The sequence below is a fragment of the Streptomyces sp. NPDC048370 genome, assembly GCF_043200825.1.
Taxonomy (GTDB): domain Bacteria; phylum Actinomycetota; class Actinomycetes; order Streptomycetales; family Streptomycetaceae; genus Streptomyces.
On record NZ_JBICYI010000001.1, the window covers coordinates 263,185 to 378,527 of the forward strand.

General features: G+C 70.5%; 86 protein-coding genes and 7 pseudogenes (2 of these 93 only partly in view). 48 read left to right on the forward strand and 45 right to left on the reverse strand.

Going from position 1 to position 115,343, the window contains the following annotated elements; all coding sequences use genetic code 11:
* A pseudogene (locus ACGFYP_RS01125) lies at window positions 1-173 on the reverse strand (sensor histidine kinase); its annotated part reaches 524 nt to the left of the window's first position; the annotation flags it as partial.
* 378 nt (window positions 174-551) lie between these two features.
* Here ACGFYP_RS01125 and ACGFYP_RS01130 point away from each other — a divergent pair.
* On the forward strand, window positions 552-3,515 hold the full coding sequence (locus ACGFYP_RS01130; protein ID WP_393485185.1) for a hypothetical protein: 2,964 nt from the start codon (window positions 552-554) through the stop codon (window positions 3,513-3,515).
* Between the two features lie 321 nt (window positions 3,516-3,836).
* Here ACGFYP_RS01130 and ACGFYP_RS01135 read toward each other — a convergent pair whose 3' ends face one another.
* A complete protein-coding gene (locus ACGFYP_RS01135; RefSeq protein WP_393485186.1) occupies window positions 3,837-5,084 on the reverse strand; it encodes an MFS transporter in 1,248 nt (415 codons plus the stop codon).
* Window positions 5,085-5,224: 140 nt separating this feature from the next.
* On the opposite strand from ACGFYP_RS01135, the gene ACGFYP_RS01140 reads away from it, so the two are divergent.
* Window positions 5,225-5,818 carry a CGNR zinc finger domain-containing protein gene (locus ACGFYP_RS01140; RefSeq protein ID WP_393485187.1) on the forward strand — a complete coding sequence of 198 codons (594 nt, stop codon included), beginning with the start codon at window positions 5,225-5,227 and terminating at the stop codon, window positions 5,816-5,818.
* 71 nt (window positions 5,819-5,889) lie between these two features.
* On the opposite strand, the gene ACGFYP_RS01145 is transcribed toward ACGFYP_RS01140, so the two are convergent.
* A complete protein-coding gene (locus ACGFYP_RS01145) occupies window positions 5,890-6,114 on the reverse strand; it encodes a hypothetical protein (RefSeq protein ID WP_393485995.1) in 225 nt (74 codons plus the stop codon).
* A gap of 132 nt (window positions 6,115-6,246) precedes the next feature.
* On the opposite strand from ACGFYP_RS01145, the gene ACGFYP_RS01150 reads away from it, so the two are divergent.
* The 4 genes from ACGFYP_RS01150 to ACGFYP_RS01165 all read left to right on the forward strand — a co-directional run bounded on the left by ACGFYP_RS01150 (window position 6,247) and on the right by ACGFYP_RS01165 (window position 14,430).
* The gene (locus ACGFYP_RS01150) at window positions 6,247-7,575 is read left to right on the forward strand and encodes an AAA family ATPase (protein ID WP_393485188.1); all 1,329 of its coding nucleotides are present in this window, start codon (window positions 6,247-6,249) and stop codon (window positions 7,573-7,575) included.
* Between the two features lie 3 nt (window positions 7,576-7,578).
* A complete protein-coding gene (locus ACGFYP_RS01155) occupies window positions 7,579-11,331 on the forward strand; it encodes a hypothetical protein (RefSeq protein ID WP_393485189.1) in 3,753 nt (1,250 codons plus the stop codon).
* Window positions 11,332-11,398: 67 nt separating this feature from the next.
* On the forward strand, window positions 11,399-13,726 hold the full coding sequence (locus ACGFYP_RS01160; protein ID WP_393485190.1) for a S8 family serine peptidase: 2,328 nt from the start codon (window positions 11,399-11,401) through the stop codon (window positions 13,724-13,726).
* 2 nt (window positions 13,727-13,728) lie between these two features.
* Window positions 13,729-14,430: a hypothetical protein gene (locus ACGFYP_RS01165; RefSeq protein ID WP_393485191.1), complete on the forward strand. Its 702-nt coding sequence runs from the start codon at window positions 13,729-13,731 to the stop codon at window positions 14,428-14,430.
* Window positions 14,431-14,529: 99 nt separating this feature from the next.
* On the opposite strand, the gene ACGFYP_RS01170 is transcribed toward ACGFYP_RS01165, so the two are convergent.
* Window positions 14,530-15,117, reverse strand: coding sequence for a hypothetical protein (locus ACGFYP_RS01170; protein WP_393485192.1), 588 nt, complete (start codon window positions 15,115-15,117; stop codon window positions 14,530-14,532).
* Between the two features lie 150 nt (window positions 15,118-15,267).
* On the reverse strand, window positions 15,268-15,852 hold the full coding sequence (locus ACGFYP_RS01175) for a TetR/AcrR family transcriptional regulator (protein WP_393485193.1): 585 nt from the start codon (window positions 15,850-15,852) through the stop codon (window positions 15,268-15,270).
* A gap of 109 nt (window positions 15,853-15,961) precedes the next feature.
* On the opposite strand from ACGFYP_RS01175, the gene ACGFYP_RS01180 reads away from it, so the two are divergent.
* Window positions 15,962-18,367, forward strand: coding sequence for a PEP/pyruvate-binding domain-containing protein (locus ACGFYP_RS01180; RefSeq protein ID WP_393485194.1), 2,406 nt, complete (start codon window positions 15,962-15,964; stop codon window positions 18,365-18,367).
* A gap of 29 nt (window positions 18,368-18,396) precedes the next feature.
* On the opposite strand, the gene ACGFYP_RS01185 is transcribed toward ACGFYP_RS01180, so the two are convergent.
* Window positions 18,397-21,381 carry a BTAD domain-containing putative transcriptional regulator gene (locus tag ACGFYP_RS01185; RefSeq protein WP_393485195.1) on the reverse strand — a complete coding sequence of 995 codons (2,985 nt, stop codon included), beginning with the start codon at window positions 21,379-21,381 and terminating at the stop codon, window positions 18,397-18,399.
* A gap of 80 nt (window positions 21,382-21,461) precedes the next feature.
* Between ACGFYP_RS01185 and ACGFYP_RS01190 the strand changes: the two genes are divergently transcribed.
* From ACGFYP_RS01190 to ACGFYP_RS01230, 9 genes and pseudogenes are all read left to right on the forward strand, one after another.
* Window positions 21,462-22,007 (forward strand): carboxymuconolactone decarboxylase family protein, encoded by a 546-nt coding sequence (locus tag ACGFYP_RS01190; protein WP_393485196.1) that lies wholly within the window; start codon window positions 21,462-21,464, stop codon window positions 22,005-22,007.
* A gap of 195 nt (window positions 22,008-22,202) precedes the next feature.
* A complete protein-coding gene (locus ACGFYP_RS01195; protein WP_393485197.1) occupies window positions 22,203-23,210 on the forward strand; it encodes a GNAT family N-acetyltransferase in 1,008 nt (335 codons plus the stop codon).
* A 59-nt stretch (window positions 23,211-23,269) separates the two neighbouring features.
* On the forward strand, window positions 23,270-24,094 hold the full coding sequence (locus tag ACGFYP_RS01200; RefSeq protein WP_393485198.1) for a VOC family protein: 825 nt from the start codon (window positions 23,270-23,272) through the stop codon (window positions 24,092-24,094).
* A 122-nt stretch (window positions 24,095-24,216) separates the two neighbouring features.
* Complete coding sequence (locus ACGFYP_RS01205; RefSeq protein ID WP_393485199.1) at window positions 24,217-25,434, forward strand: glycosyltransferase; 1,218 nt, start codon at window positions 24,217-24,219, stop codon at window positions 25,432-25,434.
* 35 nt (window positions 25,435-25,469) lie between these two features.
* Window positions 25,470-26,666 (forward strand): annotated as a pseudogene (locus tag ACGFYP_RS01210) (glycosyltransferase); the annotation flags it as partial.
* 12 nt (window positions 26,667-26,678) lie between these two features.
* Entirely contained in the window at window positions 26,679-27,416 is a 738-nt protein-coding gene (locus ACGFYP_RS01215; RefSeq protein WP_393485997.1) for an SAM-dependent methyltransferase, read from the forward strand.
* 102 nt (window positions 27,417-27,518) lie between these two features.
* Complete coding sequence (locus tag ACGFYP_RS01220) at window positions 27,519-28,391, forward strand: alpha/beta fold hydrolase (RefSeq protein ID WP_393485200.1); 873 nt, start codon at window positions 27,519-27,521, stop codon at window positions 28,389-28,391.
* Window positions 28,392-28,646: 255 nt separating this feature from the next.
* Window positions 28,647-29,435, forward strand: a complete 789-nt coding sequence (locus tag ACGFYP_RS01225) for an alpha/beta fold hydrolase (protein ID WP_393485201.1) — start codon at window positions 28,647-28,649, stop codon at window positions 29,433-29,435.
* A gap of 262 nt (window positions 29,436-29,697) precedes the next feature.
* Entirely contained in the window at window positions 29,698-30,267 is a 570-nt protein-coding gene (locus tag ACGFYP_RS01230; RefSeq protein WP_393485202.1) for a HutD family protein, read from the forward strand.
* A gap of 248 nt (window positions 30,268-30,515) precedes the next feature.
* Here ACGFYP_RS01230 and ACGFYP_RS01235 read toward each other — a convergent pair whose 3' ends face one another.
* Together ACGFYP_RS01235 and ACGFYP_RS01240 are read right to left on the reverse strand one after the other, a co-directional pair.
* Entirely contained in the window at window positions 30,516-31,898 is a 1,383-nt protein-coding gene (locus ACGFYP_RS01235) for a DUF5685 family protein (protein WP_393485203.1), read from the reverse strand.
* A gap of 307 nt (window positions 31,899-32,205) precedes the next feature.
* Window positions 32,206-33,429 (reverse strand): hypothetical protein, encoded by a 1,224-nt coding sequence (locus ACGFYP_RS01240; protein ID WP_393485204.1) that lies wholly within the window; start codon window positions 33,427-33,429, stop codon window positions 32,206-32,208.
* Window positions 33,430-33,812: 383 nt separating this feature from the next.
* Between ACGFYP_RS01240 and ACGFYP_RS01245 the strand changes: the two genes are divergently transcribed.
* Entirely contained in the window at window positions 33,813-34,295 is a 483-nt protein-coding gene (locus tag ACGFYP_RS01245; RefSeq protein WP_393485205.1) for a DedA family protein, read from the forward strand.
* Between the two features lie 417 nt (window positions 34,296-34,712).
* Window positions 34,713-35,591 (forward strand): hypothetical protein, encoded by an 879-nt coding sequence (locus ACGFYP_RS01250; RefSeq protein ID WP_393485206.1) that lies wholly within the window; start codon window positions 34,713-34,715, stop codon window positions 35,589-35,591.
* 20 nt (window positions 35,592-35,611) lie between these two features.
* On the opposite strand, the gene ACGFYP_RS01255 is transcribed toward ACGFYP_RS01250, so the two are convergent.
* The gene (locus tag ACGFYP_RS01255) at window positions 35,612-36,772 is read right to left on the reverse strand and encodes an aldose epimerase family protein (RefSeq protein WP_393485207.1); all 1,161 of its coding nucleotides are present in this window, start codon (window positions 36,770-36,772) and stop codon (window positions 35,612-35,614) included.
* Between the two features lie 295 nt (window positions 36,773-37,067).
* Complete coding sequence (locus ACGFYP_RS01260) at window positions 37,068-38,546, reverse strand: non-reducing end alpha-L-arabinofuranosidase family hydrolase (RefSeq protein ID WP_393485999.1); 1,479 nt, start codon at window positions 38,544-38,546, stop codon at window positions 37,068-37,070.
* A 331-nt stretch (window positions 38,547-38,877) separates the two neighbouring features.
* Here ACGFYP_RS01260 and ACGFYP_RS01265 point away from each other — a divergent pair, with 331 nt between their 5' ends.
* From ACGFYP_RS01265 to ACGFYP_RS01275, 3 genes are all read left to right on the forward strand, one after another.
* Window positions 38,878-39,891, forward strand: coding sequence for a LacI family DNA-binding transcriptional regulator (locus ACGFYP_RS01265; RefSeq protein WP_393485208.1), 1,014 nt, complete (start codon window positions 38,878-38,880; stop codon window positions 39,889-39,891).
* A 515-nt stretch (window positions 39,892-40,406) separates the two neighbouring features.
* Complete coding sequence (locus ACGFYP_RS01270; RefSeq protein WP_393485209.1) at window positions 40,407-41,837, forward strand: endo-1,4-beta-xylanase; 1,431 nt, start codon at window positions 40,407-40,409, stop codon at window positions 41,835-41,837.
* A 97-nt stretch (window positions 41,838-41,934) separates the two neighbouring features.
* A complete protein-coding gene (locus ACGFYP_RS01275; protein ID WP_393485210.1) occupies window positions 41,935-42,198 on the forward strand; it encodes a hypothetical protein in 264 nt (87 codons plus the stop codon).
* 209 nt (window positions 42,199-42,407) lie between these two features.
* On the opposite strand, the gene ACGFYP_RS01280 is transcribed toward ACGFYP_RS01275, so the two are convergent.
* Window positions 42,408-43,424, reverse strand: coding sequence for a LacI family DNA-binding transcriptional regulator (locus ACGFYP_RS01280; protein ID WP_393485211.1), 1,017 nt, complete (start codon window positions 43,422-43,424; stop codon window positions 42,408-42,410).
* Between the two features lie 152 nt (window positions 43,425-43,576).
* Between ACGFYP_RS01280 and ACGFYP_RS01285 the strand changes: the two genes are divergently transcribed.
* From ACGFYP_RS01285 to ACGFYP_RS01300, 4 genes are read left to right on the forward strand one after another with little or no spacing between them, the layout of a single operon-like run.
* On the forward strand, window positions 43,577-44,884 hold the full coding sequence (locus ACGFYP_RS01285; RefSeq protein ID WP_393485212.1) for an ABC transporter substrate-binding protein: 1,308 nt from the start codon (window positions 43,577-43,579) through the stop codon (window positions 44,882-44,884).
* A gap of 17 nt (window positions 44,885-44,901) precedes the next feature.
* Window positions 44,902-45,849, forward strand: coding sequence for a carbohydrate ABC transporter permease (locus ACGFYP_RS01290; protein WP_393485213.1), 948 nt, complete (start codon window positions 44,902-44,904; stop codon window positions 45,847-45,849).
* The gene (locus tag ACGFYP_RS01295) at window positions 45,849-46,667 is read left to right on the forward strand and encodes a carbohydrate ABC transporter permease (protein ID WP_393485214.1); all 819 of its coding nucleotides are present in this window, start codon (window positions 45,849-45,851) and stop codon (window positions 46,665-46,667) included. Before ACGFYP_RS01290 ends, ACGFYP_RS01295 begins: the two co-directional genes overlap by 1 nt.
* On the forward strand, window positions 46,664-49,054 hold the full coding sequence (locus ACGFYP_RS01300; RefSeq protein WP_393485215.1) for a beta-glucosidase: 2,391 nt from the start codon (window positions 46,664-46,666) through the stop codon (window positions 49,052-49,054). Before ACGFYP_RS01295 ends, ACGFYP_RS01300 begins: the two co-directional genes overlap by 4 nt.
* Before the next feature lie 67 nt (window positions 49,055-49,121).
* Here the strand turns inward: ACGFYP_RS01300 and ACGFYP_RS01305 are convergent, their stop codons facing one another.
* The 5 genes from ACGFYP_RS01305 to ACGFYP_RS01325 all read right to left on the reverse strand — a co-directional run bounded on the left by ACGFYP_RS01305 (window position 49,122) and on the right by ACGFYP_RS01325 (window position 55,264).
* Window positions 49,122-50,561 (reverse strand): GH1 family beta-glucosidase, encoded by a 1,440-nt coding sequence (locus tag ACGFYP_RS01305; RefSeq protein ID WP_393485216.1) that lies wholly within the window; start codon window positions 50,559-50,561, stop codon window positions 49,122-49,124.
* A gap of 54 nt (window positions 50,562-50,615) precedes the next feature.
* Complete coding sequence (locus ACGFYP_RS01310; protein WP_393485217.1) at window positions 50,616-51,524, reverse strand: carbohydrate ABC transporter permease; 909 nt, start codon at window positions 51,522-51,524, stop codon at window positions 50,616-50,618.
* 13 nt (window positions 51,525-51,537) lie between these two features.
* Complete coding sequence (locus ACGFYP_RS01315; protein ID WP_393485218.1) at window positions 51,538-52,542, reverse strand: carbohydrate ABC transporter permease; 1,005 nt, start codon at window positions 52,540-52,542, stop codon at window positions 51,538-51,540.
* A gap of 116 nt (window positions 52,543-52,658) precedes the next feature.
* Window positions 52,659-53,969 carry an extracellular solute-binding protein gene (locus tag ACGFYP_RS01320; RefSeq protein WP_393485219.1) on the reverse strand — a complete coding sequence of 437 codons (1,311 nt, stop codon included), beginning with the start codon at window positions 53,967-53,969 and terminating at the stop codon, window positions 52,659-52,661.
* A gap of 281 nt (window positions 53,970-54,250) precedes the next feature.
* Complete coding sequence (locus ACGFYP_RS01325; protein ID WP_393485220.1) at window positions 54,251-55,264, reverse strand: LacI family DNA-binding transcriptional regulator; 1,014 nt, start codon at window positions 55,262-55,264, stop codon at window positions 54,251-54,253.
* A gap of 351 nt (window positions 55,265-55,615) precedes the next feature.
* Here ACGFYP_RS01325 and ACGFYP_RS01330 point away from each other — a divergent pair, with 351 nt between their 5' ends.
* Window positions 55,616-56,581, forward strand: coding sequence for a glycoside hydrolase family 6 protein (locus tag ACGFYP_RS01330; protein ID WP_393485221.1), 966 nt, complete (start codon window positions 55,616-55,618; stop codon window positions 56,579-56,581).
* A 94-nt stretch (window positions 56,582-56,675) separates the two neighbouring features.
* The gene (locus ACGFYP_RS01335; protein WP_393485222.1) at window positions 56,676-58,025 is read left to right on the forward strand and encodes a glycoside hydrolase family 6 protein; all 1,350 of its coding nucleotides are present in this window, start codon (window positions 56,676-56,678) and stop codon (window positions 58,023-58,025) included.
* A gap of 52 nt (window positions 58,026-58,077) precedes the next feature.
* Here the strand turns inward: ACGFYP_RS01335 and ACGFYP_RS01340 are convergent, their stop codons facing one another.
* The 9 genes from ACGFYP_RS01340 to ACGFYP_RS01380 all read right to left on the reverse strand — a co-directional run bounded on the left by ACGFYP_RS01340 (window position 58,078) and on the right by ACGFYP_RS01380 (window position 67,888).
* Window positions 58,078-59,289, reverse strand: a complete 1,212-nt coding sequence (locus ACGFYP_RS01340) for a M6 family metalloprotease domain-containing protein (RefSeq protein ID WP_393485223.1) — start codon at window positions 59,287-59,289, stop codon at window positions 58,078-58,080.
* 48 nt (window positions 59,290-59,337) lie between these two features.
* Entirely contained in the window at window positions 59,338-60,603 is a 1,266-nt protein-coding gene (locus ACGFYP_RS01345; RefSeq protein WP_393485224.1) for an alpha/beta fold hydrolase, read from the reverse strand.
* 147 nt (window positions 60,604-60,750) lie between these two features.
* Window positions 60,751-61,488 (reverse strand): GntR family transcriptional regulator, encoded by a 738-nt coding sequence (locus ACGFYP_RS01350; RefSeq protein WP_393485225.1) that lies wholly within the window; start codon window positions 61,486-61,488, stop codon window positions 60,751-60,753.
* Window positions 61,489-61,528: 40 nt separating this feature from the next.
* Entirely contained in the window at window positions 61,529-62,911 is a 1,383-nt protein-coding gene (locus ACGFYP_RS01355; RefSeq protein ID WP_393485226.1) for an aldehyde dehydrogenase family protein, read from the reverse strand.
* Window positions 62,908-63,912 (reverse strand): proline racemase family protein, encoded by a 1,005-nt coding sequence (locus ACGFYP_RS01360; protein ID WP_393485227.1) that lies wholly within the window; start codon window positions 63,910-63,912, stop codon window positions 62,908-62,910. The genes ACGFYP_RS01355 and ACGFYP_RS01360 overlap by 4 nt, the downstream gene beginning before the upstream one ends.
* A gap of 31 nt (window positions 63,913-63,943) precedes the next feature.
* Window positions 63,944-64,852, reverse strand: coding sequence for a dihydrodipicolinate synthase family protein (locus ACGFYP_RS01365; RefSeq protein ID WP_393485228.1), 909 nt, complete (start codon window positions 64,850-64,852; stop codon window positions 63,944-63,946).
* A 68-nt stretch (window positions 64,853-64,920) separates the two neighbouring features.
* Entirely contained in the window at window positions 64,921-66,414 is a 1,494-nt protein-coding gene (locus ACGFYP_RS01370; protein ID WP_393485229.1) for an FAD-dependent oxidoreductase, read from the reverse strand.
* Window positions 66,395-66,709: a (2Fe-2S)-binding protein gene (locus tag ACGFYP_RS01375; RefSeq protein WP_393485230.1), complete on the reverse strand. Its 315-nt coding sequence runs from the start codon at window positions 66,707-66,709 to the stop codon at window positions 66,395-66,397. Before ACGFYP_RS01375 ends, ACGFYP_RS01370 begins: the two co-directional genes overlap by 20 nt.
* A gap of 24 nt (window positions 66,710-66,733) precedes the next feature.
* Entirely contained in the window at window positions 66,734-67,888 is a 1,155-nt protein-coding gene (locus ACGFYP_RS01380; protein WP_393485231.1) for an NAD(P)/FAD-dependent oxidoreductase, read from the reverse strand.
* 177 nt (window positions 67,889-68,065) lie between these two features.
* Here ACGFYP_RS01380 and ACGFYP_RS01385 point away from each other — a divergent pair, with 177 nt between their 5' ends.
* From ACGFYP_RS01385 to ACGFYP_RS01405, 5 genes are read left to right on the forward strand one after another with little or no spacing between them, the layout of a single operon-like run.
* Entirely contained in the window at window positions 68,066-69,811 is a 1,746-nt protein-coding gene (locus ACGFYP_RS01385) for an ABC transporter substrate-binding protein (RefSeq protein ID WP_393485232.1), read from the forward strand.
* 15 nt (window positions 69,812-69,826) lie between these two features.
* On the forward strand, window positions 69,827-70,759 hold the full coding sequence (locus ACGFYP_RS01390; protein ID WP_393485233.1) for an ABC transporter permease: 933 nt from the start codon (window positions 69,827-69,829) through the stop codon (window positions 70,757-70,759).
* A complete protein-coding gene (locus ACGFYP_RS01395; RefSeq protein ID WP_393485234.1) occupies window positions 70,756-71,742 on the forward strand; it encodes an ABC transporter permease in 987 nt (328 codons plus the stop codon). The genes ACGFYP_RS01390 and ACGFYP_RS01395 overlap by 4 nt, the downstream gene beginning before the upstream one ends.
* Window positions 71,742-72,773, forward strand: a complete 1,032-nt coding sequence (locus tag ACGFYP_RS01400; RefSeq protein ID WP_393485235.1) for an ABC transporter ATP-binding protein — start codon at window positions 71,742-71,744, stop codon at window positions 72,771-72,773. The genes ACGFYP_RS01395 and ACGFYP_RS01400 overlap by 1 nt, the downstream gene beginning before the upstream one ends.
* A complete protein-coding gene (locus tag ACGFYP_RS01405) occupies window positions 72,770-73,744 on the forward strand; it encodes an ABC transporter ATP-binding protein (protein WP_393485236.1) in 975 nt (324 codons plus the stop codon). The genes ACGFYP_RS01400 and ACGFYP_RS01405 overlap by 4 nt, the downstream gene beginning before the upstream one ends.
* 110 nt (window positions 73,745-73,854) lie before the next feature.
* On the opposite strand, the gene ACGFYP_RS01410 is transcribed toward ACGFYP_RS01405, so the two are convergent.
* Entirely contained in the window at window positions 73,855-75,045 is a 1,191-nt protein-coding gene (locus tag ACGFYP_RS01410; RefSeq protein WP_393485237.1) for a M6 family metalloprotease domain-containing protein, read from the reverse strand.
* A gap of 101 nt (window positions 75,046-75,146) precedes the next feature.
* Between ACGFYP_RS01410 and ACGFYP_RS01415 the strand changes: the two genes are divergently transcribed.
* Window positions 75,147-76,142 (forward strand): LysR family transcriptional regulator, encoded by a 996-nt coding sequence (locus tag ACGFYP_RS01415; protein WP_393485238.1) that lies wholly within the window; start codon window positions 75,147-75,149, stop codon window positions 76,140-76,142.
* 700 nt (window positions 76,143-76,842) lie between these two features.
* Window positions 76,843-77,487, forward strand: coding sequence for a GAP family protein (locus tag ACGFYP_RS01420; RefSeq protein ID WP_393485239.1), 645 nt, complete (start codon window positions 76,843-76,845; stop codon window positions 77,485-77,487).
* Window positions 77,488-78,391: 904 nt separating this feature from the next.
* Here ACGFYP_RS01420 and ACGFYP_RS01425 read toward each other — a convergent pair.
* The 3 genes and pseudogenes from ACGFYP_RS01425 to ACGFYP_RS01435 all read right to left on the reverse strand — a co-directional run.
* Window positions 78,392-78,484: pseudogene (locus ACGFYP_RS01425) on the reverse strand (CrcB protein); the annotation flags it as partial.
* Between the two features lie 124 nt (window positions 78,485-78,608).
* Window positions 78,609-80,693: a SpoIIE family protein phosphatase gene (locus ACGFYP_RS01430; protein ID WP_393485240.1), complete on the reverse strand. Its 2,085-nt coding sequence runs from the start codon at window positions 80,691-80,693 to the stop codon at window positions 78,609-78,611.
* A gap of 295 nt (window positions 80,694-80,988) precedes the next feature.
* Window positions 80,989-81,309 (reverse strand): hypothetical protein, encoded by a 321-nt coding sequence (locus tag ACGFYP_RS01435; RefSeq protein WP_393485241.1) that lies wholly within the window; start codon window positions 81,307-81,309, stop codon window positions 80,989-80,991.
* A 306-nt stretch (window positions 81,310-81,615) separates the two neighbouring features.
* Here ACGFYP_RS01435 and ACGFYP_RS01440 point away from each other — a divergent pair, with 306 nt between their 5' ends.
* The 6 genes and pseudogenes from ACGFYP_RS01440 to ACGFYP_RS01465 all read left to right on the forward strand — a co-directional run.
* Entirely contained in the window at window positions 81,616-82,101 is a 486-nt protein-coding gene (locus tag ACGFYP_RS01440; RefSeq protein ID WP_393485242.1) for a cation:proton antiporter regulatory subunit, read from the forward strand.
* 4 nt (window positions 82,102-82,105) lie between these two features.
* A pseudogene (locus ACGFYP_RS01445) lies at window positions 82,106-82,351 on the forward strand (cation:proton antiporter); the annotation flags it as partial.
* 728 nt (window positions 82,352-83,079) lie between these two features.
* The gene (locus ACGFYP_RS01450) at window positions 83,080-83,562 is read left to right on the forward strand and encodes a cation:proton antiporter regulatory subunit (protein WP_393485243.1); all 483 of its coding nucleotides are present in this window, start codon (window positions 83,080-83,082) and stop codon (window positions 83,560-83,562) included.
* A gap of 6 nt (window positions 83,563-83,568) precedes the next feature.
* Complete coding sequence (locus ACGFYP_RS01455; RefSeq protein WP_393485244.1) at window positions 83,569-84,789, forward strand: cation:proton antiporter; 1,221 nt, start codon at window positions 83,569-83,571, stop codon at window positions 84,787-84,789.
* A 146-nt stretch (window positions 84,790-84,935) separates the two neighbouring features.
* Complete coding sequence (locus ACGFYP_RS01460; RefSeq protein ID WP_393485245.1) at window positions 84,936-85,961, forward strand: PucR family transcriptional regulator; 1,026 nt, start codon at window positions 84,936-84,938, stop codon at window positions 85,959-85,961.
* A gap of 125 nt (window positions 85,962-86,086) precedes the next feature.
* A pseudogene (locus ACGFYP_RS01465) lies at window positions 86,087-86,405 on the forward strand (hypothetical protein); the annotation flags it as partial.
* Window positions 86,406-86,846: 441 nt separating this feature from the next.
* Here the strand turns inward: ACGFYP_RS01465 and ACGFYP_RS01470 are convergent.
* Both ACGFYP_RS01470 and ACGFYP_RS01475 read right to left on the reverse strand, forming a co-directional pair.
* On the reverse strand, window positions 86,847-87,500 hold the full coding sequence (locus tag ACGFYP_RS01470; RefSeq protein ID WP_393485246.1) for a response regulator: 654 nt from the start codon (window positions 87,498-87,500) through the stop codon (window positions 86,847-86,849).
* The gene (locus ACGFYP_RS01475; protein WP_393485247.1) at window positions 87,497-88,468 is read right to left on the reverse strand and encodes a histidine kinase; all 972 of its coding nucleotides are present in this window, start codon (window positions 88,466-88,468) and stop codon (window positions 87,497-87,499) included. The genes ACGFYP_RS01470 and ACGFYP_RS01475 overlap by 4 nt, the downstream gene beginning before the upstream one ends.
* Before the next feature lie 276 nt (window positions 88,469-88,744).
* On the opposite strand from ACGFYP_RS01475, the gene ACGFYP_RS01480 reads away from it, so the two are divergent.
* On the forward strand, window positions 88,745-89,215 hold the full coding sequence (locus tag ACGFYP_RS01480) for a cation:proton antiporter regulatory subunit (RefSeq protein WP_393485248.1): 471 nt from the start codon (window positions 88,745-88,747) through the stop codon (window positions 89,213-89,215).
* Between the two features lie 6 nt (window positions 89,216-89,221).
* On the forward strand, window positions 89,222-90,466 hold the full coding sequence (locus ACGFYP_RS01485; protein ID WP_393485249.1) for a cation:proton antiporter: 1,245 nt from the start codon (window positions 89,222-89,224) through the stop codon (window positions 90,464-90,466).
* 75 nt (window positions 90,467-90,541) lie between these two features.
* Here ACGFYP_RS01485 and ACGFYP_RS01490 read toward each other — a convergent pair whose 3' ends face one another.
* From ACGFYP_RS01490 to ACGFYP_RS01510, 5 genes are all read right to left on the reverse strand, one after another.
* Entirely contained in the window at window positions 90,542-92,065 is a 1,524-nt protein-coding gene (locus ACGFYP_RS01490; RefSeq protein WP_393485250.1) for a potassium/proton antiporter, read from the reverse strand.
* A 31-nt stretch (window positions 92,066-92,096) separates the two neighbouring features.
* Entirely contained in the window at window positions 92,097-92,378 is a 282-nt protein-coding gene (locus ACGFYP_RS01495) for a DUF3040 domain-containing protein (RefSeq protein WP_393485251.1), read from the reverse strand.
* A gap of 27 nt (window positions 92,379-92,405) precedes the next feature.
* Window positions 92,406-93,704, reverse strand: coding sequence for an SLC13 family permease (locus tag ACGFYP_RS01500; RefSeq protein ID WP_393485252.1), 1,299 nt, complete (start codon window positions 93,702-93,704; stop codon window positions 92,406-92,408).
* 545 nt (window positions 93,705-94,249) lie between these two features.
* Complete coding sequence (locus tag ACGFYP_RS01505) at window positions 94,250-96,379, reverse strand: SpoIIE family protein phosphatase (RefSeq protein ID WP_393485253.1); 2,130 nt, start codon at window positions 96,377-96,379, stop codon at window positions 94,250-94,252.
* A 473-nt stretch (window positions 96,380-96,852) separates the two neighbouring features.
* The gene (locus ACGFYP_RS01510) at window positions 96,853-96,978 is read right to left on the reverse strand and encodes a hypothetical protein (protein ID WP_393485254.1); all 126 of its coding nucleotides are present in this window, start codon (window positions 96,976-96,978) and stop codon (window positions 96,853-96,855) included.
* Between the two features lie 35 nt (window positions 96,979-97,013).
* On the opposite strand from ACGFYP_RS01510, the gene ACGFYP_RS01515 reads away from it, so the two are divergent.
* A complete protein-coding gene (locus ACGFYP_RS01515) occupies window positions 97,014-97,472 on the forward strand; it encodes a hypothetical protein (RefSeq protein WP_393485255.1) in 459 nt (152 codons plus the stop codon).
* Between the two features lie 65 nt (window positions 97,473-97,537).
* On the opposite strand, the gene nhaA is transcribed toward ACGFYP_RS01515, so the two are convergent.
* Entirely contained in the window at window positions 97,538-98,836 is a 1,299-nt protein-coding gene (nhaA, locus tag ACGFYP_RS01520) for a Na+/H+ antiporter NhaA (protein WP_393485256.1), read from the reverse strand.
* 594 nt (window positions 98,837-99,430) lie between these two features.
* On the opposite strand from nhaA, the gene ACGFYP_RS01525 reads away from it, so the two are divergent.
* A complete protein-coding gene (locus ACGFYP_RS01525) occupies window positions 99,431-99,718 on the forward strand; it encodes a DUF3303 family protein (protein ID WP_189601981.1) in 288 nt (95 codons plus the stop codon).
* 71 nt (window positions 99,719-99,789) lie between these two features.
* Here ACGFYP_RS01525 and ACGFYP_RS01530 read toward each other — a convergent pair.
* The 4 genes and pseudogenes from ACGFYP_RS01530 to ACGFYP_RS01545 all read right to left on the reverse strand — a co-directional run.
* Window positions 99,790-99,897 (reverse strand): annotated as a pseudogene (locus ACGFYP_RS01530) (IS5/IS1182 family transposase); the annotation flags it as partial.
* Window positions 99,898-100,176: 279 nt separating this feature from the next.
* A complete protein-coding gene (locus tag ACGFYP_RS01535; RefSeq protein ID WP_393485257.1) occupies window positions 100,177-105,015 on the reverse strand; it encodes a DNA repair ATPase in 4,839 nt (1,612 codons plus the stop codon).
* Between the two features lie 99 nt (window positions 105,016-105,114).
* Window positions 105,115-107,118, reverse strand: coding sequence for a flotillin family protein (locus ACGFYP_RS01540; RefSeq protein WP_393485258.1), 2,004 nt, complete (start codon window positions 107,116-107,118; stop codon window positions 105,115-105,117).
* A gap of 69 nt (window positions 107,119-107,187) precedes the next feature.
* Window positions 107,188-107,589, reverse strand: coding sequence for a hypothetical protein (locus ACGFYP_RS01545; RefSeq protein ID WP_393485259.1), 402 nt, complete (start codon window positions 107,587-107,589; stop codon window positions 107,188-107,190).
* A 381-nt stretch (window positions 107,590-107,970) separates the two neighbouring features.
* Here ACGFYP_RS01545 and ACGFYP_RS01550 point away from each other — a divergent pair, with 381 nt between their 5' ends.
* Window positions 107,971-108,273 carry a DUF3040 domain-containing protein gene (locus ACGFYP_RS01550; RefSeq protein WP_393485260.1) on the forward strand — a complete coding sequence of 101 codons (303 nt, stop codon included), beginning with the start codon at window positions 107,971-107,973 and terminating at the stop codon, window positions 108,271-108,273.
* 114 nt (window positions 108,274-108,387) lie between these two features.
* Here ACGFYP_RS01550 and ACGFYP_RS01555 read toward each other — a convergent pair whose 3' ends face one another.
* Window positions 108,388-109,569, reverse strand: a complete 1,182-nt coding sequence (locus ACGFYP_RS01555) for a cation:proton antiporter (RefSeq protein ID WP_393485261.1) — start codon at window positions 109,567-109,569, stop codon at window positions 108,388-108,390.
* Between the two features lie 4 nt (window positions 109,570-109,573).
* The gene (locus tag ACGFYP_RS01560) at window positions 109,574-110,053 is read right to left on the reverse strand and encodes a cation:proton antiporter regulatory subunit (protein WP_393485262.1); all 480 of its coding nucleotides are present in this window, start codon (window positions 110,051-110,053) and stop codon (window positions 109,574-109,576) included.
* Window positions 110,054-110,235: 182 nt separating this feature from the next.
* On the opposite strand from ACGFYP_RS01560, the pseudogene ACGFYP_RS01565 reads away from it, so the two are divergent.
* A pseudogene (locus tag ACGFYP_RS01565) lies at window positions 110,236-110,346 on the forward strand (DNA mismatch repair protein MutT); the annotation flags it as partial.
* 31 nt (window positions 110,347-110,377) lie between these two features.
* Here the strand turns inward: ACGFYP_RS01565 and ACGFYP_RS01570 are convergent.
* On the reverse strand, window positions 110,378-110,791 hold the full coding sequence (locus tag ACGFYP_RS01570; protein WP_393486001.1) for a MerR family transcriptional regulator: 414 nt from the start codon (window positions 110,789-110,791) through the stop codon (window positions 110,378-110,380).
* A gap of 453 nt (window positions 110,792-111,244) precedes the next feature.
* Between ACGFYP_RS01570 and ACGFYP_RS01575 the strand changes: the two genes are divergently transcribed.
* Entirely contained in the window at window positions 111,245-112,705 is a 1,461-nt protein-coding gene (locus tag ACGFYP_RS01575) for a SulP family inorganic anion transporter (protein WP_393486003.1), read from the forward strand.
* A gap of 481 nt (window positions 112,706-113,186) precedes the next feature.
* Here ACGFYP_RS01575 and ACGFYP_RS01580 read toward each other — a convergent pair whose 3' ends face one another.
* A complete protein-coding gene (locus ACGFYP_RS01580) occupies window positions 113,187-114,290 on the reverse strand; it encodes a TerC family protein (RefSeq protein ID WP_393485263.1) in 1,104 nt (367 codons plus the stop codon).
* Window positions 114,291-114,707: 417 nt separating this feature from the next.
* Here ACGFYP_RS01580 and ACGFYP_RS01585 point away from each other — a divergent pair, with 417 nt between their 5' ends.
* Window positions 114,708-115,343, forward strand: partial view of a site-2 protease family protein gene (locus tag ACGFYP_RS01585; protein ID WP_393485264.1) — the 5' portion only. The gene runs 522 nt beyond the window's last position; the window shows 636 of its 1,158 coding nt (coding positions 1-636); its start codon is at window positions 114,708-114,710; the stop codon falls past the right edge of the window.

Below are 115,343 nucleotides of genomic sequence, written 5' to 3' on the forward strand. Positions count from 1 at the left end.
CGGCGGCCTTGACCGGTTCGACCTCGGCGGCGGCCTCCGCGGCGGCCTCGGCGAGCCGGGCCCGCTCGACGGCCGCGGAGACATGGGCCGCGAAACGCGGCGAGGACCCGGCGCTCGGAGGACGGCAGCGCACGGCCGCGCAGGACGAGGTGGAGACCCCCGCCCACGGGTACCTGCGCTGCCGACCTGCACCCCGGCCGCACCCGCCGCGCGCGCGGCGGCGAGCCGCTGGGGTGGGCCACGCCGCCCGCGAGCCAGTACGGGATGCCGAGCGCGGGCATCCTGGCGATGTCGGGCGTATCGCGTGGGCCGTAGACCGGGTCGCCGTCGTCGTCCAGCGTGAGCGCACCTCGCGGTGGGGCGCTGGGGCCGCCGGCGCCATGGGTCTCGATGACGAAGCCGTCGGGCTTGGTGGTCTCGTCACGGTGACGAAGATGCCCCTGTTGCGGTGGCCGGGGCCGGCGGCCCTCAGCGCGTGCCTGGTGCACCCGCCGTCGACCTGCAGGTACCCATGATCCACACGGACGCTCCGGCGGGTAGCGTGTCGTGGCGTGAGCACACCAGAAGTCGAAGAGCCCGACGATACGTTTCTCCTCCTGCTCTGGTACGCCGGACAGGGCGCCGCCGCGCAGGTCGCCGAAGTACTCGGGCCTCAGGCGCGAGTCGACGTCCTGCGCCGACGGTGGAACGCGCCGCCGGAGGGGCTGTGCGACTGGGTCGCCGAACATGGCGACGGCGAAGAAGTGGCGGCGCTCCTCGAACGCTGGGGACTGACCCGCCGTCAGGCCGCTCTCCTCGCCGCCCGCGGCGACCTCGACCCCGCGCTCACCGCGTCGGCGGGCGACGGACAGGCGGACGTGGCAGCCGCGAAGGTCGAGGAACAGTGGCTGGCGGGCCCCAGCGAGCGCTTCGAGAACTCCGGCCCGATCAGTGCGCCGTTGCCCGAGGTGGAACGACGCGTACAGGCCCGGCTTGGCCACGACGAGCAGGCCTGGGAGCGGGCGTTGGAGCTGCTCGCGAGCGGCTTCACGGGCGACTTCCCGGCCTTCCTCGATGCCGCCGCACGCCGCGACGCCGCCGACGCACACCGCGACGCCGGCGCCGAGGACCCGGGTGCGCGCATCGACCCGAAGAAGGAGGTGGCTTGGCTGATCCGGCTCGCGCCCGGCGACCTGCCCCGCCGCCTCCTGGCCCGCATCGCCCCGTGGCCGCTGCACCGGATCGCCTCCGGGCGCGACAGGGTGGAGCTCGCCCAGCCCCTGATCGACAGCGGGGACCGCAAGGCCTGGCAGAGCATGTTCGGCGGCGACTACAGCCTGAAGCGCCGCAACAGCGACGGTGACGCCGAGATCGAGCGCGCCTTCCTGCTCCGGGACGATCCTCAGATCAACGAGTGGCTGCTCACCGACCTGGTCAGCGAGGCACGGGACAAGGGATACGAGCTGGCCCCGGCCATCCGGTTGGCCCTGCTGGAGGGCCGTCCCTTCGGACCGGGCGCCGCGGACCCGCTTCCGCGGACCCCCGCCGTGCACGCCCTCGTCGCCGCCCTGCCGCCTCTGCGGTCCCTGCCGTCCCTGCCGTCCCTGCCGTTGTCGCCGCAGGACGCCGACCTGCTGCGGCTGTGCTTCGACTCCCGCGAACCGGGCCTGGTCGCACAGGCCTTGCGTGCATTCGTGAGCGAGGACGTACTCCTCACCCCGTACCAGCAGCTGACAGCGGGCATACGGATGTGGGAGTCGGGCCGGGCCGACGAGCTGCGTACGCTGCTGGCCGAAGGGGGCGATGGCATCCGGGACCAGGACGTGCGCGAGGCGTTCGAGCTCGCGCTCGACCGGGGTTCCGCGGAGCCCCTGGAAGCGGCCGCGACCGTGCTCCGGGAGCAGGACGACCTCCTGGACGAGGCACTGAGCATCTGGGGCCTGCGCCTGCAGTCCGGTGTACGGCCCTACCAGTTGGGCCTGTTCACCCAGGGCGAGCTCGCCGCCGCGAGCCGGGCCATCACCGGCGACCGCTCGTACCGGGTGGACTGGGATCTCGTACGCAGTCGCCTCGCCGATCCGGAGATGCGCCACCACCGCACGCGCGCACGTGAACGGTACGGGGTCCTGCTGGCGCACGCCCACTGCCCGCCGGACGTCGTGGCCGCCCTCACCGCTCCCGAACTCAACGGGCTCGACCTGCTGCGGCTCTACACCGACCGGGACACCGCCGTCACGACCCTGACCCGTGGAGACCTCGGGCCCGGACGCTCGTACGCCGCGGTCTGGGCGCCCGTGCGCGAGACCGACCCCCAGGCCGGCCGGACTCCCGCGGTGAGCGCCGAGGACATACTCCGGTACGCACGCCCGGTACAGAGCACCCTCGCCTTCGCCCCGAGCGAAGCCGTCGGCCGGATCGTCGAGGAGCACTTCGCACAGGTGGCCACCGAGGATCCGGCGGCCGAGGCGGGGCTGTGGATGGCGCTACGGCGCCTCACCCCGTACTTCTCGGGTCCCCTGCCCCAGCTGCTGCGCACCGCCGTCCGGCTGTCCGGGGGCGGTGCGCCGCTCGACGTGGTGACCGCCACCGACCTCCTCGTGGGTCCGGAGCGGGACGCCGCGGCCGACCTGGTCCGCGAGAAGCTTGGCGGGTCCCCCGGCCCGTGGGTGAACGCCGTACGCCTGCTCGCCGCCGGCTTCGACGGAACGCTGCCCGAACTGCTCGACGCGGCGCCGGCAGAGCCGTCCTTCGAGCCGGGCGGGTCCACCTTCCTCCATGGGGGGCCGGCCGCCCTGCTCGGTCTCGCTCCCGTCGATGTCGTCGACCCGGTCGTGGGCGCCCTCGACGTGCCCACCCGCGTCGTACTGGCCCGTACGAGCGTGAGTGCGAGCACGCTACGAGCCCTGGTCGCGCACGGTGACCGCCAGGTGTGGGACGTGCTCCTGACCGCCCCCCGCGTGCGGCCTCCGGTCGAGAAGCCGGGCAGCCCGGACTTCAGTCACCGGCACGACGACATCATCGTCCCGGCGCTGCTCGCCCAGGACGATCCCTGGCTCAACGCCCGCCTGGTCCGGGAGGAGTTCAACTGGGGAAGCCGCGAGGACGCCGCCATGATCGGTGCGGTGCTGGCGGGGCGCCCCTTCGGTCCCCGTGAGCTGCCCGTACCGGTACTGCCCGGACTGCGGGCCGACTTCGCCGACTGGACCCCCGACTCCGGTGCGGAGCTGCCGAGATGGACCAGGAACGGCCACCTGTACACCTCCGGCGAGCCGGTCCTCGCGATGCAAGCGATGATGACGGTACGTCAGGACAACTACCAGGACCCGCCGTCCACGGTGCTCAATGTTCGGCAGAGTCTGCTGGCCGCGTCGACGATCGCCCATGCGGGTCGCTTCGACCTCCTGGAGTACGTCTTCACGCACTGGCACATCCGGTACCCCTACGGACAGTGCCGCGAGATCCAGGGCCTGTTCGGCCGGGCCGTACGGCTGCGTTCGGCCGCGGAGCTCGACGCGGAGCTGTCTGCGGCCGAGTGAGCGGCCGGGCCGTCCGCGATGAAACTGCTCGGTCAGTACCTCTACGCAACCGGCAGTGGAGGCAACGCTCCGGCCGAGAAGTGGCTGCTGGCCGACGCGGAGGCCGGTGATGCCGAGGCGATGCACTCCCTGATGAAGGTGCACCATCACCGAGCGGTGAACGCGGCCCCGCACGGCAAGGCCCACCAGCTCAAGGCGGCATCGTGGTGCAGGCGCGCGGCAGAGGCGGGCTGGAACCCGACGATCCGGAACGGTAGGACGAGCCACGCGGCCGCGCCCGGACGCGGCGGCCGCTCCCCGCGTGGGGCGGCCGGTTGGTGTTCACCTGCCTGCGGGGAGCGAGGGGGTTGATTCCGCGTCGCGGAGGCCTTGTGTGGTGACCCGGGAGGCGAGGGGGATCGCGGCGACGGCGAGTCCGACGGCCGCGGCGATGAAAGTGGCTCGGATCCCCAGGCCGCGTCCGATCAGGCCGCCGGTGAGAGCGCCGAGGGGGACCGCGCCCAGGACGATCAGGCGGTAGGCGGCGGTGACGCGGCCGAGGAGTTCGTCGGGGACCGCCGCTTGGCGCAGGGTGCTGACGACGATCTGGTTCAGTGAGGTGGCAAGAGCGGCACCGAACATGGCGGCCAGGGCCAGGGGTATGTTGCGGCCCAGTCCGAGGACCGCATAGCCGGCGGCCGGGGCGAGGGCGGCGAGCCAGGTGGTGGGGCCGCCTCCGATGCGGGGCACGACGTGTTCGGCGAGCAGCGAGCCCGCGATCGCGCCGGCGGCGGGAACGGCGATGAACAGGCCGTAACTCGACATGGGCAGTTGGTACGGGCCGGTGATCAGCAGGACGAGGACTCCGCCGGTGGCCGCGCTGAAGAAGTTGATCGCCGCCGAGATGAACGCGACGCGGCGCAGCAGTGTGTGGCGCCAGAAGTGGACCCATCCGGAGCGGATGTCCTGGGTGATGGTGGTCGGGTTCGAGCGGCCGGGCTCGTGCCCCTCGCCGGTGGGGTGCAGCGCGGGCAGCAGCAGGGCCGCCAGGCCGGCGAGGGCGAACGCGGCGGCGCCGGTGCAGAAGGCCGCCGATGCCGCCAGCGCGAACAACGCCGCGCCGGAAGGCGGTCCGATGAACGTGTTGATGACGGACTGGGTCGCGAAGAGCCTGCCGTTGGCGCGTTCGAGCTTCTCGCGGGGCAGGAGGCGGGGCGGGATGGCCAGGGCGGCGTTGTCGACCATCGTTTCGGCACAGCCGGCAAGGAACACCGCGCCGTAGAGAAGCGCGACGTGGTGCCATCCGCCGGCCAAGGCGAGAGCGAGCAGCGCGAACCCCGCCGCGCGCAGCCAGTTGCCGAAGACGAGTATCCGGCGTCTGTCCATGCGGTCGGCCATCGCGCCGGCGGGGAGGGTGGCGAGCAGCCAGGGCAGGAACTGCGCCACCGTCATGCCCGCCACCACGAGCGGGTCACGGGTCAGCGTGGCGACGAGCAGCGGTGCGGCGGCCTGCAGTACTCCGTCGGCGAGGTTCGAGGACGCTTGGGACGCCCACAGTGCGGTGAATGGTCGGGGGGTGGCGACAGGCACGAGTGGACTCCCGGACGGTGATCTCATGGGTGATTGGCCGATTGGGCATGATGCCAAGAGGATCACCTCACATGCAATACTGGTTTTACCTGTGAGGCCGCGCTCGCAGGTACACGTGCCCTGGCCGGCGAGAGGAACTGATGGTGAGGTTCAGTCACATCGCGGGTGACCGCATGCTCGACCTGGTGAACACCGTCGCCTGGCGGCTCGGCGGACCCGAACGCATCGAGTCGCTGAAGACCTTCTCCGACGTCGTCGAGTGGTGCGTCGAATCCGACCTGATCAGCACGGATGAAGCCGCAGCCCTGCTCGCCCGCGCCGACGGGGACGGCGCCCGGGCCGAGCGGGAACGGGAACAGGTCATCGAAGCACGCGAGAGGGCCTACGGAACCCTCGTCGGCAACGACCCCGAGGCCGCCGCAGGCCTCGCGAGCATGTACCGGGCGGCGATCGCGGCAGCCGACCTGGTCCACACAGGCGACCGCTGGCAATGGCAGGACCGGGACATCGACCTCTCCCTGCCCCGCGATCGCATCGTCCGCGGGCTCCTGGCTCTCACGCAGGGCGAGGGCCTCGACCGCCTCCACCAATGCGAAGACGCCAAGTGCGGCTGGGTCTACCTCGACACCTCACCGCGGCGGAACCGCCGCTGGTGCAGCACGAAGGACTGCGGCGACCGCAACCGCGCCCGCGCCTACTACGCCCGGCAGAAGGCGATGAGCGACCACGCCTGATGCGCGCGATCGGCCAGGGAACACCAGGCGATGTCGCCTCCGCAGGCGCGTCCCCGCACGACATCCAGGCTTCACGTCGTCGCGGCCACGCCCAGTGCGATCAGGCCGCAGAGCAGCGTCATGGCGGCGCCGAACACCGTGCCGGCGCGGAACAGGGCGCCCGGCAGGGAGGCGCCGTCCCAGTGCGCGAGCAGCCCTGCGCCGACCGCGACCAGCAGGGAGAGAAGGGCCGCGGCGAGGACCGCGGCGAGTAGAGTGAGGGCGTACACGGGCGGGGAGAACAGCGCTACGGACACGGTCAAGCTCCGTTCTTTGTAGGGGAGTTGTCCGAGAACGACGATGCCGGAGGCGTCGTACACCGGCGTTCGCGCGAACGAATCTGTACGAGGTCACTGAGGTCACTGAGGTCACTGAGGTCACTCACTGCGATGACGGACGGTCAGGGTGGGGCGGCGCAGCCCCTGGAGGAGCTCAAGCTGCTGCTGCGGGACCGGCGGGCCGAGCTCGGCATCGCCATGCACGCCGTCGAGAGGTCGGCGGGACTGGGCCACACCACCGTCAGCAAGGCACTCAACGGACCCGCCATCCCGACCAGGGCCACCGTGATCGCCCTCGCCAGGGCCCTGCGCACCGATCCGGCCCCGCTGCTGCGCCTGCACCGGCAGGCGGTGGAGAGCGAGCAGCAGGAGGCGCCGACACCGCAGGAACCGCTGGCGCGGGACTTCTTCACCGATCTCATCGGACAGCACACCCAGCTGTTCGCGGGGCGCAGCGACGAGAGCGCGCAGGTCATGGAGTTCATCCGGGACCGCGCCACCGGATACGTCTTCGTGGAGGCACTGTCGGGATACGGCAAGACCTCGCTCCTCGCGGACCTGGTCCGCCAACACCCCGAGTTCCGCTACCACTTCATCAGCCAGGCCTATCGGCGAAGAGGCGGCGGATTCGATCCCACCAGCCCCGAGGACGTACTGGAGTCCCTGTGTGAGCAGTTGGACCCCGCCCATGTGCGCGGAGGCGGACTCAAGAGCCTGGAGCGGCAGTTCCACGCCCTCTTGAAGCGGCCGCCGCGGCAGCCGACGGTGGTCGTGCTGGACGCCGTGGACGAGCTGGAACCGCCGGAGCAGCTACGGACCTTGCTGCCCCGGCAGCTGCCGGAGGGGCTGGTGCTCGTCCTCTCCGGCCGGGCGCAGGGCGACCGTTCGTGTCTCGACGACATCGCGCTCTCCCCGGCCGACCTGGGCCTGCATCTGCGCCTGGCCGGTCTGGACGAGCAGGCGCTCGTCGAACTGCTGCGGATGGCGGGAGGCAGGGCGGCCGGCCTGGCGCGGGACGAGGACTTCGTCGCGCAGATGCACCGCGTCTCGGCCGGCGACCCGTTCTACGTACGGTTCCTGGTGGAGGACGCGGCCACGGGGGTACTCACCCGCGACAACGTCGAGCGCACCCCCACCGGCCTGGAGGGCTATCTGGACCAGCAGTTGGAACAGCTCAACCGCAGCGCCCACCGGGCCGAGCACGTCGAGATCCTCGCCTTCCTCCTGGAGGCGGGCACACTCTCGGGGAGGGACCTGTGCACCCTCGTCGAAGGCCTGACCTGGTTGAACTTCGACAGCATCCTGCGGGAGATCCACCGCTTCCTGCTCGTCCACCGCCGGGCGGCGCCCGGCCTCGCACCGCACCGCGGCAATGAGGAGTACAGCTTCTGCCACGCACGGTTCCGGGAGTACTTCCGGGGCCGCGCCGGGATCGGATAGCCGATGTCGTCCGACCGCTCCCTGCGTGACGACGTCAACGCGCTGGTGGACAGCGACCGGATCCGCACCGCTCTCGCCGCGCATGCGCGGAACTGGCGCCAGTGCTCCACGACCTACACGCTCGACAGGACCGTCCGGCTCGCAGCGGACGAGGACCGGCCCGACGACCTGCACGACACGGTCCTCGACGAGGGCTTCCGGCACCTGCGCCAGAGCGTGTCCGGGGTCAACGCGCTGCGCGCCGATCTGCATGTGGCACGCAGCTACTTCCTGACCCGGCGGCCCGACTTCCTGAGATACGTCCAGGTACTCCTCCTGGAGCAGCGCCCCTTCGGCACTCCCGAGAGCGCGCTCGCCCAGGAGCACTGCCGCGAGTACGCCGACTTCCTCCAGCTGGACCGGCTCCCGCACGAGCGGGCCGCCACCGGACTGCCCGCGGTGCTCGGCCGCTTCTTCCCCGACAGCGCCCCCGCCACCGACGGGATCCACCTGCGCCTGACCGGCTACGAGCTCGGTGCATGGAGCTGCTCCTGCGGCCGGTCGACCGGCCTCGCCCGGCGCTACGACCATGCCTGCCCGTGCGGGGCCGTATCGGGGCACGGCAGGATCACCGGCACGACCGCGGGCTGCCCGCGGCCCACCTGCGGAGGGCCCGTCGGCTACACCCTCTGCCCCGGCTGCGGGACCCGGGTGACCCTGGCCAACCTGTGGCGGCTGCGGCGCGACGGCGCCGGCCCCTACGACTTCAGGGTGCCGCTCACACTGGACCTCGTGGTCGAGGACCCGAAGGGCGCGACCCGACAGAAGCGCATGCGGCTGATGGATGTCCCGCTCCCCCTCGGCGTACGGGAACGGAACGGCGAGATCGTCTTCGACGCGCCCGCCGTCTTCTGGGACCACGAGGGCTCAGGACCCCGCGACGGCGACCGATTCCTCGGCCTCAAGGACACTCTGCGCTACGACGGCCGGACCCGGTTGCGTCCGCTCCTGGAAGCCGCACTGCGCCGCACGCTGCTGGGAGACCGCGGCTCGTACGCCCGCTTCTCCCGCGAACTGGTGCGGAACGTCCATGAGTTGCCGAACGGCGTATGGATCCCTCACCGGCGCTACACGCGCGGCTTCTGGCTGCGGCTGCGCAAGGTGGGCGTGCGCGACCTCGACGTCGGTGATCTCGTGGGTCACGGCGGGGTGTCCGCGCAGCTCACCGTCGTCGCCTCGCCCCGGCTGCGCGGCGCCGCCGTCCTGGCCAACGAGCGTCTTGCGGCCCCCGACGCGCTCACCGTCCCGACACTGCACCAGCTGTCCTGGACGCTGCCCGAGGGCGCCGCCCTCACCGCAAGACCGCCGCACGCGGCCGACGCGCGCACGTCGAGTCTGGAACCGTGCGGCCTGGCCACCCCGGGCCGACCGGTGCAGCCCGGGCAACTCATCGTCGGAGCCGCCGCGCCCCTGGGCGACCGCCCACCACGCACGGCCGAGGAACGCCTGGTGGCCGCAATCTTCGGAGCGGCCGAGCGCCACAAGGTACTGCTCAACACCTCACTGGAGATGCCCGGCCGGCTCCCCGGGTACATCCTCCAGCAGCGGATCACCGGAGCCCTGGCGACCCACACCCTCCCTGCCGCACCCGGCCGGTACCTGGCCCACGTCGACAACACCGAGACCCACGTCAGCGTCACCGTCGCCGTGGACCAACCGCTGCAGCACGGTGACGCCCTGGACGACGAGTCCGGTGCCCGCGCGGTCGTGTGCGGTGTCCACGGCGGGCCCGCACTCCGACGCTTCGCGGGCAGCCCGGACGAACCGGACCTGGTCGTGGCGCCCGACCACCCCTGGGCCCCGACCGCGGGCGAGACCGCCCGCACCGTCCGCGTCCGCCTCTCGGCCCAGGGCCTGGCGGGTCCTGACACCGGAGCCCACGCAGCCGGCGAGTACTCCCTCCTCCTCAAACAGCCGGTGCAGCGCGGCAACGGGAACGGCGCACAGCTGATCGAGCCCGAGGACTTCCGGTGGCTCGTCGAACAGGGGGCGCGCCACCTGGCGATGGAGCTCTACGGGCCGCGCAGCGACTGCACGGAGTGGAGCGAGAAGCTGCGGGCCACGCTGGAGTCGGGCGTCGGACCACTGCGTCCCCCCGAGGGCCGCGTGAGCGCCCTGCACGAGGCGCCGTCCTACGCCGTCCGACGGCTCGGTCTGACGCTGCGCGGCGCCCGGATCGAGCCGCACCTCGACGCCGGCCGGGTACGTCTGCGCCCGATGACCGACGCCGACGTGCTGACCCTCTCGCACGGGCAGGTGGTGAACGCTTCCCTCCTCGACATGCGGACCGGGCGGCCGGTGCACGGCGGGCTCCTGTGCCCCGAGATCTTCGGCCCGGACCGTGTGGACGAGTGCGCCTGCGGGGAACGCCGCCGCCCCCAGGACTCGGGCCGGGCGTGCGACCGGTGCGGGCGCACGCCGCCCACGCGCCGGGAGCGTGGGCGCCGCTTCGGACACATCGACCTTCCCGCGCCGGTGGTCCACCCCTGGTACCTCAGCGGCGGGGCGGCCACCCGGTTCGCCCGCTCGCTGCGCGTCACCGAGGAGGAACTGCGGCAGATCGTCCACTGCGACCTCCTCCTCGTCACCGACCCCGGACCCACGACGCTGCGCAGAGGGCAGCTGGTGGATCCCGAGGACCGGAGCACCACGTTCCGCCTCAGCGAGGTCACGGCGGTGACGGGCGGCGCGGCGGTGCGCTTCCTCCTGGACCGGGCGGCCGCCACCGACCCGACCGTCCCCTCCCCCGACGCGGTCCTCCTCCAGCGCTTGCCCGTACTGCCTCCCGAGCTGCGTCCGCACATCCGTGTGGACAGCCTTCTGACATGGACCAGCGACGTCAACACCCTCTACCGTGGCGTGTTTTCGGGCATCGAGACGTTCAACCGCAAGGACGACCACTGGCCCGTGAAGGTGTGGCTCGGCTCCCATCGCGTACTCCAGTCCTATGTCGACTCCGTCCTGGACAACGCTCGTAGGGCCGAACCCCTCCGGGGCGACGACAGGCGGGTGCTGCGCAGCCTCGCGGACTCGCTCCTGTCCGACCCGACCACCACCGGGCCGCTGCGCGACGACGTCCTGCGCCGCACCGTGGACTACAGCGCCCGGGCCCGTGTGGTGATCGGCCGACTGCCGGACCGGGCCGAGGACGACGCGAGCACCGACCCGGGCACCGTCGCTCTCGGCCGCGACCTGGCGCTGCGTCTTCTCGAGCCGCACCTGGTGCATGCCCTGGTCTCCAGCGGCGCGGCCGGAGGACCGTCACACGCACGCTCCATGATCGTGGAGCGCTCCGAGGAAGTCCTGCGGCTGCTCGACACGGTCTGCGGGCGATCCCTGATCCTGGTCGCCTTTCCGCACGGGCACCGACGGCTGATCGCCCTGCGTCCGCGGGCCGATGAGACACCCGCTCTCCAGGTCGCGACCGTACTCCTGGACCTGGTCGGCTGGGAGAACCTCGGCGAACCGGTACGGATCTTCAGCGCGCTCACCGAAGAGGCGCGTGAGGAAGCGACGCACCTGCTGACACTCGACGCCCTGCGCACCACCCCCGCCTCCCGCCCTCCACGGCCGAGCACGCCGGACTCGTTCTTCGACCTCCCCTGCACGGACCTGCCCTCGCGCCTCGCCGACGCGGCTCTGACCGGCACCGCGCTCCCCGTCGCCCCCGAGGACGGCCTCCTCCTGTGCGACCCCGACTGGCTGACGGGGCGGTGACGTGTTCACTCACGGGTGATTCCCGAGCGGTCCTCGCCGCGGGACCGAGCTCCCGCGGCGACCCGACGTGGCGCGGGAGACGTATCCGGCGCTCGGGCTGACGGCCCGTACCGTACGGAAGCCGGAGGCGGCGACGGCCTGGCACGGCTTCCTGGCCGGGACGGGCAGCGGCACGTCACGTACGGCCGCCTCCGGGAAGCTGTGGCTCGATGCCAAGGTGGCGGCGAGCCTGGACCGGTCCGTCGCCATGACCGGCGCGCCCGAGGCCTGGCGCAAGGGCCTCGACGGCAAGGGCGTGAAGGTCGCGGTCCTTGACACCGGCTACGCCCCGGAACACCCCGATCTGAAGAACAAGGTCACCGCGGAGCAGAACTTCACCTGGGACGAGAGCGTCGCCGACCGCAACGGCCACGGCACGCACGTCGCGTCGACGGTCGCCGGCAGCGGCGCGGCCTCGCAGGGCCGGTACAAGGGCGTGGCTCCGGGGGCCCAGTTGCTCGTCGGCAAGGTCCTCGACGGGGGCAGATCCGGCTACCTCAGCTGGATCCTCGAAGGGATGGAGTGGGCGGCCGCCCAGGACGCCGACATCGTCTCCATGAGCCTCGGCTCCAATCTACCGAGCGACGGCGGCGATCCGCTGTCGCAGGCGGTCGAGACGCTGTCGGCCGGCGGCGGGCCGCTGTTCGTCGTCGCCGCCGGCAACGACGGCGCACCGCGCACGATCGGCTCGCCCGCGGCGGCGCCCAGCGCCCTGACGGGCGGGTCGGTGACGAAGGAGGGCGCGATGTCGCCCTTCTCCTCCCGCGGTCCCGCGGTCGCCGACGGCGGTGTCAAGCCCGAGATCACCGCGGCGGGCAGCGCGATCACCGCCGCCCGCGCGGCGGGCACGCTCGGCGACGCCGCGGACAGCGAGTTCTACGCGACGATCAGCGGTACGTCGATGGCGACACCTCATGTCTCCGGCGCGGCCGCCATCCTCAAGCAGCGACACCCCGACTGGGACGCCCGGCAGCTCAAGGCGGCGCTGGTCGCCACCGCCGACCCGGTCGACGACGCGGGCGTGTACGAGCAGGGTTCGGGCAGCGTGGACGTGCCCGGCGCGCTCGCGTCCCGGGTCACCGCCACCCCGGCGGCCGTCGGTGTGGACGCGGAGGGGCCGAGCGCGACGCTCACCCTCGAACCCGCCGCGAAGCGGGCCGGCGTCGAGGCGGCGTACGCGAACCTCGTGGTGCAGAACGAGAAGACGGGTGAGTCGCAGCTGGTCGGCCTCACGACGGAGCCCGAGGAGATCCGGCTTCCGGTCGGCGACTACCGGGTCTTCGGCGGGGTGTGGGAGTACGTCGCGCACGGCGGAGCGAGCGTGCCCGAGACATCCGTCGCCGTCGCACAGCGTGTCTCCCTGACCGGCGACCGCACACTGAAGACCGACGTGTCCGCGGCGAAGCCGGTCACCATGGGCATCGACGACCCGGAGATGCGGATCGACGAGCGGGGCTCGGCGACGGGGATCGTCTCGTCGACCGGGGCGGACCGGCCGACGACGGGGCTGGCCGCGCCGATCTTCGGCGGCGCGTACACGTCGTACGCGGTGGGCAGCGGCCGGATTCCAGGCCTGACGTACTTCTCGGCCGCGTCCTGGGAGCAGCCGTACGTCCTCGCGACGACGGTCGGCGGCGCCGCGTCCCCGGTGGACGTGCCGGTGCGGCTCGTGACCTGGGGTCGGATGGACTGGGACCTGGAGAAGCAGGTCGTCGACGCGGGCAGCGGCGAGGACCTGACCGGCCTGGAGCTGAAGGACCGGATCGTGCTCTTCGAGACGGGCTGGCCCGTGCCCTGGGAGGAGCGGGACCGGCGCTACGCGGCGGTCAAGGCGCAGAAGCCGGCGGCGATCCTGATGTCCGGGTACGCGTCGTTCGACGTGGCGGACCCGCCGCTGGGCGTCGACGCGCACGGCGTGGCGCTGCTGCGCGAGCGGCTCGCCCAGGGCGAGGTGACGCTGCGGATCAAGGGCGAACGCAACGGCGACCGCACCTACTTCACCTTCCACACGCACGACGACGGGGTGCCGGCCGGTGCGCACCGGCAGGACCGGCGCCGCGACCTGGCCGGAGTGGAACACAGCTTCCGCACCACCGGATATCCGAACGACCCGAAGGGGATCTACGGTTGGGTGACCCACCAGGGCCTGCGACTCGCGCAGCAGTCGACGGTGTTCCGTGCCCCGCACCGGATGACGGCGTACTACACACCGGACGTGCCGTGGACGACGGCCACGTTCGAGTACGCGATCGACGCCGACGGCCCGCTCGGGGTGCAGTACTCGAATCCGACGGTCCACCGCGAGGGGCGTACGGTCAGCGACAACTGGCTGACCGGTCGTTCAACCCGTCGCTGACAGTGACCGGCCCCGACGGCCGTGACCAGGCCACACGCGACGGGGACAAGCTGCGCCTGGCGCTGCCGATGTTCTCGGACGCGGCGGGCCACCGGTCGGATCCGGCGAGGGATCTGGAGTCCGGTGAGACGGTGCTGCGCGACGGCTCGGGCCGAGTGGTCGCCCGCGACGACGAGCCGGGGCAGGGCGTCTTCGACGTGCCGCGTCGCGGGCAGTGGTACGAGTTGACGTCGACGGCACACCGCGACCATCCCGACTGGTCCCTCGGTACGCATGTCACGGACGTCTGGCGCTTCCGCTCGCAACACACGACCGACGAAACCCCGCTTCCGCTGCTCGACACGCGCTACGACATGGCGGGGCTCGACGGCGACAACTCGGTATCGGAGGAACGGGAGTTCACGTTCGGCCTGGGCATCGGGCGCCAGGCGGGTGTGCGCGGCGGTGCGGACGTGGACCGGGTGTCGGTGCTGTACTCCACGGACGACGGCACGACGTGGCAGGCTGCACGGGTCACCGGGCGGGACGGCGAACGGCGGGTGACGGTACCGGCGTTGAAGACCGGCTGGGTCTCGCTCAAGGTCACGGCCGAGGACCGCTCGGGCGCCTCGCTCACGGAGACGGTCACCCGCGCCTACCGGGTCGGCTGCCCCGAGTACTGGTGCTCGTACGCTCCGACGTGGCCGCACTGGCCGGCGCGATGAGACGACGCACGTGACGAGGCTGCGGGCCGCTCTTCGGGGTGGCCCGCAGTGTTTTCGGGGTGGCCGCAGCGTTTTCGGGGTGGCCGCAGTGTTGTGGTGTCAGCCTGCGTTGCCCTGGGGGCCGACCAGCCGGCGCCGGATCACCTGCAGACACACCGTCGCGGCCACCACGAGACGCCGCTGCTCGCTCGGGGCGTGCCGGTCGAGCTCGACCCTGTACTGCTGAAGGCCGTCGAACGACCGCACGGTCGAGACCGTCACGCGCCCCACCCCCACATCGAGGTGGTCCCGTACGAGCCAGGTCTTACCCATCAGGGCGGTCCGGGTTAGGCGCAGAGCGTCGCCGTTGCCGGTACGTATGTCGAGCAGTCGGGTGTGGTTGGTACGGCCGGGTGCGTAGACCTCGCCGATCTGGGAGCTCCGGGCGTCGGTCAACCGGAAGCGCGGCCGGCCAAGTCCCCTACCGGAGACCAGATCGACTCCCAACAGGGGATGGTTCCCGAGGTCCCGGAGGGTGTACGTGAAGGGTCCGCGCTCATGCAGGCGTGCCAGGACCGTGCCGTCATCGGCCGCCAGGTGCATCTTCGGCCCGTGATAGGCACGCAGCACGGACCGCCGCGGCTCGGCAACGATCACCACGTCGAGGCCGAACACCTCGTGAACCGGGCCCACTTGGTCACCGCCCATGCCGTAGCCCCACCATCGCTTCTCCCGTCGACGCCGAGTATGACGTTCAACCCGTGCCGATGACCCTGGAAGTCGACAACGCAGCTCGGGCCGGCGTGCGCTCGGCGCCGCCCGGCGACCGATCTCCGTGACCCGATCGACCGGCCTCGATCAGGGAGCCTTGGAATCGCCGAAGATCAGGGCGAGTTGGGCGTCCAGTGCGGCGACCGCGTCCTTCTCCGCGTACTGCCGTGACAGCAGCTGCATGCCGAGGCCGTCGACGAGCGCCATCAGGCCGATCGCCGCGAGTTCGGGGTCGATGCCGACCGCTCCGGCCGCACGCAGCTGCTGCGCGACGAAGCCGCGCATCCCGCGCGAGTCCTCGCGCAGTCCTGCCTGGATCGCAGGCTTCACCGCCGCGTACGCGAGGAACGCGAGCCCGACATGGCCCTCGAGTCGCCGGGTGTCGTCGAGCGGCAGGATCTGGAGCAGGACGCCGCGGACGAGATCGCGCGGTGTCGCGGGCGCGGCCGCCGCTTCGGAGCGGGCGCGGATCCGGTCCGCGACCATGCCGAGCGCGAAGGTCATCATCTCGTCCTTGGTACGGAAGTAGTGCTGCACCATCCCGGTCGAGACGCCCGCTTCGGCCGCCACCTGGCGCAGGCTCACGCCTTCCAGCCCTTGCGCGGCGGCAAGCCGCATCAGTGCGTCGGCGAGCAGCTCTCGGCGTTCATGGTGGTCGACCTTGCGCGGCATACCGCCACTTTACATTGCACCTGTATTGTCATGGCTATACATTGCAGTCGTATTGGAAACTGGTGCGGTCGGTCATGGAGGACGTGGTCGGCGCGGAGGAGGTGCCCGGATGGACGTGCTCGAGCTGACGGCGATCGGCAGCGGACAGCAGGACCTGGTGGGCGGAAAGGCCGCCGGTCTCGCCGGCCTGATCCGCCTCGGCGAGCGGGTGCCGGACGGCTTCTGCGTGACGACCGAGGCGTACGGAGCCGGGGAGGTTCCGCGCGCCGAGGTGCTCGCGGCGTACGAACGCCTCGGGGGCGGACCGGTCGCGGTCCGCTCCAGCGCCACCGCCGAGGACCTGCCGCACGCGAGCTTCGCCGGCCAGCAGGACACGTACCTCGATGTCACGGGCGGCGAGGCGCTCATCGAGGCGATCGAGGCCTGCTGGGCCTCGCTGCACTCCGAGCGCGCGACCGCCTACCGCGAGGCCAACGGCATCCCGCACGATTCCGTACGGATGGCGGTCCTCGTGCAGCGCATGGTCGACGCCGACGTCGCGGGCGTGCTGTTCACCGCCGACCCGCTGACCGGCTCGCGCAGCGCGAGCGTGGTCGACGCCGCGCCGGGCCTTGGGACGGCGGTCGTCGACGGAGCGACGACGGTGGACCACTACGTGCTCGACGGCACGCAGGACGACGGCACGCAGGACGAGGAGCGCGGCTGCCTCACACCGGCCCGCCTGAAGGAACTGCGCGCCGCGGGTGATCGGATCAAGGACCTGCTCGGCGCGGAACAGGACATCGAGTGGGCCTACGACCGCGACGGCACGCTATGGCTGCTGCAGGCGCGTCCGATCACCACCCTCTTCCCGGCGCCCCCGCCGAGCGACAAGCCGGGCCCGCGGCTGTACGTCGAGTTCGGCCACGTGCAGGGGATGCTGCAGCCCGCAACACCGATGGGCATGTCGACGCTGAAGTCGATGCTGGCGGGCATGCTCGCGGCGTTCGGCCTCACGGTCGAGATCGTCGACATCGGCGGACGCCTGTACGGCGACCTGACCGACGCGCTGCGCGACCCCTCGACACGTCAGCGGCTCGTCAAGCTGATGGCGGTCGACTTCGGACCGCGCGCGCAGAAGGCCGTCGAACACCTCCTGGAGGACCCGCGGTTCGCGCCGCGGAAGACTCCCCGTACACGCAATGCCGCAGCCATGAAGGCCGGACCGAAGGCGGCCGCCGGGATCCTCGGCGCGCTGGCCCGCCCGGCGCGGGCGCGGGCGCGCGTCTTCGGCGAGATCGAACGCCTCCGCCGGCAGCCGGTCGCCGATCCGGCCACGACGGCGGAGCTGTTGGACCTGGTCGAGCGGGACGCCGAGTCGAGCACGCTCGCCGACGCGATCATCTGGCCCGTCGTCAGCGGACTCGCCGTGTCCGCCGCACTGCCGCCCCTGCTCAAGGGCGTCGCGAGCGAGGACGAGATCCACACGGTGCTCGGCGGCATGCCGCACAACGTGACGATCGAGATGGACCTCGCGCTGTGGGAGGTGGCCAGGCGGGCGGAGCCCCACCGCGAGATGCTGCTCGGTACCCCGTCGTCGGAGCTCGCCGCGGCGCAACTGGCGGGCAGGCTGCCGGACTTCGGCCTCCACGACTTCCTCCAGCGGTACGGCACCCGGTCGGCCGCGGAGGTCGACGTCGGCGTACCGCGCTGGGCCGAGAACCCGACGCCGGTGTTCACGATGCTCGCCAACTACCTGCGGGTCACCGACCCCGAGCAGGCCCCGGACCACCGCTTCGAGCGCGCCGCGGACCGGGCGGAGTCGATGCTCACCGACCTCACCCTTCGGGCCCGTCGCAAGCAGGCGCTGCGTGGCCGCCTCGCCGGCTTCTTCCTGCGCCGCTCACGAGAGTTGTCGGGGCTGCGCGAGGCCGGCAAGTTCGCCGGGCTCTACGCCCTGCGCGACCGTCGCCGCCGCCTGCTCCTGATCGGCGCCGAGCTCCAGGCGAAGGGCTTGCTCGCGGACGCCGGCGACGTCATGTTCCTCGAACTCCCAGAGCTGCGTACGGCGGTGGAGACCGGAACCGACCTGGGCGACACGATCGCCGCCCGGAGCGCGACGTACGAGCGCGAGCTACGCCGCCGCACCGTCCCGGTCGCCCTGCTCTCGGACGGTACGGATGTGGAGACGCTCCTCCCGGCCCCACCGTCCGAAGGCCGGACGCTTACGGGAACGGGTGCGGCATCCGGTCGCGTCACCGGCCGCGCCCGTGTGGTCCGTGATCCCTCCGATGCGTCCATCGAACCCGGGGAGATCCTCGTCGCCCCGACGACCGACCCGGGCTGGACCCCACTGTTCCTCACGGCCGGCGGCCTCGTCACGGAGACAGGCGCCGTGATGGCCCACGGACCGACGGTCGCCCGCGAATACGGCATCCCGGCCGTCATCTGCGTCCCGGACGCCACCTCACGCATCCGCAGCGGACAGCTGATCACCATCGACGGCGCCACGGGCACGGTCACGCTGGACGGCTGAGACGCCGGCTCAGGCGGTCATGGGCTACGTCAACTGCTGGGCAACCCGGCGAGGAAGGCGCGGATCTCGTCGGCCTCGGGGACGGCGAGGGCCGTGTAGAGATCAAGGGCCTGTCGGGCGTGGTCGTGGGCGAGGTCCATGCGGCCGAGGTCGCGGTGGACGTGCGCCAGACCGTCGTGGGCGCGGGCCTGCTCGGGGCGGTAGCTGAACTCGCGGGCGAGGGTCAGCGCGGTGTCGTGTTCGGCCGCGGCCCGGGCGAGGTCGCCCATGGAACGGGCGGCTTCCGCAAGGGCGTTGAGCGACTCGGCCTCGTCTCCGGGGAAGTCGAACCTGCGGCTCAGCTCCAGGGCCTGGTGGTGATGGCGCCGAGCCTCGTCGTAGCGGCCCTGCCGTTGGCACACCAGCCCGATGTTGTTCAGCACGACGGTCTCGCCGATACGGGATCCCGTCTCGCGGTGCACGTGCAGCGCTTGCCGGTGGTGCTCCTGGGCGTCCTCGTACCGTCCTTGGCGTTCGTGGACGATGCCGAGGTCGGTCAGGCATCTGGCTTCGCCACCACGGTCCCCGAGCTCGCGGAAGAGCACGAGGGACTGCGTGCAGTGGTCGTGGGCCTGGTCGTACTCCCGCCGCCGCCTGGCGACGGCACCCAGGGCCTGCAGTGCGCCGGCCGCCGCACTCCGGTCGCCGCACTCGCGCGCGAGGTCCAGGGCGTTCCGGTAGTGCTCGGCGGCCTGCTCATAGGCGCCGTGCCACCAGAAGTGCACCTGGCCGAGATCGATGAGTGTGCGGGCTTCGGCGGCTCTGTCGCCGCTCCGGCGGGCGGCTCGCAGCGCCAGGCCGTTCAGGGCCAGCGCGTCGGCCTGATGGGCGTGACCCAGCAGATAGCGGTGCAAGGTGGAGGCCAGTTGGCTGGTCTGCGTGAGCCAATCGTGCTCGGCTGCGTACTGACCGGCCGCCATGAGGTTGGCGCGTTCACTGTCCAGCCAGGCGATCGCCTCCGCCTCGTCCTGCGGGGGCGAGGCCGGGGCGTCCGGCGCGGGAATGCGTGGCCTGCGGCCCTTGCCGTCGGGGTAGAGGTGATCGATGGCCGTGCACGCGGTGTGGAGATAGTGGTGGAACAGTCGACCGAGAGCCTCGCTCTGGGCGTTGGGGGGTTCCTCGGCGGCCGCGGTCGCGAGGGCGTGTTCGCGCAACAGGTCGTGGAAGGTGTAGCGGCCGAGCTGATGCTGAGTCAGGACATGGGCGTCCAGCAGGTCTTCGAGGAGTGACTCGGCATCGTCGAGCGAGAGGTCGGCCAGCGCGGACGCCGCCTCGGGGCTGATGTCACGGCCGGGCTGGAGCCCCAGGAGCCGGAACATGCGCTGCTGATCCGCCGTCAGCTGCTGGTAGGACAGCGTGAACGCCGCTGCCACCCCTCGCTCCGATGTGGCCAGCTCGGAGAGCCTGCGGCGCTGGTCGCGGAGCCGGTCGGCCAGGTACGCGACGGTCCAGCGGGGGCGATGGCGCAGGCGGGCGGCGGCGATACGGACGGCCAGCGGCAGGAACCCGCACAACTGCAGGACATCGAGTACGGCCAGGGGTTCCGCGGCCGCCCGTTCGCCGACGATCGCCGTGAACAGCTCCACGGCCTCCGCGGCGGGCAGCACATCCAGGGACAGGGCGTGCGCCCCGTCCAGGTCGGTCAGCCGCCGGCGGCTGGTGATCAGGATGAGGGCGCGGGAGGCTCCGGGCAGCAACGGGCGTACCTGGTCGGCGCCGAGGGCGTTGTCCAGGACGGCCAGCACACGACGGCCGGAGAGTTCGGACCGCCACAGAGCGGACCGATCGGTGACCGACGCGGGTATCTGCTGTGCGGGTACGCCGAGTTGACCCAGGAGGACCTCGAGCGCGGCCCCGGCGTCAAGCGGTGCCTGGCCGGCGGTGTGCGCCTGCAGGTCGATGAAGAGCTGTCCGTCCGGGAATTGGTCCGCGAGGCGGTGCCCCGCGTGGACCGCGAGCGTCGTCTTGCCGACCCCGGCCATCCCGTCGATCGCCGAAATCGTCACGACGCCGCCGTTGTTGCCCGACCACAGGCGGATCAGCCCGTCGAGTTCGTCCTCGCGTCCGGTGAAGTCCGGGACGTCGTACGGCAGGAAGTTGATCCCCTGCGGCTTCGCCGGCGGCGGGGTGACCGGCGGGGCGGTCACCGGCGGCGCGATGACGGGCGGTGCGGTGGCCGGCGGCGCGATGACGGGCGGCGGGATGACCGGCGGCCGCAGTTCGGGGGCGTCCCGCAGGATGTCCTGTTCGAGCTTGCTGAACGCGTGGCCGGGGTCCAGTCCCTGCTGTTCGGCCAGGGTCGCCCGGAAGGTTCGTGCCACGTGCAGCGCGTCGGTTTGGCGTCCGGCGCGGTGCAGGGCGAGCATCAGCTGACAGCAGAGCCGTTCCCGCAAGGGGTGGGCCGCCGCGTGGACGGACAGTTCGTCGATGAGGTCGTCGTGCCGGCCCCGGGCCAGTTCCAGCTCTGCCAGGCGCTCGACGGCGGTCAGCATCTGCCCGTTCAGACGAGCTCTGGCGCCCTCGACGTAGTGGGCGGTGATGCCGGCCAGCGGCTCTCCCCGCCACAGCGCGAGCGCGGCACGTATCTGGTCCGCGGATTCCGCGGGGTCCGCGGTGCCTCCCGGGTCGCCCGAGGTGGTGGCCGGCGCCTTGGCGATCAAGCTGGTGAACTCGTCCAGATCGAGTTGTCCCGGCTCCGGGGTGATCACGTACCCGGCCGGCCGCGTGGCCAGCATCCCGTCGGCTTCCGAAGCGCGCAGCATCCGCCGGATCGCGGCGATCGTGGTCTGGATCTGCGCGCGGGCGGAATCCGGCGGCAGCGGCCCCCACATCGCGTCGATCAGGCGATCCGCACTGACCGCGACACCGGCGTGCAGCAACAGGTAGGCGAGCACCGCGCGATGCCGGGGCGCCAGGCCGGGAGCGTCCGACCCGGGAGCCACGGCCTCCACCGGGCCGAGGATCATGAAACGCATGCCGTCACTCCAGGGGTCGCCATCGCGTGCATCGAAGAAGCATCGGGAATGTATCAAGATCGACCGGCAGGGTTACCCGCATGCCAACACTCCACACCGTCGAACCGGAGATCGCGACCGGTGAGACCGCAGCTCTGTTCACCGCCACGCACCGGGCCCTCGGGGTCATCCCCAACCTGGCCAGGGTGATGGCCAACAGCCCGGCCGTGCTGAAGGGGTACGTGGGCGTGGTCACCGCCCTGAGCGCGGAGGGGACCCTGTCGGCGGCCGTGCGCGAGAGCATCGCGTTGCTCGTGGCACAGGAGAACGGTTCCGACTACTGCCTTTCCGTACACGCGTTCCGCGGGACCAAGGTGGCCGGGCTGAGTGCGGCCGAGGCCACCCGGGCGCGCCGGGGCGAGGCCGACGACCCCTGGACCGCCGCTGTACTGGATCTGGCCGCCGTGACGGTCCGTGACCGCGGAACCGTTGCCGACGAGCAGCTGGCCGCGGCCCGGCGCGCCGGCCTGTCCGACGGGCAGATCGTCGAGGTCGTCGCCCATGTCGCCCTCAACGTCTTCACCAACTACCTCGCCACGACCGCCCGTGTCGACATCGACTGGCCGCTCGTGCGCCACACCGACTGAGCGACGGCGAACGCGACGACCCGGTCGGAGCCGGATCTCCTGAACCGGGGTGCCCCAGCCTCCTCCAAGCCCCTGCGTTGCGCCGCTGTTGCGCCGCTGCTGCGGTGCGTGCCTCGGCCGACGAGAGCACGAGCACGCCTCACGCTGTCCCGAAGTCCCGAAGTACGACCGACTCGACGAAGAAAGAACATCACCTTGTCCACATCAGTACACGTCCATCAGCTCCAGCGCGTCTCGGCCACCGAGGCCGTCGCGTGGCACCAGGTCGTCGCCGCCTCGACGGCCCACGACCTGCCCGGAGTACCGACCCCCGACCCCGGACAGATCCACGCCCAGCTCACCGGGCCCGCTCTGGGCAGCCACCGGCTGAGCTGGCTGGCCACCGGTGCGGACGGCGTCCCGGTCGGAGTCGCCGGCCTGCGGGTGTTCACCTCACCGGGCCAGGACCACCTGGCCGAACTGGAACTCCACGTCGACCCCGCACACCGCCGCCTGGGAGCCGGCTCGCTCCTGCTGTCGGCGGCCGTGGCAGCCTGTCGCACCGAGAACCGGCGCAGCCTGATCGCCACAGCCGCGGCCGACGGCCCGGGCGAAGCCTTCAGTGCACGGCGGGGCTTCCGCCGAGCCCTGACCTTGGACCACCTCATGCTGCGCCTCGACGAGGACGGGAAGGACCGGGCCGACCTGCTGCGGATCGCCGATGCCGAGCACCCCGGCTACCGGCTGACCGGCTGGACCGGAACGGTTCCCGACGGCCTCGCCGACGCCTTCGCCGCGGCCAAGAACGCGATGAACGACATGCCCGTCGGCGACCTGGACTACGGCAGTGTGGCGTGGGACGCGGACCGCGTTCGCGCCATGGCCGCGGTGGTCGCCGACCGCGGGGACACGCTGCTGACCCTCGCCGCCGTCCACGGCGACGGCACCATGGCCGGCTACACCGAGATCCTGATCCCTCAAGGGGTGCCGCAGCGGGTCCAGCAGTACGACACGGCGGTCGTGCCCGAACACCGGGGCCACGGACTCGGGTTGTGGGTGAAGGCGGCCATGGTGCGGCGGCTGCGCGCCGAGTACCCCGGCGTCGTCGAGATCGAGACGGACAACGCCGACGACAACGTCCACATGCTGGCGGTCAACCACCGGCTGGGGTTCCGCTCCTACCGGCGCACGCGCGAGTTCCAGCTCGACGTGCCCGCGAACTGATCCGTATCCACGTCCACTCGACTCCTGTTTTCCCTCACTCACTTCGCAAAGGTGCTGTCGTGAACGTCTCCTCCTCCACCCTCTCCCTGACCGTCGCCGACGTGGACGCCACCCGCGCGTTCCTCTGCACCCACCTCGGCTACGAGGTGGCCATGGCCGACGACGGCTTCGCGTCCCTGACACGCAGGGACGCCGCCGTCGACGTCGTCCTGCTCCGCGCCGGTACGGACGTCCTCCCGCCCGAGCAGCGCGACCAGCGGGCGGCCGGTCTGATCCTGGCACTCACCGTCACCGATCTCGCGGCGGAAGAGGCCCGGCTGCGCGCGGCAGGCGCCCCCATCACCATGCCCCTGCGCGAAGAGCCGTGGGGCGAGCGGCTGTTCCAGATGACCGATCCGAACGGTGTCGTCGTCCAGCTCGTCGAATGGGCGGCCGAAGCCAACGCCGATCCGGCCGCCGACGCCGATACGTCCGGCGATGCCGATCCGGCCGACAGCGACGCGAGCGCCGCCCTGGTCGTGATCACACCCTCCACCGACCACGTCACCGTCTCCCCCAACGCCACCATGACCGGTCTGGCGGCCCCCAGCCGCGGCAGCGCCGAACTCAGCACCTGGACGGTCTCGATGGACGCCGGCGCCACCGGCCCCGAGCACTCCATCAGCCGTGAGCAGGTCTGGACGGTCACCGCGGGCGCGCTGGAGGTGACCTGCCTCGGCCGTACGGAGAAGGTCGCGGCCGGCCAGACCCTGATCCTGCCGCCGGACAGCCTCCGCCGGATCCACGCACCCGAACAGGTCGAGGCCCACGTCTCGATGCCCGCCGACGGGGTCGCCTCCGTTCCCGACACCGAGGGCACCCGTGAACTGCCCTGGGCTCGGTGACTCAAGAGAAACGGCTGCCCGGGTCGCACCTCTGGACGGCCGGCCCGGCCAGGAATCACACGACCCTACAACCCCAGAACCTCAGAACCTCATCAAAGCCTCAGAATCGGGAGATTCACGAAGTGCGTGTGCTGTTGTCAACGTATGGATCGCGCGGGGACGTCGAACCGCTGGTGGGCCTCGCGGTGCGGTTGCGGGAACTCGGCGCCGAGGTGCGCGTGTGCGCGCCGCCGGACGAGGACTTCGCGGAGCGGCTGGCCGGGGTCGGTGTGTCCGTGGTGGGTGTCGGGCAGTCGGCACGCGCGCTGACGACCGCGGCTCCGCCGCCGTCGAGGGGCAATCTGCCGCAGCGCGCCGCGGAACTGATTGTCAGTCAGATGAAGGTGATGCCCTCGGCGGCCGAGGGGTGCGACGTGCTGGTGGCGACGGGGGCGATGCCGGCCATCGCCGGTGCGCGGTCGGTGGCCGAGAAGCTGGGCATCCGCTACGTGTCCGCGATCTTCCAGCAGCTGACCCTCCCTTCGCCGCAGCGCCCGCCGCTTGCGTACCCCGGGCGCCCGTTCCCGCCGGAAGTGACCGACAACCGGGCCCTGTGGGAGCTGGACGCGCAGAGCATCGACGCGCTGTTCGGTGAGGCGCTGAACACCTGCCGGGCGTCGATCGGCCTGCCCTCGGTGGGCACCGTCCGCGACTACGCCTTCGGCGACCGGCCGTGGCTGGCGACGGACCCGGTGCTTGACCCCTGGCTGGAGACGCCGGACCTCGACGTCGTACAGACCGGCGCGTGGGTGCTGCCCGACGAGCGGCCGCTCCCGGCGGAGCTTGTGGCCTTCCTGGATGCCGACGCGCCGCCGGTGTACGTAGGGTTCGGCAGCATGGCCGTGCGCGGGGGTGAGGAGGCGGCCAGGGTGGCCATCGAGGCGGTCCGCTCGAAGGGCCGCCGGGTCCTCGTCGGGCGCGGCTGGGCGGAACTGGGCCTCATCGACGACCGGGACGACTGCTTCGCCGTCGGCGAGGTCAACCATCAGCGGTTGTTCGGACGAGTGGCTGCTGTCGTGCACCACGGCGGTGCGGGTACGACGACGACGGCCGCTCGGGCCGGGGCTCCGCAGGTGGTGGTGCCCCAGTTGGCGGACCAGCCGTACTGGGGCGCCCGGGTGGCCGGGCTGGGCATCGGCGTGGCCCATGACGGCCCGACCCCGACGTTCGAGTCCCTGTCGGCCGCGCTCACGACAGCCCTGGACCCGGAAACCGGCGGCCGGGCGAAGGCCGTGGCCGGCACGGTCCGCACCGACGGCGCGATGCGGGCGGCACGGCTGCTCCTCGACTCCGCCGGCTGAAGAATCCGACCCGACGCAGAAAGGAGAGAAACGCCATGCGTGTGCTGTTGATGGCGTACGGATCGCGCGGTGACATCGCGCCGTTGGCGGGGCTGGCGGCGCAGCTGCGGACACTCGGCGCGGAGGTCCGCGTGTGCGCGCCGCCGGACGAGGAGTTCGCGGAACTGCTGGCCGGTGTCGGCGCGGAACTGGTGCCCTTCGGGCGCGACGTGCGCGCGCTGCGGACGGGAACGCCGCCGTCGGACGCGGCCGCGTTCGCGGCCGAGCTGGTCGCCGCGCACTTCGACACGGTCGGCAAGACGGCCGAGGACTGTGACGTCCTGGTGGCGAGCGGTCTGATGCCGGCCGGTGCCCGCTCGGTGGCCGAGAAGCTGGGCATCCGCTACGTGTACGTGGGCTTCCACCCGTTCGAGATGCCCTCCGCGCACTACCGACCGTCGTCGCGGCCCAGCCCGCCGGCTCCGCCCGACATGACCGACAACCAGGCCCTGTGGGACCTGGACGCCCAGAAGGTCGACGCCCTCTACCTCCAGCCCCTCAACGCCCACCGCGCGGGGATCGGCCTCGCGCCGGTGGACAACGTCCGCGACCACGTCTTCACCGAGCGGCCCTGGCTGGCGGTGGACCCGGTCCTGGGCCCGTGGCAGCACCTGACGAACCTCGACCTCGTGCAGACCGGCGCGTGGATCCTGCCCGACGAACGCCCCCTGCCGGCCGATCTGGAGGCATTCCTGGACGCCGGCACCCCACCGGTGTACGTCGGCTTCGGCAGCATGCCCATGAGCGAAGCGGCCGACATCGCCCGGACAACCGTCGAGGCGGTCCGCGCGCAGGGCCGCCGCGTGCTCGTCTCCCGCGGGTGGGCAGACCTGGGCCTGGTGGACGACTCGGACGACTGCTTCGCCGTCGGCGACGTCAACCACCAGTCCCTGTTCCGCCGGGTCGCGGCCGTCGTACACCACGGCGGCGCAGGCACCGTGACCACGGCCGCCCGGGCCGGTGCGCCCCAGGTGGTGGTGCCCCAGTTCGTCGACCAGCCGCACTGGGCCGCCCGCGTGGCCGACCTGGGCATCGGCGCGGCACACGACGGCCCGACACCGACCTTCGAGTCCCTGTCCGCCGCACTCAGTACGGCCCTGACCCCCGAAACGGCAGCGCGGGCGAAGGCCGTCGCCGGCACGATCCGCACCGACGGGACGGCGGTGGCCGCGAAACTACTCCTCGACACAGCTCAGGTGGCCCCGATGAACCGCGAACAGATTTCCATGATCGCCCACACCGACCACCCCATAAAGTCGCCGCTCGCCGACGACTCGGTCGGCCGCCTGCTCGAACACGGCCTCCCGCGGGGCGACGAGCGCGTGCTCGACCTCGGATGCGGCACAGCGGAATGGCTTCTGCGCGCCCTGACCACGCGCCCGCACCTGCACGCCGAGGGCGTCGATGTCTCCGCAGTCGCCCTGACGCAGGCCCGCCAGGCGGCGAAGAGACTCGGGGTCGACGACCGCCTGGTCCTCCACCACCAGGAGGCAGCGGACTTCGTTCCCTCACAACAGTTCGACCTGGTGATCAGCGTCGGCGCCACGCATGCCTTTGACGGGCTTCTCCCCACCCTCGCGGCGGCCCGCGAGCACCTGGCGCCCGGAGGCCGTGTGCTGATCGGTGAGTCGTTCTGGGACCGCACCCCCTCACCGGCGGCCCTTGAGATGTTCGGCGACCTCGACGACCTGGCGACCACGGTGGACCGTGTCGTCGCCGCCGGATGGACCCCCGTCCACGGCCATGTCAGCTCCCGCAGTGAGCTGGACGCGTACGAGTGGGCCTGCTGGGGCTCGCTGGCCTCATGGGCTCTGGACCACCCCGCCGATCCGGCCCGGGCACAGGTACTGGAGACGGCCAACGCCCAGCGTTCGCAGTGGCTGCACGGATACCGGGACAGCTTCGGCTTCCTGTGCCTGGTCCTGCGCCGAACGTCTGATTGATTACATAGGACCGCTGCAAGCCCACGTGACGCGTTCCGCCCACGAGGACGTCCCCCCTTATGACCGCCGCCGAACTGCGGCGGCCGGAAAGTGAGTACACAGATGCGACCGACTTTCGTACTGGTTCACGGAGCCTTCGCGAACTCCTTCTCCTTCGCGCCCCTTCAGGCCGAACTCGGGCTCCTCGGGCACCGTTCGGTCGCCGTCGACCTGCCCGGTCACGGATTCGACGCGACCTTCACCCGCGCCTACCAGACACCGCAGGACCCCGAGGGGCTCGCCACCGCGCCCGGCTCGATCAAGGGCGTCACGCTCGCGGACAACGTCGCGCACCTCATCGGGATCCTCGAACGGGCCAAGCGGAACGGACCCGTGATCCTCGTCGCCCACAGCCGGGGCGGCATCACGATCACGGCCGCGGCCAACGCGCGCCCGGATCTGATCGACCGCATCGTCTACGTCTCGGCCTGGTGTCCGGTCCACCTCGATGTCAACGACTACTACGCCGAGCCGGAGATGGCCACGGTCGACCCCGCCGCCTTCGCTTCGGCACTGGCCGGGAACCCCGCCGACCTCGGCCTGCTCCGCGTCAACTTCCGCACCGCGGACCCGAACTCGCTCACGGCGTTCAAGGCGGCCTTCTTCGCCGACGGCACCGACGAGCAGTTCCTCACCTTCCTGAACACCTTCCAGCCCGACGAGAACCTGGACGCCGGCGGCTCCGCCGACCGGGCGCAGGCCACGACCTGGGGCCGCATCCCGAAGACGTACATCCGCCTGTCCGACGACGCCAGCCTGCCCCTCGCCATACAGGACCGGCTGATCCGCGAGGGCAACGAGCTGACGCCCGACAACCCGTACGACGTCCGCACACTGGAAGGCAGCCACCTGAAGTGGCTGGTCGACCCCGCGCCGGCGGCCCGCACCCTGGGCGAGCTCGCCACGCTTCCGACCTCGTCCGCTCCTCAGACGTGATCCGAAGGGGGTGAGCGGTGCGGTGTGGGGACGGTACGAGAACGGAAGGTGCCGGTGCGGGCGCACCCACGACCGCCCCGGCACCGAGATCGGCGCCGCTACCGGGTGACAGCCTCCGCCGAGGCCGTCACCCGGGCTCGGCACGGGGTCCACAGGTGGCCTGACCCCGCCCAGGCAGAACTCGGCCGCGTCGGCCGCACCCGCATCCGGGCCGCACGCCGCGCCGCCGTCCGCAACCGCGCCTAGCCTGGTGTCATGGCAACGGTGCAGGTTGGCGGCGTCGAGGTCGCCTACACGCGCGTGGGTCACGGCCCGCCCTTGGTCCTCGTGCACGGAGCAGGCGTGGACGGCCGCATGTGGCAGCCGCAACTCACGGGCCTGGAAGACGAGTTCACTGTGGTGGCCTGGGACGAGCCGGGCGCGGGGCGTTCCTCCGATCTGCCGGCCGGCTTCAGCCTGGTGGACTTCGCGCACTGCCTCGCCGCCGTGATCGAGACGCTGCGGCTCGGCCCGGCCCACGTTGCCGGGCTCTCCTGGGGCGGGACGGTCGCGCTGGAGCTGTATCGCCACCGTCCTGAGCTGGTCAGGACGCTGATCCTGGTCGACTCCTACGCCGGGTGGAAGGGCTCGCTGCCGCCGGAGGAGGTGGCGGCCCGGGTCGAGGGGGCCAAGCAGATGCTCGCGGTGCCCCGGGAGCGGTTCGATCCGACTCTGCCGGGGCTGTTCGCCGGTGACCCTCCCGCCGCGTTCGTACCGTTGCTCGACGCAATGGCCGCCGATGTGCGGCCGGAGACCCTGGGAGCGGAGCTGTTCATCATGGCCGAGGCCGACGAGCGCGACCTGCTGCCCTCGATCACGGTGCCGACCCTGCTCCTCTGGGGCGAGCTCGATGTGCGGTCACCCTTGAGTGTCGCCCATGCGTTCGAGGACGCGATTCCGAACACTGAGCTTGTAGTGCTCCCTGGCGTGGGGCACGACAGCAACCTCGAGTCGCCGGAGCGGTTCAACCACGCCGTCCGCGAGTTCTGCCGTGCCCACACGTGACCGGTTCGAGGACCCTCGGTACGGCGAGACGCCCGGGAGCTACGTCGCCGGGCCCCACCAGCGCGGATCGGTGGTCCGGCTTCGCCCCCCCCCGTCGCGTGATCAGGGGTGCCGGGGGCCGCATACAATTCGTCGGCGAGCACGCCGCCGTCGAGGACTCGCCCCTGAACTCGGCCGACGGCCCCGGCGCGCACGCGGCGCCCGAGGTCGCTGCACGCAGGTGATCCACACGCGTACCGCACGCCCCTAGGGAGCCCCGCCCATGCACCGCTTCGATGTCGAGACGCTGACGGCCGGCCCGTGGCGCAACGGCGGGGGTACGACCAGGGAGGTCGCCTCGTGGCCGGCGGGCACGGAGGAGTTCGGGTGGCGTGTGAGCGTCGCCGATATCGACCGGGACGGGCCGTTCTCGGCGTTCCCGAGCGTCGACCGAACACTCACCCTGCTGACAGGCGACGGCGTGCGACTGACCTGTCCCGGGGTGTTCGACCGGCTGCTGGCGCGCGCGGGTGAGGCGTTCGCCTTCTCCGGCGACGAGGCGCTGGCCGCCGAACTGCCCGGCGGCGCCTGCCGGGTACTCAACATCATGGCGCGGCGCGGCCGCTGGACCGCCCGCGTGGACCAGATCGCCGGCCCATTCATGCCGCCCGTCGGGCACGCCGGGGTGCTCTACGTGCTCCGCGGGCACTGGCAGACGGGCACTGACAGCCGTGTCCTGACATCAGGCCAGGGCCTGTGGTGGGACGGAGCCGACAACGCGTCGGGCGGAGCGGTCGCACCGCTCTCACCCGACGCCGCCGCCCTGTGGGCGGACATCGCACCGGTGGGATGAGCGCGCGGGCGACGGACGCACGCGCAGTCCCTCACCGCCGCCGACTGCGAGGTCAACGTGGTCCGGTTCCCCCATGCCGACTATGCGATCGAGGTCGTCGCCTCGGCCGGGAGGCAACCGGCAACGCCCAGCGGACCTGATCGAGGTCGAGCTCGACGCGATCACCACGCTGCCGACCGCGCCCCGCGCACGACGCGTCGGTCGGCACCCGAGTCTGGAAGCGGCGACCCGTCCACCTCATCCGGCATTCAGTCGCAACAGTCGCAGCAGCACTTGCACGGGTTGCAGCAGCCACCGCCGCAGCCGTCACCCGAGCCGCCGCCGGAACCACCGGAGCCCCCTGAGCCACTGGGCCCATGGCCGCCGCCCGAACCGCCGGAGGAGCCTCCCGAGTTGCCGCCGCCCCGGCCGCCGAACCAGCCGTCACCCCCGGAACCGTCCCGGCTCGACCCACCGTTGGAGTTGCCCTCGCCGAACTGCACGGGCTCGCCGTCGTCCTGGCCTGAGTCGTCGCTGCAGCGGCAGCAGTTGTAGCACAACCTGCAGTCACGACACAGCCGGCGCCATTCGCCGCACCGTTGGCACTGCCCGTCCTGCGGCCGGCCCGACGCCATCGACACGCCCTCCGGAGCAGCGCCCACCAGTGTCCCGACGCCGCAGGACGTGTCCGTTCCGGTCTCCGAGGGCGTTTCCGTCGCCGAACGGCGTCCCAGCCAGGGGAGTATGCGAGGGCCCCGCGCCTGCCGGCGGTGCTGGTGGTGGTGGTGGTGACGGTGCCGGGGGTCGAAGACCCGGTCGACGGCCCGCTCCAACTCGCCGCCCAGAAGCGTCCGTACCAGCCGTCCGTCGACGAACACGGCCTCGGACAGGGCGAGGCGTATCCCATGGACTGCGTCGTCGCAGAGCCGGCGCACCTCGGCGCGGTCGGCGCCGGTCACGGCGATCGGGTTCCACGCGCCGGACGCCTCGTCCGTGTCCAGGTCCTCGACCGCGTCCAGCAGATGCGCCAGCCGTCCGAACAGCCGGCCGGCCTCCGCCAGCGGTTCGAGGTTGCCCGGTCGGTCCGTGAGCACCGCGGTGTACGAGAAGGCCGCGGCGGTTGCCGTCTCCGTGGGCTCCGTGACCGTCAGCAGCGAGCCTCCGGGGCCGGTCGACCGCTCGATCTCCGGCTGACGTTCGACCGCCCCGAGCAGCACCGCGGTGTCGAAGCCGAGCCGTTCGCCGCCTGCGGCGCCCGCGCGGTCCCAGCCGTGAGCGATCCGGCGTGCCGCCAGCGTCACCGGGCGGCGCCCGAACATCCCGTCGCCGTCGGCGACATGGTCACGTATCTTCGCCGCGGCCAGCACCAGCGACACCGTCGCCGCCAGCCGCGCGCCTTCGCCCTGCGCCACGTCCGCCGACCGCATCCCGCGCAGCGGGCACGGACCGGCACCTCGCCGCCACTCCCCGGTACGCTCCGACTGCGCTTCGGTCAGTACCGAGATGACCAGGCCGTCGTAGTTGGTGGCCACCCTCGCGAACTGTCCGTACTCGCTGCGCAACGCCAGGCACAGCCCGCACAGATGCGCCATCCACTCGGTACGCAGGTCCTGGCCCAGGCGATGACGGCATGGCCTGATGATTCCGAACACCGAAGTTCTCCCCCGTTGGAACAGCTGCCCGGACACGCCCAGTTGGCGGGTTCGCGGACGCAAGACTGCATATCAAGACTGCAATTCATGACCGCATCTGAGACACGGCCGCGCGTGACGTCAACCGCAGGTGACGATCGTCGCGCCGGCCACATCCTAGATGTTCGTCCTCAGGAAGTGCCCCGGGCCGGGACCGGGGCGGGGGCCGGGGCCGGGGCCGGGGAAGACCCTGGGCCCGATCCGAAAGTGATCATCGCATCGCCTGCACCCTCATCTGCTACCGCAGGCTCACGCCAGCCCGCCCCCCTCAGTCCTGCCAGTAGAAGAGCAGCGACTCGACGGTGAGGGGCACGCGTGCGCCGAAGTAGTAGACGCAGAGGTCCGTGACGCGTATCGCTCCGGTCTCCGCGTCGATCCAGCGGAAGCCCGCCCGTTCGAGCGCGCCGCGGGCGGCGGGAGCGTCGTCCTCGCCGTCCTCGGTGTCCTCGGCAGTCGCGAACGGGCCGAGGCTGCTGATCAGGACCCGCGCCTCGCCGGTCTCGATCACGTGGTAGGTCCCGTCCCCCTGCTGGTTGTCCTCGCCGCACGAGACCGGGGGCCTCGGCGTGAGGCCGTCCGTCGTGAGGGCGACCGTCGCGTGGCGGAGCTGGGCGTCCACGTCGGGGCGGGCGGACGGTTCGGCGCACAGGGCCTCCATCCGCCACCGCGGGTCGCTCGCGCGCTCGCAGCCGCGGCCGTACTCGTGGACGATCGCGCTGCGGAGTTCGTCGTCCAGGCCCTCGACCTCGACCCGGGGGCGCCCCAGGCGCTCGTAGACCGCGCGGGTCTCGGCCTCGTCCTCGGTGAGGCGGTACAGCGCGTACGCCGCCCACACCTTCGCCTCGGTCGTCGGCGCCTCGTCGAGGTAGGCGCGCAGACGGTCCGCGTCGGTCGCGAGCGACTGCGCGAGGTACGCGACCCCCCGGTCCGGGTCCGCGAGCGCGTCGGTCACGTCCTCGTCGGCGCGGTACCGCGTCAACACGCGGAACGCCCGGTCCTCGGGTCGCTCCACGCCGAGTTCGGCCAGGATCGCTTCCGGGCCGTACCGGTCCACCAGCCCGTCCAGACCGGCTTCGCCCGCGTCGCTGACGCGCTGCCACGGCGAGGCGGCGAGGGTCGCCAGCTCGCGCGCGGCCGAGCGGTCGCCGAGCAGGCCTCGCGCCTTGAGGAAAGCCTCGGCCATGCCGTACGAGGTGTCGGCCCGGCGGTCCTCGTGCCGCAGCCAGGGCAGCAGCTCCGCCCGGTCTGCGAGCAGGTCGAGGAGAGCTCTGCGCACCTCGGAGGTGTCGTCGGGGTCCTGGATGCGTGCGGTCAGCTCGGGGACGTACCGCTCCGGGACCCGGCCGCTCAGCGCGACCACGCAGGGCACGCGGCGCCACCACGGGTGTGCGGAGTCCGCCACGTACCGGGCGAGCTCCTCCGCGTCGACCTCCCGCAGGCCCGCCGTGTCGTCGCGTCCGACCTGCGGTATCAGGGTCTCGATGCTGCGCATGCCGGGATGCTACTGCGCTGAGATCGCCCTGAGCAGGGACTTTGCCGCCGGCGACCGGGGGTTCCCGCCGAACCCGTACCTGTGTGTCGATCGGTGGCGTCGGTGCGCCGACCAGATTCACCGACCGCGCCCGGCTGGCGTTCCTCGGGTAGCCCGGTGCCCTGCATCCGGCGCATGCACGTTCGGTTAGGCTGGCCTTGCCTGGCGTGCGGACCCGGGCGTGCGCATGTGAATGCCGGTGCCGCAGGTGGAAACGGACAGAGGTAGGGCGCAGGTGAGAAACGGTGACCGAACCTGTGCGCGTCGTGCGCCCGCCGGGGCGGGGACGCCCATGCCGGTGACGGGGGACGCAGGTTCCGGCCCGGCGCCCGGGACGAGGCGTCGTGGCTAGCATCGCGCTCACGGCCGGAGCCCTGTACGCCATCGTCCTGCTCCGCGCCGGAGGGACGTTCGCCGTCGGGTGGCTCGCCGGCGCCGGTGCACGGCGCAGCAGGTTCGCCGGGCGGATCTCCTCGGCGAAGTTCCAGCGCGCCGAGCGGGCGATCCAGCGGTGGGGAGCGCCGGTGGTGGCCGTCTCCTTCCTGACCGTCGGTTTCCAGACCGCCGTCAACTTCCTCGCCGGCAGCATGCGCATGCCGTTGCCGCGCTACCTCCCCGCCCTGTTCGTGGGCGGAGCGGCCTGGGCGCTGATCTACGCGACCGCGGGACTCGGCGTGCTCGAAGTGCTGGGGAGGCTCTTCGCCGAGCGGACGGCCTTCGGGGTGTCCGCCGTTGCCGTACTCCTCCTCACGGTGTGCGGAGTGGTGGTGTACCGCAGACGAAGGGCGGCCTCGTCCTCCCGCGACACCGTGGCCGACGAATCGTGAGCATTCTGAATTGATCGATGACAGTTCGACGAGTGTCAGGCGTCGACTGTGGCAGCCGTGCGACGGTAGCGGCTTGGCGGGACGCCCGGTTCGCGGGTGAAGGCACGGGAGAAGGCGGCCAGAGGCCCACCCCGAGCAGCTGATTCAGACCAGAACGCAGGACGGTGCCATACAGGACCTTCGGAACGTGTTACACGTGTAACACGCCAGCATCCACAGCAACCACGGAGGCTCCGGATGGCCTCGCGCCCGGGTCGAAGCTGCGGACGCGTCCCGCCCCGGCCTCTCCCTGTTCGGCGCGCTCGCGTCAGTCGGCATCGCGAGCGGGGGAACCGCCGTGCTCATGGTCCTGGTCGCCTGTCTGCTCAGCGCGCAGCTCTGCTTTGCGGACCCGCGCCGTTCCCGAAACTCCGGAGCGTGGATGTCCCCCTCACCCCAGCCGATGCCGCTGCCCTTCTCCTGGGCCGACCAGGAGCGACACCTCGTCAGCCACCTCTCGGCATCGCCGCGCACCGGATACCGCTGCGCAGGGATCTGCTGCTGGTGGTCACCGCCGACGAAGAGGCCGGCAGCCGGCTGGGGGCCTACTGGCTGTGGGAGAACCACCACGGTCTCCTCGAGGCCGAGTTCGCGTTCAACGAAGGCGGCGGGCAGCGTTTCCTGACACCCGGCGGCCCCGTCCACACCGTCCAGGTCGCCGAGAAGGGCAGCGCCCGGATGCGGATCACCGCGCGTGGTCAGGGCGGCCACGCTTCCGTCCCACGCTCGGACGCGGCCGTCCTCACGCTCGCCGAGGCCCTGCTCCGACTGCGCGCCTTCGCCCCCCGCTCGGTGCTGCATCCGACCGCGCGCCGCATGCTCGGCACGCTGGCCGACCTGCACCCGGGCACCGGAGCGCAGGCGATCGAGCGTCTGCTGAAGGCCCCGACCTGGGCAGCCGCGAACAGCCTGCCCATCGATCCGGTCCTGCGCGAGTTCGAACGCACCCGCGCACACCCAGCCGGCGGGCGCCTCGGAGGCCGACCTGCCGTACCCGGCCTGAACCCGACCGTCGGGGCGGGGCCCCACCGGCGGATCGCGGGTCTTCCCGGCGGCGGGGTGTCGACACCTGAACTGCTCCATGCGCACGAGGAGTTCCTCGTTCTCTCGGTCATCGAGGGCGCGGCGCGGAGGTCCCGCCGATGCCGCTGGACGCGCCGCCCACCGAGCGGGCGCAGTGCGGTGAGCAGCACGACGGCCGTGCCGACGGCCGGGGGGAGGAAGGCGACAGCCGAGGCGTCGAGGTCAGGCGGATGACCGCGGCGACGAACGGCCCATCAGCGGGCGGCGAAAGAGTGCACCGTCGTCGAGCGGTAGGTCTGTCCCGGGCGGAGCACCGTCGACGGGAAGGACGGCTGATTGGGCGAGTCGGGGAAGTGCTGGGTCTCCAGGCAGAAGCCGTCGCCCTGGCGGTAGACCTTCCCGGAGGTACCCGCCAGCGTGGCGTCGAGGAAGTTGCCGCTGTAGAACTGCACGCCCGGCTCGGTGGTCGCGATGTGCATCACGCGGCCGGAGACGGGCTCCGTCACGGTGATCACGCGCCGCGGGGCTTCGGTGGGGCCTTTGTCGAGCGCGAAGTTGTGGTCGTAGCCGCTGCCGAACAGGACCTGTGGGTGCGCCTCGCGGATGTCCCGGCCGATGGGCTTGCCGTTGCGGAAGTCGAAGGGGGTGCGGGCGACCCTGGCGAGTTCGCCGGTGGGGATGAGGGTGGAGTCGACGGGGGTGTAGCGGGACGCGGCGATCCTCAGGGTGTGGTCGAGAATGCTGCCGGTGCCCTCTCCGGCGAGGTTGAAGTACGTGTGGTTGGTGAGGTTCACGACGGTGGCCCTGTCCGTCGTGGCCTTGTAGTCGATGCGGAAGTCGCCGCGGGGCGTGAGCACGTAGTCGACCCGGATGCGCAGGGTGCCGGGGTAGCCCATCTCGCCGTCCGCGCTGACGTAGCGCAGGGTGAGGCCGGTGTCCGGCCCTTGCGCGTACGGCTCGACGTCCCACACCCGCTTGTCGAAGCCCTTGTCTCCGCCGTGGAGACTGTTCGGTCCGTCGTTGACGGGGAGTCGGTACGTGATGCCGTCGAGGGTGAAGGCGCCGCGCGCGATGCGGTTGCCGTAGCGGCCGATGATCGCGCCGAAGTACGGGCTGCCGGAAACGTAGTCCTCGAGGCGGTCGAAGCCCAGCGACACATTGGCGTACCGCCCGTGCCGGTCGGGGATTTCGAGGGACTGGACGATGCCGCCGTACGACAGCACGCGCAGCCGGGTGCCGCCTGCGGCGACCGTCCAGCGGTGGACGCGTCTGCCGTCGGACAGGGTCCCGAACAGCGCCTTCGTCGGCCTTCCGCCCACCGGTTCCGCGCTGCCCGCGGCGAACGCCGGGGCCGTCCCCGCGGCCGCGACTCCGGCGGCTCCCGCCGCCAACACCGTACGCCTGTTGATGGTCATGTCGATGGGGCTCCTTGAAGTAGGGTGTTCGATATTTCGTCACACGTTCGATATCGTGGCGCGACCGTAGTGACGCCGCGAGGAGCATGTCAACGGTCCGCGGGTGCCATATTTCTCATCCATCTCCCGTAGATGTCCGGGGTGTTGACGTGACGTCGAGGCGCTCGACGCTCTTCGGCGAGCGAAATCCCCAACGTCGTCCGGTGCGTCGAACCACTTGAGTCGCGGGCGGGCTCGGCCTTCCGCCGAGCCCGCCGTGCTTGCTCCGGACCGGAGCCGCACCGGTGACATGCCGTCAGCGCTGCAGCGTCAGCAGACCCGGTCGGTAGGGCAGGAGGCCGTAGTCGCCGCCCGAGTTGGGGCTGCGTCCCTGGTAGAGCAACTGCAGATTGCACGGGTCGACGGTCATGGTCTGATCGGGGCTGGTGCGGATCAGTTCGCCATGGCTGATGTCGTTGGTCCACGTGGCGCCGCTGTTGGCCTTGCCCGCGAAGGGGTTGCTCTCGGTCGCGGCCTGGGGTGTCCATGAGCCGTTCAGACTGGTGGCCGTGAACGAGCGGAAGTACCGGCCCTGCGAGCCGATCGCCTCGACGATCATGAGGTAGCGGTCCTGGCCCTGGAGCTTGTAGACCTGCGGGGCTTCGAACAGGTTGTTCGTCGTGTCGCTCATGATCACGGTCGAGGTCGTGCCGAAACTGCCCGGGAAGTTCCCGATCGGCATACTGGCCCGGTAGATCTTGCCGTTGTCACCGGCGAAGAACAGGTACATGTTCGTCCCGTCACCGATGAGCGTCTGGTCGATGGGTCCCGTCCCTGAGCCGGCGATGCTTCCGGAGAAGAGTTCCTGCTCCGATGACCAGCCGTTCGGGTTGGTGGGGTCGCTCGACGTCCGGTAGGAAAAGGCGGTCCTACCCCACTGGTAGGCGAGCACCCAGATGTTCTTCGGCGCGAAGTGGAAGAGCGTGGGCGCGACGACGGAAGTCGACATGGTGTTCTGGCCGGCCGAGCCCATCTCCGACCAGTTGCCGAACAGGCCGAAGTTCATCGAACCCCAGCCCGCTCCCGTTCCCGCGGCGCCGTGCGTCGTCGCATAGACGAGATGCTTGCCGTTGTAGGGGGCGACGGTGAAGTCCTTGAGCGAGGCCCAGCCCGACTTGGGCTGCGCCAGCGCGCCCGTCGATGTCCAGCGGTACGTCGACGGAAGAGTGCACTGGCCGGGGGTGCCGGCGCCGACCTTGACGAGCTGCCACTGCTGGTTGGTGCCGCCCCAGTCGTCGTACTGGACGATGTTCGCGTTGTCGGCGGTGGAGGCGCCCTGTACTTCGAGGGCCTTGTTGCTGTGGCGCGCGATGAGCCTCACGTAGCCGTCCGAGCTTTCGGCCGGCCGCCACTGCTGGTTGGTGCCGTTCAGGTCGGCCCACTGGACGATCGAGCCGCCGTTGGCGGTGGACCCGTTCTGGACATCCAGCACCTTGCCGGAGTGTCGGGATGTGAGGCGGTAGTAGCCGCCGCCGGAGTCGACGAACCGCCACTGCTGCTGGTTCTGATCGTTCCTCGTCCACTGGGTGATGCGGGCACCGTCGTTGGTTGCCAGGTTGTAGACGTCCAGGGCCTTGCCGCTGTTGCGGTTGACCAGCACGTACGAGGCGTTGGTGTCGATGGTCGTCGCCGCGCCGGCGGGCCGGGCACTGAAGAACGTGGCCAGGAGCAGTAAGGGCGCGAGGACGGCGAGCAAGCGTTTCAGGTGGACCGAGGAGGAATGGCGAGACCACATCAGAAGAGCTCCTTCGGGGGTGGGAGTGGCGATGTTCCACCACTCGAACGTCACCTTGCCGTCGGCCGCCGGCTTGCCGCCGGAGTCGTCGACGCCACAGGCCGCGGCCATGGGACGGACGGTTTCGCGTCCGAAAATGTTTCGAAATACTCTCGAATTCGGTGCTGCCACAAACTAGGAACGTGGGGCTTCTCGGTCAAGGCCTGTCGCCAAGTTATCTAGAAACAGCGGCTGTTCACTGGCTTGACAAGCAGTCGCGCCGACCAGAAACTCTTCGAAAGTTTGCGATACCTGTCGCCGGCCCCCAAGGCGTCCGCACGGAGGAGAGAGCTTGAGCGACCAGCGTCCGACCCTGGCCGTCATCGCCGCGGAGGCAGGGGTCTCCCAGGCCACCGTGTCCAAGGTGATCAACGGCCGCTCCGATGTCGCACCTTCGACCCGCGAACGGATCGAGGGCCTGCTGCGATCTCACAACTACCTCCCGCCCGGCCGGCAGGGCAGGGCCCGCAGATCGGGCCTCGTCGACCTGATCATCGGCGGTCTGGACAGTGCGTGGGCGGTGGAGATACTGCGCGGCGTCGAGGCCGAGTGCGCCCGGCGGAGCGTCGGCACCGTCGTGTCGCTCGTCCCGCCGGGCGAGGCCACGCCGTCGAGCTGGGCCGCACTGCCGGTCCTGCACCACAGCGACGGCGTCATCCTCGTCACCACCTCGGTGACCCACGCCCAGCGCGCCCAAGTCGAACGCGCCGGGGTGGCGCTGGTCGTCATCGACCCGATCGACCTGCCGGGCAATGGAGTGCCGAGCATCGGCGCGACCAACTGGGCGGGCGGCCTCGCCGCCACCGAGCACCTGCTGGAGCTGGGGCACCGCCGGATCGCCACGATCGGCGGGCGCAAGGAGATGCTCTGCAGCCAGGCCCGCATCGACGGGTACCGGACCGCGCTGGAGCGGGCCGGGATCGAGGTCGACCGCGACCTGATCCGGTTCGGCGACTTCCAGCACGAGGGCGGGTTCCAGGGCGCCCGGGAACTGCTCGCCCTCCCCGAGCCACCGACCGCCATCTTCGCCGGCAGCGACCAACAGGCGATGGGCGTCTACGAAGCCGCCCGGCAGGGCGGACTGAGCATCCCGCGGGACCTCAGCGTGGTCGGCTTCGACGACCTGCCGATGTGCGAATGGCTGTCACCGCCGCTGACGACGGTGCGCCAGCCGCTGGAGGAGATGGGCCGGCTCGCCGCCCGCACGCTGTTCCAGCTTCTGGAGGACCAGCCCCTGGTCAGCCCTCGGATGGAGCTCTCGACCGAACTCAAGGTCCGGCTCTCCACGGCCCCGCCCCGTCCCTAGGAGAGCCCATCGACCGGCCTCCGGGGCGCCGGACATCGGCGTCCCGAAGATGCGAACCGGACTGAATGCTCGCTTATGGCGGGATCTCTCCTCAGGAGCCGCCATTCACATCCAGCGCCCATTTATCGGCTCTGGCATCCGCGCCTGACCCGGATTCCTCTCTGTTTGTCCGAATGCGAATTCAATGGACCATCGAGGATGTCAACACGAGCCCGGTCAGGGCCTCCTCATCGAAAGATTTTCGATACTCCTTGATGCTGCCAGAAGCCGCTGCGGGCGCTTCCCTCAGGGGGACAATCCCGAAATTCTTTCGAAACTCTTGACATGTTTCTGCAGGGTTTCCACACTGAGTCACGAGGTGGTTACGCCCCTGTCCGAATTCCCGGGCACCCGCCTTGAAATCGATACGCCCTGGTGATGCGTGCCCTTTATCAAAGGGACGAGGGCGTCGTTCACGCAGATTCATTCTGCCGCGCTCAAATCCTTCCGTGATTTCCATCCCTGGAGGCTCATTCATGCGCTCAAGTACCATTCCACCGTCCACTGTCCGCCGGAAGATCGGCAGCCTCTGTGCGGCTCTGATCGTCGGCGTCCTCGGTTCGGCCGCCGTGCTGGTGGCGCCGCAGACCTCACAAGCCGCCGAGAGCACACTCGGCAGCGCGGCGGCACAGAGCGGCCGCTACTTCGGCACCGCCATCGCCTCGGGCAGGCTCAACGACTCGGCGTACACGACGATCGCGAGCCGCGAGTTCAACTCGGTGACGGCCGAGAACGAGATGAAGATCGACGCCACCGAACCCCAGCAGGGCCGGTTCAACTTCGCCGCCGGTGACCGCGTCTACAACTGGGCGGTGCAGAACGGCAAGCAGGTGCGCGGCCACACCCTGGCCTGGCACTCCCAGCAGCCCGGCTGGATGCAGAGCCTCAGCGGCAGCGCGCTGCGCCAGGCGATGATCAACCACATCAACGGCGTGATGGCCCACTACAAGGGCAAGATCGTCCAGTGGGACGTCGTGAACGAGGCTTTCGCCGACGGCAGTTCGGGAGCCCGGCGCGACTCCAACCTGCAGCGCTCCGGCAACGACTGGATCGAGGTCGCCTTCCGCACCGCGCGCGCCGCCGACCCGGCCGCCAAGCTCTGCTACAACGACTACAACGTCGAGAACTGGACCTGGGCCAAGACCCAGGCCATGTACGCCATGGTCCGAGACTTCAAGCAGCGCGGCGTGCCGATCGACTGCGTCGGCTTCCAGTCGCACTTCAACAGCGACAGCCCGTACAACAGCAACTTCCGCACCACCCTGCAGAGCTTCGCCGCCCTCGGCGTCGATGTGGCTGTCACCGAACTCGACATCCAGGGCGCCTCGGGCACGACCTACGCCAACGTGACCAACGACTGCCTGGCGGTCCCGCGCTGCCTCGGCATCACCGTCGACACCGACTCCTGGCGACCGGAGCACTCGCCGCTGCTGTTCAACGGCGACGGCAGCAAGAAGCCCGCCTACACCTCCGTCCTCAACGCACTCAACGCCGCCTCCCCCAACCCCAATCCGACCCCGACGCCCGGTTCCGGACAGATCAAGGGAGTCGCTTCGGGCCGCTGCCTGGACGTGCCCGGTGCCAGCACCACCTACGGCACCCAGCTCAACCTGTGGGACTGCAACAACCGCACCAACCAGCAGTGGACCCATACCGCCGAAGGCGAGCTCCGGGTCTATGGCGACAAGTGCCTGGACGCCGCCGGCACCGGCACCGGCGCCAAGGTCCAGATCTACAGCTGCTGGGGTGGCGACAACCAGAAATGGCGCCTCAACTCCGACGGATCCATCGTCGGCGTCCAGTCCGGCCTCTGTCTTGACGCCGCCGCCAACGGCACCGCCAACGGCACCCTGATCCAGCTCTACTCCTGCTGGAACGGCAGCAACCAACGCTGGACCCGCACCTGACCTGCCACAGCGAAAGGGTGAACCGATGAAGACCTGGGGTGCGGCTTCCCCCGCCCATCCACAAAGACATCGCGGGTGGTCCCGGTTAGCCGCCGTGGTGGCGGCGACCCTTGCACTCGGCATGCTCGTCGTGGTGAAGCCGACGCCCGCCGAGGCGGCGACGGCGGACACCCATGCCTGGTACGTCCTGGTCAACCGCAACAGCGGCAAGGCCGTCGAGGTGCATGGCGGCTCCACCGCCGACGGTGGCGCGTTCGACGGAAGCCACCTGCCCGGTCCGGTCGACGGCTCCCCCGACGAGAGCGGCGTCGCAACCTGGACCAAGAGAGAGATCTGGAGGTTCTTCGCACAGTTCCAGTGACACGCCCGCACCATGGAGTGGAGCCAGGATGATCCTGGCTCCACTCCATCGTCGTCTGCCTCAGGCCGAAGGACGGAGGAGCTCCTTCCAACAGGAGCGCATCTGCCCGAGTCGCACGGTGACCTGGCCGCCGAACCTCGGCGTACTCAGCCGTCCGGCACGGCGGTTCACGACGTCGATCCCGCGGATCGCGTCCCGACAATCGCCGACTACGCCGACGGCGGGGCGGTGCTCTTTCTGACGACGAGGCTGGTCGCGAGCTCCATGCGCGTCACCGAGGGCTCCCCCGCGCGCAGGCGGAGCAGCATCTGTACCGCTTCCTCGCCCATCTCGCGCAGCGGCTGGTGAATCGTGGTGAGCGGTGGGCTCGACCAGCGCGCAATCATCACGTCGTCGTAGCCGACGACGGACAGGTCCTCGGGCACGCGCAGCCCGCACACCCGGGCCGCCTCCATGACGCCGAGCGCCTGCAGGTCACTGCCGGCGAAGACGGCCGTGGGCCGGTCCGGCCTCTGCAACAGCTCCATCGCCCGCGCGTATCCCCCTTCGACGTGGAAGTCGCCGAACCGGACGAGGGAGGCGTCGTGCTCCAGGCCGGCCATGTTCAGGGCGGACCGGTAGCCGTCGAGCCGGGCCAGGGAACACAGCATGTCCTCGGGGCCGGTGACGATGCCGATGCGGCGGTGACCGAGGTCGATCAGGTGCCGGGTCGCGGCGACGCCGCCGGACCAGTTCGCCGACCCGACGGACGGCACGTCCGGTTCGGGGTCGCCCGCCGGGTCGACGATCACGAAGGGGATCGACCGCGCGTCGAGCTGCCGCTTGACGGCGTCGGGGAGCGAGGAGAACACCAGGACCACGCCGATCGGCCGGCGCTGCAGCACTCCTTCGATCCAGTCCGGCGCGGGGGCGTGCCGGGTGCCGCTCTCGGTCAGCACGACGCTCGCCTGGTGTGCCTTGGCGAGGTTCTCCACCCCGCGGATCAGCTCCATCGACCACACGCTGTCGAGCTCGTGGAAGACGAGTTCGATGAGGGGCGCCTCCCTGGCGACGCGGGTGGTCCGGCGGTACGAGTGCGCCTCCAGGAGTCGCTCCACCTTCCCGCGCGTAGCCGGTGACACGTCCTGTCGGCCGTTGAGAACTTTCGAAACTGTCGAAAGCGATACTCCGGCCTGCTGCGCCACCTCCGCCAGCGTGATTCGCCCGTTTTCCTCGCCATCTCGCATCTGAGCAGCATAAAGCACAGCTCCACGTGTCGACATAGTCACGCTTTGATAACTCTCCGTCGAAGGGTTGACCCCTTCATTGCAGCCACCTTAGCGTCCGGCAACGTGAAGTTTCGAACTTCAAGGCGAAACTCTTTCGAAAGGGTGAGGCGATGAAGTGGCACATACGGATCCTGAGAACCGCTGTCGTCGGCGGGGCGTCGCTGGCCATGGCCCTGTCCCTGGCGGCCTGCGGCGGCTCGGGGGATTCCGCCGGAGGCGGCTCGGACGAGATCCACGTCCTTGTGTACGGCGATGCCGGCAACAAGGTGGAGAAGCAGCTCGTCGACACCTTCAACAAGACCTCCAAGGTCAAGGCGGTCCTCGACACCATCCCCGGTGCCGACTACCAGTCCAAGCTGCAGACGATCATCAGCGGCAAGCAGGCGCCGGACGTGTTCTTCAACTGGGGCGGGGGCAGCATCAAGCCCTACGTCGACGCCGGCCTGCTCATGCCGCTCGACGACTTCATCGCCAAGGACCCGGGCCTGAAGTCCAACTTCCTGCCGTCGGTCTTCAACACCGCGGTCGTCGACGGCAAGCCCTACGGCATACCCATGCGCGGCACCCAGCCCGTCCTGCTGTTCAACAACAAGAAGGTGCTGGCGGAGGCCGGTGTCAACGCTCCGCGCACCTGGGACGAGCTCCTGGCCGCCGTCAAGGCGCTCAAGGCCAAGGGCGTCACCCCCATCGCGCTCGGCGGCGGCGACAAGTGGCCCACCCAGATGTGGTTCCAGTACATCTACGACCGGGTGGCCGGCCCCGAGCTCTTCAAGAAGGCCGTGGACGGGGACAAGAGCGTCTGGGCGAGTCCCGACAGCAAGAGGGCCCTCGGCATGCTCAAGGAGCTGATCGACGCCGGCGCCTTCGGCACCAACTACGACTCGGTCAAGTTCACCGACGGCGGCTCCCCCGCCCTGCTGGCCACCGGCAAGGCCGCCTTCGAGCTCATGGGCTCCTGGGAGTACTCCACCCTCCAGGACGCCTACCCGGACTTCGTGAAGAACGGCCTCGGCTACGGCGCCTTCCCGACCGTCGAGGGCGGCAAGGGCGACCCGGCCAACCTGGCCGGCAACACCAACAACTTCTACTCGGTCCTCAAGAACACCGAACACTCGGAGGCCGTGGCCGAGTTCCTGAAGCTCATGTACTCGGACGAGTTCGTCAAGAGCCAGCTCGGCATCGGCAACCTGCCCACCACCACCAACACCCCCCAGTTCCTGGACGGCTCCGCCAGCCCGGCCTACTCGAAGTACCAGTACGACCTGGTGAAGAAGGCTCCCGCCTTCCAGCTCTCCTGGGACCAGGCCTACCCGCCCGCCGCCACCACCACCATCCACCAGGCCGTCCAGCAGTTCTTCAACGGACAGACGGACCCCGACGCCTTCGTCGCCGCCATGCAGAGCCTGCCCGCGGCCTGACCTCCGGAACGCCAGACATGACCACTGCCACAGCCCCTCCCACGGAAAGCGCCGAGAAGACCGCTCGACCCGGGCGGCCGAGTCGCTCCGCAACCGGTGTGGGCCGCCCGGGCTTCGCCTGGGCGGCGCCCGCCGCCGTCTTCTTCGGCCTGTTCGCCCTCGTGCCGCTCCTCCTGGTCGTCGTACTGTCCTTCACCCGCTGGAACGGCCTCGGCTCACCGGAGTTCGCGGGCCTGGACAACTGGACCCGACTGCTCGACGACCCCGTGATGATGAAGAGCCTCTGGCTGAGCCTGCTGCTGACCGTCCTAGGCGTCGTCGTCCAGACACCGATCAGCATCCTGCTCGGCGTCTGGGCCGCCGGCCCGCAGCGCAACCGGGCCGTCCTCTCCGCCATCTACTTCGTCCCGCTCCTGTTGTCCATCACCGCCGTCTCCGTCCTGTGGCGCGCCGTGCTCGACCCCAACTTCGGCGTCCCCGCTCAGGCGAAGTGGCTCTTCGGCGACGGCAACCTCTTCGGCATGCAGGCCGGTGCCGTCGGAGTCCTCGTCTTCGTCAGCACCTGGCAGTTCACGCCCCTGCACACCCTGATCTACCAGGGCGCCGCGCGGGCCATCCCCCAGGTGCTCTACCAGGCCGCCCGGATCGACGGCGCGGGCACGGTCCGCCAGTTCTTCCACATCACCCTGCCGCAACTGCGCAACTCCATCGTGACCTCGACGATCCTGATGGTGGTCGGCGGACTCACGACCTTCGACACCGTCCTGATCCTCACCCAGGGCGGACCCGGCACCGACACCACGAACAGCGCCTACTACATGTACCAGAAGGCCTTCAAGAGCTTCGACTTCGGAGCGGCCTCCGCGATCGCGCTGCTCCTCGTCCTCGTCGCCACCCTCGTCTCCCTGGTCATGGTGCGCCTGACCGGCTACGACAAGATGCGCAGCACCATGGAGGGCGTGTGATGAAGAGCCGCCCCAACTACCTGGCCGGTTTCGGCTCGCTGATCTGGCTGTTCGTGGTCGGCCTGCCCCTGTACGTCATGCTGGTCGCCACCTTCCAGTCCCGTACGGACTACGCGGCGAACGGCCCCCTCGCCCTCCCCGAACACTTCACCCTCGACAACTACGTCAACGACGTCGGCGACGGCTTCGCGCAGTACTTCCTCAACACGCTGATCGTCACGGTCTGCGTGGTCGGCATCGTCCTGCTCCTCGTGCCGCCCCTGGCGTACGCCATCGTCCGAAGCGACGGCAAGGCCACCGGCCGGATCTTCCGCCTCTTCCTGCTCGGCCTGGCCATCCCGTCCCAGGCCGTGATCGTCCCGATGTTCTACCTCATCAACGAGGCAGGGCTCTACGACAACCTCCTCGGCGTCATCCTGCCGACCGCCGCCTTCGCCATGCCCGTCTGCGCCCTGATCCTCTCCGGCGTCATGCGGGACATCACGCCCGAGCTGTACGAGGCCATGACCGTCGACGGGGCCACGCCCTGGCGGATCTTCGTCCAGCTGGTGCTGCCCCTGTCGACGAGCGGTCTGTCCACGATCGTCGTGTTCTCCTCGCTCCAGGCCTGGAACGGCTTCCTGTTCCCCCTCGTCCTCACCCAGTCCTCGGAGAACAAGGTCATCACGATGGGCCTGTACGACTTCCAGACGGAACACGGCGTCGACATCCCCGGTCTCCTCGCGGCCGTCGTCCTCTCCATGCTCCCCATCCTGCTCGTCTATCTGTTCGCCCGTCGTGCCCTGGTCCAGGGTCTGATGGGAGTCGGAGGAAAATGACCGACGAAGTGGCCACACAGCCTCAAGCCCCGCACCCCGCCTGGCGCGACCCCGCACTGAGCGCGGAAGCCCGAGTCGACGCACTGATCCGCGAGATGACCCTGAAGGAGAAGACCGCCCAGCTGTACGGCGTGTGGGTCGGCGCCTCCGACGAAGGCGCCGAAGTCGCGCCGCACCAGCACGACATGGAGGAGCCGGTCGACCTCGACGCCCTGCTGCCCGACGGTCTCGGCCAGCTCACCCGGCCCTTCGGAACCGTCCCCGTCGACCCCGCCCTCGGCGCCCTCTCGCTGATGCGGACGCAGCAGCGGATCACCGCCGCCAACCGCTTCGGCATCCCGGCCGTCGCACACGAGGAATGCCTCGCCGGCTTCGCGGCCTGGGGCGCCACCGCCTATCCCGTCCCGCTCTCGTGGGGAGCCACCTTCGACCCGGAGCTCGTACGGGAGATGGCCGCGGCCATCGGCCACGACATGCGCGCGGTCGGCGTGCACCAGGGGCTCGCCCCCGTCCTCGACGTCGTCCGCGACGCGCGCTGGGGACGCGTCGAGGAGACCATCGGCGAGGACCCGTACCTCGTCGGGACGATCGCCACCGCCTACGTCCAAGGGCTGGAGGCCGCCGGGATCGTCGCCACGCTCAAGCACTTCGCCGGCTACTCCGCCTCCCGGGCGGGCCGCAACCTCGCCCCGGTCGGCATGGGCGCCAGGGAACTGGCCGACGTGATCCTGCCGCCGTTCGAGATGGCGGTCCGGGAGAGCGGCGTCCGGTCGGTGATGCATGCCTACACGGACACCGACGGCATTCCGTCGGCCGCCGACGAGCAGCTCCTCACCGAACTCCTGAGGGACACCTGGGGCTTCACCGGAACCGTAGTGGCCGACTACTTCGGCATCGCGTTCCTGAAGACCCTGCACGGCGTCGCCGGCACGTTCGGCGACGCGGCGGGTACCGCCCTCACCGCAGGCGTCGACGTGGAGCTCCCCACGGTCAAGGCCTTCGGAGCGCCCCTCCTCGACATGGTCCGGCAAGGGAACGTCTCCGAGGGGCTCGTGGATCGGGCCGTACGGCGAGTCCTCCTCCAGAAGGCCCGGCTCGGGCTCCTCGACCCCGAATGGAGCCCGGTACCCCCGGCACTGCGCGGGGTCGACACCACAGCCGCACCCGACTCCCTGCGGGGCACTGTCGACCTGGACACGGCCGCCAACCGCGGGCTGGCCGGCCGCATCGCCGAACGGGCCGTCGTGCTGCTCCGCAACGACGGCGCCCTGCCGCTCGACCCGCGCACTCCCCGCCGGATCGCCCTGATCGGCCCCAATGCCGAGGCTCCCACGGCCGTCCTCGGCTGCTACTCCTTCCCCGTCCACGTCGGCGGACAGCACCCCGACGCCCCTCTCGGCATCGACCTGCCCACCCTGCACGAGGCCCTCGTCGAGGAGTTCCCCACCGCCGATGTCCTCGTGGCGCACGGAACCGGCATCGACGACGCCGGGACCGAGGGCTTCGCCGAGGCGCTCGCACTCGCCCGCCGCGCCGACGTCGTCGTCGCGGCTCTCGGTGACCGCGCCGGGCTCTTCGGGCGGGGCACCAGCGGCGAGGGCTGCGACGCCGGGTCCCTCGCCCTTCCCGGAGTGCAGCAGCAGCTGCTCGACGCCCTCATCGGCACCGGAACCCCGGTCGTGACGACCCTGCTGACCGGCCGGCCCTACGCCCTGGGCCGTGCGGCCGACGAGTCCGCCGCCGTCCTGCAGTCGTTCTTCCCCGGCGAGGCGGGAACAGCCGCCATCGCCTCCGTCCTCAGCGGACGGACGAACCCGAGCGGCCGACTGCCCGTCAGCGTGCCCCGCCACCCCGGCACCCAGCCGTCGACCTACCTGGCCTCCCGCCTCGGCCACACCAGCGAGGTCTCCAGCATCGACCCCACGCCCGCCTTCGGCTTCGGACACGGCCTCACCTACACCTCCTTCGCATGGAGCGACCTGACCGTCGAGGACACCGACGTCCCCACGGACGGCGAAGTGCGGCTCGCCTTCACCGTGGCGAACACCGGTGACCGCGCCGGCACCGAACTCGTCCAGCTGTATCTGCACGACCCGGTGGCCTCCGTGGTCCAGCCCGTACAGAGACTCATCGGGTACGTACGTCTCGACCTGACCCCCGGAGAAGGGAAGCGGATCCACGCCGTCGTCCCCGCGGACCTCGCGTCGTTCACCGGCAGGACGGGGACGCGCACCGTCGAACCGGGAGAGCTCGAACTGAGGCTCAGTGCCTCCAGCACCGATCCGCGGCTGACCGCCCGGGTGACCCTGACCGGTCCGGTGCGGCCGTTGGACCACCACCGGCGCCTGCATGCCGACTTCGAGGTCCTCCCGCACGCCGTCCGCTGACTCCGCCTGGCCCGCCCCGCTGCCCGTGCGGGCGGCGGGGCCGAAACTTTCGAAACCCGGCCGGAGCTCAAAGAACCGGCACCGAGTTCGCGCCGATGGTCCTGGCGTACCAGCGGGCACTGGCCTTCGGGGTGCGCAGCTGGGTGGTGTAGTCGACGTGGACGGCTCCGAAGCGCTTCTCGTATCCGTACGCCCACTCGAAGTTGTCGAGGAGGGACCAGAGGAAGTAGCCGCGTACGTCGGCACCGTCACCGATGGCCTGGTGGACGGCGGCGAGGTGGCGGTGGAGGTAGTCGATCCGGTCGTGGTCATGGATCTGGCCGTCCTCCGTGGGGACGTCGGGGAAGGCGGCGCCGTTCTCGGTGATCACCAGCGGGAGGCCGGGGTGGGCACGGGACGTGGCCATGAGGAGGTCGTACAGACCGGTGGGGTCGATGCTCCAGCCCATGTCGGTGGTGTCGCCGGGCGGGAGGTGGAAGTTGACGTCCTCGGAGCCGGGCCACGGGGAGTGGTCGCTCTCGCCGTGGGCGTGGTTGACCGCGGCCGTTCCGGGAGTGGGAGCGGAGACCAGGGCGGGGGTGTAGTAGTTGATGCCGAGGAGGTCGATGGGGGCTGCGATGGCGGCCTCGTCGCCCGGCCTGACGAGGGTGTTCCAGTCGACGATGTGGGCGGTGTCGGCGAGGAGGTCGGCCGGATAGCCGCCGGAGAGCATCGGGCCGGTGAAGATGCGGTTGCCGACGGCGTCGATGCGGCGGGCCGCGTCGAGGTCGGCGGGATCCGTGGTGAGCGGGCGGACCTGGTGCAGGTTGAGGGAGGCCGCGATCTGGGTGTGGGCGGGCAGTGCCGCACGCAGGGCGGCGGTGGCGCGGCCGTGGCCGAGGTTCAGGTGGTGGGCGGCGCGCAGGGCGTCGGCAGGGTCGGTGCGACCGGGGGCGTGGACGCCGGAACCGTAGCCGAGGAAGGCCGAGCACCAGGGTTCGTTGAGGGTCGTCCACAGCGCGACCCGGTCGCCGAGGGCCTCGGCCGCCAGGGTGGCGTACTCGCCGAAGCGTTCGGCGGTCTCACGTGCCGTCCAGCCGCCTGTCTCTTCCAGCGCCTGGGGGAGGTCCCAGTGGTAGAGGGTGGCCACCGGCTGAATGCCGGCGTCGAGAAGTTCGTCGACGAGCCGGCGGTAGAAGTCGAGGCCTGCGGAGTTGGCGGGGCCCCGGCCACCGGGCTGGATGCGGGGCCAGGACAGGGAGAAGCGGTAGGCCTGGAGTCCGAGCTCGGACATCAGGGTGACGTCGGTGCGGTAGCGGTGGTAGTGGTCGCAGGCGATGTCGCCGGTGTCGCCGTTCGCGACCTTGCCGGGGGTGCGGGAGAAGGTGTCCCAGATGGAGGGGGTTCGGCCGTCCTCGGCGGCGGCGCCCTCGATCTGGTAGGCGGCGGTGGCCGCGCCCCACAGGAAGCCGGGCGGGAAGCTCAGTCGGTCGACGGCGGCGGGGGCGGTGACGGGGGTTTCGGGCATGAAGAAGTCTCCCTTTGGCGGAGGTCGTCGAACGAGAGAGGAAGGAGGCGGAGGTCAGCCCTTGATGGCGCCCTGGGTGATGCCGCCGACGATGTGGCGGCCGAAGAGGGCGAAGACCAGGAGGAGGGGCAGGGTGCCCATGAGTGCTCCGGCGGTGATGACGGACCAGTCGGTGGACCAGCCGGTGCCCAGTCCGGCGAGGGCGACTTGGACGGTGGGGTTGGTGGAGCCGTTCATGACGATGATCGGCCAGAGGAAGTCGTTCCAGGACTGGACGAAGGTGAGCATGCCCAGGACCGCCATCGCCGGGCGGGCGACGGGGAAGACGACGTGCCAGATGACACGTAGGGAGTTGGCGCCGTCGACGCGGGCGGCTTCGAGGAGCTCGGAGGGCAGCGCCTGGGAGAGGAACTGGCGCATGAAGAAGACGCCGAAGGCGGTGACGAGGACGGGCAGGATCAGCGCCCCGAGGTGATTGCCCAGCCCCAGGTTCTTGGTCAGGATGAACAGGGGTACGACGCTGAGCTGCGCGGGCACGGCGAGGGTGGACAGGACCAGCCCGAGCAGGACCTTCTTCCCCCGGAAGCGGAGTTTGGCGAAGGCGAATCCCGCGAGGACGGAGAAGGTCACCGTGCTGACGGTGACGGCTCCGGCGACGAGCGTGGAGTTGAGCAGGGCGACGCCCATGCCGCGCCCGCCGGCGTTGTGCCATACGTAACCGAGGTTGTCGAAGAGGTTGCCGCCGGGCAGCATCGGCGGCGGGCTGGAGACGACGGCGTGGCTGTCGGTGGAGGCCGCGACCAGCGTCCAGTACAGCGGGAACAGCGAGGCCAGGGCCGCGAGTGCCAGGACGATGTGAGCGATTTTCCCGGCCCGGTGCTGGCCGCCGGCCCTGCCGGCGCGGGCTGACGGTCTCGGCGCAGCCTTGTGACGGCGGTCGGGGACGGATGCGGTGGTGGTCATGTCGTACTCCACGTCACTGGGAGCCGCGCAGGCGGCGGGTGATCAGCGCGTTGACGAGCCCGATGAGCAGCAGCAGGCCGAACATGATCCAGGCGACCGCGCTGGCGCGCCCGAGCATGCTGGAGTGGAAGCCCTGGTCGTACATGAGGATGCCGAGGGTCTCGTACTGGTGGTCGGTTCCGCCCTGGTGGCCGCTCTGGCCGCCGAACAGGTAGGGCTCGCCGAAGAGTTGGGTGGCGCCGATGGTCGAGACGATCACGGTGAACAGGATGGTGGGGCGCAGGGCGGGGATGGTGACGTGCAGGAACTGCTGCCAGCGGGTGGCGCCGTCCAGGGCTGCGGCCTCGTACAGTTCGCGCGGCACGGCCTGCATGGCAGCGAGGTAGATGAGGGCGTTGTAGCCGGTCCAGCGCCAGGTGACGATCACGGAGATCGCGAACTGCGAGCTCCAGCGGCCGGCCTCCCAGTGCACGGGCCCGGCGCCGAACAGGCCGAGGAGCCAGTTGGCCATGCCGCCCTCGGGGCTGAAGATCAGGGCGAAGACGAGGGTGGCGGCGGCGACGGACGTCGCGTACGGGGCGAGGAGCGCCGTGCGCAGGAATCCGCGGGCGCGGAGCCGGTAGTTGAGCAGGTGGGCGAGGCCCAGCGCCATCAGCAGCTGGGGGACGGTGGACAGCACCCCCAGGGTGAAGGTGTTGAGCAGGGCGTTCCAGAAGTAGTGGCTGACCTGACCGGTGAACAGGTCCGTGTAGTTCTGCAGGCCGACCCATTCGGCGCGGTCGACGTTGTAGAGGCTCACCCGGTGGAAGGAGAGCCACCCGGTGTAGAGCAGCGGGAAGAGGCCGAAGGCGGCGAAGACGAGGAAGAAGGGCGCGACGAGGGCGTACGGCGTGCCCTTGGTGTCCCAGCGGTGCAGGCGGCTGCGCCAGGCCGAGGGTCCGGCGGGGCGGGCCGGGGGCGGCTGGGTGTCCTGCCGGCTTGCGGGGCCGTTGCGGCCGGGTGCGGTCGTGGAGGCCACGGGCGGGTTCCTTCGGTGGTCACGGCCGTTCGCGCCGGTACGGGGAAGAGGCGGCCGGTCCCCCGGTGACCGGCCGCCCGCTCCCCCGCGGCGGCGGCCGGGGAGGGCGGGAAGGGTTACTGGATGGTGCTGTCGATCTGGCGGACGGTGGCGTTCCAGGCCTCTTCCGGGTTCTTGCCGTTCTGCTCCATGAGCAGGACGCCGGTGCCGAACGCCCCGGTCAGGTCACCCGCTCGGGGGCCGGTCTCGGCGGGCTTGATGGCCTGGGCGGCGGTCGAGAAGATCTGCCCGGTGGCGGCGTCGGGGCCGATGTACGCGTTCTTGTAGTCGACGACGCCCGGCAAGTCGTAGGCGGCCTGGTTGGCGGGGATGTTGCCGACCTTCTGGAAGACCTTCGCCTGCTGCTCGGGCGCGGTGAGCCAGGCGACGAGCTTCTTCGCCTCGTCGACGTGCTTGCCGGAAGCGGGCACGGCCAGGAAGGAGCCGCCCCAGTTGCCGGCGGCCGGGGGCTGGGCGATGTTCCACTTGCCCTTGTTGGCGGGGCCGGAGAACTGCTGGATGTTGGCCTGCTGCCAGGAGGGGCAGACGGTGGTGGCGAAGGTGGACTTGGAGAACGCGGTCTGCCAGGGGGTGTCGAACATCTTCAGGCCCTGACTGGTCCTGCCCTGAACGGCCTTGACGGCCAGGTCCCAGGCGGTCCTCACACTGGCCGAGTCCTTGTAGGCGAGCTTGCCGTCCTTGTAGTACTGGACGGGGCTGCTGGAGACGACGGCGTTGAACAGTCCGCTGGCACTGTCCATGAAGAAGGTGCCTTCGGGCGCCTTGGCCTGGTACCGCTTGCCCGCCTCGACGAACTTCGCCCAGTCGCCCGCCCACAGCTTGCCGACCGAGGCGGGGTCGGAGGGCAGGCCCGCGGCCTTGAACAGGTCCTGGCGGTAGCAGATGGCCATCGGGCCGACGTCGGTGCCAAGGCCGATCGTCTTGCCGTCGGCGGTGGTGGCCTGGTCCCACTTCCACGCCAGGTAGTCTTTCTTGTCGACGCCGGGGGCGTCGGACAGGTCGGCGAAGGCGCCGGCGAGGTCCTCGGAGGTGGCCAGGGATATGCGGCCGACTTCGAGGGCCTGGACGTCGTCGAGGCCTCCGCCGGAGAGCCGGGTCTGCAGCGCGGTCCAGTAGTTGCCCTCGACGGTCGTCGGGTTCTCCTTGATGGTGATCCCGGGGTGCTGCTTCATATACGCGTCGTACAGACCGGCCTCCTTGTACCCGAAGGTCCCGAAGGTGCCGACGGTCAGGGTGATCTTCCCGTCGGCGGAGGCGGACCCGGTGTCGGAGGACGAGCAGCCGGTGAGGGCGAGCGTGAGGGTCACGGCCGCGGAGGCGAGGATGGCGGAGCGGGTGCGGGCGCGCGGCACGGACGAGCGGGACATGACATCTCCTCGATGCGTCAACGGGGTTGAGGGGTACGCCGGGCAGAGCCTCGCCTCATCGGCGGTCGGCGCAGGGGGTTGGCCTTCGAAGACCGGGGCCAGAACACATCCTGGGGGCTTGCTTCCCGGACTGGGAGCGCTCCCAACAGGTGGCATCGAAACCCTGTCGCCCCTTTGACGGCCTGTCAAGGTGGTCGGCCGGGGGGCGGCTGGGCACTACTCGCGGGGCGCGAGGGGGTGAGCGCGCGGGCGCCCCGGAAGGGCGCCCCGGAGGTTTCTCGTCAGGCGCTGACGCGGGTGACCAGGCGCGTGGGCAGGATCAGCGGGGTGGGGTCCTGTCCGTTGATGAGCGCGACGAGCATGCGCGCCATCTCCCGTCCGAGACCCTCTATGGGCTGGTGAACCGTGGTCAGCGGCGGATCGGCCATCTGGGCCACGGCGAGGTCGTCGAAGCCGACGACGGCGACGTCACCGGGGACTTGCCGACCGGCCTCGCGCAGCGTGCGCAGCGCGCCGACTCCCATGTTGTCGCTGGCGGCGAACACCCCGTCCAGGTCGGGGTGTTTCACCAGCAGGACGGCCATGGCGTCGGCTCCGCTGGACTCGGTGAAGTCGCCGACCTCCGGCGGGTACGGTTCGAGGCCCGCCGCCAGCATGGCATCGCGGTAGCCGCGGTACCGGGCGCGCCCGACCTCGGTGTCCAGACGTCCGCAGATGGTGGCCACGCGCGTCCGGCCGGCCGAGATCAGGTGCTCGGTGGCCGCGCGAGCTCCGCCGGTGTTGTCGACGTCCACGTACCACCGGGGGTCTGAACCGACCGGGCGTCCGCCGAACACGACGGGCATCTCCGCCTCCTGGGCCATGCGGGCCAGCGGGTCGTCCTCGCGCAGCGCCATCAGCATCACGCCGTCGGCCCCGTTGGACCGTAGAAGCTGCTCCACTCGCCTGCGGCCCCGGTCGGAGGCGGCCAGGCACAGCATCAGATGCAGGTCGGCGTCTTCCAAGGCGGCCGATGCCCCCACGATCACCTGGGCGAAGAACGGATCCGCGAAGATCGACGGGTCCTCACCCGAGACGACCAGGGCTGCCGCGCCCGTCTGACGGGTCGCCAGCGCGCGGGCCGTCGGATTCGGCACGTAGTCGAGTTGATGGACAGCCCGTTCGACCGCCTCGCGTTTGGCGCGGCTGACGTGCGGGGCGTTGTTGAGCACACGGGAGGCCACCGACCGTGATACACCGGCCAGTTCGGCCACCTCGTCGAGTGTCGACTGCCGGCGTGGGACACCTTCAGCCATGATCTGCCTTCCTGTCGTGCTCTGAACTGATGGAAGACTGGGAGCGCTTCCAGTTCCAGGACTGTAAAGCCTTCTTGCCGCCGTGTGAAGTGCGGGTTACATGACGGCTCTTGACAGTGCCTGGCGGTGCGTCACACGATACGGCCACACCCCAGGCATGCGGAGCGTGCACTGGAACCGCTTCCAGTGGGAGCGCTTCCACGAATCCTCGTGCGTCCGAGGTGCGCTGTTGTCCCCGCTGTCGTGGCACCGCCGCGAGGGGACGCCGTACCACCGCACTTCCTCAGTGCGTCGCCGGCTCGGGACGAGACTGCGCGACGCGTCCGCCGTCAGGAGACCGAGGTACAAGTCATGCGCCGCAGAGTCCGCGCCCTCGTGGCAGCCCTTTCCGCGCTGCCGTTGGCGCTCGCCGTCGCGCCGTCCGCCCACGCGGCGGACCCGACCACCATGACCAGCGGGTTCTACGTGGACCCGAACTCCAGCGCGAAGCAGTGGGTCGCCGCCAACCCCGGTGACGGCCGGGCGCCCACGATCAACGCGTCCCTCGCCAACACCCCCATGGCCCGCTGGTTCGGCTCCTGGAGCGGCACCATCGGCACCGCCACCGGTGCGTACGTGGGGGCGGCGGACTCCTCGGACAAGCTGCCCGTCCTCGTCGCCTACAACATCTACAACCGCGACAGCTGCGGCGGGCACTCCGGAGGCGGCGCCGCCTCCCCGTCCGCCTACGCGACCTGGATCGCTCAGTTCGCCGGCGGGATCGCCGGCCGCCCGGCGGCCGTCATCCTCGAACCGGACTCCATCGCGGACCACGGCTGCATGAACCAGACGCAGATCCGCGAACGCCAGGGCCTGATCAGCGGAGCCGTCGCCGAGTTCAACCGCCAGGCACCCAACACCTGGGTCTACCTCGACGCCGGCAACCCCGGCTGGGTGAGCCCGGCGACGATGGCCCAGCGCCTCCACGAAGCCGGCCTCCGGCAGGCCCACGGCTTCTCCCTCAACATCTCCAACTACTACACGACCGCGCAGAACACCGCCTACGGCAACTCGGTGAACAGCGAACTGGCCGCCCGCTACGGCTACACCAAGCCGTTCGTCGTCGACACCAGCCGGAACGGCAACGGCTCCAACGGCGAGTGGTGCAACGCCGCGGGCCGCCGCATCGGCACCCCCACCCAGCTGGGAGGCGGCGCGGAGATGCTCCTGTGGATCAAGACCCCGGGTGAGTCCGACGGCAACTGCGGCGTCGGGGCCGGCTCCTCGGCCGGTCAGTTCCTCCCCGAGGCCGCCTACAAGATGATTCACGGCTACTGACCTCGGACTCCCGTGGCCCGGTACCTCCCGACCCGGCGCCGGGCCACAGGGACCACCGATCTCTGTCTCATCCATTCTTCGACCAGGAGCCCTTATGAAGCCGCGCAGCCTACGACGCCGCGCGACCGCCGCCCTTGCGGCGCTCGCGGCCTGCGCCGCCCTCACCGCGACGCAGGGGCAGGCGCAGGCCGCTCCCACCGGGGACGGGATCACCCCGACCACCCGGTTCTACGTGGACCCGCACAGCAAGGCCGCCAAGCAGGCTCTCGTCGACCTCAGGAACGGCGACTTCGCGAACGCCGTGAACATGGCCAAGCTCGCGAGCTGGCCGCAGGCCGAGTGGTTCACCGAGGGCACGCCCGACGAGGTACGGGTCAAGGTGAAGAGGCTTGTCCGCGAGGCCCGGGCGGTGAACCGGACCCCCGTCCTGGTCGCCTACAACGTGCCCGGTCGGGACTGCACCCAGTACTCCAGCGGCGGAGCCGCGTCCTCAGCCGCCTACCGGCAGTGGATCGACGCCTTCGCCGCCGGTATCGGCGACAGCAAGGCGGTCGTCGTGGTCGAGCCCGACGGCCTGGCCCTCCTCCCCAGGGACTGCGGGCCGGCCGTGGACCCAACCGGCGAACTCACGACGACCCGCATCGCCGATCTCGCATACGCGGTCAGGACCATCAAGTCCAAGGCCCGCACCGCGGTCTATCTGGACGCGGGCAACGTCCTGTGGCGGCCCGTCGGTGACATGGCGCGGAGGCTGCTGGACGCCGGCGTCCGCTACAGCGACGGCTTCGCCCTCAACGTGTCCAACACCCACCCCACCGACCACAACGCCAGGTACGGCACCTGGATAGCGAAGTGCATGTGGTTCGCCACGGAGGGGCCCGAGGAGGCGCGCGGCCACACCGACTGGTGCGCCACGCAGTTCTACTCGTCCACCGCGCCCAACGACGGCGCCCCCGGCAACGCGGTCGACTCCGCCGATCCCACCACTTGGCGCTGGACCGACGCCTGGTTCGACCAGAGCGTGGGCACCCCGTCGAGCGACGCGCTGCAGCACTTCGTCATCGACACCAGCCGCAACGGTCTGGGCGCCTGGACCCCGGAGCCCGGCAAATACGGTGGAGACCCGGAGATCTGGTGCAACGCGCCCGGCCGCGGTCTCGGTCCGCGTCCCACCGCCGACACCGGCGTCCAGCTCGTCGACGCCTACCTGTGGATCAAGATCCCCGGCGAGTCCGACGGCAGCTGCACACGCAACACCGGCGGCACGATCGACCCCGAGTACGGCATCGTCGACCCGCCCGCCGGCACCTGGTGGCCTGACCAGGCCCACACGCTCGCCCGCAACGCGGCACCACGGCTGAGGTTCAACCGGCTGAAGGCCCCCACGAGGACCGAGCGAACGAGGGCCTGCTGCGTGCCCTCGTGGGCACCGGCGCCGAACTAGTGGTCGTAGCTCAGCGCGCTGGTCCGCGCTCACGGCGGCGCGCCCTGCTCCGCTACAGCGACCCGGGCACGCCGTCCTGAACGCGGACTGTGCCGAGCCGCACCGTGTTCCCCGCCCCGCCGCCCGCGAGGACGTCGATGCGGGCGCCGGTCTCGGGGTCGGTGAAGGTCTGACCGGGCGCGTACGCGGCCAGGTCCAGCTGGGTGCAGCCCGGGGATGGGGTGGCGGTCGGGTTCGCGTTCATCATCCGTACCGGGCCCTCGCCGGTGTGCGCGGCGGAGTCCACCTTGTAGATCAGGACGCCGCTGGAACACGCGGTTGCGTCGTTGCCCTCGGCCCGGCGGGACTCCGCGACGTAGGCCGTCGTCCGACCGGTGCGCAGTACGGCGATCTTGGTTCCGCCCGGTCGTTCCACCGCGGTCAGCCGTACCGTGCGGCGGCCGGACTCGGCGAGGCAGACGACCTGGTGGTCGCCGGTCCAGCCGAGCTTCCAGGAATGCCAGCCGAGGTACTGCGGGGCGGCTCCCGCGATGTTGCCCATGACGTCCCAGCCACCCACGAACTGGTGGGTGGGACCGGTGAAGGAGTACAGGTCGGGCAGGCCGAAGGTGTGGGACGTCTCGTGGGCGACGACCTTGTGGCCCCAGCGCCACATGTCCTGGCCGAAGGTGACGGCCCACTTGAGGCGGGTACCGTCGGCCGTGATCCCGGCCGTGGTCGGGTCGTAGAGGTAGGTCGGAGAGAAGGGGATGGCGGTGGCCGCCCTGGTGGGTACGACATGGACCATGTCGTACCGCGAGAAGTCCGCGTGGGGGTCGGCGGCCGTGATCGCGTCGCGCAGGTACTTCTCGTGCGCCTCGAAGGTGAGGCCGCGCGCGAAGCCGTAGGAGGTGGAGTCGGCGGGCATACGGATCCATCGGTGCAGCGCGGTGTTCTGAAGCCGGAGGCGGCCGTAGCTCGCTCGGTTCATCCAGGCGGCAGCCGGGGCCAGCTGGGCGGCGTACGGCTCGGTGGAGTCGGTGGCAGGTGCGTCGGGGAAATCGACGAACACCGTCAGGACGCGCCGGGTTCCGGTGGACGGCTGGAACTGGTTCCGGTCGGTGTCGTGGCCCTCGTCGGTCCAGCCGGTCTCTCCCGGAAGCGCGCAATCAGCGGCAGGTGACGGGGAGTTGGTTGCCGCGGTCGCGGCGCCGGGGACGGACAGGACGGAGGCGAGGACGGTCGCGGCGGCAAGGGGCCGCAGCAGGCGGGGCAGGGCGGTCATGACTCTCCCGTCGGAGGCTGGTCGGAGGGTGAGGGGTATGGAGACGAACTACGCGCGGCCGGCCGCGAGGTCCATCAGCCGAGACAGCACGCGTCCACCGGCGGCGCTGACGCCGTCGTGCTCCCATTCGTTGGTGACCCACACGCGGGTCGCGCCGACGTCGCGAGCGGTACGCAGCGAGAGCTCCGCGTCCACGTACATGTCGTCGTGGTAGACGATCGCCGCCAGCGGGACCTGGTTGGCGGCGAGGCGGCGCGGGTCGTAGAGCGGCGGCCAGTCCGTGCGCTCGGCCAGTAGTTCGGCGGCTTCGGCGAAGGGACGCAGGCCCTTGATGTCCTGGAACATCCACGGGTAGATCATCTCGCCGGTGAGGAGGAGGGGGTCCGCGTCCTCGGCGAACTCCGGGAAGCCGGCCATCGCGCGGGACGCCGCCCAGCCGGTGGGCTTGTCCCCCTGCCCGTAGAGGGTCTCCTGCATGACGATGAAGAGGGGGTTGTCGGTGAAGCCGGTCAGGCCCATCACCTGGTGGAGGAAGGTGTCGGTCAACTCCCCTTCGGTGTCGAGGGCTTCGTCGAGCAGCCAGTGGATCCGCTCGAAGCCGTCCCCCATGCCGAGGGCGAGGCCGAGGGTGCGCAGGCGTCGGGTCGTGAGCCGGTCGCCGTCGGGCAGCCGGACGTCGGTGGCGGTCAGGAGGTGGGCGATCCGACGCAGCCGGTCGGCGTCCTGTGGGTAACGGGCGTAGAAGTCGAGGACGCGGTCCCGCACCCGCGGGTAGGTGCGTGTGTACACGTCCTCGGCGGTGGCGGACAGGCCCGGCAGACCGCCGGTCACGTAGCACGCCCGCAGCCCTTCGGGCGCCTGCGAGAGGTAGGTGAGGGTGATGAACCCGCCGTAGCTCTGGCCGAGCGTCTCCCACGGTTCGTCGCCGCACAGCTGCCTGCGGATCAGTTCGGCGTCCGCGACGATGGCGTCCGCGCGGAAGTGTCCCAAGTGGTGTGCGAGTTGGGCCGGGGTCCCGAAGCGGGCGGCCGCCCGCGCGGTGACGGGTGTGGAGCGCCCGGTGCCGCGTTGGTCGAGCAGGAGCACGCGATGGGTCTTGAGGGCCTGGGGCAGCCATGCGGGTGAACCGGCCTGGGGACGTGGCGACTTGCCGCCGGGTCCGCCCTGGAGGTAGAGCAGCCAGGGCAGTTGCTCATCGGTTCGGCCGCGGTCGGCGACCTCGCGGGCGAAGAGCTGGATGGTCGGGCCGTGCGGGGACGCGTGGTCGAGGGGGACGGTGAAGACGTGGTCGACGGTCGCGTACGAGGGGTTCATGGATCCCTATCCACGGTCATGGCCGCTATGAAGTGTGACATTGCATCCTCGGAAGTGAGCATGGTCCGGCCGCCGGGGGGCGGGGAGCCCCCACTTGTGCATCACCCCGCGTTATGCGGGAGGCCCTCCCGCGTCAGCCGTCAGCTGTCAGCCGGTCGCGACCCGCTTCGCCGCCGGCCTGGATCGCCGCACGCCGGAGCCCTCCGCACCTCCGCTGCCGCCCCGGCTCTTCGCCCAGAGGGAGCGGACATGACCCAGGTGCCGGGTCATGCACTTCTCCGCGCCCTTGGCGTCGCCCGCGAGCATCAGGTCGAGCAGCTCCAGGTGCTCCTCGGCCGAGGAGATCAGCTCGCCGCTCTCGTCCAGGGCCGTGAGTCCGTACAAGCGGGAGCGCTTGCGCAGGTCGCCGACCGTCTCGACGAGCCGCTCGTTGCCGCAAAGGGCGAGCAGCGAGAGATGGAAGCGCCGGTCGGCCTCCAGGTAGCCGATCAGGTCGTGGTCGCGTGCGGAGCGCACGATCTCCTCGGCGACCGGCCGCAGCGCCTCCAGCTCCTCGCGAGTGGCACTGCGGGTTACCCGTCCGACGGTGGGAACCTCGATCAGGGCCCGGATCTCGCTGTACTGGTCGAGGTCCTTCTCGGAGACCGCGGTGACCCGGAACCCCTTGTTGCGGACCGGCTCGACCAGACCCTCCCGGGCCAGGTCGAGCATCGCCTCGCGCACGGGCGTCGCCGAGATGCCGAAGTCCTCGGCGAGCGCGGGTGCCGAGTACACCTGGCCCGGCCGCAATTCGCCGGAGATCAGAGCGGCCCTCAGGGCATGGGCGACCTGGTCGCGCAGTCGCTCGCGAGTGGCGCTGAGGTCGCGCTGCTTCAGGTGCCTCATGGTGTTCCCTTCGTACCGCCGAGATCACCAGCGTACAATGTCACGTTGCCTGGACAGGGGACAGCGTGTAGGTGCGGCTCGTGGTGTAGAACTCCAGAGCGGCCCGTCCCTGTTCGCGGGGTCCATGGCTGGATGCCTTGGCACCGCCGAACGGCAGATGGAAGTCGACGCCGGTGGACGGCGCGTTGATTCGGATCATCCCGGTATCGAGGCGGTCGAGTCCCGTGAGGGCCGCGTCCAGATCCGCGGTGTGGACCGAGGTGACCAGACCGTACGGCACCGAGTTGGTGATCCGTACCGCATGGGCCAGGTCGTCGGCGGGCAGCAGGGCCGCGACGGGACCGAAGACCTCTTCGCGCAGAAGCCGGTGCCCGGGAGCCACCTTCTCGACGAGGGTCGGCGCCACGTACCAGCCGGGGCCCTGGGGCACGGCCCCGCCGACGAGCGCGCGCAGACCGTGCCACGCGTCGCCGACCTGATCGCGGGCGTACTCGCTGATGAGCGGCCCGCACACGGTCGCCGCGTCGGCCGGATCGCCCACCGGAACCGCCCGCAGCGCCTCGGCGAGCGCTTCACGCAGCGGGTCGTGGGCGGCGCCGACCGCGATCACGCGGCTGGTGGCGGTGCACTTCTGGCCCGCGAACCCGGCGATCGCGGCGGCGATGTGGGCCGCCGCCCGCTCGATGTCGGCGCCCGGCAGGACCAGGGCCGCGTTCAGACCGCCCATCTCGGCCTGGACGGGGATGCCCCGCGCGGTCGCGGCGCGCGCCACCGCCTGGCCGACGGCGGTCGAGCCGGTGAACGAGACCACGTCGGCGGCCGAGACGAGCGCGTTCCCCTCGGCGGAGCCGCCGGGCAGGAGGGTGAACACCTTTGCGGGCAGGGCCTGTTGGACGATCTCCGCGAGGCGCTGGGCGCAGGCGGTCGCCTCCGGGGCGGGCTTGAGGACAACCGCGTTGCCGACCGCGAGGGCGGGGGCGGCCTTCCAGCTCGGGATGGCGAAGGGGAAGTTCCACGGGGTGATGAGCCCCGCCACCCCGTGCGGGCGGCGGCGGGTCAGGAGCAGCCCCGTACCGGCCGCGGGTTCGTGGACGGCCCCGCTGGGCTCGAACGGGGCCTGGGCGTAGTACCGCCAGATCGCGGCGGTCCGCGCGACCTCGGCCCTCGCTTCGGTGAGCGGCTTGCCCACCTCGCGTACGGCGAGCGAGGCCAGTTCCTCGGCCGCCACCTCGACGGCGGCGGCGACCGCGGCGAGGGCCGCCGACCGGGCGGCCGCCCCGCCGGCCAGCCAGCCTGCCTGGGCGGCACGCGCCCGCTCCACGGCGTCTGCCGCGGCGAAGGCGCCGGGGGCCGGGATCCGGAGCAGTATGTCGGTGGGGTCGGCCGGGTTGCGGGAGATGAGGGAGGTGACGTCTGCGGTCACAGGAGGAAGCCTCCGGGGAACGGATCGGTGGGATCGAGGAAGTACTGCGCGGTGCCGGTGATCCAGGCCCGGCCGGTGACGGTCGGGACGACGGCGGGCGCGCCGCCGACCTCCGTCTCCTCGACGAGCCGGCCGGTGAACTCCGTACCGATGAAGGACTCGTTGACGAAGTCGCGCCCGAGGGGGAGTTCGCCGCGGGCGTGCAGCTGGGCCATCCGGGCGGACGTGCCGGTGCCGCACGGCGAGCGGTCGAACCATCCCGGGTGGATGGCCATCGCGTGCCGGGAGCGGGCGGCGTCGGAGCCGGGCGCCGCCAGATAGACGTGCTTGACGCCGGAGATCTCGGGTCGCTCCGGATGGACCGGCCGGTCCGGCGAGGCGTTGATCGCCGCCATGACGGCCAGACCGGCGCCCAGCAGGTCGTCCTTGCGGGCGCGGTCGAAGGGCAGCCCCAGGTCGTCGAGGCGTACGAAGGCGTAGAAGTTGCCGCCGAACGCGAGGTCGTAGGTCACCGTCCCGTGTCCGGGGACCTCCACCGTGCGGTCCAGTCCCGCGCAGAACGCGGGGACGTTGGTGAACGTGACGGACGTGGCCGCGCCGTCCTTCACCTGTACGTCGACGGTGACCAGACCGGCCGGGGTGTCGAGGCGGACGGTGGTGACCGGCTCGGTGACCGGCACCATTCCCGTCTCGACCAGGACCGTGGCCACTCCGATGGTGCCGTGCCCGCACATCGGCAGCAGACCGGAGACCTCGATGTAGAGGACTCCGTAGTCGGCGTCGGGCCGGGTGGGCGGCTGGAGGATCGCGCCGCTCATGGCCGCGTGACCACGCGGCTCGTACATCAGCAGCGTCCGTACGTGGTCGAGGTGTTCCATGAAGTGGAGACGACGCTCGGCCATGGTGGCGCCGGGGATCACCCCGACGCCACCGGTGATGACGCGGGTGGGCATGCCCTCGGTGTGCGAGTCGACGGCGTGGAAGACGTGACGGGTGCGCACGCGGACTCCTTTCGGTCGGACCGTCCGGTGATCAGTGGTGGCCGTCGGCGACGGCCTTCTCGGTCGCTTCCCTTACGCCGGCCTCGATCGCGCCCGTGAGCGGGAAGCGCGGGGGTCGGACCGGGCCGCCGTGACGGCCGACGATGTCCATGGACAGCTTGATCGACTGGACGAACTCGGTCTTCGAGTCCCAACGCAGCAACGAGTGGAGGGACTTGTAGAGGGGGACAGCCGTCCGCAGGTCGCCGGAGACCGCGGCGTGGTAGAGCGCGGCGCAGGTGGCCGGGAAGGCGTTGGGGTAGCCGGCGATCCAGCCGACGGCGCCGGCGACGGCGAGTTCGAGAAGGACGTCGTCGGCGCCGATCAACAGGTCGAGCTCCGGGGCGAGTTCGGCGATCTCGTAGGCGCGGCGGACATCGCCGGTGAACTCCTTCACGGCGACGATGTGTCCGTCACCGTGCAGCCGGGCGAGCACGGCGGGGGTCAGGTCGACCTTGGTGTCGAGGGGATTGTTGTACGCCACGATGGGGAGACCGGCCCGGGCCACCTCGGCGTAGTGCGCGTGCACGGCCTCTTCGTCGGCCCGGTAGGCGTTCGGCGGCAGGAGCAGCACGGAGCCGCAGCCCTCCTCGGCCGCCCGCTCCGCCCAGCGCCGGGCCTCCGCGCTGCCGTAGGCGGCGACGCCGGGCATCACCCTGGCACCGTCGCCCGCGGCCTCGACCGCGGTACGGACCACGCGGGCGCGCTCCTCGTCGGTGAGGGTCTGGTACTCGCCGAGCGAACCGTTGGGGACCACGCCGTCGCAGCCGTTGTCGATGAGCCAGCGGACGTGCTCGGCGTAGGCGTCGTAGTCGACGGAGAGGTCCGCGCGCAGGGGGAGTGCGGTGGCGACCATGACCCCGCGCCAGGGACGGCTGGAGTTCCAGGTGGTGTCGATCACGGCAGTTGCCTTTCAATATCGTGTGACATTTTACTGTGGTTGGCATGGCGCCCCGGGGGGCGCGGGAATCAGTTGTCCGGCGGGGATGGCGGGGTGGTGCCGTCCTCCATGAGGGCAACCTCCTCGCCGGGCACCTCGGGTGGGTCGAGGGCGCCCAGCAACCCCAGCGTGACGGGGACGGCCAGCGGGCGGCGCTCCTCCGACGAAGGCACGGAGCCGCCGGCCGTGAGACAGGCCACGGCCCCACCGCACATGCGGCCCTGACACCACCCCATGCCCGCTCGGGTGAGGAGCTTGACGCTCCGCGGGTCACGGGCGCCGAGCTCGTCGATCGCCGCACGGACGCGTCCGGCGGTGACCTCCTCGCAGCGGCACACCTCCGTGTCGTCGGTGAGCCAATGCGCCCACCCGGGACCGGGCGCGTGCGCGGCCGCCATGACGTCGGCGAAGTCGCGCATACGGTCCCGGTGACTGCACAGCCGGGCCGCCCTCCCACTTTGGGCGAGGGAAGGCCGCCCGCGCAACCGGGCGGCGATCGCGAGGCCCGCCAACTCCCCTTCGACCAGGGCGAGTCGGGCGCCGCCCACCCCGCCAGTCTCCCCGGCCGCCCACAGGCCGGGCACCGAGGTCTCCTGGAACTCGTCCAGGACGAGGGCGGTCGTCGCGTCGGCGGTGCGGCGGGTGGCACAGCCGAGTCCCGTGGCGAGCTCGATCTGGGGCGCGAGGCCGTGCCCCACGGCGAGGGCGTCACACTCGATCCGGCGGTCCGACCCCCGTATGGGCCGCCAGTTCCGGTCGAGCCGGGCGACGGTGACGGCTTCCACTCGCTCGGTGCCGTACACGTGGACGACTGCGCTGCGGGTGCGCACCCGGACTCCGTGGCGGAGCAGCCCCCCGCCGTGACCCACGGCTTCGACGAGTTTGCGCGGGTTGCCAGCGAGGACGCGGAGGTGGCGGGCGTATCGCAGATAGCCGGTCGCCTCCACCACGGCGGGGACGCGCGCTCCTGCGGCGGCGAGCGAGGAGGCGACGGCGAGCAGCAGCGGGCCGCTGCCCGCGACGACGACCCTTCTGCCGGGCAGGACGAGCCCCGACTTGAGCATCGCTTGCGCGCCGCCGGCGCCCACCACGCCCGGCAGGGTCCAGCCGGGAAAGGGGAGTTGACGTTCGGACGCCCCGGTCGCCAGCAGGACGGCCCTCGCCCGCACGCGCACGGGCCGCTCTCCGTTGCCGTCGGCGCCGGTCACCGCGTGCACCGCCCACAGGCCCTCCGCTTCCCGTGTCACCGCCCATACGTGATGCCCCGCCAGGTGGGTGATGTCGCTGGCGTCCCGGCGTCGGCGCAGCTCCGCGAAGGCCGACCAGTCGTGGTGCAGCGCCTCGGGGCGGACCGCTCCGAGTGCCGGTGCCGGTTGTCGGTAGAATTGGCCGCCCACATCGGCGGACGTGTCGAGCAGGGCGACCGAGAGGCCGGATTCCGAGGCGGTGACGGCGCCGGACAGTCCGGCTGATCCCGCGCCGATGACGGCGAGGTCGTACGGTTCAGACGCCGAGCTCGGCACGGCCGTGTCCTTCCTGGGTGGTGATCGCGTCTCCGGGGCGGGCCGAGACCAGGCAGGCCCTCCGGTTGGGCTCTCCGTTGATGGTGGCGAGGCAGTCGTAGCACTGGCCGATGCCGCAGAAGGCGCCTCGGGGCCGGCCGCCCACGCGGGTGGTGCGCCAGGCGAGAATGCCCGCCGACCAGAGCACCGCGGCGACGGACTGTCCGGGCAGGGCGGGCAGGGGCCGGCCGTCCAGGGTGATCTCGAACGGCGGCTCGGGCTGAGCCCCGACGAGTTCGGCGGGGGTGCGGGCCACGGCGGGCCTCCTCTCTCGTGCGGATCAGATGGCGGGGGCGAACCGGTCCGGTCCGAACGGCGCGATGTCGAGCGGCGGTTCGCCGCCGCTCAGGCACTGGGCGACGATCAGCCCGGTGACCGGTGCGAGGCCGATCCCCGCGCCCTCGTGGCCGCAGGCGTGCAGCAGCCCGGGGACGCGCGGATCGGGGCCGATCGCGGGCAGGTGATCCGGCAGATACGGGCGGAAGCCCGCGTACGTCCGCATGACCCGCACCCCGGCGAGGACGGGGAACAGCGCCGTGGCCCCGGCCGCGAGGCGCCGCAGCACCTCGACGGACAAGGAACGGTCGAAGCCCACCCGTTCACGGCTGGCGCCGATCAGGACCGGTCCCGCGGGTGTTCCCTCGACCACCGCCGAGGTCTGCAGCGCGGCGGACCCGCTGGCAACGTCGGCGACGTAGTCAGCGGCGTACACCTTGTGCCGCACCACGCGCGGCAGCGGTTCGGTGACCAGGACGAAACCCCGCCGGGGCAGCACGGGGAGATCCACGCCCGCGAGCCGGGCGATCTCACCGCCCCAGGTTCCGGCGGCGTTGACCACGTACGGGGCATGGACCTCTCCCGTACGGGTGCGGACCCCGCGGACCTCACCGCCGGCCCCGGTGACCAGGTCGGTGACCTCCTCGCCGAGCCGCAGGCGCGCCCGCTCCCCCGCCGCCCTCAGCAGATGGGCGGCGGCCAGGGCGGGTTGGACCTGAGCGTCCTGCGGATAGTGGAAGCCGCCCGCCAGCCCGGGGGCGAGGTGGGGTTCGAGCGCGCGCAGTTCGTCCGCCGGGATCTCGTTCGCCGTGACGCCCGCCTTCTCCTGGCCGGCCGCGAAGTCACGCAGCGCGGTCAGGCCGGCCTCGGCGGAGGCGACGACGAGGCCGCCCTTGGGCTCGTACTCGATCGCGGCGGGGAGCCGCTCCGCGAGCTCATGCCACAACCTGGCGGAGATCAGGGCGAGTTCGAGTTCGGGGCCGGGCCCCTTGTCGGAGACCAGGAGGTTGCCCTCACCGGCTCCGGTGGTACCGCCGGCCAGCGGACCGCGGTCGAGCACGGTGACGGTGAGACCGGCGCGGGCGGCGTAGTAGGCGCACGCGGCGCCGACCACACCCGCTCCGACGACGATCACGTCCGAGGAGTTTCTCGTGAGCACGTCAGTAATATTTCACATTGCACAGCCCCGGACAAGACCCCGCGCTCTCGTTTCGCCGGCCTCGGACACGGCTCGATAACGGAAGCCCCGACACCTTGTCAGTACCATTTCACATTACTATGTTACCGGTCACATTCCAGCCGTCTGGCTGCCCAACTGTTCACGGAGTGACCACTGATGAACAAGCGCACCCTGCACGCCGTCGCCGTGGCGACGACCGTCGCTCTCGTCACCGTCGGCTGTTCCGGCGGCCACTCCGGCGGCGGCCAGGGCGGCACCGACCGGAAGAACCCGGCAACCGCCAACGAGGGAGCGGTGGTCGGCGGAACCCCGCAGAAGGGCGGCACGCTGACCGTGCTGTCCAACCAGGACTTCGAGCACCTCGACCCGGCCCGCAACTGGGTGGTGAACGCCATGGAGTTCGGGACCCGCACGCTCTACCGCACCCTGGTCACCTACAAGGCCGCCCCCGGCGCCGCGGGCGGTGAGCTCGTGCCGGACCTGGCGACCGACCTCGGCACCTCGTCCAACGGGGCCAAGACCTGGACGTTCCGCCTGAAGAAGGGGGTCAAGTACGAGGACGGCACCCCGGTCACCGCGCAGGACATCAAGTACAACGTGGAGCGGTCCTTCTCGCCCGACCTGCCGGGCGGCGCCGACTACGCGGCCCGCTACCTCGCGGGAGCCGAGGGCTACCAGGGCCCGGCCCAGGGCAAGCACCTCGACTCCATCAAGACGCCGGACGACCACACGATCGTCTTCGAACTCCGCAAACCCTTCGCGGAGTTCCCCAACGCCACCGTGATGCCGACGTTCGCCCCGGTGCCGCGGGCCAAGGACACGGGGCCGCAGTACGACAACCGACCGTTCTCCTCGGGTCCGTACAAGATCGAGTCGTACCAGCGCGGCAAGAAGCTGGTCCTGGTGCGCAACACCCACTGGGACGCCTCGACCGACCAGGTGCGCAAGGCGTACCCGGACAAGCTGGTCATGGTGATGGGGCTCAAGCCCAATCAGATCGACGACCGGCTGATCGCCAGCCAGGGCGCCGACGCCTCCGCCGTCTCCTGGGGCGCGCTGCGGCCGGAGAGCGCCGCCAAGGTGCTGCCGAACGCGGAGGTGCGGAAGCGGCTGATCGCCGAGTCCACGAACTGCACCGACATGATCCAGATGCACACCGGGCGCGCCCCGTTCGACCAGGTGAAGGTCCGTCAGGCCGTGCAGTACGCACTCGACAAGGAACTGGTGCTGACCGCGTCCGGCGGGCCCGCGTTCAACGAGCTGTCCACCGCGTACATGCCGTCCACCCTCTTCGACGGCAAGCAGCCGGACACCCTGAAGATCCCGGCCGCCGGCGACGCGGAGAAGGCGAAGCAGCTGCTGAAGGAGGCGGGCAAGCCGGACGGATTCACGACCAAGATGACCGTGTCCAACGGCGACAAGGGGCGGGCCGAGGCCATCCAGCAGGCGCTCGGCAAGGCCGGGATCAAGGTCGTCATCGAGACCGTCGACCCGTCCGCCTTCTACGGGACGATCGGCGACACCAAGAACCGCACCGACCTGGTCTACACGGGCTGGTGCCCCGACTACCCGTCCGGATCCACCTTCCTCCCCTTCGTCTTCGACGGCCGGTACATCAAGGAGAAGGGGAACTCCGGGAACCACTCGCTCTTCCGGGACGCCGCGACCATGAAGCGGATGGACGAGATCGCCGCCATGACCGACGCGAAGCAGGCGGCCGCCGCCTGGCAGCAGCTGGACGGCGAGATCCTCGCCAAGGCCCCGGCCGCCCCGGTCCTGGTGCGCCGCTGGCCGCTGGTGCTCGGCACCAACATCGCGGGCGCCTACGGCCAGACGTCCTTCGGCGGTCAGCTCGACTACGCCACGGTCGGCCTCAAGGACCCTTCCAAGAGCCAGGGCTGAGGTTCCGTCACCATCATGACCACCATCACCGAACCCGAGCGGAACCCGACGGGCAGCGGGCCCTGGCAGCTGGCCCGGGAGCAACTACGCCGCCGTACCTCTGTCAAGATCTCCCTCGCCGTGGTCGCGCTCTTTCTCGTCATGGCCGTCGCCGCCCCCCTCCTGAGCGCTCTGGGCGGCTGGTCACCCGAGGAGTTCGACAAGACCGCCGTCGACCCGTACCTGGGCGGTCAGCCGATCGGCTCACTCGGCGGGATCTCCGCCGACCACTGGCTCGGGGTCGAACCCGTCACCGGCCGCGACCTGTTCGCCCGCGTCGTGCACGGCGCCCAGGTCTCCCTCCTGATCGCCTTCACCGCGACCGCGATCGTCGTGATCGCCGGCACGGCCGCCGGGATCGCGGCAGGCTACTTCGGCGGCCGCACCGACGCGGTCCTCAGCAGGCTGATGGACCTGACCATGTCCTTCCCCTCCCTCATCTTCATGATCGCGATGATGTCTGTGGCGAAGGACGTCAACCGGATCCTTCTCATGACCGTCGTCATCGGCCTCTTCGGCTGGCCCGGCATCGCCCGCGTCGTGCGAGGCCAGACCCTCTCGCTCAAGCACCGCGAGTACGTCGACGCCGCACGGGTGGGCGGGTCGGGACCCTGGCGGATCCTCACCCGCGACATCCTCCCGGGCGTCGCCGGGCCGGTCATCGCGTACACGACCCTGATCATCCCGGGGATGATCGCCACCGAGGCGGCCCTCAGCTACCTCGGGGTGGGCGTGCGCCCTCCCACCCCGTCCTGGGGCCAGATGATCGCGGAGAGCGTCGCCTTCTACGACACGGATCCCATGTACTTCGTCATCCCGAGCGTCTGCCTCTTCCTCACCGTGCTCGCGTTCACGCTGCTCGGCGACGCACTGCGGGACGTCCTCGACCCGAGAGGCAGCCGCACATGATCCTCTTCCTCGGCCGGCGGCTGCTCGCCGTGACCGGTGTGCTGATCGCGATCGCCGCCGTCACCTTCACCATCTTCTACGTCCTGCCCTCCGACCCGGCCGCCACGGCCTGCGGCAAGTCGTGCAGCGCCGAGCGCCTGGAGGCGATCCGCGCCCACATGGGCCTGGACCATCCGCTGTGGCAGCAGTTCTGGGACTTCCTCTCCGGCATCTTCACCGGCCGCACCGTGGGCAGCGGGCAGTACGCCCTGCACTGCGACTTCCCCTGCCTGGGCTATTCGTACGAGAACAGCGAATCGGTGTGGGCCCTCCTCATGGACCGGCTGCCGGTCTCCGCCTCGCTCGCGTTCGGCGCGGCGGTGCTCTGGCTGACGCTCGGCCTGTCCGCCGGGGTCCTCGCCGCCCTGCGCAAGGACACCCTCACCGACCGGATCCTGATGGTCGGCGCGGTCGGCGCGGCCTCACTCCCGGTGTACTTCACCTCGATGATGCTGATCTACGGCCTCATCCGGGTGGCCGGGCTCCTCCCCTACCCGCAGTACGTGTCCCTCGGCTCCGACCCCTTCGGCTGGGCCTCCAACCTGTTGCTTCCCTGGCTCGCGCTCGCCGTTCTGTACGCGGCCATGTACGCCCGCCAGAGCCGCAGTTCGATGATCGAGACGATGGCGGAGCCGTACATCCGCACCGCCCGCGCCAAGGGCCTGCCGCGCCGCACGGTCGTCGTCAAGCACGGCCTGCGGGCCGGCATGACCCCTGTCCTCACCATCTTCGGGATGGACCTGGGCGGCCTCCTCGCCGGCGCGGTCATCACCGAGTCGATCTTCGGCCTTCCCGGCATCGGGCGGCTCTTCTACGGCGCCCTGTCCACCGGCGACCAGCCGGTCATCCTGGGCGTCACCCTCCTCGCCGCCACCTTCATCGTCGTCGCCAACCTGGCCGTCGACCTGCTCTACGCCGTCGTCGACCCGCGAGTGAGGTACTGATGGCCGACTCCCCGCACGACTCCGAACACCTGCTGTCGGTACGGGACCTGACGGTGACCTTCCCGACGAAGCACGGTCCGGTACGGGCCGTGGACTCCCTCTCCTTCGAGGTGCGGCCGGGCCGGACGCTGGGCATCGTCGGCGAGTCCGGCTCCGGCAAGTCCGTCACCTCCATGGCGGTGCTCGGTCTGCACACCGGCGCCGAGGTCACCGGCTCGATCCGGCTGGCCGGGCAGGAACTCGTGGGGCTCTCCGAGCGCGAGCTCGCCCGGCTGCGCGGCCGGAGGATGGCGATGATCTTCCAGGACCCGCTCTCCAGCCTCCATCCGTACTACACGGTGGGCGAGCAGATCGCCGAGCACCACCGGGTGCACTTCCGCAGCGGACGAAAGGCCGCCCGTGAGCGGGCCGTCGAGGCCCTCGCGGAGGTCGGCATCCCCGAACCGAGGCGTCGGGCGGGGGAATACCCGCACCAGTTCTCCGGCGGTATGCGTCAGCGCGTGATGATCGCGATGGCACTGGCCTGTGAACCCGAGCTGCTCATCGCGGACGAGCCCACCACCGCCCTGGACGTCACCGTGCAGGCCCAGATACTGGAACTGATCGCCCGGATCCAGGAGCATCGGGACCTCGCCGTCGTCATGATCACGCACGACCTGGGGGTGGTCGCCCGTGTCGCCCACGACGTGCTGGTGATGTACGGCGGCAGAGCCGCCGAACAGGCCCCGGTGGACGACCTGTTCACCTCCCCGGCTCACCCCTACACCCAGGGGCTGCTCGACTCCCTGCCCCGCCTCGACGACAGCGACGACGCACCGCTGCGGGCGATCCCCGGCAGCCCCCCGTCCCTGCTCACCCCCGCCCCCGGCTGCGCGTTCGCGCCCCGGTGCTCCCGCCTCGCCGGGGCGCCGGCCGACGAGCGGTCCCGCTGCGAGACCACGCGCCCGCTGCTCGGCGGACCGGTCGGGCACCCGGCCGCCTGCCACTTCCCCGCACACCGCACCCCCACGCACGAAGGCGCCCTCTCATGACCGATCAACCTCTGCTCTCCGTACGTGACCTGACCATGGCCTTCCCCGGCAGACGCCGTTCCTCGGCACCGGTCCGGGCCGTCGACGGCATTGGCTTCGACGTGGCGGCGGGCGAGACGCTGGGCCTGGTCGGCGAGTCCGGCTGCGGCAAGTCCACCACCGGCCGCCTGATCGTCCGGCTCCTTGAGCCGACCACCGGCTCCGTCACGTACGACGGCCGCGACATCAGCCATCTCTCACAGCGCGAGCTGAAGCCGCTCCGCAGGGACCTGCAGATGGTCTTCCAGGACCCGCACTCCTCGCTCAACCCCCGCCAGAGCGTGGCACGCATCATCTCCGATCCGCTGCTGGTGCAAGGGAGTTCGGCCGCCGACGCCCGCAAGCGGGCCGTGGAGCTGATGGATCTGGTCGGGTTGATCCCCGAGCACATCGACCGCTATCCGCACGAGTTCTCCGGCGGCCAGGCACAGCGCATCGGTATCGCCCGCTCGCTGGCCACACGACCGCGGCTCGTCGTGGCCGACGAACCGGTCTCCGCCCTCGACGTCTCCGTCCAGGCCCAGATCGTCAACCTGATGGAGCGGCTCCAGCGCGAGCTCGGCCTCGCGTATCTCTTCATCGCCCACGACCTGTCCGTGGTCAAGCGGGTCTGCGACCGCGTCGCGGTCATGTACCTGGGCCGAATCGTCGAGATCGGCGCCAAGGAGCGGGTGTACGCCGCCCCGGCCCACCCCTATACACGGGCGCTGCTCTCGGCCGTGCCGCTGCCGGACCCGGCGGCCGAACGGGCCCGCGAGCGCATCACCCTGCTCGGCGACCCGCCGAGTCCGACCGCTCCTCCGCCCGGCTGCACCTTCCACCCGCGTTGTCCCAAGGCGCGGGAGATCTGCCGCTCCGAGGCGCCACTGTTGCGGATCGCCGCGCCGGGCGAGGCGCGGGAGGTGGCCTGCCACTTCCCCGAGGCCGCCTGAACCGCACACGCGGTCGTGCCCCGACTCCTTCGAGGAGCCGGGGCACGACCGGAGTCAACACCCCACGCATACAAGGGAAATGCCCGGACCCAAGCCTTCTGCTACACGCTTTAGGACTTGGTGATCCGTACGGTCTCGCCGTAGCCGTCGGCGCCGAGGACCTCGATCCGTACTCCGGCCGCGGAGTCGGTGAACGACTCACCGACCCAGTAGGGGGCGTCGTCCAGCGGACGGCAACCGCCGGCCGGGGTCGCGGTGGGCTTGGCGTCCATGACCCGGATCGGTCCGTATCCGGTGTGCACGGAGGTGTCGACCCGGTAGACAAGCGCGCCGGTCGAGCAGGCGCCCGTGTCCGCCTGGACCCTGCGCCTCGATTCGACGACATACGAGGTCGTGGGACCGGTACGGATCACCGCCATCTTGGTTCCGCTGCCGTACTCGACCGCGGTGAGGCGCACGGTGTCACTGCCCGCCGAGGCCCGGCACACGACCTGGCTGTCGTCGGTCCAGCCGAGCTTCCAGGAGTGCCAGGCGAAGTACTGCGAACCCGCGCCCCCAATCAGCCCCATCACGTCCCAACCGCCTACGAAGCGGTGGGCGTCGACGCCCGCGTCGAAGGCGTACAGGTCGGGCAGCCCGAAGGCATGGGCGGTCTCGTGGCCGACCAGTTTGGCGCCCCAGTGCCACATGTCCTGGCCGAAGGTCACCGCCCACTTGAGTCGGGTGCCGTCGGCCAAGACCCCTGCCGTGCCGGGGGCGTACACGTATGTGGGAGTGAAGGAGATCGCCGCGGCGTTCCGCGTCGGCACGACGTACAGCATGTCGTAGCGCGAGAAGTCGACGGAGTGATCGGCGGCGGCGACCGCGTCCTTGATGTACGCCTCGTGCGTCTCGTGGGTCAGGCCGCGTGCGAAGCCGTAGTCGGTGGAGTTGCGCGGCATCCGCACCCACTGCTGGTGCTGGGTGATGGCGAGCCAGGTCTTGCCGTACGAGGCGTTCCACAGCCAGTCGGCGCCCGGGGTGATCTGCCTGGCGTCGGTGGCCGGGGCCTCGGTGGCGATGGCGTCGGGGAAGTCGACGAAGATCATGCCTACATCGATGGTTCCCAGGGGTCGCTGGAAGACGGAGTAGTCCGTGTCGTGGCCTTCGTCCGTCCAGCCGGTGGTGCCTCGCAGGGCGCAGGCGGAGGCGGCGTCCGCCGCGTTCGCCGGCGGTGTTCCCGGCAGGCAGAGCAGCAGAACGGCGACGAGGGCGGACAGCAGTCCTCCACGCGGGAGCGTCAGGGCATGGCGACGTCTCATGGACGCACGACCTTTCCGTGAATGGCGTGTGACATTTCACATAAGAGTCGGGGTATCCAGCCCCTGTCCGGAAGCTGTCGTCGGTCCATAACATCCGCGCCATGGATCTGGAGGTACGCCATCTGCGCGTGGTGTGCGCGATCGCCGAGACCGGCAGCCTCACGAGGGCCGCCGCCTCCTTGCGCATGACACAGCCCGGGCTCAGCGCCCAACTGCGCCGCATCGAGAACATGTTGGGCGGGAAGCTCTTCGACCGGCAGCGCGCGGGGGCCGTACCCACGGCCTTCGGCGAGTTCGTGCTGACCCGTGCCCGCGCGATCCTGCCGGGTGTCGACGCGCTGCTCGCCGACACCGCCCGGCGCCAGGCCGCGCCCGGCCGTATCAGGATCGGGTCCGTGGGCGCTCCCCTGCTGGCGCATCTCGTCCTGGCGACCCGGCGGTTCCTTCCGGGGGCCGAGGTGACGTCACGGTGCCGGTACTCCCCCGTCGCGCTCCTGGACGATCTCGCCGCCGGCCGTCTGGAGGCGGCGGTCCTCGGCGACCATCCCGACCAGGAGTTGCCGCCGCGTGCGGGAGTGACCCTCGTCCCGCTGGTCTCCGAGCCCGTGTTCGCCCTGCTCCCTTCGACCCATCCTCTGGCCGAGCAGGAAACCGTGGCCCTGGCCCAACTCGTCGACTGCGTCTGGGCGGTGCCGCGACCCGACGCCGACCGGACCCGCGAGTACTGGTCATCGGCGTGCGCGTCGGCCGGCCGGAGAACCGCGACACCGTACGAGGCCGAGGGGCGCCAGTTGATCGAACTCGTCCGCGCGGGCCTGGCCGTCAGCCTCTGCCAGGCCACCTTCTTGGAGTCCCCCGGCGTCGTCGTCCGACCCTTGGCCGGAAACCCGCTCTGGTACCGCCATGTTCTGGCCTGGCGCCGGGACGGCCCGCTCGCCGGGCACGGCGACGCGATTCTCCGCACGGTCACAGCGGGCTACCTGGACATCTGCGCCGCGAGCCCGGTCTACGCCCGCTGGCGGCGACACCATCCGGAGGCGGCCCGATTGCCCGCAGTCCCAGTTCCGGCCGCTGATGCGGGTCTTCTCCGTATGTGAGGCGCCATCTCCCACCCTGCTGTTGCGACGCCTACGCGCAGGCTTCGGAGACTCACCAGTGCGAAAATGCGGGCACCTGGCGCTGAGGTTGAAAGGGCGGGGTGGCAGCGGGCGTTGGCGGTGCTTGGGCCGCCAGAGACTGCTGACGACGACATCGGCTTCCCTCCTGGTGACAGCCCCAGCAGCGGCATCTCCCTCTCCCTGACCGCCGGCACCCTGCCGGCCATCCGTGAGCTGGTCGGCGAGCGAGGAGTGTCGGCGTACCTGGAGGAAGGCCGCGCAACGGCAGATCGAGCGTGACAACCTCGACGAGCGGATCGCAGACGTTGACAAGATCAACGGACCCGCCGCCCCGGAGGCTGTCGCAGCCAGGCGGACCAAGCTCACCGGCAGCACCGTCCCCGGTGCCGGGCAGCCGCTGAGCGGCGTCCTGATCCTTGATCCCGATCTCATCCAGCTGGGTAGGTGCAGAGCGCTGCCAGTGTCAACTACACATACGTACTGGACGAGCACGCGGTCCACGCGGCGGTCCGAGGTCCGGATTCACGCATGCGAGGATGCGGGCGTGGCTGCTTGACCGGCCGGGCCGCCGCCTGCAGAGTCGGGATGCGGCACAGCAGCGCCGCCCGACTCTGCCGACCGGCCCGCCCCGTCCCCAGGTGGCAGCAGACGAACCTGACACCCCGGAGCGGCTCACCCGATGGTCCTCGACCTGGTAGTAATCGGTACGGTCATCACCCTCGGGCCTTTGCACAACAGCGCCTTCATCCTGCTGCTCTCCTCACGGCGCGGCGTTCGACAGGGCCTGGCGTTCCTGCTGTCGTGGCTGGCCAACCTGATTGCGGTGATCGCCTGTGTGGTGCTACTGACCGGCGGTCAGCCCCCGGACCGTCACAGCGCGCCCTCGACCGCCGCGATCGCTGCGAAACTCGCCATCGGCCTGGCACTGGTGCTGTACGGCGCACACCGGCACCGCCGGCCGCCCCGCCCGCACGGCCCGCCACGCTGGACCGCCCGGATCGACGACGCCTCCCCGGCCACGGCAGCCGGCCTGGCATGGCTGCTGCAGCCCTGGGCACTCGTCGGTGCCGGCGCCGCGACCGCCGTCGACGCGAACCTCTCCACCCTCGCCGACTGGCTCGCACTGACCGGCTATTGTCTGCTGGCCACGCTCAGCCTCATCGTCATGGAGGTGTACGCGGTCTGGGCGCCCGCAGTCGCGAACGCCCGCTTGAACGCCCTGCGGAGCTGGCTGGAGCAGCACCAGGAGCAGCTGATCGTCACACTCTCCCTGCTCATCGGCCTGTGGCTGACGGCCCGGAGCATCTACGAACTGGTCGCCTGACACGGACGGCCCCGAAGGCGGCACCCCAACACCCGTCCCCCAGTGGTCGGCTGACACCCCGGAGTGGGGCACCAGCTCGAATCCAGCGGCTCGTCGTCCTCGGCCGGGCGGACCTGCTCGCTCGGGAGGACTTCCCAGGGGTGACACGCCTCGTCGGCGGCCCTGTTCGTCGCTGCGAGACTGGCGTCGGCCCCACACCAAGGCAGGACGGTGTCACGACGGGGCACCCTCGGCCGGCGGGATCGCCGCCAGCACCGGGCCGAGCCGCCCTCAGCAGCCCGACGGGGCCAAAGCGTGTCCCGCAGGGCAGAGGTGAGGATCGCGACGCCGTCCGGGAGCTGCGCTTGGGCTGTGCAGGCTGCACGTCCGGGGGACGCTACACCGCCGCGCCCCTGGGACGCGCGCGGGCCACGGTGGTGACCGGCGGCGTCCACTGCGCTGCGCCGACCCGCCAGGCCACGCATGCCGGTCGGCCGCCCGAGTGACGTCGGACCAGGCCACGGCCCTGTCCTCGCACCCCGCACGTGCGCCGGGGCGAGGATGCACGGACCGTTCCCCGTCACGTCGCGGCTGGAGACTTCCCACGCTCGAACGCAAGCAGCTCAAGGGCCGAACCCAGGTCACCTTCGTCCTCCCCGAGAACACCCCGGACGGGCCGGTCAGCGTCGTAGGCGACTTCAACCACTGGAACCCCGCCGCCCACCCCCTCGCACCCCGCGGCGACGGCACCCGCGAACCACGAGCCGACGACCTCAGGCCCTTTCTCGGGCACTGGAGCCCCTACGGCCCCTGAGACGACACCCACCGGACACCCCACCTGGTGTCACGGAACGTCACTACCGAGAAGCGGATGGGCGAGGGCGGCCAACAGCTCGGCAGCCGGTCTCCCCGCCCCTTCAAGCTGCCCACTGCCATACCGTTTCTGCACCGCGCGGTCGGTCAGGAATCGCAGCGGGGCGCCGACCGCGGCCCCGAGGGCAACCAGCAGCCAGTTCACGTCGCCTTCTCCCGTCCCACGTACCGGATGACCTCGCAGTCGTCGAGACCAGCACTCTCGAGCACCCACGTCGTCATCGCCGCCACCCGCAATGGACTCGTCCAGCTCACAGACGGAATCCCGGTCACTCCCCGTACCGAGCCTGCGTCCGGGCGATGAGCAGGGCGACATCGTCGTGGTCGCCGGGGTGCCGGAGCTCGCGCAGCAGGAGGTCGCAGGTGTCCTCCAGGTCGCGGTGGGGGCCGGCGAGCAGGGTCAGGAGGAGGCCGATGCGGTCGTCCAGGGGCTGGTCGCGGGTCTCCACCAATCCATCGGTATAAAAAACCAGCTGGTCCCCGGGGCTCAGGTCGAGGAGTGTGGTGTCGAAGGGGACGCCGCCCACCCCGAGCGGGGCTCCGGTGGGCAGGTCGAGCAGTTCCGGGGGGCGGCCCGGTCGCATGAGGACCGGTGGCAGGTGTCCGGCCACCGAGATGCGGCACCGCTGGTCGTGCGGATCGTAGACGGCGTAGACGCAGGTGGTGAACGTGTGGTCCATGCCGGCGGTCGCCTGGTCGAGATGGTGCAGGACCTGCGCGGGATCAAGGTCGAGCTGGGCCAGGGTGCGGGTGGCGGTGCGCAGCTGCCCCATGGTCGCGGCGGCGTCGATGCCGCTGCCCATGACGTCGCCGATGATCAGGGCGGTCTTGTCGGCCGGGAGGGGGATGACGTCGAACCAGTCGCCGCCGATCTCGCTGGTGGCGCCGGCCGGCTCGTAGCGGTGGGCGATGCCGAGCCCGGGCCGGTGCGCGGGCCGGTTCGGCAGCAGGTTGCGCTGGAGGGCAAGGGCGGCATGGCGCTGGCTCTGGAACCAGCGGGCGTTGTCGATGCACACGGCCGCGCGTGCAGCGAGCTCGCCGGCCAGAGTGACATCGTCCTCGTCGAACGGCGCCGGGTTACGGGCGCGCATCAGGCCGACGGCGCCGATCACCTCGCCGCGGGCGACCAGCGGTAGCACGAGGTACGAGTGGATCCCGGCCGCGGCGAGAACCGCGGCCGAGTCGTCGTCCCGGGCGAGACGGCGCATGTCCTGACCGGTCATCCTCGCCCGCACGACGGGGCGGCCGGTGTTGACGCAGTGGGTGACCAGACGGTCTGCGGCGTATTCGACGAGGTCACCGACAGGGTCCGCGGCCTGCGCGGCCTCGGTGGGGTACGCCGATACCACCGCCAGCGCCCGGAAGCGCGCCGGGCCGGTCGGCGCCCCGGTGGTGCGCAGGCCCTGCAGGACGCTGTCGAGGACATCCACCGTGGCCAGGTCGGCCACCTCAGGCACGCACACCCCGGCCAGCTCGCGTGCCGTCTGCCCCAGGTCGAGGGTGGTGCCGATCCGCACCGAGGCGTCTGCGACCAGTGCCAGGCGGTGCCGCGCCCGGGCCGCGTCGGCTGCCGCCCGGTGCTGCGCGGTGACGTCCACCACCGAAGTGGCCAGGCCCAGCACTCGCCCGGCAGGGTCCTCCAGTCGGTAGAACGAAACCGACCAGGCATGCTCCTGGCCGGGATCGTCCGGGATGTGCCCGACTGTGAACCGGTCCAGCACCGGGACTCCCGTGGCCAGGACTTCGCGCATCTCCGACTCGATGGCGTCCCCCCTCAGAAACGGCGGAGTCTCCCCCACCGTGGGCCCGGCACGGTCTTGGGCGGGGCGGCCGTTCATGTCTTCCAGCGCCGGGTTGACCAGCACGAACCGCAGCTCGGTGTCCATGACGCCCAGCCCGATCGGCGACTGGGAGATCAGCCGCAGGGACAGGGCCAAGTCTCGCTCCACGCGACGCAACGTTGCCTGGTCGGTGGCGATTCCCAGCGCGTAGCGGCCTCCCCGGTCGTCCTGCAGCCGCATATTGCGGAACTCCACCAGCCGCGTGCTGCCATCCTTGTGCCTGACCGGGAAGCCGCCCGCCCACCGCTGCCCGCTCTCCATGACATGGGCGAACAGCTCGATGACCAGATCGAGGTGCTGCTCGTCGACCAGCAGCCGGCCTGCGAACCGCCCCAGCGCCTCGTCGGCGGAGTATCCGAACAGCTCCTCGGCCTGCGGGCTCCACAGCGCGATCCGCCCGCCGTCGTCCAGCACCACAGCGGCCAGACTCAGCACGTCCAGCAGCCCGCCGGAGGCTGCCGGGCTCTCATCCGCCCCGCCGACCTCGGCCCGGAACGCATCGGACGTACTCACTCCGGCACCCTTTCCGCTCATCCGTACCGCAGCAGTCCGTACCGGCCGGACCACAGGTTCCGATCTCCTCTCACCCGGTACCGTTCCATCGTCTCTCCGAACCGGCGGCCGGGCGCTCCTCACGGGCTGCTCCGCACGCCCGCGCGCAGTCGAACGTGGCGGGGGCCGGCGCGGCCGCGGCGGGCGTCCAGGCGTCGCCGACGTCGGAGCAACGCGGGTTACCACTCGGCGGCGTCTACGGAACCTGACGGCATCGGGCCACGTCACGGACAAGGCATTGTGCGGGTCTCTGCGGTCAGTGTGTGAGTCTCCGGTATGCGGCGCGGGCGTGGGCGAATCGGGCGATGGCCGTCCCGATGACGGCGGCGGCGAGCAGGCAGGCGAGGCGTCCGGCGTCGTGCGGGGCCGTCCAGGTGAGCCGGCCCATGGGCGGGATGGCGAAGCCGTTGAGGATGATCCAGCAGAGCAGGGCGGTGCCGGGTGCGGCGGTGAGGCGGGCTCCTGTGCTCACGAGCGCGGCGATCACCGACAGTGCGATGAGGTCGAGGGTGGGGTCGCCGTGGTGGTCGAGGAAGTTGAAGGCGGTGACCAGGGTCAGGGCTGCGGCCGAGGTCACGGCCCAGACGGAAGGCGTAGCGGCGGGGCCGGGGACGGGGCGGGGTCCGCCGCTGATCGGTTTCCATTCCAGCAAGCGAGCCTCCTCCGCTCCTGGTCCCCGCCGTCGGGGCCCTCGCCATGGTGCACCACCACCGCCTGATCACCTGAACCGCGCGGCATGAGCATCCCGGCCTGGGCGAGGACGAGCGCTCGATATGCCCGTATCTCGTCCAACTTCGCGTGATTCGCGCGGCGATAAGGTGGCCGAGGGTGCGCGGTGGCGCATCCGTCCTCTGCCGAGACGCCACGGACCTGGGGGTTCGCCATGCCCGCTCCGCGCCTGAGTCGTACTCCCTTGCCGGGCATCGGGGTCCGCTACGACCTCACCACGCGCGAACACCGCCGGCTGTCGGTGATCGCCCATCGCGACGGCGCCCGGACGCTTAACGCCCACAGTGGGGATGATCCCGACGAGTGCGCGCTCTCGGTGAAACTGACGGGCCGCGAGACAGAGGCGCTGATCGACGCGCTGATGCCGTCCCATCACAGCCCCAACCTGCTGTCCACGACCGACCTCGGACTGGTGGCGGAGCGAATAGAGCTCTCCTCGGCGTCACACTGGAACGGGCGAGTGCTGGGTGAGACCAGGATGCGCACGGAGACGGGCGCCTCGATCGTCGCCGTTCTGCGCCGCTCGGGCGCGATACCGTCGCCCGCCCCGGACTTCCGTCTGTCGGGTGGGGACACGTTGATCGTCATCGGCACCCGCGAGGGCGTCGAGGCCGCCGCCGCCATCCTGGACCGGGGGTGACCGGATGCACTCCACGGCTGTCTTTCCTGATCGAGTCAGGCGTGATCATCCTCGGCCTGGGGCTGCTGGGGCGTTTCGTCGGCCGTTGCCAGTGCTCCCCGATCCCCCTCTACCTCCTGGCCGGCCTCGCCTTCGGCAAGGGCGGGCCGCTCCCGCTGGGCACAGCGAGGAGTTCGTCGCGATCGGCGCCGAGATCGGCGTCATCCTGCTCCTGCTGACGCTGGGACGGCGAGCAGCGGCCACGGGAATACCCGGGTGCGGGACTCACCCCCTGGGGTACTCCTGCCAACCACGGCAAGGCCCTCGCCCTGAGTGTCACGGCCCTGCTCCAGGACGGCGTCCATCCTGACGAGCAAGCGGCCTGCTGATGACGACAGTTCGCACGGGTCGATCCGGCCATCGAGCCCCAAGCTCCAAGCTCCAAGCTCCAAGCTCCAAGCTCCAAGGGAATTTACACCCTGTTATCCACTTTACAGAGATCGCCCCTTATCTCCTACGCTAGAATCCTTTACCGAGCCATTACGCTCTGTTGAGCGCATGGGCGCTCATCTTTGCGGACTGTCGTTGGCGGTCATGAGTGTCGGTCGAACGGGGGGAATGACGTGCGGCGACGTTTCAACGCCTTGGGCCTGCCCCACGCCCACCCTGGATACGGCTACTCCTCGTCCCGTGCCCTCCGGACAGTCCGTATCGACAACGCGCCTCGCGGCAGCGTTCCTGATACCGACCGCAGCGGCTCCGGCGGCCAGCACCTCTGACGCATCCGCATTACGAGTGCGCACATCTCCAGGACCCCGTACCTGACGCTCCGTGCGCCTTGAGGTCCGCACGAAGGTCACCGGGTTTCGCCGTGCACCGCTGAGAGCACGCCGGCAACTCCCCTCGGGCCGACACACCGGGCCCCACACCCAGCGAGTCCGGCACGGACCGTCGAACCGTCACCAGCACATCCATCACGCTTCCGTACTGGAGCACGCCATGGAGCTCACCGCTCATGTCAGCAAGACCGCCCTGCCCGGGGGCGGCAACCGCTGCGACCTCACCACCGAAGTCGGCCGCCACCTCTCCGTCGAGGCCCGTCAGGACGGCCGACGCATCCTCGCGTTCCATGTCCCTGATGACGACGACACCTGCCGGGACTTCGCTCCCCTCACCCCGCACGAGGCGACCGCACTGGCGCAGCTGCTCACCCCCGACCCCGTCGTCCACCTGCACCGGCACATCGAGATCGACCTGGTCACCGAGCACATCGCCGTCACCAAGGGGTCGCCGTACGCCGGGCGCTCGCTCGGCTCCACCCAGGCGCGCACGCGCACCGGGGCATCCATCGTCGCCGTCCTGCGCCACGCCGCGGCGTTCCCCTCGCCCGCACCCGACTTCCGCTTCGCGACGGGCGACACCGTCGTCGTCGGCACCCGCGAACGCGTGGACGCCGTCGCCGCACTCATCACCGGAGGATAGAGGCCCGTGCACAACACCACAGTCATGCTCATCGAGCTCGGAGCGATCATCCTCGGCCTGGGACTCCTCGGACGACTCGCGGGACGCGTGGGCTTCTCCCCCATACCCCTCTACCTGCTCGCCGGACTCGCCTTCGGCCACGGCGGCGTACTCCCGCTCACCGCGAGCGAGGAGTTCACCGCCACCGGCGCCGAGATCGGTGTCATCCTCCTCCTGTTGCTGCTCGGCCTGGAGTACAGCGCCTCCGAGCTCGTCGCCAACCTGAAGACCCAATACCCCTCCGGCGCAGTCGACTTCGTCCTCAACGCCGCGCCGGGCGCGGCCGCCGCACTCCTCCTGGGCTGGGGACCCGTCGCGGCCGTCGCCCTGGCCGGCGTCACCTGGATCTCCTCCTCCGGCGTCATCGCCAAGGTCCTCGGCGACTTCGGCCGCCTTGGCAACCGCGAAACCCCGGTCGTCCTCGGCGTCCTGGTCATCGAAGACCTGGCCATGGCCCTCTACCTGCCCATCCTCACCGCTCTGCTCGCAGGCGTGAGCCTCGCGGGCGGCGCCCTCACCCTGCTGATCTCGCTCGCCACCGTCGGCGCCGTCCTCTACCTCGCCCTCCGCCACGGACGGGTGATCAGCCGCGCCGTCTCTTCCGACAACGCCGAGATGCTCCTTCTCGTCGTCCTCGGCCTCACGCTCCTCGTCGCCGGAATCGCCCAGGAACTCCAAGTCTCCGCCGCCGTCGGCGCCTTCCTCGTCGGCATCGCCCTGTCCGGCGAGGTCGCCGAAGGCGCCAGCACCCTGCTCACCCCGCTCCGCGACCTGTTCGCCGCCGTCTTCTTCGTCTTCTTCGGCCTGTCCACCGACCCCGCCGACATCCCGCCCGTCCTCGTCCCCGCCCTGATCCTCGCCGTCGTCACCGCCCTGACCAAGATCGCCACCGGCTGGTACGCGGCACGCCGCGCCGGCATCAAGACCGCGGGCCGCTGGCGCGCCGGAGGCACCCTCGTCGCCCGCGGAGAGTTCTCCATCGTCATCGCCGGCCTCGCCGTCGGCGTCGAGCCCCGCATCGGCCCACTCGCCACCGCCTACGTCCTGATCCTCGTCATCCTCGGCCCGCTCGCCGCCCGCTGGACCGAACCCCTCGCCCGCCGTCTCACCCGCCACCGCCCCACGCCCCTGGCGCAGGTCTCCATGCCCGCGGCGGAGCGTATCGACCCGGCGCGCACGGGCAGTTGATCAAGCCGGGCGGGCGGGCGCGGCATACCGCATCGGAAGCACTCCGGCGCAGCCGACTCGCAAGCACACGACCACGAAGCGAATCGTCACTTCATCAAGAATCAGGGAGAAGCCGACCGGTGCATGAGACAACGTCGACGAAGTTCTTGGACGGATACGGCCAGATCATCGCCGAGGCGTCGACGACCGGCCGCCGCCTTACGCGCGCCGAGCTGGAATCACGCCGTGCGCTGGGCGCACAGGCAGCCGAAGCCGGGCATGGCTGGCGCGCCCTGGTCCGCAGCCATCTCGCGGCCAGCCGCGTCGGCCGACCCGCGTCCACCGACCTGGACAGTGTGCTGATCGCCGTCGAGCAGGCCATCGACGCCTTCGCCGAAGGGTACGAGCACGCGCAGCGGCTCGTCGTACGGAGAGAGGAGGCAGCACGGCGCGAGTTCATCGACGACCTCCTCCATGGCCGCGGAGATTCGGGGTATCTCTCCGCTCGCTCGGAGCGCTTCGGTTTGCGTCTGTCCCGCACGCATGCGGTCGCGGTCGCCGAAGGGCCCGCGAAGTACAACGAAACGGACCCCGTGCCCAGGGAGGTGGAGGCCGGCCTGTTCGCCCGGTTCGAAAGCCGCCGCATCCTGTTCACCACCAAGGACGGCCGCATGGTGTGCATCACTCCGGCCGACCAGGACGACGTACTCGTCCACTTCGCCAAGCGAGCGCACGCGGCGACCGACGGCGGCCAAGTCGCGATCGGGCGGCCCCGCCCGGGGGCGGGCGGCATCGGCCACAGCTACGAAGAGGCCCTCAACGCACTCGACGTCGCCCGCCGCATGGGCATCGAGGAGCCACTTCTGCGCGCCGCAGACCTGTTGGTCTTCCCCGTCCTGGCCCGCGACCGGCAGGCGTTGGTGGACCTGGTGGACAGTACGCTGGGCCCCCTGGAGCAGGCACGCGGCGGCCCGCACCCCCTCATCCGCACCCTCATCGCCTATTTCGACGCCGGCTGCGTCGCCACCGAAGCCGCGCGACGGCTGTCGTTGAGCGTACGAGCCCTCACCTACCGTCTGGAACGCATCCAGACCCTCACCGACCTCAACCCGAACGACCCCATGCACCGCTACACGCTCCACACCGCGGTCATCGGTGCACGGCTGCTCGACTGGCCGACCAGACGGACCTGACTCCGGCCAGCGACTTCGTACATCGGCTGCAGTCGGCCGGCGGGAGGCGCGCACGAGAGCGGCATCAAGAGCGCGTAGGGCTTGCCGGAGACCGGCAGTGAAGTTCTGTACGAGGCGATGCGACGATGCCGAAGACGGCGGAAGCGGTCCAGCAGCCGAAGGAGCGGGGACATGGTCCGGTTCTCGGTCTCGGCATCGGGGGTCTGGTGCTGCTGGTCCTGTCCCTGGTCTTGGACGGGGTGCTGGAGGGGGTCCTCGACGGTATCGGCGGGGGGCTCGACGGGTTTCTGTCGTTGCCGGTGATCGCCGGGTTCCTGTCGATGCTGGGCTTCACCGGCAACGATCGCACTCGGCGCCACCGGCCTGGGGGTGGGGGCCGCCACTGGTGCGGGCGTGGCCACGGGGGTTGGCGCCGCCTGGCTGACCTGGAGGTTCAGCCGGGCGCCCGCCGCCCCGACCTCGCCAACCCCGACTCCGGTGGCGAACACCCCCAACTGCTGTGGGACCTCCACCCCGGCTACGTCCTTCGCTCCCAGGACCGCGTCGTCATCGCAGCAACCCGCCAGGGCCTCGCCGAACTCCTCAGAACGGCACCATCCCACCGCCCCACCCAGCGGTGACTCCAAGCCGGAGACTGCTTCCGCCCGCTCCGAGGGCAGCTTCCTCCTCGACACAGCGAATGACGTGCAGCGGCTTTCGGCTCGGCGGAAGAGTGTCAGGCCAGGCAACAGGACATCGCAAGCCGCGGACTTCAGCAGCAAGAACGGTTCCGACTCCGCGACAGGTGACGCAATACGACGAGACACTGCATGGGCGAAGGCTCATGGCCGCTTCGGGCAGCGTTCCATCTGACAGCTTTCAGCCTGCTGGGGCAGCGGTGGTCGCTTACGGTTCGATGAGGCCGACGCGGATGGCGTAGCGGGTGAGTTCCAGGCGGTCACGCAGGCCGAGCTTCTGGAGCAGGTTGGCACGGTGGCGCTCGACGGTCTTGGCGCTGATGACGAGGAGGTCGCCGATCTCTTTGGAGGTGTGGCCCTCGGCGACGAGTTTGAGGATCTCCTCCTCGCGTTCGGTGATGGGGCGGGCGGGCAGGGGGGCGCCACTGCGGGCTCGATCGAGGTAGGTGCGGATGAGAGTGGTCTCGGCGCCGGGGTAGATGAAGGGTTCGTCACGTAGGGCGGCGCGGCAGGCTTCGACGAGGTCGCGGTCGGCGACGGACTTCAGGACGTATCCGGAGGCGCCGGCTCTGAGCGCTTCGAAGAAGTACTGCTCGTTGTCGTACATCGTCAGCATCAGGGTGCGTAGGTCGGGGCGGATGCGGGCGAGTTCGCGGGCGGCTTGGAGGCCGGTCTGACGGGGCATGGCGATGTCGAGGATGGCCAGGTCGATGTCCTGGTCGCGGGTTTGGGCGACGGCTTCGGCTCCGTCGGCTGCCTCGGCGACGACGATGAGGTCCGGTTCGGCGTCGAGGATGAGGCGTACGCCGCGGCGGACCAGGGCGTGGTCGTCGGCGAGCAGGATGCGGGCCGGTTCGGTCATCGGGTGTTCTCCCCGGGGTGGTGTTCAGCGCTGGCGCCTGTGACGTTCAGACGGACTTGGGTGCCGCCGCTGGGGCCGGCGCCGATATGGAGCTCCGCGCCGATGAGCAGCGCGCGTTCGCGCATGCCGCGGATGCCTGCTCCTTCGGGCGCCGATCGGAGTCCCTGGCCGGTGTCGTGGACCAGCAGGCCCACTCCGCCGCCGGGCAGCGCGCGCAGGTGTAGTTCGGCCGCGCGTGCGCCGGAGTGGCGGGCGGTGTTGGTCAGCGCCTCTTGGGCGATGCGGTAGAAGACAAGTTCTGTTGCTGGTTCCAGCAGCGGCAGGCCGGGGGTGATGTGTGTGTTCACACTCAGGCGAGAGGTGGTGAACTCGGCGGCCAGGGCGCGCAGGGCGCTGTGAAGGCCGAGTTCCTCCAGCACGCCGGGGCGCAGGCGGCGGGCGATGCGGCGGATCTCGTCCAAGCTCGCACGGGTCGTTTCCTGGGCCTGGTGGAGGTCCTCGCGTACGGGGGCAGGGGCGTGGTCGGCCGCGTGTTTGATCTGGAGGAGTACGGCGGTGAGGGTCTGGCCGACCTCGTCGTGGAGTTCCTGGGCGATGCGCCGGCGTTCGGCTTCCTGCGCGGACAGGACCCTGCCGGAGCTCGCGGCTCGTTCGGCTTCGAGACGGCCGAGCATGGCGTTGAACGATTTCGTCAGTTCGGCGATCTCGCCGGTGCCGGTGACCGTGGTGCGGTGGCCGGGCTGGAGGAGGTCTGCCGTGGCCATGGCGCGGGTCAGGCGCTGGAGCGGTGCGAGTCCGATCCGCAGCAGGGCGGCGTTGGCGATCAGCATCGCCACCAGTCCGGCGATCAGGACCAGGGCCTCGCCGAGCAGCACGGGGGTGGAGACGGTGACGGGGCCGAGGAGCAGGAGGACGGCCGTGACGAGGACGGCGGCGTTGAGGAGGAAGATCCGCCAGTACAGCGACATGGTCCCGTGCCTTTCTCGGTGGGCTCCCACCTTCACTGTCGCCGCGTTGCGTCCCGACGTCATCTGGGCGCTGACCTGCGGTGGACCTATTGCCCCGTCTCAGCCTGGCTGGTTGTGGCACCCCTTGTCCATCCGTGGCGACACCCATATCCCGGCCCTGTTCGCACCTGGCAACATGAACTCTCGCCGCGCCGGATCACCTGCCCGATCCCGCCGCGCTTGGCACCACCATCGCAAAGATCGAACAGAGGGGGACGGGCTGTGCCTGCTCCACGGATGAGCACCACACCACTGCCGGGGATCGGCGTGCAGTACGACCTCACCACGCGCGAGCACCGGCATCTGTCGGTGATCGCCCACCGGGACGGAACCCGCACCGTCAACGTCTACCGGGCCGACGATCCCGACGCCTGCGCGCAATCCTTGCACCTGACCAGCGGCGAGACGGCTGCGCTGATCGACGCGCTGATGCCGGCGCACCACAGCCCGAACCTGCTGTCCACCACCAGCCTGGGGTTGGTTGCCGAGCGCATCGAGCTGTCCGCGCACTCGTACTGGAACGGCCGGGTGCTGGGCGAGACGCGGATGCGGACCGAGACCGGCGCGTCGATCGTGGCCGTGCTGCGGCGGGCGGAGGCGATCCCCTCTCCCACGCCCGAGTTCCGGCTTGCCGGCGGGGACAGGCTGATCGTGATCGGCACCCGCGAGGGCGTCGACGCTGCGGCCGCAATACTGGGACGGGAGTGAAGCCCTGTGCACTCCGCAGTGTTCCTGATCGAGTTCGGCGCGATCATCCTCGGCCTTGGCCTGCTCGGCCGGGTGGCGGGCAGGCTCAAGTTCTCGCCCATACCCCTGTACCTGCTGGCCGGCCTCGCCTTCGGTGAGGGCGGGGTACTTCCCCTGCCCGCCAGTGAGGAGTTCGTCGCGATCGGCGCCGAGATCGGCGTCATCCTCCTCCTGCTGATGCTCGGCCTGGAGTACACCGCCAGCGACCTGGTCTCCAACCTCAAGACCCAGTACCCCGCGGGTCTGGTCGACTTCACCCTGAACGCCGTGCCCGGCGCCGTCGCCGCGCTGCTGATGGGCTGGGGGCCGGTCGCCGCGGTCGTGCTCGCCGGAGTCACCTGGATCTCCTCCTCCGGCGTCATCGCCAAGGTGATGGGCGACCTGGGCCGCCTGGGCAACCGCGAGACGCCGGTGATCCTCAGCGTCCTGGTCCTCGAGGACCTTGCCATGGCTGTCTACCTGCCCATCATCACCGCCCTGCTGGCCGGCGTGAGTCTGGCGGCCGGCAGCGCCACCCTGGCCATCGCCCTCGGCGTCGCCGGGGCCGTCCTGTTCGTCGCCGTACGCTACGGACGATTGATCTCCCGCTTCGTCTCCAGCGACGACCCCGAGAAGCTCCTTCTCGTGGTCCTCGGCCTGACCTTGCTGGTGGCAGGCATCGCGCAGCAGCTCCAAGTCTCCGCCGCCGTCGGCGCCTTCCTGGTCGGAATCGCCCTGTCCGGCGAGGTCGCCGAGGGCACCCACACGCTGCTGAGCCCCCTGCGGGACCTGTTCGCCGCGGTGTTCTTCGTGTTCTTCGGCCTGCACACCGACCCGGCCAGCATTCCGCCGGTCCTGCTGCCCGCACTCGCGCTGGCTGTCGTCACCGCCCTCACGAAGATCGCCACCGGCTACTGGGCCGCGAAGCGCGCCGGCGTCGGCGTCAAGGGCCGCTGGCGCGCCGGCGGAACCCTGGTCGCCCGCGGCGAGTTCTCCATCGTCATCGCCGGTCTCGCCGTCACCGCCGGCATCGAACCGGCGCTGGGACCGCTGGCCACCGCGTACGTCCTCATCCTGGTCGTGATCGGGCCCCTGACCGCCCGCTACACCGAACCCTTGGCCGCCTGGATCAGCAAGCGCCGCGGCCCTGACGGGCCGCACCCGGCCGCGATGCCCGCCTCGGCGGAGGCACGGGAGGCCGTACCGGACCAGGACCGGGCCGGCCACGCGTGAGCGAGGACGCCTGGGCGGCGCTCACCTGCACGCACACCGGCCGTATCGCTGTCCGCCGCCGCAGGCGCTGACCGCTCAGCGCCCGCCGCTCGGGGGCGGTGGTTCGAGGCGTCCGTGTTCGCCGAGCCAGCGGGCGAGTTTGCCGCGCCGTCCGATGGCACGCAGCCGCTGTTCTGCCGCTTCCCTGACGCCAGGTGTGGTGACCAGGAGCAGCTCATCACCCCTGTGCAGGACAGTCTCCGGACTGGGAACGAGTGTGATGCCGTCGCGGACGATGAGGGTGATCACGGTCGGTGTCGGTAGTCGGAGCTCGGCGACGGTGACGCCGTGGAGTCGTGATCCGGGCGGGATGGCGACGGTGAGGAGGTCGGCGTCCAGGATGTCCAGGGGCGCGGCTTCGACCTGGATCTCGCGCAGCGCACCTGGGCGGGTCAGCCCCAGTCTGCGGGCCACCGCAGGCAGGGTGGGGCCCTGGATCAGGGTGAAGACCACGACGAGGACGAAGACGATGTTGAGCAGGTGCCGGGCGCCGTCGACGGCCGCGACGATGGGGAAGGTCGCGAGCACGATGGGGACAGCGCCGCGCAGACCCGCCCAGGAGATGAACACCTGCTCCCGCAACGGGACGCGGAAGAAAACCATGGAGGCGACGACCGATACCGGCCGGGCGACGAGCAGGAGGACGAGACCCACGGCGAGGGCGGGCAGGACGGCGGAGGGCAGTTCGCTGGGGTCGACGAGCAGGCCCAGCATGACGAACAGGCCGATCTGGGCGAGCCAGCCGGTGCCCTCGGCGAACGAGCGGGTCGCGGCCCGGTGCGGAAGGCTGGAGTTGCCCAGGACCAGGCCGGCCAGGTAGGCGGCGATGATGCCGCTGGCGTTCGCGGCGCCGCCCGCGGCGAAGGCGATGATGCCGAAGCCGACAGTGGCCAGCGGGTAGAGGCCGGTGGCAGGCAGAGCGACATGCCGCAGGGCGGCGACCCCGATCCGGCCGATCAGCAGACCCAGCACACCGCCGACAACCAGCTGGTAGATCACGTTCCCGGCGATGTACGCCGGCTCGGGCAGGTCGGCGGCCGCGGTGGAGAACACCAGCACCAGGATGATGGTCGGGGCGTCGTTGAACCCGGATTCCGCCTCCAGCAGCCCGGTGACCTTCTGAGGCAGCGGCAGAGCGCGCAGGACGGCGAAGACGGCGGCGGCGTCGGTGGAGGAGACGATCGCGCCGAGCAGGAGCGCCAAGTGCCAGTCCATGCCCAGGAGGAAGTGCGCTCCGGCGCCCGTGACGGTGACCGAGAGGGCGACGCCGACGGTGGCCAGGACTCCGGCCGGAGCCAACAGGCGTCGCACATCGGCCCACTGGGTGGTCAACCCTCCTTCGACGAGAATGATCGCCAGGCCGGCGGTGCCCAGAGACTGCGCGAGCTGCGCGTCGTCGAACTCGATGCCGATGACGTCCTCACCGGCAAGGACTCCGACCGCGAGGAAGAACAGCAGGCTCGGCAGCCCGATCCGGTGGGCAGCACGGGCGGCGGCGATGCTGACCATGAGGACGCTGCCCCCGACCAGCAGGACCAGGTACAGCTGCTGCAGCGTCACTGTCGCTCCCGGCGTACGGGCCCGTACCGGGTCATGACCTGGGCGGCCGGATACGGCGCCCCCGGGCGGACTGGAAGAGGTTCACCGCCATCGCGGTCATGACCAGCCCGGCCGCGAGCAGCAGTCCCTGGGGCAGGACAACACCGGCGACCACAGCCGCAAGCGCGACAGCCGATGCGAGCCAAGCGCCGCCCAGCCGGTACTCACGGGGCCGCCGCCGACGGCGCTCGCCCAGCCCGCGGGCGGAACGCGGATCGTCGCGCCGAAGCCTGGCTTCGAGGTCGGCGATCCTGTCGTCGTCCGGATCCGACATGGCTTCACCTCCTTCATGGTCGTCGGCTCAGGCGAGCGCGAAGTAGCGCAGCCACACGTACAGGCCGGCGACAGCAGTGGTGACGGCGGTGACGATCAGCCCGTACCGGCTGAACTGCCAGAACGAGATGTGATGGCCCGCGCGGTCGGCGATGCCGACAACGACGACGTTGGCGGAGGAAGCGATGATCGTGGCGTTGCCGGCCAGGTCGGCCCCCAGTGCGAAGGACCACCACAGCACCACGGCGTGCTCGAGGCCGCCGGATGCGGTGACGATCTCGGAGACGACCGGGCTGACCGAGGCGACGAAGGGAATGTTGTCGATCACGGCCGAGGGCACCACCGAGCCGAACAGCAGCGCCATCGACGCCCCGAACAGCTGCCCCTCGGTCGCCCGGGCAGCGGCCTGCCCGAGGTCGGTGATGATCCCTGTCTGCACCATGGCGCCGACCATGACGAAAAGCCCGGCGAAGAACGCCAGCGTCTCCCACTCCACATCGCGCGCGACTTCTCTGGCGTTGAGCCGGGATACAGCCAGAAGCACCAGGCCCCCGCTTATGGCCACCACCGAGGGCTCAAGGTGCAGACTGGTGTGCAGGACGAAACAGACCATCACGATCACGACGACCACGCCGCTGACGGCAAGCAGCCGCCCGTCCTTGATCGCGTCCCGCTCACGCATCTCCATCACCTGCGCCGCCCGCTCGGCGTCGTACACAAAGGCGGAACGGAACATCCACCGGGCCATCGCGGCGAACACGATGACCAGCAGCGCGGCGATCGGTGCCATGTGCAGCAGGAAGTCGTTGAAGGACAGCCCGGCTCGCGAGCCGATCATGATATTGGGCGGGTCACCGATCAGCGTGGCTGCGCCGCCGATGTTGCATGCCATCACCTCGGCGATCAGGTACGGCACAGCGGGCAGGCCGAGCCGTCGGCACACCACGATCGTCACGGGCGCGATCAGCAGGACAGTGGTGACGTTGTCCAGCCAGGCAGACAGGAACGCGGTCGCGAGGATCAGCAGGACCATCAGCCGATACGGTCGCCCGCGGGCTCGCTTCGCAGCCCAGATCGCTACGTACTCAAAGATGCCGGTCCGTTTGAGGACGGCGACGATCAGCATCATGCCGAGCAGCAAGAAGATGACATCCCAGTCGATCCCTGCCCGCTTGGAGAAGAACGCATGCTCGGGGCTGGTCGCCCCGAGCAGCAGCATGACCACCGCGCCCCCGAGCGCCGCAGCCACCCGGTGGACCCACTCGGTCGCGATCAGCACATAGACGGCAGCGAAGACCGCCAAGGCCAACCACGTCGTCACACTCACGGCGGCACCACGTCGAAGTCAGGGTGGACCGAAACGGGATGCCCTCCGTATGTGAAGGGACACAAAGGGGTCATCGGCGCGGACTCCGTTCGTGCCGTGGCCACGAACACACAGGCTGCCCCGGCCTTGCGCGCCGCTACGATGCAGCGCCGCGAGAGGCATCAAGAGTGCTCCTCCACCTCACCATCACCCGTCGCACCAGCCCCGTGCATCGGGGTCGACACCCATATTTTGCCCTGCGACCACAGAGGCTCGGCGACGCGCCAGCGGCCGTGGCGGTCCCGACGGCCCTCACCGCCGCGCTGCTGAAGGTGATCCCGCTCGTCGGTGTCCGGCCCGTCCGACGGCTGGTCCGACCGTGTGCTGTCCGGGGAGGAAGTTCCCCGCTCGCGAGCACAACTGCTGTACGTGGCCTGCGAGATGGGCCAAAAGCCTCAGTTCGCTCGCGCTGGGCACGACCATGCTGATGACCTGAACATCGAGACCGTTCCACCGCGCCCGGCGTCAGCAGCCAGGGCGGGAGGGAGGGAGCCACTGCGCGGGCCTCATTGCCCGGGAGATGCCTGGATGAGGAGGAGTGCGATGTCGTCATGGCGGGGCGCCGATGCCGTGGCGTATTCGACGAGCGTGTCCGCGACATCGTCCATCGTCCGGCCTCCCGCCTGTACGAGCTGGCGGGCGAGGTCGGCTGTGGTGTCGTCGATGTCGAGGCCGGGGATTTCGACGAGACCGTCGGTGTACAGGACGAGCACCGTGCCGGGAGGCAGGGGAATCTCGGTGGTCGGATAGCCGGCTTCGGCGTCGATGCCCATCAACAGACCAGGGGTCACGTGGAGGACTTCGGTGCGTCCATCGGGGTGCCGCAGGATCGGCGGGGGGTGTCCGGCGCTGGCGAGTTGCGCGCGGTGTCGCGCGAGGTCGATGTGGGCGATCAGGCAGCTGGTGAACAGTCCCGGGTCGAGGTCGACCAGGAGGCGGTTGGTGCGGGCGAGGACCTTGCCGGGGGGTGTGCCGGCGGTGGCGTGGGCGTGGACGGCGGTGCGGACCTGTCCCATGAGGGCGGCCGCGGTGATGCTGTGGCCCTGTACGTCGCCGATTGCGACGGCGACGGTGGTGTCGTCGCGGCGGATGAGGTCGTAGAAGTCTCCACCGATGTCCATGCCGCGGCCGGCGGGGAGGTAGCGGGCGGCCACGTCCAGGCCCGGGATGCGGGGAAGCGTGTGCGGGAGCAGGACTGATTGCAGGGTGTGGGCGAGCTCGTGCTTGGTGTCGTAGAGGCGGGCCCGGTCCAGTGCCTGCGAGATGAGCCCTGCCAGTGAGGTCAGCACGGCGCGTTCTGCCGGGGTGAAGGGGTGGGGCTGGTCGTAGGCGAGGACGAGGGAGCCGACGACACGGTCGGAAGCGATCAGAGGCAGAAAGGCCCAGGAGGCCATGTTGTCCAGATGGACGGCTGAGGGGTACTCGCGCTGCAGGTCCGCGAAGTCGGCGAAGAAGCTGGGCACACCGGTGCTCAGGACTCGTGCCGTCGGCGTGGGTGAGGTCAGCGGCTGGGCGTCGAAGCGGTCCATGAGCTCGGCGGTGTATCCGCGGTAGCCGATGATGCGGAGTCGGCCTTCTTCCGCTGTCAGCAGGGCCAGGGCCTTCGGGCCGAAGGCGGGCACGATCTGGTCCGCGACGAGGTCGACGACCTCGTTCACCCCGACAGCTTCCGTGAGGGCGGCGGCCAGGTGCATCAGATGGTAGAGAGACGTCGCGCCGGCCAGCTCGGCGGAGGGCGGGGGTTGCCCACGTGACACGTGCGGCGTCTTGGGGGCTGTGGCGGGGGTGATGTGGACGCTGATTCCGGAGGCGTCGGGGTAGAGCTGGAACGAGAGCCACGTATTCGGTGGACGAAGCGCGGTGAAGGACGTCGGCTGGCGGCTGACCACCGCCGCCCGGTAGTGCTCTTCGAAGACGGGCTCCCGCATCCACGGCAGCACCTCCCAGGGCCGGGCACCCCGAAGGACCGCGGCGTCGGCCCCGACGAGGTCGGTCGCGGCGGAATTGATGAACGTGATGCGGCCGTCCAGGTCCATGGCGCAGCAGCCCACCGGCAGGCGCTCGGCGAAGTTGACCACGGCCAGCGCATCGTCCTGTTCGGGGGCGGGGGAACTGGGTGGGGGCAGCACCCGGGGCTTTTCCACCGCCAGCGCCAGCTGCCCGCTGTCGGCGATCCGCTGCAGCAGGTCACCGGCGGTGCGGCAGAAACCGTCGATCGCATGGCGTTCGGCGGGGCTCAGTTCGGGCGGGCGCCAGATGGGCCAGAGCAACACGAGGCCGCCCGACACGGGGGTGCCGTTCGTGATCGGAGCGGCGGCGAGGATGAAGTCGTAGGGAAGCACGAGGCCGAGCCTCGGATAGCGCCGCGCGATCTCCTCCCGGCCGCTCAACCACACGAGACGCCCCTCTCGTATGGCATCCGCGACCGGGATCGGTGTGCCGAGGTCGATCCGCGCCCATGGAGCGGTGATCTGCTCGGGGGCTCCCGACACCACCGCCAGGTACAGAATGCGCTCACCTGGCGGAAGCAGATACACAAGGGCCACGGAAGCCTCGGTGGCACGGACCACGTCGGCCACGGCAGCATCGAGCTGCTCCAGGGTGAGTCCTGCGGCGGAGGCGGACGGGGGCTGCATTCGCTCAGCGCCCTTCGGTAGCAGTCGGCGAGGACCGCGCGCGACCGGAGCGGCTGCGGGCAGTCTCCGCCCTGATGCCCAGGCCCGCACCGATCTGCGCCGAGCTGGCACCGGCCTCCCGGTCAGCCATCACCGCCGAGCGCACCAGCTGCCCCGCCAGGCACGGCAGGGATGCCACAGTGGGGCTGGCGCAACGGACGAGGGCGGGCCCAGGTGTGTGCTGCGCCTGCCGCTGAAGGGTCTGAAGGTGCAGCATCAGGTCCATACCGGCTACCACCATCATCTGGCGCGCTGCGTCGGCCTCCCGCCATTCGCGCCGTGCACGCCAGGGCGTCTGATGGTGTGCTGCCCGGCGATACCTCCGGCCGACCGCCCGCGCACGCTCCGGCATGCGAGCGCCGCACCGATCACACCGGCCGTCTCCCATATGTCGACCGTATGCCCGCTATACGGTGACGGCACTCCGGATCGTGTCAGGCTCCGAGCGCGGTGAAGCCGCCGACGACGGCTCCGTAGACGATGTGGGCGAGGGCGGTGACCACGGGGGTGCTCGGTCCGTAGTTGAGCATGAGGAAGCCGGGTGGTTCCAGGAGTGCCACTTCGGGGGGCTGGTGAGCGGGCTGCCCATCCGGGGATGGACGAGCGGCAGGAGGACGCTGAGCAGCGCGGTGGCAGCGAAGAGGCCGTGCGCGAGTCCGAAGAGGGGGCCCAGTCACCAGCCGGATCGGCCGATCGCGAGGAATGCTGCGTAGTACATGAACGCGAAGATCTCGCCGTTGAGGAAGTGCATCAGGTAGCCGACGGCCTTGGCGTGTGTGCGGCGTTGCTGACTTTCTCCGAGATCCCCATTGGGAGCCGGTTTCGGGACCGGGCGTATCGGCAGGCCATCGACGGACCGCAGCAAGCCGGCACAGGACTGCGTCCGCAGGGCCACGAGGGTGACCGGCGTCAGGCGCTGGGCGTGGCGCGCAGCGCGTCGGCCATCGGTCGGGGGCTCGGCCGGCACGGCCGACTCGGCGTCGTTGGTCGACTCGGACTCGTCGATGTCGTCGCTGCACGCCTCGGTCAGCGCGCCCGGCCGGTTTCTCCGTGACGGTGGTGACGCTGGCCCGGCTCGTGGAGCGGGCGTCCACCACGCCTCGGCACGTCCCCCCATGGTCACCGGCCGCCGCCCGCTGACCCCGTCTGGTAGATGTCGGGGATGCCGTCGGCATCCTCGTCGCGCTCTTCCTCTTCCCACAGGCGCCGGTAGACGCGGTTGCGGCGGCGCAGCAGTACGGCGGCGAGTACCGCCGCCGTGAAGGAGCCGACCAGGACCGCGGCCTTGATGTGCTCGGCATCGGCGGCGTTCGGGAAGGCCAGCTCGCCGATGAGGAGGGCGACGGTGAATCCGATGCCGGCCAGCGTGGCGAGGCCGAAGACGTCGCCCCAGGCGAGGTCCGGGTTGAGTACCGCCTTGGTGAAGCGGGCGGCCAGGTAGGTGCCGAGGAAGATGCCGAGGATCTTGCCGGCGACGAGGCCGATGACGACGCCGAGCGGCTCGGGGTCGGTGAAGACGTGGCCGAGGGCCCTGCCGGAGACGGCGACACCGGCTGCGAACAGTGCGAACAGGGGGACGGCCACACCGGCGGAGACAGGGTGGACGAGGTGCGCGACCCGGGCGCCCGGGGACGCCCTCTCCCCCTTGTCGCGGGTGGCGCGCAGGATCAGACCCATGGCGACGCCGGCAACGGTGGCATGGACCCCGGAGTTGTACATCAGCGCCCAAGTCGTGATGCCCAACGGCACGTACCACCACCAGCCGCGCACCCGGGAGCGCTGGAGCGCGTAGAAGAGGACGAGCCCGGCGAACGCACCGGCCAGCGCCCAGAAGTTCAGGTCGGAGGTGAAGAAGATCGCGATGATCAGGATGGCGCCGAGGTCGTCGACGACGGCGAGCGTGAGCAGGAACGCCCGGAGCGCGGCGGGCAGATGGGTGCTGATGACGGCGAGGACCGCGAGCGCGAAGGCGATGTCCGTGGCCATCGGGACGGCCCAGCCGTCGAGGCTTCCGCCGCCGGCCGTGGCGGTGATCGCGTAGAGGGCGGCGGGTACGGCCATGCCGCAGAGGGCGGCGACAACCGGCAGGGCCGCCGTGGCCGGGGTGCGCAACTCCCCGACGACGAGCTCGCGTTTCAGCTCGATCCCGGCGACGAGGAAGAACAGGGCGAGGAGTCCGTCGGCGGTCCAGTGCCCGACCGAGAGGTCGAGCCCGAGGGCGGGGATGCCGAAGTGGAAGTCGCGGATGTCGGTGTACGCCGCGCTCCACGGACTGTTGGCCCAGACGAGGGCGACGACGGCCGCCGTGAGGAGGACCAGGCCACCGACCGTTTCCGTCCGCAGTGCCTCGGTGACGGCCTGGCGCTCGGGCCAGGGCAGAAGTCCGAGCACCGTCCGGCGCGGGCGTGTCTGCGTCATGAGGGGTGGCCTCCGGGGCGTGTCGGCTGATGGGCACACAAGCCCTCGGACGCCGACCAGACTTCCCGGCACACCAGCGTCATCCCTTGACGCGTTGCTTACACCCTATCGGGTGTCCGGGAGCCTCACCAGGCGTCTCTCACCTGCTGGAACGAGGTGAGCGGGCCCCGTATCCACCAAGGCGCGAGGTGGACACGGGCCCTCTCCCAGGGAGCCGGGCCGCCGGGGGGCCAGACGGTGGTCCTCACCGGCTCCTGGTCGGGGTCCTCGTCCGTGTCGAGTCCGGCGTCTCGCTGCGGACGAAGGTGAGGAAGGAGTTCAGCTCGTACTTCACGACCGGCGGAGGAGGTGGGTGGTGTCGAGCGGTGTTGAGTTGATTGCCGGTCGGCACCACTGTCCTGATGCAGGCAGAACCGTGCTGGGCAGAGCCCACTGGGAGATGTCTGCACGTGGCAGCACCCCTCCCATGACATCACGTAGGGCGTAAGAGATGTTGCGGTCGGTGATCAGTGAACGGAGGCTGAGGTGGATGCACCGGATCCCAGCGAGCGCGGACGGAACCGCGCAGGTCGCGGTGCGCGAGGAGAGCGTGCGATGCGGATGATGATGAAGGCCCGCATGGACACCCAGATGTCGAACAAGGTGACGAAGGGTGGGGCGATGCCCGACTCGCTGAAGTCAACCATCGAGCGCCTGAAGCCGGAGGCCGCCTACTTCACCCCTGAAGGCGGGCGCTCCATGATCCTCGTTTTCGACATGCAGGACAGCTCTCAGTTGCCCTCCATCGCGGATCCGTTCTTCCAGGAGATGGGCGCGGAGGTCACGTTCGAGCCGGTCATGAACCTCGACGATCTGCAGAAGGGCCTCGCTGCCCTGAAGTAGCGCTGCTCGCCTCAGCGACCGCACGCTGATCAGTCTTACCGGCGTCAGCGATCGTCCCGGCGGTCGTTCGCGGGTGCGTCGCCGGCCTGTCCGGCGGTGAGATGGACGGCCAGAGGCCGGCGGTGGGCATCGGACGCGAGAGGGAACTTCGTGGTCAGTCCGCCGCGTGACCGACCGATGGCGTGGTCGTCCGGCTCTCCGGCCGAGGCCCCTATTGCGGGCCCCGGCCGCGTGCTGGTGAGCGCGAACGACGGTGGAGTCCACCAAGACGGCCCAGTTGAGGTCTTCTTCTGCGTCGGCCTACGCGAGGAGCGTTGTGAACCCCCGCTGCCATGTGCCGTCGACAGCCACCGCTCGGCACAGGACGAGTTCGCCCGCGTGACGGCTGGAGTGACACGGCCGGAGGAGTTCTTCCGACACATGCAGCAACGCATGGAGCAGCAGGCATCTCACGCCGCCTAGCCGGAGGCTTCTGCCGGTCCTGCCGCGTGCCTTCCTAGTGGACGGGCGAGCAGATGGCGCGGGTCCGTCGCCCGGGTGATCGCCGTTTCCACGGCCGTGATGCGGTCGGCGAGGAGACCGAGGGCGGCGACCGCCCTGCTCAGCGGGTCGTCTCCGGAGCCGCCGAGTGCCTGGGTGCGCAGGTAGGCGATGGTGACCTCCGACCAGCGGGCGGCCTGCGAGGCAGTGAGGATGCCCCGCAGCGCGGCGAGTTTGAGGAGGTTGGCCTCGGCTTCGGTGGTGAGGGTCTGGGCCTCGGCGGTGTAGTGGTCGTCGATGACGGCGGCGAGTTCGGCGTCGTTCATGGCGGGTGAGATGCGGGCCGCGATCTTGTTCATGTTCCGGTACGAGCCCTGGAGTCGGAAGGGCGGTTCGGTGCGGGCGTCGTCCGACTGGGCCGCGGAGGCGATGTAGGCCGCGTTGACGGCAAGGACGGTCGCGCGGGCGGTCAGCAGGTGGCGCAGGACAGCGAGGACGCGGTCGAGTTCGGCGGGGGCGTAGGGGTGGGTGAGCCGGTCCCGGCGCGCGGTCGGGTCGTCTGCCGCGAGCCGTACGAGGAGTTCCAGGTCGGTGCGGTCGCGGCCCGCCAGCGGGGCGAGGACGGGGTGGGAGGTGAGGGCGTTCTCGACGAAGCTCAGCGCGAAGGCGTCCTCCTTGCCGGTCAGCACGTCGCCGAGGTTCCACACGTCGGCGCGGTTGGCGAGCATGTCGGGGACGCGGAAGCGCTGCCCGGACTCGGTGTACGGGTTTCCGGCCATGCAGACGGCGAAGCGCTTGCCGCGCAGGTCGTGGCCGTTCAGGGTGCGGGTGGCGTCGCAGAGGGGGATGAACTTCTGCAGGAACTCCGGTGACGTGTGCTGGATGTCGTCGACGTACAGCAGGACGTTATTGCCCGCCGACAGTGCGAAGGCGATCTTTTCCAGTTCCCTGCGGGCGGCGGCGTCGGGTGCTTCGGCGGGGTCGAGCGAGGTCGTTGCCTGGCCGAGGGCGGGGCCGTCGACCTTGACGAGGAGAAGTCCGAGGCGGTCGGCTACGTACTCGATGAGGGTCGTCTTTCCGTATCCGGGCGGGGAGAGGAGCAGGAGCAGGCCGTGGGAGTCGGTCCTCTTGGCGTCTCCTGCCGCGCCGAGCTGCTTGGCGAGGTTGTCGCCGATCAGGGGGAGGTAGACCTCGTCGACAAGTCGGTTGCGGACGAAGGACGACATGACTCGGGGCCGGTACTCATCCACCCGCAGCCGTGCGCGCTCCGCCGCGACGAGCGCCGCCCGGTGCTGCTGGTAGACGCGGAACGCGGGCACGTCCAGGTCGGCGAAGGCCCGCGTCCTGGACAGGTACTCGTCCAGCCGCAGCTCCAGTGCTCGGCCCTCCACGCGACGGTGTGTGCCGAGGAGTCCGGTGACCGTCGCCGTGGTCGGGGCTGCGACCTCGTAGCGGTCGAGCTCCGGGCTGAGCTCGAGGGCGACGGCCTCGGCCAATACGCCCTCGTCGAGCTGCTCCCCCGATGCCGACGCGTAGGAGGTGAGCCATGCCTCGACGAGTTGCCGGCACGCACCCGGCTCCGTGAGAGCGGCAAGAGTGTCGTCGTACGCCGAGGTGCCGACGGCGCGGCGGAACTTGTCCAGCAGTGTGCGCGCCTCGTCGGAGACGGCGAAGCCCGGTGGGTCGGCTGCCAGTTCCGCGATCAGGTACGCGGCAGCGGTCGCGTTACCGATCTCCTCGGTCAACTCCTGCCGGAGTCCGTCGACGGCCGATGCCGAGGCGAAGAGGTCACGGGCCTGGGTCAGTGAGACCGCGCGGTGGGTCCACTGTCTGCGGGCTTCGGCGGTGGTGGGGTGGGCCCAGAAGGTCTGCGCGGCGGCGCGCGCCGCCGCCGGGTACCTGAGCAGTCCGGCGCCCTCGTGCAGCCTGAGCACCGCCTCCAGGATCAACACCGCGTCGTGATCGTGGACACCCCGCTCATAGCCCTCGTCGTACGCGGCCTCGGCTGCCCGCCTTGCGAGTTCGGCGACGTCCGCGCCGGCCAGGCCGTCCGCGCCGTGCTCGGCCAGCAGGCGTGCGGCCAGGTGCTCGGAGCGGTAGACCTCCGCCGATTCGGAGGGCAGCGTCCGGTCCCAGTACGGCCGGTGCGCGGTGAACTCCGGGTCGGTGACGGGCGAGCGGTAGTCGGTTCCGGTCAGCGCGAAGGCGAGGGTGTCCTCGTGCGGTACGAGCGTCAGTTCCGGTGCCTGCCGGTTGACGGCGAAGCGGTGCCGGCCGAGCCGGATCGTGTCGCCGCCGTCGGAGAAGAGGTCGGTACGGTCCCGCAGCGCGCGGCCGGCCTCCTGGCGGGCGGCTCCGAGGCGGCCCTCGAGCTCCTCCGCCCGTACCTGGTCGCCGAGTTCACGCAGTTCCGCCCCGGTGCGCCGGACCTTGGCGACCATGGGGTCGGTGGCGAAGTACGTGTGCACCTCGTCGAGGTCTCCGAGGACTGAGGCGCGTCGGGTGATCGCCTCCAGTACGCGTCCCGCCGACTCCGCCAGACGCTCCGCTCGGCGGGCCCGGGCGTCCTGGAGCGACTGCTTGCGGGCGGTGAAGGCGTCGTAGATCTCGGTCCGCTTCTCGCCGATGTCTGCCAGGAATCCGTCGTGCTCGGCGAAGCGGGACTCCAGGTTCTCCAGCTGGAGCAGCAGCCGGCCGAGCTGGTCGTCGCAGCCCTCCGGCGTGTCGGAGGCCGACAGCGCGCCGGTGACGGCCTGGCCGAGGAGGGCGAGCTCGGCGGCGAACTCCGCCCGGCCCTCACGGTCGAGGAGTTCGGCCCGCCGGGAGGCGAGGACGGCACGAGCGCGGTTCAGTGCACCGAGGACGTCGGCGATCCGTTCCAGGATCGACGTGCGGACGGTCGCGTCGCCGATGTCGAGGCCGGCGACGATCTCGCTGAGCGTCCGCAGGCCGAGGGTGTACTCGTCGAGCCGGTCGCCGACGGGACCCGCCTCGGCGACGGTGGTCAGCTCCCCGGCCTCCGTGGCGAGCCGTTCGGCGACCGCGTGGTGGGCGGTGAAGGCGTCCTCGCGCTGAAGGAACGCGACGGCCCGCTGCGCGGCCGAGGCGATGTCGGCCTCCACGTCCCCGGCGAGGGTGTCGATCCTCTCCGTGTCGGCGTACCGCATCTCCTTCAGGGTCACCAGGTGCCCCTGAGACTGGCGGAGTTCGGTGATCCGGGAGATCCACTCCTCGGCGGTGGCGGGCGCCTCGCCGCGAATGCGTCGGACCAGCCGGGTGATCTGTTGGGCGGACTCGGCCAGCGCGTCGGATGCCTGCCGGGTGAGTGTGGTCACGGTCTCGAACTCGTCGAGGACCTGCGCGGCGGTGCTCCGCAGCTCGGCCAGCGGACCGTGCAGGTCGCCCGTCTCCGAGTCGCCCAACCAGTGGTGGACGTCGGCCGCCCGTGAGCATGCGTCGACCAGCGACTCGTACACCGCGCCGGCGGGCGTCAGCTCGACGGCCTGCCGGGCGATGGCGAGGCAGTCGGAGATCCCCCGGACGAGGTCCGAGTTGCCGATCCGGGCCAGCGGCCCGGTCCCGGCTTCAGCAACGTGAGTGTCGGCCACGTACGCGGTCTGCCAGATCTGCACCGGGTGCACGCGGCCGGGCTCCCCGTCCTCCGCGCGCAGGACGACCATCGTCCCGTCGTCGAGGAGCGCGTATCCGCCGCAGGAGACGGGCGTGGCGATCTCCTTGCGGATCAGGTTGTACGGGAGGAGCAGGCTGCGGCCGGCCTCCTGGGCGTGGAAGACGAAGAGTATGTCCTCGCCGTTGGGGGACCGGATCGCCCGCTCGAACGCCAGCTCCGCCGAGTCCATGTCGAAGGTCTTCACCGTGCCGGAGGCGAGGCAGTAGCCGCCGGGGAACACGATGCCCTCGTTGTCGGGCAGCCGCAGACAAGCCTGTCCCATGCCGTCGAGGCGGACCACGGTCCCGGTCAGGGTGTTGAAGACGAAGTGCCGTCGGGTCTCCTCCTTGTACGGGCGGACACGCACCACGATCAGAGCGCCCACCGTCGCGTACGCGACCTCCGCGTCGGCCAGGGACTGGAGGGGCTCGTCGACCGGCTCGCTGTGAATACCCTCGCCGATCTCGGTGTCGTTCTCCGTCTTCACCGTCAACGCCCCGCCGACCGTGGACACGAAGAGGCGGCCGTCGAGCGAGATGTGCGGGTGCCGACCCAGCACGTGATCGTCGCGAGTCGTCTCCACCCAGTCGACGTCGTGGGAGGGAGGGAAGACGTGGTCGCGCTCCCCCTGGGCATCGAGGAAACTCATCTCGCCGGACGGTCCGACGGACCAGCGCAGGACACGGAGGTCGTCGGCCTGCTCCCCGGTCCGGAACACGGCGAGGAGACGTCCCTCCAGGCGGCGCAGACGCAGCAGACGGGCGCCCCGGAAGTAGCGGTGCAGGGCGGTGAACTCCCGGACGAAGTCCGGGTCGTCGAGGAGGCCGGGCACCGCGCCCTCGGGCAGCGGGTTCAGCTCGCGGTCGTACAGCGTGAAAACGTCGGCGACCAGGGTCTCGGTACGCCCCGCGAAGGGTGTCTGGCGGCCGAAGAGCAGGACATCGTCGCCGACGGCCACCAGGTCCCGGGGCAGGACGCTGCTCTCGGTGCGGATGCGGTCGGTGCCAGTGAGGGTCAGCTCGCCCGAACCGAATTCCGTGATCCGCGCCTGGTTGAGGGCCTCGGCACGCCGGGCCAGCTCGCCTGCCTGCGCGACAAGACGGTCGCGCAGCACCGCGTACGTGTCCTGGTCGATTCCCGCGCTCATCCCGTTCCGCTCCTTGTACCGTGATGGGTACGGATCCGGTGCCGGTAACTCCCCCGTTTGCCGGCACCGGACCCGCCTTGACCGCTCCCCCGTGGGCGGTCAGCTCTTGACGGCGCCGTTCAGCGCCTCGGTGCCGGTCGGGGCCGCCCCGTCCAGGACCCCGGACTTCATGACCTTCGCCAGCAGTGCGGACACGCTGAGGTTCTGCACGTCGGCGGTGGACAGCGAGCCGAGCACCTTGGTCAGGTCCTCGGTGAAGGACCCGTCTCCGTTCAGCCACGGACCGGCGAGCGCCTGCGCGGTCTGCGAGTGCTCCATGAAGCCGTCGACGGACTTGCCGAGCGCGATCGACTGCACCAGCCGGTCGAGGAAGACCGACTCGCCGCCGACGATGTTGATGTCGGCGTTCTCAAGGCCGGTCGCAAGCACGGTGGCCTGCGCCTCGGCCACCTGCCGCTGCACTTCGAGGCCGGCCAGACGAATGTCCTTCTCCGCCTCCAGACGCAGCCGGTACTCCTCGTGGGTACGGGACGCCTCGTCGAGCGCGGCCATCGCGGCCGCCTTCTCGGTCAGGCCGGCCGCTTCCGCCTTCAGCTTCTCGCCGATCGCGGTCGCCTCCGCCAGGGCCTTCTCCCGGGTGCCGACGGCTTCGGCACGCAGCCGCGCCTCGGTCGCCTCGGCCTCGGCGCGGCCGGCCTTCTCGATCGCGTCGGCCTCCTTCTCCCGTACCTGCACGGCCGCCAGGCCCTCTGCCGCCGCCTCGGCCTGGATCCCCTCGGCGAGGCGGATCTTGGCGCGGGCATCCATGTCGGCGGCCTTGGTCCGGGCCTCGGCGAGCGTGAGCTCCTCGGCTGCACGGTGTACGGCAGCCTGTTCGGCGGCCTCGGCCGCCTTGATGTCCTTGACCAGCTTCTCCTGCGCCTCGGCCTCGGCGGCGATGATGATCGCCTGGCGCTCGCGCTCGGCCTCCTCGACCGCGCGCAGCCGCTTGATGGACTCCTCCTGCTCGGCGACCGTACGGTCCACCGCGATCCGCTCGCGGATCACCTCGGCGATGTCACGGCGTTCTACCTCGACCTCCTTCTCGGCGGAGATGCGGGTGAGTTCGGTCTCCCGGTCGCGGGCGATGACTTCGAGCAGGCGGTCCTTCTCGATCCGCTCGTTCTCGACGGCGATGACCCGCTCGCGGTTCTTCTGCGCGACCGCGACCTCACGGGCCTGGTTCTCGCGCTGGATACCGAGTTGCTCCTCCGTCTTCAGGAACGCGCTCTGCGCCCGCAGCCGCTCCTCCTCCACCACCCGGGCGGTCTCGGCCTCCTCCCGGGCCCGTGCGGTGTCGATCTCGCGCTTCTGCTTGATCTCGGCGTCCGCCTGGCGCCGTTCGAGTTCCAGGATCGCCTCGCGGGCGTCGACGTTCTGCCGGGTGATCTCCTTCTGCTCGTGCTGGCGGAACTCGTTCGTGCGGACGTTCTCGACCGCGGTCAGCTCGGTGATCTTGCGGATGCCCTGGGCATCCAGGATGTTGCCGGGGTCGAGATGGGAGAGCGGAGTCTGCTCCAGGTAGTCGATGGCCGCGTCCTCCAGGCTGTAGCCGTTGAGGTCGATGCCGATGATCTCGATGATCCGGAACCGCAGCTCCTCGCGCTTGGTGTACAGGTCGGTGAAGTCCAGCTGCTTGCCGACGGTCTTGAGCGCCTCGGAGAACTTGGCATTGAACAGCTCCTGCAGCGTCTCCTTGTCGGAGGCCCGCTGGGTTCCGATCGCCTGCGCCACTTTGATGACATCCTCGACGGTCTTGTTGACCCGGACGAAGAACGAGATCCGGATGTCCGCGCGGATGTTGTCCCGGCAGATCAGTCCATCCCGGCCCGTCCTGCTGATCTCGATCGTCTTCACCGAGATGTCCATGACCTCGGCCTTGTGCAGCACGGGCAGGACTACCTGGCCGGTGAAGGTGACGTCGACCTTCCGCATCTTCGACACGATCAGTGCCTTGCCCTGCTCCACCTTGCGGAACAGCCGGCTGAGCACGAACAGGAGAGTGAAGGTGACAAGCAGGGCGACGGCGACGAGCACGCCGATGCCCACGGTGATTGCATCCATGAGAATCCCCGAGTGAGGTGAAGTGTGGTGGGCGGCTTTCCTGAAGGAACCGCCGAAGACAGCGTCAGGTCAGGTGAGATCGGCGAAGTCGCGCCGGGACGGTCCGGGTTCCTCAGGAAAGAACTTCGCCAGCCGCCGGACGAGGCACCTCGTCGCGCGCCAGGAGACGAACGGGGCCAGGAACAGGAGGAGTAGGGAGAGCAGAGAAGCCGCGACCCCTGGCAGGCCGACGCGATGGAGCAGTACCGAGCCGGAAAGGCTCAAGGCCCAGCCGATCACCACGAAGAACGAGGCCGACACCGCGACGGGCACTCCGCCGAGCCGTAGGGCTTCGGCGTCCACATCGGAATCGAAGGCCCCCCGCTCCGCCACCCCGGACAGCACCAGCAGCCAGAATCCGAGGACGACGACCAAGGCGGCACTGAGAAGCATCGTCGGAAAGTCGGCGGCAGCGCTCAGGTACTCCCCCATACGCCGCCCCCCCCACATGTCCGTTTCCGGCGCCCGGCATCACGCCCCGCGCCCACACCCTCCGCCACGACCATCCTGACGCAGCGACAGCCCCGACCGCATTGCCGTAGCCCGGCAGTATTGACACCTTCTTGATGCCGGTGGCGCCCCCTCGATGGAGGCATGTCGCCCTTGGGCTCCGAGTCAGGAACTCGTCAACAGCGCATGCGGAATCCGGGACCGGGTGACCCCGCCCAGCGTTACACCCTCCAGACCGCGGTGGTCGGAGCCCGCCTCCTCGGGTGGCCCGACCAGGAACTGTGACCGCTCAACGCATCGAGGCGGCACCTGACGGGCACACTGACGATAGGACTTCCGCAGCGGCCGTTGGAGGGAGTCACGATGAGTCACCCGGCAGATGACGAGCGCATCCTCGCCGACATGGAGCGAGGGCTCACACACGACGACCCCGCCCTCAGCGCCACGATGGAGACACTGAACCAGCAGTTTCCCGAGCAACCGGAGCGGCCCGCGAAGGCTCGCCTGTCACGGCGGGACCCCCGACTCGTGACAGCGGTCGTCCTGACCGTCATCGCCCTGCTGGCACTGATCCTCACGGCCGCCCTGAACTCACCGCCCGCGCCTCACGACGGGGAGGTCACCCGGCCGGCGGCGCACTCTGCCGAAGTGACCACGCACCAGTGATCGAGTCCAGCCCCGTAGCAGGGCAATGCTCGGCGCGAGGACGAGTACGGCACCGGTGGCTCTCATCCGGGAGGGCATGAGCGAGGACATGTGGGCGGCCGTCATCGAGCCTCATTACGCCGGTGGCCTACCGTCCTGCAGCTCGGGTGCCGGCTTGGACGGACGGGGCGGACCGCCGGCCAAGCGGGTGAGGACCGGGCCGGCGATGGCGAGGATGAAGACGTACGCGGTCACCAAGGGGCCCAGCGTGCCGTGCATGGTCCCGACGAGTCCGACGATGACGAGGGAGAACTCCCCGCGGGCGATGAGTGCGGTCCCCGCGCGCCACCTCCCTCGCCGACCCACCCCGTCGCGGGAGGCGGCGTACCGGCCGGTGACGACTTTCGTGACGAGCGTGACGGCGGCCAGCGCGAGCGCGGCAGGCAGCACGGCCACCAGGTCGCCGGGGTCGACAGACAGTCCGATCGCCAGGAAGAAGACCGCGGCGAAGAGATCACGCAGGGGGCTGAGTACGGCCCGCGTGCGGGTCGCGGTCTCCCCTGTCAGCGTCAACCCGACGAGGAACGCGCCGACGGCGGCCGACGCGTGGACGAGCTCGGCCAGCGCCGCGACGATCAGGGTGAGGCCCAGGACCCGTAGCAGCAGCTGTTCCGCATCGGGGTGGGAGACGAGCCTGCCGAGATGGTGCCCCCAGCGGTAGGAGACGGTGAAGGCGGCCAGGACCGCGCCGACGGCGGCGAGTACGCCCAAGATCGCCTGCCACCACAGCCCGCCTGAGGCCAGGACGGCGAGGACAGGCAAGTAGAGGGCCATGGCGAGGTCTTCGAGGACGAGCACCGACAGGATCGCGGGGGTCTCCCGGTTGCCGAGGCGGTGCAGGTCGGACAGCAGGCGGGCGACGATGCCGGAGGACGAGATGTACGTGGCGCCGGCCAGGGCGAGGATCCCGATCCCGTCCATCCCGAGCAGCCATCCGGCCACCGCGCCCGGAGCGGCGTTCAGCGCCGCATCGACCAGTGCCGACGGCACGTGCCGCCGCATCCCGACCGCGAACTCGGCCAGCGAGAACTCCAGACCGAGCACCAGGAGAAGCAGGATCACTCCGATCGCGGCGCCGGTCTCGACGAACGCACCCGCCGCCGGGACAGGGGCGATCCCCCCTTCGCCCACGGCAAGTCCCGTGAGCAGGTAGAGCGGGATCGGCGAGAGCGTGTAGCGCCGCGCCAGTGTCCCGAGCACGCTCAGGGCAGCGAGAATCACGCCCAGCTCCAGCAGCAGCGCGACCGGCGTACGCACCCCCTCAGCCCCGGATGATCTGTTCCACGCCCGTGATGCCCTCGTGGGTACCGATCACCACCAGGACGTCCCCACCCAGGAGAAGCTCCTGCGGAGTGGGCGAGGCGATCACCTCTTCGCCCCGGACCACCGCGACGATCGACGCCCCTGTCCGTGTCCGCGCCCGCGTGTCACCCAACGGCCTGCCGTCGAACGCGCTGGCCGCCCGCACCTCGACCTGCCCCGACGCCAGACCGGGCACCTCCTTGGTCAGGTCCGCGAACCGTTCCGCGATCCTCGGGGCGCCCAGGATCTCCGCGACCGCATCCGCCTCCTCGTTGTTGAGCTCGACCACCGGCCGGCCCTCGTCCGGATCCTCCGCCCCGTAGACGACCAGCTCGAAGTCACCCGTACGCCGGGCCACCACACCCACTCGCTCACCCCGGTGATTCGTGAACTCGTAGCGCAAACCCACGCCGGGCAGCAGCACCTCCGTGACGTCCATCCACCCATCGTCAAGCCGCGCGGAGAGGGCGGCATGTACAGAGGGCCCGAGCGGGTATCAGGGTGCCGCCGACGTAAGCGGAGCAACCCCCTCCAATCGTCGACCCGCCTGGTGGCCCCGCTTGCCGTGGCAGCGAGAGCATCAGTGGTCACGCGGCTCGGGTGGCTGGTACCTGGGCGGGCCACTCCCAGGTCCACTGGGTTGACGCCGACGCCATCCCCGAGAAATTCGTGGACACCACTTCAAGCGACCTTCACCGCTACCTCGCCGGCGGGCCACAGGTATCGCTGGACCTGCTGGACGCAGGCCGTCCGCGGAGCGTTCTCAGGCGCGGGTGGCGGGGGTGTTCTGCTCCACGCGGGCGCGGAGGGTGCCTTCGAAGTCTTCGGCGCGGGTGAGCTGGACACGGAGCTTCTCGACCTGCTCGGCGGCGGCCTGCTGGTACTCGCGCACGCGCTCCAGCAGGGCGTCGCGCTCGTGGACGTCGAGGTCGGATTCGGCGTCGAGGCGGTCGGTGGCATCCAACAGGTCGCGCATCTGGTCCAGGGTGAAGCCGAGCGGCTTCATCCGGCGGATCACCACGAGGCGGGCGACGTCGGTCTCCGTGTAGAGGCGGAAGCCGCCCTGGGAGCGGGCGGAGGGGACGACGAGGCCGGTCTCCTCGTAGTGGCGGATGGTGCGCAGGGACAGTTCGGTCCGCGCGGCGACCTCGCCGATCTGCATGTGCCTGCCGTCCACGCCCGTGATCCTCTGGTCCTTCTCGTCCCTGTCGGCCTCGGTCCAGGCCGGCACCACTGACTCCTACTCTAACGTTAGGGTAGAGTTTCTGATGGCGAGGGCGGCATGGCGCTGCCCCGCTGTCGCCGCGCCGGGGCCGAAGGCGCCCCGGCGGAATTCCGATTCTTGCAGGAGAGAAGCGTGCGCGAGCCCATGACGCCCGGCGCCGCCGCCTGCCCACCGTGACGCTTCGCCCCCGGAAGTGAGTCCCGGCGCCGTCGCGCGGGCGCGCTCCGCCCCTTCCTGGTCTTCCGGCTCCGCGCTCAACGGGGTCACCCGCGAGATGCCGACCCGGCCCTCCGCGCCCTCCTGCCCGCCCCGGCCTGCCGAACGGGGTGTGCCCGAGCACGACAGGTTCCTTCCCCCTTGTCTTCTGCTGCTTCCACCGTGCCCCTGGCCGCGCGTCTGCGTGGCATGAAGCCGGACTGGCTGTCCGATCCGAAGGTCTGGCGCACCGAGGTCCTGGCCGGCCTCGTTGTCGCCCTCGCGCTGATTCCTGAGGCGATCTCGTTCTCGATCATCGCCGGGGTCGATCCGGCGATCGGCCTGTTCGCCTCCTTCACCATGGCAGTGGTGATCTCGATCGTCGGCGGCCGAAGGGCGATGATCTCCGCCGCGACCGGCGCCGTCGCCCTCGTCATCGCGCCGCTGAACCGTGAGCACGGTCTGGGTTACCTGATCGCCGCCGTCATCCTGGCCGGCGTCTTCCAAGTGGTCCTCGGCGCGCTCGGCGTGGCGAGGCTGATGCGGTTCATCCCGCGCTCGGTCATGGTCGGCTTCGTCAACTCCCTCGCGATCCTGGTCTTCATGACGCAGGTCCCCGAGATGACCGACGTCCCCTGGCCCGTATACCCGCTGATCGCCGCCGGCCTGGCACTCATGGTGTTCTTCCCGAGGATCACCACCGTGATCCCGGCCCCGCTGGTGTCCATCGTCATCCTCACCGTCATCACCGTCGGCGCGGCCATCGCTGTGCCGACCGTCGGCGACAAGGGCGCCCTGCCGTCCTCCCTGCCGGTGCCGGGCCTGCCCGACGTACCGTTCACCTTGGACACGCTGACGACGATCGCCCCGTACGCGTTCGCGATGGCGCTGGTCGGCCTGATGGAGTCGTTGATGACCGCGAAGCTGGTCGACGACATCACCGACACCCACTCCGACAAGACCCGAGAGTCCATCGGCCAGGGGATCGCGAACATCGTCACCGGCTTCTTCGGCGGCATGGGCGGCTGCGCGATGATCGGCCAGACGATGATCAACGTGAAGGTCTCCGGCGCCCGTACCCGTCTGTCGACCTTCCTCGCGGGCGCGTTCCTCATGGTGCTGTGCATCGCCTTCGGCCCGATCGTCTCCGACATCCCCATGGCCGCCCTCGTCGCCGTCATGATCATGGTGTCGTTCGCGACCTTCGACTGGCACTCCATCGCGCCCAAGACCCTCAGGCGGATGCCGCTGGGCGAGATCATCGTCATGCTCGTGACCGTCGTGTGCGTGGTCGTCACCCACAACCTGGCCATCGGCGTCGTCGTCGGCTCCGTGGCCGCGATGGTCGTGTTCGCCAAGCGCGTCGCCCACCTCGCCGACGTCACGGCGGTCACCGACCCGGACGGCACGACGGTGGTCTACCGGGTGACCGGGGAGCTGTTCTTCGCTTCGTCCAACGATCTGGTCGGCCGGTTCGCCTACGCCGCCGACCCGGACAAGGTCGTCATCGACCTGTCCGCCGCGCACATCTGGGACGCCTCTTCCGTGGCCGCCCTCGACGCCATCGAGACGAAGTACGCCCAGCGCGGCAAGACCGTTGAGATCATCGGGCTCAACGACCCCAGCGCAGACCTCCACAGCAAGCTGACCGGCGAGCTCACCAGCCACTGACCGGAGGCGAGCACGCCCGCACAAAGGACCCCCGGACTTCAGGGGCAGAGGTCCTTGACTCTTCCCGGCGCGGCCCTTGATGCCGAGCGATTCCCCTATGGCGCGGGCTCGATTCCCACCGCCTTCAGTCTGCGCGGCAGGACAGCTCGGTCACGCCTGAACACGGTCGCCCCGAGCCGTGCCCGGGCGGCGGTGGCGCCCCGGACTCTGCCGTGTCAGTGGTCCTTGTGTCTGGTGTGCTCCGGGTCCTCCAGGTATTCAGGGCACTCCGGGTTGTGGCAGGGGCCGGGGCGCCACACGGGCACGAAGATTCCGAGAGTCTTGTGCCGTCTTTTCACGGTCGTGGCCACGGGCTGCTTGCAGACCGGGCAGACAAGCGCTCCTTGGGGACCGGTCTCATGCTCGGCTTTACTCACTCTTTAACAATAGGCTCTACGGTCGCAGAAGGAGCAGGGGACGTGCATGAATCCTCCGACTTCGATCAGCCCTCCGGCGGGGAAGGACCTTTCCGGTCCTGGTCCTGGCCCTGGTCCTGGTCCTGGTCCTGGTCCTGCTCAGCATCTGCGCCGCCGTCGGAGCCGGGGTGCTCTGTGGCTGCCGCCTCGGGCAGCGATGCCGCCTTCCCGTCCGGAGGGGCGGGCGCCGGGTGGGATGGGGCGGGTCGGAGCAGGCTGAGGACTACGGAACCGGCCAGCACGACGACGATGACCGCGAGGCTGACCGGTGAGGGAATCTCGGGGATGCCGGTGCTGATCGTCGTATGGGATGCCTGAAGGATGAGCTTGACGCCGATGAAGGCGAGGATGATCGCGAGACCCTTGTTCAGGTAGTGGAACCGGTCCAAGAGCCCGGCGAGCATGAAGTAGAGGGCCCGCAAGCCGAGGATGGCAAACGCGTTGCTCGTGTAGACGACAAAGGCGTCGTCGCTGACAGCAAGTACAGCGGGAACGCTGTCGACGGCGAAGATCAGGTCGGCTGCCTCGATCGCGGCCACCACCGCCAGGAGCGGGGTGGCCACGCGTTTGCCGGCTTCTTTGACGAAGAACTTCATGCCGGCGTACTCGTCGCGGACCGGCATGATCTTGCGCAGTAGCCGTACGGCGAGGCTCTTGCCCGGGTCAAAGCTCTCCTGCTCGTCCTTGAGGAGCTTGTAGGTGCTGTAGAAGAGGACGGCGGCGAAGGCGAAGAGCACAACGGTGAAGCGGCTCACCACGGCTACGCCGAGGGAGAGGAAGATCCCTCGGAACACCAGGGCGCCCATGACTCCGAAGAACAGCACGCGATGCTGGTACGCGCGGGGCACCTTGAAGTAGGCGAAGATCACCGCGAAGACGAAGAGGTTGTCGACCGACAAACTCTTCTCGAGTAGCCAGGCAGTGGTGTATTCCGTGCCCGCTGTCGTGCCGAGGACGAGGAAGACGACCGCGGCGAAGATCAAGGCGAGGCCCACCCAGAGGGCACTCCAGGCGGCGGCTTCCTTGAAGCCGATGACGTGCGCGGTGCGGTGGGCCAGGAGGTCTACCGCCAGCGACACCACAACGGTCGCGACGAACGCTCCCCACAGCCAGAGCGGAACCTCAAGCACACAAGTCACTTCCCAACACAACCCGCGCCGACGCACGGAACCCTTTATCGCATTTTGCGTCTTTTCGGGCCCTCCTAATCCAGGAGGGTGGGCCTGGTGTGCACTCACCTCACGCCCCGTACACGCCGACGCTTGGGAGAGCAGTCGTCGGCCCGGAAATCCGCACGCGCCGTCCAGACAGCCCGCCCTTCCCGACGGGCCAGACTCGGCGAAGGTGCTGTCACCGCGCAGGAAGGACGGGGCCCGACAAGCCGGGCCCCGTATGAGAAGGCAGCGCTCCTGGCGGGTGGCCCCAGGCGCCGGCCCGGCGAGCAACACTTTGAGTAGGCGGACACCGCACTGATCCGGTCACCGTGAGCGCCCCGCGGGCTTGCGGCTCGGGCGGAGGACCGCCTGCTTCAGCCACGGGAGACGGAGATGAACGGCTCGGTACGGATCGGACGGGTTCTCGGTGTGCCGCTGCGCGTCCACTGGACCGTACCCCTGCTCGTGGTCCTCTTCGGATACAGCCTGGGAGCGCAGACGCTCCCCGCCTGGCTTCCGGACCGGTCGAACGCCACATACACAGCCGCCGGGCTGGTGGGGGCCCTGCTGCTCATCGGAAGCCTGCTGGCTCATGAGGCCGCGCACGCGATCATCGCCCGGAGGAAGGACATCCCCGTCCAGGACGTCACGCTCTGGGCGCTGGGTGGGATGACGCAGATGGGCAAGCCGCGCACGGCCGGCGCGGCCTTCCTGGTGGCCGTCGGCGGGCCGCTCACCAGCCTTGTCGTCGGCGGAGCGGCGCTCGGCGCGGGCGTCGGGTTGAACGCGCTGTTCGGCTGGGCGGTGCCGGCGGCCGTCCTGGTGTGGCTGGCGTGGGTGAACTTCTTGCTGGGACTGTTCAATCTGCTGCCCGCCGCGCCGCTGGATGGAGGGCGTGTGGTGCAGTCGGTGATCTGGTGGCGTACCGGAGACCGGGACCGGGCCGAACGAGCAGCCGCACGCAGTGGCCAGGTACTCGGCTTCCTGCTGATCGCCGTCGGCTGGATCTCCGTCCTGCGCGGCGCCTTC

Excerpts from the sequence above, each read along its gene's own strand:
- ACGFYP_RS01140 (WP_393485187.1), top strand. The coding sequence starts at position 5,225 with ATGGTGAGGTTCAGTCACATCGCGGGTGACCGCATGCTCGACCTGGTG.
- ACGFYP_RS01150 (WP_393485188.1), top strand. The coding sequence starts at position 6,247 with ATGACGGACGGTCAGGGTGGGGCGGCGCAGCCCCTGGAGGAGCTCAAG.
- ACGFYP_RS01155 (WP_393485189.1), top strand. The coding sequence starts at position 7,579 with ATGTCGTCCGACCGCTCCCTGCGTGACGACGTCAACGCGCTGGTGGAC.
- ACGFYP_RS01170 (WP_393485192.1), bottom strand. The coding sequence starts at position 15,117 with ATGGGCGGTGACCAAGTGGGCCCGGTTCACGAGGTGTTCGGCCTCGAC.
- ACGFYP_RS01175 (WP_393485193.1), bottom strand. The coding sequence starts at position 15,852 with ATGCCGCGCAAGGTCGACCACCATGAACGCCGAGAGCTGCTCGCCGAC.
- ACGFYP_RS01180 (WP_393485194.1), top strand. The coding sequence starts at position 15,962 with ATGGACGTGCTCGAGCTGACGGCGATCGGCAGCGGACAGCAGGACCTG.
- ACGFYP_RS01185 (WP_393485195.1), bottom strand. The coding sequence starts at position 21,381 with ATGCGTTTCATGATCCTCGGCCCGGTGGAGGCCGTGGCTCCCGGGTCG.
- ACGFYP_RS01190 (WP_393485196.1), top strand. The coding sequence starts at position 21,462 with ATGCCAACACTCCACACCGTCGAACCGGAGATCGCGACCGGTGAGACC.
- ACGFYP_RS01215 (WP_393485997.1), top strand. The coding sequence starts at position 26,679 with ATGAACCGCGAACAGATTTCCATGATCGCCCACACCGACCACCCCATA.
- ACGFYP_RS01220 (WP_393485200.1), top strand. The coding sequence starts at position 27,519 with ATGCGACCGACTTTCGTACTGGTTCACGGAGCCTTCGCGAACTCCTTC.
- ACGFYP_RS01225 (WP_393485201.1), top strand. The coding sequence starts at position 28,647 with ATGGCAACGGTGCAGGTTGGCGGCGTCGAGGTCGCCTACACGCGCGTG.
- ACGFYP_RS01230 (WP_393485202.1), top strand. The coding sequence starts at position 29,698 with ATGCACCGCTTCGATGTCGAGACGCTGACGGCCGGCCCGTGGCGCAAC.
- ACGFYP_RS01240 (WP_393485204.1), bottom strand. The coding sequence starts at position 33,429 with ATGCGCAGCATCGAGACCCTGATACCGCAGGTCGGACGCGACGACACG.
- ACGFYP_RS01255 (WP_393485207.1), bottom strand. The coding sequence starts at position 36,772 with ATGACCATCAACAGGCGTACGGTGTTGGCGGCGGGAGCCGCCGGAGTC.
- ACGFYP_RS01260 (WP_393485999.1), bottom strand. The coding sequence starts at position 38,546 with ATGTGGTCTCGCCATTCCTCCTCGGTCCACCTGAAACGCTTGCTCGCC.
- ACGFYP_RS01270 (WP_393485209.1), top strand. The coding sequence starts at position 40,407 with ATGCGCTCAAGTACCATTCCACCGTCCACTGTCCGCCGGAAGATCGGC.
- ACGFYP_RS01280 (WP_393485211.1), bottom strand. The coding sequence starts at position 43,424 with ATGCGAGATGGCGAGGAAAACGGGCGAATCACGCTGGCGGAGGTGGCG.
- ACGFYP_RS01285 (WP_393485212.1), top strand. The coding sequence starts at position 43,577 with ATGAAGTGGCACATACGGATCCTGAGAACCGCTGTCGTCGGCGGGGCG.
- ACGFYP_RS01290 (WP_393485213.1), top strand. The coding sequence starts at position 44,902 with ATGACCACTGCCACAGCCCCTCCCACGGAAAGCGCCGAGAAGACCGCT.
- ACGFYP_RS01295 (WP_393485214.1), top strand. The coding sequence starts at position 45,849 with ATGAAGAGCCGCCCCAACTACCTGGCCGGTTTCGGCTCGCTGATCTGG.
- ACGFYP_RS01300 (WP_393485215.1), top strand. The coding sequence starts at position 46,664 with ATGACCGACGAAGTGGCCACACAGCCTCAAGCCCCGCACCCCGCCTGG.
- ACGFYP_RS01305 (WP_393485216.1), bottom strand. The coding sequence starts at position 50,561 with ATGCCCGAAACCCCCGTCACCGCCCCCGCCGCCGTCGACCGACTGAGC.
- ACGFYP_RS01310 (WP_393485217.1), bottom strand. The coding sequence starts at position 51,524 with ATGACCACCACCGCATCCGTCCCCGACCGCCGTCACAAGGCTGCGCCG.
- ACGFYP_RS01320 (WP_393485219.1), bottom strand. The coding sequence starts at position 53,969 with ATGTCCCGCTCGTCCGTGCCGCGCGCCCGCACCCGCTCCGCCATCCTC.
- ACGFYP_RS01325 (WP_393485220.1), bottom strand. The coding sequence starts at position 55,264 with ATGGCTGAAGGTGTCCCACGCCGGCAGTCGACACTCGACGAGGTGGCC.
- ACGFYP_RS01330 (WP_393485221.1), top strand. The coding sequence starts at position 55,616 with ATGCGCCGCAGAGTCCGCGCCCTCGTGGCAGCCCTTTCCGCGCTGCCG.
- ACGFYP_RS01335 (WP_393485222.1), top strand. The coding sequence starts at position 56,676 with ATGAAGCCGCGCAGCCTACGACGCCGCGCGACCGCCGCCCTTGCGGCG.
- ACGFYP_RS01340 (WP_393485223.1), bottom strand. The coding sequence starts at position 59,289 with ATGACCGCCCTGCCCCGCCTGCTGCGGCCCCTTGCCGCCGCGACCGTC.
- ACGFYP_RS01345 (WP_393485224.1), bottom strand. The coding sequence starts at position 60,603 with ATGAACCCCTCGTACGCGACCGTCGACCACGTCTTCACCGTCCCCCTC.
- ACGFYP_RS01350 (WP_393485225.1), bottom strand. The coding sequence starts at position 61,488 with ATGAGGCACCTGAAGCAGCGCGACCTCAGCGCCACTCGCGAGCGACTG.
- ACGFYP_RS01385 (WP_393485232.1), top strand. The coding sequence starts at position 68,066 with ATGAACAAGCGCACCCTGCACGCCGTCGCCGTGGCGACGACCGTCGCT.
- ACGFYP_RS01390 (WP_393485233.1), top strand. The coding sequence starts at position 69,827 with ATGACCACCATCACCGAACCCGAGCGGAACCCGACGGGCAGCGGGCCC.
- ACGFYP_RS01395 (WP_393485234.1), top strand. The coding sequence starts at position 70,756 with ATGATCCTCTTCCTCGGCCGGCGGCTGCTCGCCGTGACCGGTGTGCTG.
- ACGFYP_RS01400 (WP_393485235.1), top strand. The coding sequence starts at position 71,742 with ATGGCCGACTCCCCGCACGACTCCGAACACCTGCTGTCGGTACGGGAC.
- ACGFYP_RS01405 (WP_393485236.1), top strand. The coding sequence starts at position 72,770 with ATGACCGATCAACCTCTGCTCTCCGTACGTGACCTGACCATGGCCTTC.
- ACGFYP_RS01410 (WP_393485237.1), bottom strand. The coding sequence starts at position 75,045 with ATGAGACGTCGCCATGCCCTGACGCTCCCGCGTGGAGGACTGCTGTCC.
- ACGFYP_RS01415 (WP_393485238.1), top strand. The coding sequence starts at position 75,147 with ATGGATCTGGAGGTACGCCATCTGCGCGTGGTGTGCGCGATCGCCGAG.
- ACGFYP_RS01420 (WP_393485239.1), top strand. The coding sequence starts at position 76,843 with ATGGTCCTCGACCTGGTAGTAATCGGTACGGTCATCACCCTCGGGCCT.
- ACGFYP_RS01440 (WP_393485242.1), top strand. The coding sequence starts at position 81,616 with ATGCCCGCTCCGCGCCTGAGTCGTACTCCCTTGCCGGGCATCGGGGTC.
- ACGFYP_RS01450 (WP_393485243.1), top strand. The coding sequence starts at position 83,080 with ATGGAGCTCACCGCTCATGTCAGCAAGACCGCCCTGCCCGGGGGCGGC.
- ACGFYP_RS01470 (WP_393485246.1), bottom strand. The coding sequence starts at position 87,500 with ATGACCGAACCGGCCCGCATCCTGCTCGCCGACGACCACGCCCTGGTC.
- ACGFYP_RS01475 (WP_393485247.1), bottom strand. The coding sequence starts at position 88,468 with ATGTCGCTGTACTGGCGGATCTTCCTCCTCAACGCCGCCGTCCTCGTC.
- ACGFYP_RS01480 (WP_393485248.1), top strand. The coding sequence starts at position 88,745 with ATGAGCACCACACCACTGCCGGGGATCGGCGTGCAGTACGACCTCACC.
- ACGFYP_RS01495 (WP_393485251.1), bottom strand. The coding sequence starts at position 92,378 with ATGTCGGATCCGGACGACGACAGGATCGCCGACCTCGAAGCCAGGCTT.
- ACGFYP_RS01505 (WP_393485253.1), bottom strand. The coding sequence starts at position 96,379 with ATGCAGCCCCCGTCCGCCTCCGCCGCAGGACTCACCCTGGAGCAGCTC.
- ACGFYP_RS01515 (WP_393485255.1), top strand. The coding sequence starts at position 97,014 with ATGGACGAGCGGCAGGAGGACGCTGAGCAGCGCGGTGGCAGCGAAGAG.
- nhaA (WP_393485256.1), bottom strand. The coding sequence starts at position 98,836 with ATGACGCAGACACGCCCGCGCCGGACGGTGCTCGGACTTCTGCCCTGG.
- ACGFYP_RS01525 (WP_189601981.1), top strand. The coding sequence starts at position 99,431 with ATGCGGATGATGATGAAGGCCCGCATGGACACCCAGATGTCGAACAAG.
- ACGFYP_RS01535 (WP_393485257.1), bottom strand. The coding sequence starts at position 105,015 with ATGAGCGCGGGAATCGACCAGGACACGTACGCGGTGCTGCGCGACCGT.
- ACGFYP_RS01540 (WP_393485258.1), bottom strand. The coding sequence starts at position 107,118 with ATGGATGCAATCACCGTGGGCATCGGCGTGCTCGTCGCCGTCGCCCTG.
- ACGFYP_RS01545 (WP_393485259.1), bottom strand. The coding sequence starts at position 107,589 with ATGGGGGAGTACCTGAGCGCTGCCGCCGACTTTCCGACGATGCTTCTC.
- ACGFYP_RS01550 (WP_393485260.1), top strand. The coding sequence starts at position 107,971 with ATGAGTCACCCGGCAGATGACGAGCGCATCCTCGCCGACATGGAGCGA.
- ACGFYP_RS01560 (WP_393485262.1), bottom strand. The coding sequence starts at position 110,053 with ATGGACGTCACGGAGGTGCTGCTGCCCGGCGTGGGTTTGCGCTACGAG.
- ACGFYP_RS01575 (WP_393486003.1), top strand. The coding sequence starts at position 111,245 with ATGAAGCCGGACTGGCTGTCCGATCCGAAGGTCTGGCGCACCGAGGTC.